Source organism: Streptomyces sp. NPDC055099 (assembly GCF_053607685.1).
Genome location: NZ_JBSGUA010000005.1, coordinates 56,881 through 169,124 on the forward strand (window position 1 = coordinate 56,881; position 112,244 = coordinate 169,124).

The window sequence follows — 112,244 nt, forward strand, 5'->3', positions numbered from 1 at the left end:
CCATCCGTTCCTGTACGAGACCGATGATGCGGTCGTCGAGTGCGTCGATGCGGTCGCGCGCGCCCTCGATCACGTCGGCGGCCTCGGGGGTGCGGGCGCCGGTCTTGTCGGTCGTGGCGATGCTCATCTGGGGCTCCTGATCGGATGGGATGTGGATCTCGGTGGAGTGCCCCGGAGCGACAAGGTCCGGAAATGACAGAACGCCCCGGGCCTTGTCGGCCCGGGGCGCCTGGGAAGTCGCTTGTCAGTGGATCAAGCAGCTCGACCATGGCAGCCGGCGGGCCGGTTGCCATAGGTAAAGAGGAAGCTGAGGTGCTTGGTCACGGGGCCAGTATGCCCCCACGCGCGCGTGCCCGGTCAACATGGGCTCCGGCGCGGCTCGGATGCTGAGACGCACTCCCCGGTACCCCGCCCGGTACCCCGCGGTGGGACCGGGCTCCGTCGGATGCGACGAAGGGGGTGCCCGCGAGCCCGTTAGAATCGACAAAACAGACCCCCTGCTCACGCACGAGCCCCAGCTCACGCTCAAGCTCACGCTCAACGCCGGAAGGCCGCCGCCGTGCCATCAGCGACCCCCGCTGCCGCCGCTCCCGACACCGTTCTGGTCGTCGACTTCGGAGCGCAGTACGCCCAGCTCATTGCCCGCCGCGTCCGCGAGGCCCGGGTGTTCAGCGAGATCGTGCCGAGCACCATGCCGGTCGCCGAGATGCTCGCCAAGAATCCCGCCGCGATCATCCTCTCCGGCGGCCCCTCGTCGGTGTACGCGGACGAGGCGCCGCGTCTGGACCGCGCGATCTTCGAGGCCGGAGTCCCCGTCTTCGGCATGTGCTACGGCTTCCAGCTGATGGCGATCACCCTCGGCGGCACCGTCGACAACTCGGGCGCGCGGGAGTACGGCCGCACGCCCCTGGCCGTCTCCAAGCCCGGCTCGACGCTCTTCGAGGGCACCCCGGCCGAGCAGCCCGTGTGGATGTCGCACGGCGACGCGTGCAGCGCGGCGCCCGAGGGCTTCACCGTCACCGCGTCCACGGACGTCGTGCCGGTCGCGGCCTTCGAGAACGACGAGAAGAAGCTGTACGGCGTGCAGTACCACCCCGAGGTGATGCACTCCACGCACGGCCAGCAGGTCCTGGAGCACTTCCTCTACCGGGGAGCCGGCCTGAAGCCCGACTGGACCACCGGCAACATCGTCGAGGAGCAGCTCACCGCGATCCGCGAGCAGGTCGGCAACAAGCGCGCTATCTGCGGTCTCTCCGGAGGCGTCGACTCCGCCGTGGCCGCCGCCCTCGTACAGAAGGCCATCGGTTCGCAGCTCACCTGCGTGTACGTCGACCACGGTCTGATGCGCAAGGGCGAGACCGAGCAGGTCGAGAAGGACTTCGTCGCGGCCACGGGCGTGCAGCTCAAGGTCGTCGACGCGCAGGAGCGCTTCCTGAGCGCGCTGGCCGGGGTCTCCGACCCCGAGCAGAAGCGGAAGATCATCGGTCGCGAGTTCATCCGCGTCTTCGAGCAGGCCCAGGCGGAGATCGTCGCCGAGGCGCCGAACGACCAGCCCGTCGAGTTCCTGGTCCAGGGCACGCTCTACCCCGACGTCGTCGAGTCCGGCGGCGGCACCGGCACCGCGAACATCAAGTCGCACCACAATGTGGGCGGCCTCCCCGAGGACCTCGAGTTCCAGCTGATCGAGCCGCTGCGCCAGCTCTTCAAGGACGAGGTGCGGATGGTCGGGCAGGAGCTCGGCCTGCCGGACGAGATCGTCCAGCGCCAGCCCTTCCCGGGCCCCGGCCTCGGCATCCGCATCGTCGGCGACGTCACCAAGGAGCGCCTGGACCTGCTCCGCGAGGCCGACGCGATCGCCCGCGAGGAGCTGACCGCCGCCGGTCTCGACCGTGAGATCTGGCAGTGCCCGGTCGTGCTGCTCGCGGACGTGCGCAGCGTCGGCGTGCAGGGCGACGGCCGGACGTACGGCCACCCGATCGTGCTGCGTCCCGTCTCCTCCGAGGACGCCATGACGGCTGACTGGACGCGCATGCCGTACGACGTCCTCGCGAAGATCTCGACGCGCATCACGAACGAGGTCGCCGACGTCAACCGCGTCGTCCTCGACGTGACGAGCAAGCCGCCGGGCACCATCGAGTGGGAGTAGTCCTCCCCGCGGGGTCCTGCCCGCAGAGCTGACACGGCGCCGTCCACCGAGGTGGGCGGCGCCGTTCGCGTACGTCAGGTCCGCCTGGTCGTCCGTGCCGGCCCGCCCGGCTTCCACAGCTGCACGGCCAGGTACTTCTCGTCCTCGATGTACGTACGCACCACCTCCGTCAGCTCCGTACGGAAGAGGTGGAACGCGTCCGGGTCCGGCGGGTTCACCTCGCCCACGTACCGCGCGACGACCTCGGGGTCCCGTACCTCGACCGCCCGCCCGGAGATGCGGATGTCGCCGCCCGCCATCTCCGTGCCCGACCCCGGGTTCGCCTGGATCGAGAAGCGCGGATCGCGGCGCAGATCGCGCGACTTCATCGAGTCGGGCATCATGCCGAGCCACAACTCGCCGTGCAGGAAACGGACTTCGAGCCCGGTGGTGCGCGGCGATCCGTCCTTGCGGAGCGTGGCGAGGACGTGGTGCGTGAACAGGCCGAACCGCTCCTCGGCGGTCCGCGCGAAGGTGGGTTCCGCTGCTCTGAAGGCTGCCCAGTTCGTCGTCATACGGCGAGTGTCCCGCCAATACCCGACACCTTCTGTCCGGCATGACACACCGATGTCCTCCCGGCCGCGCGCCCCGACTGCGCACTCTCTTCACAGGGAGCCCCTGTCTTCCTGCGCTGACCGGCGGTAACTTCCGCTCCGTACAGCCAGGGATGGAGGACACATGCAGGCGCCCACACCGATACCCGTCGAGCGGTTGCAGTTCGCGATGCCGCCGGTGCACGACTCGTTGGCGGACGAACGGCGCCACCGCAAGGAACGGCTCGCCGGAGCCCTGCGGATCTTCGGGCGGCTCGGATACGAGGACGGGGTGTCCGGACACATCACGGCGCGGGACCCGGAGCACGAGGACTGTTTCTGGGTGAACCCCTTCGGTATGCCCTTCAAGCACATCACCGTGGGCGATCTGGTCCTCGCCAACGCGGAGGGGCAGGTCGTCGAGGGGCGCCACCACGTCAATCAGGCCGCCTTCACCGTGCACGCGCAGGCGCACCTGGCGCGGCCCGACGTCGTCGCCGTCGCGCACTGCCACTCGCTGCACGGCCGGGCCCTGTCCACGCTCGGCGAACTCCTCGACCCGATCACCCAGGAGTCCTGCGCCTTCTACGAGAGCCACGCGCTGTACGACGGCTACACGGGCGTCGTCGTGGACTCGGACGAGGGGCGGCGGATCGCCTCCGCGCTCGGCGACCACAAGGCCGTCATCCTGCGCAACCACGGGCTGCTCACCGTCGGCGACTCCGTCGACGCCGCCGCCTGGTGGTTCCTCACGATGGAACGCTCTTGCCAGGTCCAGCTGAGCGCGCGCGCCGCGGGCCGTCCGATCCTCATCGGCCACAAGCAGGCGGTGGCGACCCGCGAGCAGCTCGGCAGCGATCTCGTCGCGTGGATCAACTACCAGTCCCTGTGGCAGGACATCAGCCGCAGCGAACCCGATCTCCTGGCCTGAGCCTCGTCCCGAGCCCGCTCCCGAGCCGACAACTCCCGGCGTCAACGCGCGTACGGTCGAATCACCCTCGCTGACCTGACCCAAGGAAGCTGATCGTCTCCTAGTACGGCACAATCCCCTTTCATCGCAAGGAAGTTCACGTTTCGGTGGTCGAACCAGGGTGGGGAAGGCGGCGTACGCGGTGGCGGTGCAGGAGGCGCGCGACGGCGCACACGGGGGCGGTTGCACATGTGGCGACTGCCCGCACGGCGCGCGTGAGGGGCATCGGCGTGCCGTGGCCGCGTTCCTCGCCAAGCGCGACGAGCTGGCGGCGGGACAGGGGCTGCCCGCGGCGGTCGCCCACTCGGCGGGAGCTTCCCGGCAGTGGGTGTCGGACGAGCTGACCCAGTCCGCGCACGCCGTCGCCGAACGCGGCAGGGCCGAGGGGCAGGCCTGGCTCGGCCACCTCTGGCGCCGCACGGCCGCCGTGCTCTGGGTGGGCGTGGGGGTCCTGCTCCTGGTCCAGGCGCTCACCGCGATCGGCACCGGGTGGACCCTGGCCCGGACCGCCGGGGTGCTCGCGGCCGCGGTCGTCGCCGCTCTGCTGACCGGCGCCGGATACGCCCACCGAGCGCGCGGCGGCATCCTCGCCCCACTGATCGGTGAGGACAATCGCCTCTCCACCTCCCGCGCCGTGGCCGCCTGTTGGGTGCTCCTCCTCGTCTTCGCCGTGCTCGTCCTGGTCGGCGAACTCGCCGGGGCGTCGGGCCACCGGGAGCGGGACGAGCTGATCGCCGGGCTCGACCTCGCGCGCGCCGCCGGCGCCGTGACCGTCCTCGCCGTGGTCTGCGGGGTCGCCGTGCTCGTACGTCGCGTGGTCGGTCTGCGCGTCCTCGGCCAGCGGCTGCAGAAGGTACCCGCCGACCGGCCCCGGGCCGCCGATCTGCTCACCGACGACGCGGGCCGCGGCAGCTTCGCGGACGCGCAGTACGTCCTGGTCAGCGCCGTCGCCATGATCTTCGCCGCCGTACGCCTCGCGCGCCGTCCCGAACAGCTGCCCGACCTGCCGTGGGGTCTCGCCCTCCTCGTCCTGGTGTCGGCGGCGACATACCTCGCGGGCAAGTACGCCGAGGGCGGACGGCCGGTGATCCTCTCCGTGGTGCGCGCCCGGGAGGCGGGCGATCTCGACGCCCCCATCCGCACGGGCGACGACATCGAGATCCGCGGCGCCGGTTTCGTGCCCCCGGGAGGGCAGACCGCCGATCGTCTCGCCCGGATGGTCGTCCGCATCGGGACGGTGCACGTCCATGTGCCGCTCGTCCCCGTGCCGGGCGGGTTCACCAACCCGACCGACGCTTCCCTGACCGTCCCCGTCCCGGTCGACGTGGAGCCCGGGCGCGTCGACGTCCAGGTGATCACGGCCGCGGGCGTGGAGACGAACCGTTGCACGATCGACGTCACGGACTGAGCCCCACGGCCCGGCCTCGGGCCGGGCGTCGCGAATTCGGTGCAAGCCACTGAGCAGCGCCCCCTCTTCGTACGTATCGTCAGATGACGGGTCAATGGGCGAGGCGGGTCACGGGAGAGGCGGCGAGAGCGATGGCACACGGCATGCGCACCGACAGCCACACCAGCTACGTCAGAAGCAGCGGCTGGCGGGAGAGCGCCTCCCGTTACGCCCTGCTGCCTCTCCGGATCTTCCTCGGCGTCACGTTCATCTACGCGGGTCTGGACAAGATCACCGACAGCGCGTTCATGTCCGCCGCCGGTGACGGCTCCATCGGCCAGCAGATGGACAGCGTCCGCGACATCTCCGCCATCCCCGAACTCGTCGACCTCGCCCTCAAGAGCCCCGTCGGCTTCGGCTACGCCATCGCCCTGGGTGAACTGGCCGTCGGCATCGGCACCCTCATCGGCCTGTTCGCCCGGATCGCCGCGCTCGGCGGAGCGCTGATCTCGCTCAGCCTCTGGCTGACCATGAGCTGGTCCACCGAGCCCTACTACTACGGCAACGACCTGATCTACCTGATGGCCTGGCTCCCGCTGATCCTCGCGGGGGCGTCCTACCTCTCGGTCGACTCGATGCTCGCGGAACGGCGCAGGCACGCCTCGGGACTCGCCTGACCGCCGACCGGGAAGGCTAGGAGTCCCTGGAGCCGTCGGCCCGGCGGCCCGCCGCACGGGCCGCGGGCCGGCCGCGTATGCCGTACGACACCGCTGCCGCCGCGCCCCCGAGGAGCAGACCCGCCAGCAGGAGCGGGAAGGCCAGGAACCACGGCGTGTCCCATATTCCGCCCGCGTCGCCCGCGTAGGCGACGGCCGCCATCAGCAGGAACAGGCCGAGGACCAGCTTGCCGGGATGGAACTCATGGCGTAGCACGGGTCACCTCCACCTGTCCGATGCCCACTTCGACGTGCAGCTCGAGCGTGCCGCCGTCCTTGCTTCCCGCGACCGGGTCCAGCGTCACCGACTTCTCCTTGCCCGGAGCGATGTCCACGTCCTGCTTGCCGTCGTCCGGCAACTGGATGTCGCCGACGCCCACTTCGATGTCGAGCTTCACCGTGCTGTCCTTCGGCAGGATCACCTTCAGCTGCCCCGCCCCCACCTCGGCACCGGTGCTCACGGTCTTCCCCTTGCCGGGGCCTGCCCGGGTCAGGTCGAGCGTGCCGACGCCCGCCCCCAGCTCATACTGCGGCTGGACCTGTCCTGCCGCGGTCGGTATCCACTCGGTCTCCGCCCAGGTGGTGCTGATGTTCTTGGGCAGTGCGGCCGAGCCCGCGAGCAGTCCCGCCGTGATCACCGCGAGAATGATCGAGCCCACGCCGGTTCGCCCGAGGAAGGCGCTGAGGGCGATGCCCGCGCCGAACACCCCGAGCGCGAGGGCGAGGCCGGTCTGCAGGCTGGTGCCGAGCGGCTGCTCCTCCCACGTGAGGCCGATGCCGAGGCCTCCGGCCAGCAGCGCTCCCAGGAAGACGAAACCGCCGATCCAGCGTGGGCCTCGCGGCTTGGGCTGTACGGGCGTCTCGGGGACGCGCCGCAGCGGCTGCCCGTGCGGCGGGTCGGGCTGGTATTGGACGGCCACTCCCTCGGGCCCCCAGAAATAGCCCGAGATCCCGTCGTGCGTGCCGTCCTTGACGATCGGGTCCCGCCACCACGAGGGGGCGCCGGCCACCGGCGGTGCCTTCGCCTCGGGCGGCGCGTCCGCCACGGCCTGGGCCGCCACCGGGTCGGGATCGGTCGTGCCGCGCTGCTGCGACCAGTACCCCGCGCCCGCGAGGAGCAGCGCGAGGACCGCCGCGAAGGTGAGCGCACCCCCGTTGTTCAGCAGGGAGAGGAAGACGCCGCAGCCGACGAGCGCGAAGAGCACGGCCGTCAGCGCCTGACCGTCCACCCGGCCGGAGAGGAGCCTGCGCGCCTCGTTCTCCTCCTCGTCGTCGAAAGGGACGAACAGCCACGCGAAACCGTAGAAGACAAGGCCGAGCCCGCTGGTGAGAGAGAGGAGCGCGAGCCCGATACGGAAGATCACCGGATCCATGTCGCAGTGCTGACCGAGCCCCGCGCACACGCCGCCCAGCTTTTTGTGCCGGCGGTCGCGGCGGAAGGCCGGCAAGACCATCGGCCCGTCCGGCTCCTGCGCGGAGGCGGAACGAGGATCGCGCGATGCGGCCTGCGGGCCCGACCCGGCGGGCTGCTCGTCTGTCATGTGTCCATGGTGACGGGCCGGAGGCCGCCGCGGCAGTCGGGACAACCCTGGCCGAACCCTGAGATCGCCCCTGACACACCCCTGCCCTGACCTCCGCGGCCCGCCGTCCGGGTCGGAGATCAGGGACGTCTCGGGGGTCGACCCTGATGTCCGAGCCCGCGTACGCGTGTGAATATCGGAGACATGCCGGAAGCCGCAGCAGTATCCATCGAAGACGAGCGGCCGCTGCGAAAGCTCTATCGCAGCGGTGACGGCCGTTGGCTCGGCGGTGTCGCACGCGGCCTCGCCGGTCATCTCGGTCTTCCCGTCGTCTGGGTGCGGCTGATCTTCGTCGGCCTGTTCATGTCGGACGGGCTCGGCGCCCTGTTGTACGCGGCGTTCTGGTTCTTCGTGCCGCTCGGCGTCGGCGGGGTCGACGCGATGCGCCCGCCCTCGGCGGTCACATCCGAGACGACACCCGACGGACGCCGCAGACTCGTGGCCCGCAAGCCGGACAAGGGCCAGCTCGTCGCGCTGCTCGCGATGGTCATTGTCGCCATGGTCTTCGTCGGGAACGTGGACCTGGACAGCTCGACCAAGGCCTATCTCTGGCCGACCCTGCTCGTCGCCGCCGGTGTCGCCCTGGTCTGGCGGCAGGCCGACAACGCCCGCCGGGCCCGCTGGATGGCCGTCGGCCGCCGCAGGCGCACCCTGACCATCGCCCGCGCGGGGGCCGGAGTGCTGCTGGTCGGCGCCGGTGTCTCCGGCATCGTCGTGCTGCAGGGCTCCACCTCGCACCTCAGCTCCGTGCTGCAGGCCGCGCTCGCCGTGCTTGTCGGCGTCGCGCTGCTCGCCGGCCCCTATCTCGTGCGCATGATGCAGGACCTCTCCGAGGAGCGGCTGATGCGTATCCGCGCCCAGGAGCGTGCGGAGGTCGCCGCCCATGTGCATGACTCGGTCCTGCACACCCTGACCCTGATCCAGCGCAACGCCGAGAACGCCTCGGAGGTGCGCCGGCTGGCCCGCGCCCAGGAGCGCGACCTGCGGCAATGGCTCTACAAACCCGAGGGCACGGGCAAGGACGAGGCGGACGAGCCCGACACCCTCGCCGAAGCGGTCCGGCGCGATGCCGCGGAGGTGGAGGACAAGCACGGCGTCCCCATCGAAGTCGTCATAGTCGGCGACTGCCCGCTGGACGAACGCCTTACGGCGCAGACCCAGGCCGCGCGGGAAGCAATGGTGAACGCCGCAAAGTACGGTGGCGAGGGCGGCGCGGTGCAGGTCTTCGCCGAAGTCGAGGGAGAGACGGTGTTCGTGTCCGTCCGGGACCGTGGCCCCGGCTTCGATCTGGATTCCGTGCCGGACGACCGCATGGGCGTACGAGAATCGATCATCGGCCGTATGCAGCGCAACGGCGGCACGGCGCGGCTGCGCGCGGTGCCGGGGGGCGGCACGGAAGTCGAGCTGGAGATGGAGAGGACGGCGACGACATGAGCGACGCGAGCGAGCCCGTGGAGCCCAGGGGCGGATCAGAGGGTGCGGCCGAGTCGGCTCAGCACGCCGACGCGACGGCCGACGCGGCCGAAGCGACCGGTGGTGCCGCGGGCGGTGCCCCGGAGGGCCGCCGCGCGCGCGTCGTCCTCGTCGACGACCACCGGATGTTCCGCACGGGCGTCCAGGCGGAGATCGGGAGGACCGCGATCACCGGTGTCGAGGTGGTCGGAGAGGCCGCGGACGTCGACCAGGCGGTCACGGTGATCACGACGGCGCGCCCCGAGGTCGTGCTCCTGGACGTGCACCTTCCGGGCGGCGGCGGCGTCGAAGTGCTGCGGCGCTGTGCGCCGTTGATGTCCGACGCCGAGAGCCCCGTGCGGTTCCTCGCGCTGTCCGTGTCGGACGCCGCGGAGGATGTCATCGGAGTCATCCGTGGGGGTGCCCGCGGTTATGTCACCAAGACGATCACCGGCACCGACCTGGTCGACTCCATCTTCCGGGTGCAGGACGGCGACGCGGTGTTCTCGCCGCGCCTGGCCGGGTTCGTCCTCGACGCCTTCGCGTCGACCGACGCGCCCCCGGTGGACGAGGACTTGGACCGCCTGACGCAGCGCGAGCGGGAGGTGCTGCGGCTCATCGCGCGGGGGTACGCGTACAAGGAGATCGCCAAGCAGCTGTTCATCTCCGTCAAGACGGTCGAGTCACATGTGTCGGCGGTGCTGAGGAAGCTCCAGCTGTCCAACCGGCATGAGCTGACGCGGTGGGCGACGGCGCGGCGGCTGGTCTGACCCACGGGCCTGCCCGGCCGACGGCCGGGACCCGGCCCCGGCTCAGCGGTGCGCGCCGCTCGCCACCGGGGTGGGGCCCAACTTCCGTATCGCCCAGCGGTAGTGGCCGACCGCCTTGGTGATGCCGATGAGGCCCGTCAGCCACACGATGAGGCCCGCTCCCATGCCGAGCACGACATCGCTGTACGAGTCCCTGCCGGGCTCGGCGTAGGCGGCGGAGGCGAAGGACGCCCAGAGACTGAGCGCGCACACGGTGAGGGACGAGAGGAGCCAGCAGAGGCTGAGCCCGGGGGAGCGCAGAGCGGCGTCCGATGCCGGATTGCTGTCCAACGCCAGCCAGCTGTCGGTGAGTTCGCGGAGCTTCCGGTCGTTGCGGATGCCGAAGACGACGCCCACGACGGAGGGGGCGAGGGCCCCGAGGCCCAGGACCGCGCAGACCGGACCCATCACGAAGGCCATCGGATCGTGGTCCTCGATCATTTCGAGCGGCACTGCCAGGAGCGACCAGCCGATGAGGCAGCCGAGCGCCAGCAGCCAGAGCAGCAGGAGGCGGTGCACGCCCAGGCTTCGTCGGCGCAGGTCTTCCAGGGCCATGCCGCGGTCGTACAGCAGCGCGTTCCGGTCCGGCCAGGTGCGCAGATGGGCAGGTGGCGGGGGCGGCGGCAGCGTACGGCGGGTCATGGCCCTGACAGTACCTGCGGGCCCGCACGGTCTCGCGGGACGCCCTGAAGCATCTCCCGTGCCCCTCCCGTGCCCCTCCCGCGTCCCTCTCCCGCCCCTCACGCCACTCGCGTCGCCCCCGCGAACGGCATCTGGCTGATCGGTGCGAGGCGGACCGGCGCGCTGGGGTTCGGGGCGTGGATCATCTGGCCGTTGCCCACGTAGAGGCCCACATGGCTGATGCCCTGGTAGAAGAAGACCAGGTCTCCGGGCTGGAGTTGGGAGCGCGAGACGCGCTCGCCCGCGGCGATCTGCGCGTACGTCGTGCGCGGCAGGCCGACGCCAGCCGCCCGGTAGGCGGCCTGGGTGAGCCCCGAGCAGTCGAAGGCGTCGGGGCCGGTGGCTCCCCACACGTAGGGGCTGCCGAGAGCCTTGTAGGCGTACGAGACGGCCGCCGAGGCGCGGGAGTTGGGTGCCTTGCCCGGGGCGCCCCGGAGGCCGTCACGGCCCGCGTCACGCGATGCCCTGTCCTCGCCCGCGAGCTCCGCGCGCTGGTCGCCGGTGAGCTGTGACAGGAGCCGCTTGGCCGCGCCGAGCTTTCCGGTGACCGTCTTCTTGTGCTTCTTCAGCTCCGCCTGGCGGGACGTGAGGTGCGCGAGGGTTTCGTCGGCCTCGGTGCGCAGCTGATCGATCTCCCGGAGCTGGTTCCGCACACCGGTGACGGCCGCCGCCTGACGACTGTCGGCGCGGTCGGCGATCGCGGCGCGCTCCAGATACTGGTCGGGATCGGAGGAGAGCGCGAGCTGGACGGCGGGGTCGATGCCGCCGCTGCGGTACTGCGCGGCGGCGATCGAACCGAGCCCTTCACGCGCCGAATTGAGCTTCTCCGTCTTCCGGGCCGCCTCGTCACGCAGCTCGCCCAGGGACTTCTCGGCGCCCTCGGCCTTCTCCTTGGCTCCGTTGTACTTCTCGGTGGCGATCTCGGCCTCGCGGTAGAGCGCGTCGACTCTGGACTTCACCTCGGCCGGGCTGAGCCGTGGATCCGCATGTCCCGTGCCGTCGAACGCGGTGGCCGTGGCGGCTCCCGCGAGGACGATGGTGGCGGCGGTACGGGCCGTATGGCCACTGAGCGAGCGCTGTTTCGGCTTGCGGTGCGCTGCCACGAAGGGGGGCTCCTTAAGGTTCCGGCGACGGCCCGCACAGGGGGAGCGGGCCGCCGCCGGATTCTCGGCGGTGGTAACCGACTGCCGCCCCGGGTCCGGGCGGCGGTGGGGAGCCGGTCACCTGACGAAGGACGCTAAACCTGACCGTCACGGGTTGGTGACGGATTGTGCGCAACTGACGCGACTGTGGCGTCCGGTGACCTCAAGTGACCGCGTGATCCGCCGAACCGGCAGTCTTCGGAGGCGCACGTGACCGATGCGGCGCTCGGGGGCCACCTGGCTACGGAGGGGTGATACGGCCCCGGCTAGGCTCCGGAACCATGGACGTTCTCACCCATCTCTTCGTCGGCCTGCACATCATCGGCATCGCCTCCCTCCTGGGCGGTTTCCTCACCCAGATGAAGCAGATGGGCCAGGGCACGGCCCGCTTCGTCCCCGCGATGCTGCACGGCGCGCTCACGATGCTCGTCACGGGCGTGGTCCTGGTGGGCCTCAACCAGGCGGACGACAACCCCGTCAACAACGTCAAGATCGGCATCAAGATGGCCGTCCTGATCGTGATCCTCGCGCTGGTCTACGTGAAACGGGACGACGAGCAGGTGGACAAGGGGATGTTCGGCGCCGTCGGCCTGCTGACCGTCGCGAACATCTTCATCGCGGTGCTGTGGACCTGAGTCCGCGGATCCGACCGGCCCACTACGCGCGCGTGGCCCGCAATCCCCCCGGGAATGCGGGCCACGCGCGCGTGATGGGCTCCTGGGCGAGTGCTCAGGCGGGCCGCACCACACTGTGGATCGGCATGTAGTAGATCGACTCCACGCGGACGTTCGTCCCCGGCTTCGGCGCGTGGATCATCTTGCCGTCGCCGATGTAGATCCCGACGTGGCTGATGTCGTCGTAGAAGAACACCAGGTCGCCGGGCTTGGCGTCGGCCGTCTTCACGGTCGTGCCGACCTTCACCTGGTCCCACGTCGTACGCGGCAGGGAGATCCCCGCGGCCTTCCACGCGTCCTGGGTGAGCCCGGAGCAGTCGTAGGAGTCGGGCCCGGTCGCGCCCCACACGTACGGCTTGCCGATCTGCGCCTCGGCGAAGTTGATCACCTTCGCGGCCTTCGTCGCGTAGCCACTGTCCGTGCCGTCGGAGCCGGAGCCGGAGCCCGTGTCGGTGCCGGAACCCGTGTCCGTGCCCGAGTCCGGAGTCTCCTTCTCGCGCTCCTTGGCCGCCGCCTCTTCCGCCGCCTTGCGCTTGGCCTCCGCCTCGGCCTCCTGCTTGCGCGCCAGCTCGGCGGCCTTGCGCTTGGCCTCTTCTTCCTTCTTCTTCTCGATCGCCGCGAGGCGTGCCTTCTCCTCGGCCGTCAGCTCCGAGAGCAGCGTGCGCGCCGCGCCCAGCTTCTTCTGGACGGTCTGCTTGCTCGTCCGCAGGTCGTCCCGCGAGTCGCTCAGCGTCTCCAGGCTCTTGGCGGCCTTCGTGCGCTGCTTCGTCGCCGAGGCCTGCTGCGTCTGGTAGTCGTCGACCGCCTTCTTCTGGCGTGCGGTCAGCCGGTCCGACAGGTGGTTCTGGTCGAAGTACCCCTGCGGGTCGTCGGCGAGCATCATCGTGGCGGTCTCGGAGACGCCCCCGGTGCGGTACTGGGCCGCGGCGAACGTGCCCAGCTGCCGGCGGGCCTCGTTCAGCTTGTCCGTGCGCTTGGCCACATCGTCGAGAAGGGTGTCGACCTTCTTGCGCTGCTTGTCGGTGCGCTCCTTGACGGAGTTGTACTTCTGGGTGGCCACGCCCGCCTGGTGGTAGAGGTCGTCGACCTTCTTCTGCACCTCTTCGAGGCTGGGCTTCTGGGGCGCTGACGGTGCCGCTTGCGCGCTCTGTGACAGGAGAGCCACGGAGGTGAGGGCTGCCGTCGTGATGCCGAGGGCCGGAGCGGTGCGTAGGCCGGTGATGCGGGCCCGCGGCTTGCGGTGCGACGCCAAGGGAGGCGACTCCTTCCGTAGACCGCCTACCGGGTTAGCTGTCGGGTTCGGGCGGGTGATTCCGGAAGGTTGCCCTACGGTCCCGTACCGCGTACGGGACCGATTCACCCCAAGTTCTTGGTGGGTCCCCGGCTCCGAGGAGATCGAACTCGGCGGAGGCCACCCGTTCCCGGCGGGGTTCGCCGGTGGGAGTACGAGCAGCCCGCGGAGCACGGTAGCCAACTCGTGTGCTCCGTGTGAAGGTTGATGTTCGATATGCCCGATACGTTTTCGTTACTTTACGAAGCTCTTGACGCGGACACGCGGCGCCGTCGCGGAACGTGACGGGCCGCGGGCGGGGCGTGTGCGGGGCATGTGCGGGTGGACGTGGCCGGAACCCGGGGCGGGTTGTCAGTGGGGCCGCCTAGACTCGGGAGGCGATGAGCAGCCTCTTTGATGACAGCTTCCTGGCGGACCTCAAGCCCTCGCGGGCTTCCGAGGAGGAGCCCCCGCCGCCGCCCGAGGACAGCGCCCCGGAATCCGTTCCGGACGATCTGTTCGACGGGAAGTTCGACGCGCCCGTACCCCGGGACGCGCACTACCGCGGTGGCGCCCCGCGCCCCGTGATCGACCCGGCGGCCCTGCTCGACGGGCTGAACGAGAACCAGCGCGCGGCCGTCGTGCACGCGGACTCCCCGCTGCTCATCGTCGCGGGCGCGGGCTCCGGCAAGACCCGGGTCCTGACGCACCGCATCGCGTATCTCCTGGCCGAGCGGCACGTGCACCCGGGGCAGATCCTGGCAATCACGTTCACGAACAAGGCCGCGGGCGAGATGAAGGAGCGCGTCGAGCAGCTCGTCGGGCCGCGGGCCAACGCGATGTGGGTGTCGACGTTCCACAGCGCGTGCGTCCGCATCCTGCGCCGCGAGTCGAAGAAGCTCGGCTTCACCTCCTCCTTCTCGATCTACGACGCCGCCGACTCCAAGCGGCTCATGGCGCTGGTCTGCCGTGACCTGGACATCGACCCGAAGAAGTTCCCGCCGAAGTCCTTCAGCGCCAAGATCTCGAACCTGAAGAACGAGCTGATCGACGAGGAGACCTTCGCAGGACAGGCCGCCGACGGCTTCGAGAAGACGCTCGCCCAGGCGTACGCGATGTACCAGTCGCGGCTGCGCGAGGCGAACGCCCTCGACTTCGACGACCTGATCATGACGACGGTCCACATGTTCCGCGCGTTCCCGGACGTCGCCGAGCACTACCGCCGCCGCTTCCGCCACGTGATGGTCGACGAGTACCAGGACACCAACCACGCGCAGTACGCCCTGGTGCGCGAGCTGGTGGGCCCCTCCGGAGGCGAGGGCGACGACCCGGCCGAGCTGTGCGTCGTAGGTGACGCCGACCAGTCGATCTACGCCTTCCGTGGCGCCACGATCCGCAACATCCTCCAGTTCGAGGAGGACTACCCGGACGCGACGACGATCCTCCTGGAGCAGAACTACCGCTCCACACAGACGATCCTGACCGCCGCCAACGCCGTCATCGAGCGCAACGAAAGCCGCCGCCCCAAGAACCTGTGGACCAACGCGGGCGCGGGCGCGGGCATCATCGGCTATGTCGCCGACACCGAGCACGACGAGGCGCAGTTCGTCGCCGACGAGATCGACCGGCTCACCGACGCGGGCGACGCGAAGGCGGGCGACGTCGCGATCTTCTACCGGACGAACGCGCAGTCACGTGTCTTCGAAGAGATCTTCATCCGCGTCGGCCTGCCCTACAAGGTCGTCGGCGGCGTCCGCTTCTACGAGCGCAAGGAGGTCCGGGACGTCCTCGCGTATCTGCGCGTGCTCGCCAACCCGGAGGACTCCGTCCCGCTGCGGCGCATCCTGAACGTGCCCAAGAGGGGCATCGGCGACCGCGCGGAGGCGATGATCGACGCGCTCTCGCAGCGCGAGAAGATCTCCTTCCCGCAGGCACTCAAGCGCGTCGACGAGGCGTACGGAATGGCGGCCCGCTCGGCCAACGCCGTCAAGCGGTTCAACGTGCTGATGGAGGAGCTGCGGACCATCGTCGAGTCCGGCGCGGGGCCCGCCGTCGTCCTGGAGGCCGTGCTCGAACGCACCGGGTACCTCGCCGAGTTGCAGGCCTCGACCGACCCGCAGGACGAGACGCGCATCGAGAACCTCCAGGAACTCGCCGCCGTGGCCCTGGAGTTCGAGCAGGACAGCGGAGCTGCCGCCTCTGAAGGCGAAGGCGAAGGCGAAGGTGAAGGCGAGGCCGAGGGCGAGGAGGCCGCGGGCACCGGTGTGTCCGGCACCCTTTCCGAGTTCCTGGAGAGGGTCGCGCTCGTCGCCGACTCCGACCAGATCCCGGACGAGGAGGACGACGGCTCCGGAGTCATCACGCTGATGACGCTGCACACCGCCAAGGGCCTTGAGTTCCCGGTCGTCTTCCTGACCGGCATGGAGGACGGCGTCTTCCCGCACATGCGCTCCCTCGGCCAGGTCAAGGAACTGGAGGAGGAGCGCCGCCTCGCGTACGTGGGCATCACGCGCGCGCGTGAGCGGCTCTATCTGACCCGGTCCTCGATGCGCAGCGCCTGGGGACAGCCCTCGTACAACCCGCCCTCACGCTTCCTCGAGGAGATCCCGGAGGCGCACCTGGACTGGAAGCGGAAGGGTTCCGTCGGCGCGCCGGCGACTTCCGGCCCCGCGGCCGGGATCGCCTCCTCCTTGTCGTCGTCCCGCTCGCGGACCGGCGGCGCCCAGGGCTTCGCCACGCGCCGCGCATCGGAGAAGCCGGTGGTCGCGCTCGCGGTCGGGGACCGGGTCACGCACGACCAGTTCGGCCTCGGAACCGTGGTCGGGGTGAAGGGGACGGGCGCGAACGCCGAGGCGACGGTGGACTTCGGAGAGCCGAAGCCGAAGCGGCTCCTCCTGCGGTACGCACCGGTGGAGAAGCTCTAGAACCGCGGGGGCGGCCGGAGTTACGTCGGGTCGAGGCCGTGGCTGCGCAGCCACGGCAGCGGGTCGATGGCCGAGCCGCCCGCGGGACGCACCTCGAAGTGCAGGTGCGGGCCCGTGGAGTTGCCGGAGTTCCCGGAGAAGGCGATGGGCTGGCCCGCCTTGACGGGGCCGCTGGAGATCTTGTGCGTGGAGAGGTGGCAGTACCACGTCTCCGTGCCGTCCTTGGCGGTCACGATCGCCATGTTGCCGTAGGCGCTGTTCCACTTCGTGGAGACCGTGCCGTCGGTGGCGGCGAGCACCTCGGTGCCGTACGACACCGGGAAGTCGATTCCGGAGTGCGCGGACATCCAGTTGACGCCCGCCTGGCCGTAGTACGCGCTGAGACCGTGCTGCTTCACCGGCAGCGAGAACTTCGGGCGCAGGCGCTCCTTGCGCGCGGCTTCCTCGGCGGCCTTCTTCTGGGCGGCGACCTTCTCCGCCTTGAGGTCGATGCGCTCCTGGGTGCGGCTCGCGCGGTCGGCGAAGTCACCGGCGTCCGCCGAGAGGTTCGCCAGCTGCGTGTCGAGCTTGTTGTTGGCGGCGGAGGGCTGCACCGACGTGGGGTCCGGGGCCGTTGCCGCCTGCGTCTCCTTGCCGTCGTCGCCGCCGAAGTTGCCCACGGAGGCCGCGGCGATACCCGCGACGCCCATCACGCAGGCGGAGGGCACGGCGACGGTGAAGAGCGCGGAGCGCTTGGCGGGGGAGCGGCGGCGGGCCCGGGAACGGGAGCCGTGCGAACGGTCCATGAGCGGCGGTTCGTCGTCACCCGCGGAAACCCTGCGGGTCGGCTCGACCGGGCCGAGTGAATCGGCGGGAGCCTCGTCGGGCGTGAACTCGTGCTCGGCGGGAACCGGTTGGGCGTAGGCGTCGGGGGAAGGCGGACCGGAGTCGTATGACGCGGTGGCGTAGGACCCGGTGTCGTAAGGCGAATGCTCGTACGGTTCGGGGGCCTCGTACGTGTCGGGCGCTCCGGTCGCTCCGGGCGTGTCCTGGGCCTCGTACGTGCCGTGTGCCTCGTGCGTCGCGGTGGTCTCGTACGCCATGTCCTGGCCGGCGGAGTTCCACGCGGTCGCGTCGTAGGCGCCGGTGTCGAAGGCCTGGGTCTCCCACTGGCCGGTCTGCTGCGGCTGGTCCCAGGTGCCCGCGTCCCACTGGCCCGTGGCCTCGGGACCCGCTTGCTGCGCCGGGATGTCGGCGGAGAGGTGCTGATGGCCGCCGGTCGACCACATGGCGCCGGTGTCGTAACCACCGGTGTCGTAGCCACCGTTCTCGTACCCACCGGTGTCGTACGCGGCTTGGTGCTGCGCGGCGTACGGGTCGTGGTTCAGCGTCTGCTGGGTCCCCGTGGTGGACCACTGGCCGGTGTCGTACGAACCGCCGGGCATGTCGCCGAAGAGCGGGTCGGACGCAAAGCTTCCGGTGTCGTGACCGGCCGTCGCGTAGCTGCCCGTGGTGTCGAAGCTTCCGGTGGAGTAGCTGTCGTAACCGGTGTAGGCGCCGTGCTGGGTGCTCTGCGGGTCATACGCCGCGTAGGGCGCATGGTCGGCGGGTGCCGAGGCCGGGGGTGTCGAGCTCCCCGACGGGTGACGGTCGTTCACCAACTTCTCTTTCGCCTCGGCAGCAGGGGGCAGAGCAGTGCGGCGACTGTACCCGGCGGTATGCGGGCGCGACAATCTTCGGCAGGTTTCGTGCTCTCAGGAAACGGGCATTCGGCCGCCTTTCGGCGGTCGGCGGGCACACCTTTGGCCTTGCGTTCGAGCTCCGTTCGACAATTTTCCCGTGCCGCGGGGTGCGCGGGCTGCTCCTCAGGCCACGGTGAGTCCGTTCTCGGGACCCTTCGCCGGGGTCCCCGGAGCAGGCAGATCGAGGGCCTGGCGGATTCCGGAGGCGACCGCGGGGTGCACGGGCAGGGCGAGATGACCGATACCGGAGACACGTACGTTCTGGGCGATCAGGTCGGGGTGGTTGACGCAGGCCGTCTCGAGCGGGGCCATCAGCTGGTCCAGATCGCTCCAGAAGCTCACGAAACGGGTCCGGCAGCCCGGTGCGGGCTCCCGCAGCTCCTCGATCACGTCCGAGCCGGGGCGCATCTGGCGCACGATCGGGTGCGCGTCGGCGAGCGGCACGACCCGCGTTCCCTCGTGCGGGGTACCGAGAGTGACAAGCGTGCGGACGCGCTCGTCACCGCCCAGACGCTGCGCGTAATAGCGGGCTATCAGGCCGCCGAGGCTGTGCCCGACGATGTCCACCTGGTGGTGGCCCGTGCGCTCGCAGATCTCCTCGATGTGGCGGCCGAGCAGCTCGGCCGCGGTGCGGATGTCGCAGGTGAGGGGGGAGTAGTTGAGGGACTCCACGTGCTGGCCGCCGTGCTGGGCCAGGGAGCGGCGCAGGAGGACGAAGACCGAGCGGTTGTCGATGAAGCCGTGCAGGAGGACGACCGGTGGGCGGCTCTCCGCGGGGAGCCGGGGGGCGTCGGGAGGCGGCAGTTCGGCGGCGATCCTGCGTTCCTGCGCGATGCCCGACGGGTAGAGGAGGAGATGCCCGGCGAGGATCGCCACCTCCAGTGCGGTCGCCTTCAGCAGGGCGATGGAGAGCCCCGCCAGTCTGGCGGGCAGCAGAGAACAGGGCGGGCGAAAGGGCAGGACCCTCGTGATGGTCATGGTCGACCTCCCGGTCGGCACGCCGGGGGACGGCTCTGACCCCCGTGTGCCCGTAGTGGGGAGGCGTGGCAGAGGTCGTACGACGGTGCGTGGTCAGCGCCGACGGCGCACCCTGTACCGGCGCGATCGCCGATCCGCCGCATCACCACGGCGCGCAGCGGACGGCGCGGTGGCACGGCGACCTCGTTGCGGCTCCCCTTGCGCCTTCCCGCGAGCGGTCCCAAAGCCGCTGGATACGGGAGTGGCGCGCAGCGAACGTGTCCCTTCGTGTGATTTCCCCCTCGCTCTCCACCGTGAAACTGCCGGGTGCGAGATGCTGGGGATAACGTTCGTTCACTTCCCCGGCCGGTGCGGCACGGGGTGCCAGTGCTTGGACAGATGGATATCGGTACATGGAGGCAGTGATGGGTGTGGCAGCCGGTCCGATCCGCGTGGTGGTGGCCAAACCGGGTCTCGACGGTCATGATCGCGGAGCGAAGGTGATCGCGAGGGCACTGCGTGACGCGGGTATGGAGGTCATCTACACCGGCCTGCATCAGACGCCCGAGCAGGTGGTGGACACCGCGATCCAGGAGGACGCCGACGCGATCGGCCTGTCCATCCTCTCCGGCGCCCACAACACGCTCTTCGCGCGCGTGATCGAGCTTCTCAAGGAGCGCGAGGCGGAGGACATCAAGGTGTTCGGCGGCGGCATCATCCCCGAGGCGGACATCGCGCCGCTCAAGGAGAAGGGCGTCGCGGAGATCTTCACCCCCGGGGCCACCACGGCTTCGATCGTGGACTGGGTCCGTGCGAACGTCCGTCAGCCGGCCGGCGCCTGACGGCCACCGTGCCAGGGCGGGATCGCCCGGCCTCTTGATGGGGGTGCCTAAGATGACGGCACCCCCGGATCTTCCGGCGCCGCGCCCGGCCTCGCCGGCTCGGTGCCTGGCTTCACCGGCTCCTCGCCCAGCTCCGCCCGCATCGCCGCGCGTAGACGCAACGTACTGACCAGCCGCTGGAAAGCCTCCGACCAGTAACCGCCCGCGCCGGGCGACGCGTCCTCCGGCTCGTCCGGGATCGCCGTCAGTACGTCGAGCCGGACCGCCTCCGCCGGGTCGAGGCAGCGCTCCGCCAGACCCATCACCCCGCTGAAGCTCCAGGGATAACTCCCGGCGTCCCGTGCGATGTTCAGCGCGTCCACCACCGCCCGGCCCAGCGGCTCCGACCAGGGCAGCGCGCACACGCCGAGCAACTGGAACGCCTCCGAGAGGCCGTGCGTCGCGATGAACCCGGCGACCCAGTCGGCCCGCTCCCCGGCAGGCAGCGCGGCGAGGAGCTTCGCGCGCTCGGCGAGCGACGCCGCGCCGGGCCCCGCGGCGTCGGGGGACGAGGGGGCTCCGAGCAGCGCACGGGACCAGATCGCGTCGCGCTGCCGCACGGCTGCGCGGCACCACGCGGCGTGCAGCTCGCTCTGCCAGTCGTCGGCCACGGGAAGCCGCACGATCTCGGCGGGGGAACGGCCGCCGAGCCGTTCCTGCCAGATGCCGAGCGGAGCCGCCTCCACCAACTGACCCAGCCACCATGACCGTTCCCCCCGGCCGGCAGGAGGCTTCGGGACGACGCCGTCGCGCTCCATGCCCGCGTCGCACTCGTGCGGCGCCTCGACGGTGAGCGTCGGCATGTGCTTCGTACCCTGCGCATGGTCTATGGCCACGCAGGACGCCGCCCGGTCCGCCATCCGCGCGGCGAGAGCCGACGAGGGGAGAGCGGAGAGGAGCTCGGCCGCGGTGGCGCGGACGTTACGGCTGCGGTCGGTGAGGGCCTGTTCCAGGAACGGCTCGTCCGCGGCGTGCAGATGGGTGCGCAGGGAGTCGAGGAACATCAGGCGGTCCTCCGCACGCTCCGTGCTCCAGGTGGAGGCGAGCAAATCGCGTGCGGCGGCCGGGTCGTGCGCCCGCACGGCGCCCAGCAGGGCGACGCGCTCGGCGAACAGGCCTTCCTCCCAGAGTTGTTGCACCTGCGCCTTCTCCTCCGGGGCGGGCAGTGCCACACCGCCGCCCGGAGTCGAACGGAGCGCGAACTTCCAGTCCGGGTTGAGCCGGGCGAGCCACAGCGCCCGGGGGCCCGCGAAGGCGAGGGCCTGCGGTCGGAGGTCGGTGCGCCCGCGGGCCGCGTTCAGGAGGGCGGGAAGCAGCTCGGGCGGCGCCGCGAAGCCGCGGTCGTTGGCCAGCGCCAGCCACTGGGGCAGCAGTTCCATCAGGTCGGGCACCGCGCCCCGGCGCCCGCCGCCGCCCGCTCCGGGGTGATCGGTGAGCAGCGTGGCGAGCCTGCGCCGTGCCGCGGGCGGCACCAGGGGCCTCGGGTCATCGGCGGCAGGCTCGGGAGGTGTGGCCGCGGGCGCGGGGGAAAGCCCGGCTCTGCGCCGCACGGTCTGCACCGCGGCCGCGTCAAGCAGGGCGGTGGGGGCGTCCTTGTCCTGGGTGCGTACGGGAGGCGTGCGGCGGTCGGTGCCGAGGAGCGCGGCGGTGACCAGGTCCTCCCAGGGGGTGGCGGTCGCTTCGGTGAGTGCGGTGGTGCCGGTCATGTGGACTCCTCACCCGGGCGGGGCTCTCGGGTTCCTTTTGATCTTCGGGATCGTTACGGGCTTTCAGGTCGCGCGAGTTGCTCAAGTTGCCCAAGCCGCTCAGGTCGCTCAGGTCGCTCAAGTTCTTCGCGTCGTTCGCACGGTTCGCGGCGTTCGTGCTTTCCGCGTTCCTCGGGTTTTCGTCCGGTGGTGCCGCCTCGGATCTGCCGGGCCCCCGTTGATCTGCCGGACAGTTGTCAGCACAGGGCGACTGCCTCTCCCGCTCCGCGCGGCCAGGCAGTCAGAGGGGTGAAGCCCTCGTGACCACACTCGCCGAAGACCGTCACAGGAGCGCCTCCGGAGAGTGCCACCAGCCGCCACAGACCCGCTCGGGATGCGGCGGAAGGGGTGATGGGCAGCGCCATGTCGCCCTCCGCATCCGCCAGTTGCCAGCCGTCGGACGCGGGCCCCGGGAGAGGGGTCGGTATGACGTCGCGCAGCGTCACCGGCCAGGAATCCAGCCAGGGGTCCTCCCGCAGCATTTCCCCGTAGCGGCGCGCGGCCTCTTCCGTTTGCACCCCCGGCGGCCGGACGGCGGTCGGCGCGGGAGCACCGAACTGCTCGCCCAGGTCGGCCCGCAACTGCCCGGCGCCCGGATACGAGGCCAGCTCGGCGTCCAGCGCGAGGCCCACCGGCAGCGCGAGAGCGGGCGCGCGTCCGGCGGCTCCGTACGAAAGGAGCAGGGCCGTCCGCCCGGACTCCGTGCCGTACATCCATATTCGGCGGGTGGTGAGCTTGCTGTCCGCCGTGTCGTACTGCGCGAGCACCAGCCACTGGTCCCGTACCGGCGGGCCCTGCGCCGGGGTGGGCAGGCCGATGCGGGAGCGGACCGTGGCCGCCAGGGACTCCGGCAGTTGCTCGCGGTGTAGCCAGCCCTGGTCCAGGAGGTGCACAAGTGCGCACTCCTCCAGCATCCGCACCGGCCAGCCGGAGCCCGAGGACGGGATGGCACCCAACTCCCGCACGCGCGACGCCAGGCCGGGCGCCTGGGCGTCCACCATGCGGGCGGCCGTCTCCTCCCACAGGCCGTACCCCGTCTGCTCAGCGGTGGCCATGCCGCCCCGCAGCAGATCGGAGAGGCGTTGCTCCAGCTCCGTCACCCCCGCCGTGACCCGCTCGGCCCGGCGCTCCGCCCTGCGCCGTGCGCCCTCGGGATCGGCGACCGGGGCGCCGCCCGGCCCGGAGTCCGGAGCCCGCTTCGTCTCCGCTCTCTTACGGCGTCCCGCCAGCCATTCCTCGGCCCATCCCGGCGGCTGCCCGTCCGGCACCGCACCGACCGCCCCGTCCTCGCCCGACCAGAGCAGCAGCAGCCCGAGCGCGTGTTTGCACGGGAACTTGCGGCTCGGACAACTGCACGTGTACGCCGGGCCCGCGGCGCCGGTGATGTCCGCGATGTCGACGACCGTCTGATACGGCTTGCTGCCACTGCCCTTGCACAGTCCCCACACCGCCCCCTCGCCCGAACTGCCCGCCTCCGACCATGGGCCGGCGACGCCGAGTTTGCTTCCCGCCTTGCGTGACGGGGCGTCAGGCGCCAGTGCCAGCACCTGATCCGCCGTCCAGCGCACCCCCTGCTGAGTCATGTCATCGAAGGTAGATCCCACCACTGACAATCGATCCGGCACTCGGTATCCGTGCAGGTCAGCGGTGTGCGAGGGTCGATTGTCAGTGGCGTGGTGCACGGTGGGAACCACATCCGGACCAGATGTGCCCGGACGAGTTGGAGGGGGATCGCTCCATGACCGTTTCCGTCGACTCGACGACCTCGTCGACCGTGTCCACGGCCGCGCCCGCGGGGGACGCGGAGGCGCTGCGGCCGCACGCCGAGCAGGCGTTCGCCGCCGAACTGGCCGCGCTCGCCGCGCAGGACGACCGGCCCAGGCCTGCCCGCTGGCGGCTCTCGCCGTGGGCGGTCGCGACGTATCTGCTCGGTGGCACGCTGCCCGACGGGACGGTGATCTCGCCGAAGTACGTGGGGCCGCGCCGCATCGTCGAGGTCGCCGTCACCACCCTCGCCACGGACCGCGCCCTGCTCCTGCTCGGCGTGCCCGGCACCGCGAAGACGTGGGTGTCCGAGCATCTGGCGGCCGCCGTCAGCGGGGACTCGACGCTGCTCGTGCAAGGCACGGCCGGCACGCCGGAGGAGGCGATCCGGTACGGCTGGAACTACGCGCAGCTGCTCGCGCACGGCCCCAGCCGTGACGCTCTCGTGCCGAGCCCCGTCATGCGGGCCATGGCCGACGGCATGACGGCGCGGGTCGAGGAGCTGACCCGCATCCCGGCGGACGTCCAGGACACGCTGATCACGATCCTGTCGGAGAAGACGCTCCCCATCCCGGAGTTGGGCCAGGAGGTGCAGGCCGTACGTGGCTTCAACCTCATCGCCACGGCCAACAACCGCGACCGCGGGGTCAACGACCTGTCGAGCGCGCTGCGCCGCCGCTTCAACACGGTGGTCCTTCCGCTGCCCGAGACCGCCGAGGCCGAGGTCGACATCGTCTCGCGGCGCGTCGACCAGATCGGGCGCTCGCTCGACCTGCCGTCCGGGCCCGAGGGGATCGACGAGATACGCCGCGTCGTCACCGTCTTCCGTGAGCTGCGGGACGGGGTGACGGCCGACGGGCGTACGAAGGTGAAGTCGCCGAGCGGCACGCTCTCGACGGCCGAGGCGATCTCCGTGGTGACCAACGGCCTTGCTCTGGCGGCCCACTTCGGGGACGGCGTGCTGCGGCCGGGGGATGTCGCGGCGGGCATTCTCGGCGCGGTCGTCCGTGACCCGGCGGCGGACCGGGTGATCTGGCAGGAGTACCTGGAAGCGGTGGTCCGTGAGCGCGACGGATGGAAGGACTTCTACCGCGCGTGCCGTGAGGTGAGCGCGTGACGAACGGGGGCGTGGGCGTGGGTGTGGACGCGGGTGTGGGTGTGACGGTGGCTGGTTCGCGGGTGACGGGGAGGAGCGGACATGAGCGGCGAGGTGCGGGGGATGACGACACGGGCTGGCGAGGGGCCTTTGCTGCTGGGAGTGAGGCATCACGGGCCGGGTTCGGCGCGTGCGGTGCGGGCCGCGCTTGAGGCGGGTTCGCCGCGTGTGGTGCTGATCGAGGGGCCCCCGGAAGCCGACGCGCTGGTGCCGCTCGCTGCGGACGAGGGGATGCGGCCGCCGGTCGCCCTGCTCGCGCATGTGGTGGACGAGCCGGGCCGCTCGGCGTTCTGGCCGCTGGCGGAGTTCTCGCCGGAGTGGGTCGCGATCAAGTGGGCCGCGGGGGCGGGGGTCCCGGTCCGGTTCATGGATCTTCCGGCGGCGCATTCGCTGGCGCGGGCCGAGGGGGCCGAGGGGGCGCCGGACGCCGCGGAGGGGGAGCCGGGCGAGCCCGGGGCCGCGGGGGACGCGGACGTCGAAGCGGTACGCATTGATCCGCTGGCGGTGCTCGCCGAGACCGCCGGGTACGACGATCCGGAGCGGTGGTGGGAGGACGTCGTCGAGCACCGGGACGGAGGCGGCGACCCGTTCGCTCCGTTCGACGCGCTGGGCGAGGCCATGGAGGCGCTGCGCGAGGAGTACGGGACGGGCGGGCACGACCGCGACCTGGTGCGCGAGGCGTACATGCGTGTGCAAGTGCGCGCGGCTCAGCGGGAGTTCGGGGCGGGCGGGGTCGCGGTCGTGTGCGGGGCCTGGCATGTGCCGGCACTGCGGCAGAAGGTGACGGTCGCGGCCGACCGGGCGCTGCTCAAGGGGCTGCCGAAGGTGAAGGTCGACATGACCTGGGTGCCCTGGACGCACCGCCGCCTCTCCCGGGCCAGCGGATACGGCGCGGGGATCGCGTCGCCGGGTTGGTACGGGCATCTGTTCGGCGCGCCCGACCGGCCCGTCGAGCGCTGGCTGACCAAGGTCGCGCGGCTCCTCAGGGACGAGGACAGGATGGTGTCGTCCGCGCATGTCATCGAGGCGGTGCGGCTCGCGGACACGCTCGCCGTGATGCGAGGGCGCCCGCTGCCGGGGCTCACCGAGACGACGGACGCGATCAGGGCGGTGATGTGCGAGGGGTCGGACGTGCCGCTCTCCCTCGTGCACGACAAGCTCGTCGTCGGGGATGTCCTGGGAGAGGTGCCGGACTCCGCGCCGGCGGTGCCGTTGCAGCGGGATCTCACGCGGCTCCAGCGGAAGCTGCGCCTCAAGCCAGAGGCGCTCGAGCGGGAGTTGGAGCTCGACCTGCGCAAGGACACGGACGCGGCACGCAGCAGGCTGCTGCATCGCCTGCGGCTGCTCGGTATCGGCTGGGGCGAGCCCGTGCGGTCGCGGGGGAGTACGGGCACGTTCCGCGAGACATGGCGGCTGCGGTGGGAGCCGGAGCTCTCCGTGCGGGTGGCGGAGGCGGGGGTCTGGGGGACGACCGTACTGGCGGCGGCCACCGCGAAGGCGGAGTCCGATGCCGTCGGGGCAGGGGCGCTGTCCGATGTCACCGCGCTGGCCGAGCGGTGTCTGCTGGCCGAGTTGCCGGACGCGCTGCCGGTGGTGATGCGGGTCCTTGCGGACCGGGCGGCGCTGGACGCGGACGTCGGGCATCTGGCGCAGGCGTTGCCCGCGCTGGTGCGGTCGCTTCGATACGGGGATGTGCGGGGCACTGACACGGCTGCCCTCGGTGAGGTGGCCGTGGGCCTGGCCGAGCGGGTGTTCGTCGGGCTGCCGCCCGCGTGCGCGGGGCTCGACGGGGACGCGGCGCTCGAGATGCGGGGGCATGTGGACGCCGTTCACCAGGCGGTGGGCTTGCTGGGGGAGCTGGGCGAAGGCCGGGGGGACGAGGGCGAGCCGGGGGCGCGGCCGTCGCTGCCGGGGGCCGGTATGCGGGGGCGGTGGCACTCCGTGCTGCGGGTCCTTGGGGAGCGGGACAGCGTTGCGGGGGTGGTCCGTGGGCGGTGCGTGCGGATTCTGACGGACAGTGGGGAGCTGGCCGAGGACGAGACCGCCCGGTTCATGGGGCTCGCCCTGTCACGGGGAACCGAACCCGCCGAGGCCGCCGCCTGGATCGAGGGCTTCGTGGGGGGCGGCTCGGGCGGCGGCATGTTGCTCGTGCACGACGAGCGGCTGCTCGGGCTGGTCGACGCCTGGCTGACCGGGGTTCCCGACCGCGCCTTCACCGACGTACTCCCCCTGCTGCGGCGCACCTTCTCGGCGTACGAACCGGGAGTACGGCGGACGCTGGGCGAGCTGGTGCGGCGCGGCCCGTCGGCGGGCGCCGGCGCGAGCGTCGTCGGCGGGATACCCGGCTTCGGGGCGGAGCTGGACGGGGAGCGGGCGGACGCGGTGCTGCCGGTGCTGAGTCTGTTGCTGGGGGTCGGGACAGAGGCTGGGTCCGGGGCCGGGAGCGGGTCCGAGGGGAGTCCCGGGCCCGGGGCCAATGACGGTAACGATCTTGTGGGGGTGAGCCGATGACGCACGACGTCGCTCAAGGCACGCCAGGGGGCGCTGAGGCAATGACGGCTGGGGCAGTGACCGCTGAGGGTGCGGCCGGGGAGCGGCTGCGGCGGTGGCGGCTTGTGCTGGGCGGGGGTGAGGGCGAAGGGACCGGGTGTGAACTCGCCGGGCGGGACGCGGCGATGGACGGGGCGCTCGGCGCGTTGTACGGCGGAGAGGGGAAGGACGGAGGGAAGAAGGAGCGGTCGCGGGACCGTTCGGCGGGGCTCGGGGCGTCCGCGCCGTCCGTGTCGCGTTGGCTCGGGGACATCCGGAAGTACTTCCCCACGTCCGTCGTCCAGGTGATGCAGCGCGACGCCATCGAGCGGCTCGGTCTGTCGGCGCTGCTCCTGGAGCCCGAGATGCTGGAGGCCGTGGAAGCCGACGTGCACCTGGTGGGGACCCTTCTCTCCCTCAACAAGGCCATGCCGGAGACCACCAAGGAGACCGCGCGGGCCGTCGTGCGCAAGGTGGTCGAGGACCTCGAGAAGCGGCTCGCCACGCGCACCCGCGCCACCCTCACCGGCGCGCTCGACCGCAGCGCCCGGGTCAGCAGACCGCGCCACCACGACATCGACTGGAACCGCACGATCGCGGCCAACCTCAAGAACTACCTGCCGGAGTACAGGACGATCGTGCCCGAGCGCCTCATCGGGTACGGGCGGGCAGCGCAATCGGTGAAGAAGGAGGTCATCCTCTGCATCGACCAGTCGGGCTCGATGGCCGCGTCCGTCGTCTACGCCTCGGTGTTCGGCGCAGTGCTCGGTTCGATGCGGTCGCTCAACACCCGGCTCGTCGTCTTCGACACGAACGTCGTCGATCTGACCGATCAGCTCGACGACCCGGTGGATGTGCTGTTCGGCACGCAGTTGGGGGGCGGTACCGACATCAACCGGGCGCTCGCGTACTGCCAGTCGCAGATCACCCGTCCCGCCGACACCATCGTCGTCCTCATCAGCGACCTCTACGAAGGAGGCATACGCAACGAGATGCTGAAGCGGGTCGCGGCGATGAAGGCCTCCGGCGTGCAGTTCGTGACGCTGCTCGCGCTCTCCGACGAGGGGGCACCCGCGTACGACCGTGAGCACGCGGCAGCGCTCTCGGCGCTGGACGCACCGGCCTTCGCCTGCACCCCCGACCTCTTCCCGGAGGTGATGGCAGCGGCGATCGAGAAGCGCCCTCTGCCCATACCGGACATGAATACGCATCGGTAACAGGGGACTTGCGCGAGGGCGGGCGGCCCGTGCGAGGATCGGCGGGCTTCACTCCTGGCCCAGCAGAGGAACCTTCCCGTCTTGACTCCCGCAGCAGTCGTTCTGCCCGATGCCGCTGTGCGCGTGACGCGCGCCGTGGCCGGTCGGCGTGCGCTGCAAGTGGTGCTGTTGCTGGCCGGGTTGCTCGCGCTGGGATTTATGTGCGGTGCGCGTGCGCAGGCGGCGGACGGTGTGCCGGTTCCGGAACGTGTGGAGTCGGTGCGGTCGGCGGAGGCGCCGTCCACGGAAGCGGCTCCGTCCACGGAAGCGGCTCCGGCCACGGAAGTGACGCCGTCCGCGGAACCGGTGCGGGAGCGGGTGGCCGAGGCCGCGCGGGACGGGCGCGACGCCGTGCGTCATGCCGCGGTCGAGCCCGTCGCAGAGCCTGTGGTCGAAGCCGCCGAGCCCGTGGTGCGGGCCGCCGCGCGAGGTGTGGTGCGGCCGGTCGTGGACGGGGTCACCGGAGTCGTCGAGGGCGCGCCGCAACGGGTCCTCGACGAAGCTCCCGACTTCCCCGAAGCTCCCGGCTTCCCTGGAGCGCCCGGTTTCCCCGGCGTGCCTGAGCTGCCGCAGTCAGGCCTCGGTGAAGACCGCGGGGCCGAGCCCCACGCGCCCCAGGGCGGGCAGGGCGAGGCGGCTTCCGCGAAGCACGGGACGCGGGGCGAGTCCTCGTACGGAACGGGTGCCCGCACCCTCAGCTCCACCCCCGCCCCCACCTCCACCCTCACCTTCGCCGGTACCGGCGAGGCGTATCTGGCCGGTCAGCAGGTGAGTGACGCCGATGCGGGCGACGCGAACCACACCGGGCAGGAGCCGTTCCCGTCCGCGCCGGGTGATCCCGCGCGAACGCTGGGCGGACAGTCGGCCGGTGACGGCGGTTCGACGCGGCACGGCGATCCGTGTGCCGCCTCGTCCGACAGCCGTGCGCCCGTGCGGCTTCTGCGGGGCGTCGAGGCCGCTCAGGTTTCCGCGCCGCTCCGTGAACGACACCGGGACATTCCCGAATTCCCTGGCTAGGGCAGCCCTTTCCCCGCGAAGACCTGCCGCGCGGGGGTGGCAAAGGTCTGCCCGCCGACCGGACGTACCTGCGTACGCCTCCAGGTCGGATTCACCGCCAGAATTCGAAGGATCTGAAGCACGCATGAACAAGAACATCCGTCGTTCCATCGTCATAGCCGCCGGTGTCACGGGCGCCTGGGCGCTCGGTTCCGCCGTGGCCAGCGCGGACGAGCTGCCGCAGCACTCCGTCGCCCTGCCGGACAACGCGTCCGACGCGGTCGACGCCGTCGACGACGTCAAGGGCGAGGCGAAGTCCACCGTCGCCGAGGCCAAGTCCACCGTCGCCAAGGCGAAGTCCACCGTCACCGAAGCGAAGGCCGCCGCCCCCAAGGCTCCCGAGCAGCTCAAGACCCCCGAGGTCAGCACGCCGGACGTGCGTACGCCGGACGTCCGCACCCCTGACGTCCGCACACCAGAAGACTCCGTCGACTACCTCTTCGGGCCGCTCTCCGCCTTCGCCCCGGAGGTCGAAGCCGCCGCGGCCAAGGCCCCCGCGGCCGCCACGCGGACCGCCACCCCGATCGTCGACGAGACCGCCACGGCCGTGCTGCCGCCCGTCGCCGCCACCGCGGTCGACGGTGTCGTGCCGGTCGCCGGGCAGGCGGTCGGCGATGCCGGTTACCTGGCGCAGGGTGTGGTCGGCGACGTCCAGCCGTTCGCCGGTGGGGTCGTCGGCGAGGTCCCGCCGTTCGCGCAGGGTGTCGTCGGCGACGTGGAGCCCTTCGCGGGCGGCGTCGTCGGCTCGGTCTCGCCGCTCGTGCAGACCGTCACCGACCAGGTGCGGCCGGTCGTGCAGGGCGTCGGCGGCAGCGCGGGCGAGCTCGCGTACGGCGTCACGGGTGACGTCCAGCCGTTCGCGGGCGGGGTCGTCGGCCAGGTCTCGCCCTTCGCGCAGGACCTGACGGGCACGGTCGCCCCTGACGCGCGGACCCTCGCCGGGAACGCCGTCTCCGGCGTCCAGGGCGTGGCCGGATCGGTCACCCCGGACTACCTGCCGACGTACGAGCAGGCGTACAACGCGACGACGTACGCCGTCTGACGCCGTAAGGACAGCCGTCTGACACCGTAGGAACAGCCGTCTGACGCCGTAAGAAGCCGTCTGACACCTCAAGAACAGAAGCTCCACCAGCCGTAACAGCAGCAAACGGGCGGCCCCTGTCACCTCAGGGGCCGCCCGCTCCATCCCCGGGCCCGTGATCTGTGACAGTCATCACCGCCCAAATGTGATCTGTGATTTAGGGACCTACGGCCCACGGCGATAACCTGCGAGACGGACATGCCGCGTACCGGACTCCGTCCTACGCCTCCCTTGTGACAGCGCAGTCACGTTGCCCTCCGCGGCACGCCCACGCAGACAGCTGACCACAAAGCAGCGAGATCGCAGCGAGATCACGGAAAAGGGACGGACGCGCGTGGACCTGTTCGAGTACCAGGCGAGGGACCTCTTCGCCAAGCACGGTGTACCGGTGCTGGCCGGTGAAGTCATCGACACGCCTGAGGCGGCGCGCGAGGCCACCGAGAAGCTGGGCGGCAAGTCGGTCGTCAAGGCCCAGGTGAAGGTCGGTGGCCGCGGCAAGGCCGGCGGCGTGAAGCTGGCCGACAGCCCGGACGAGGCCGTCGCTCGCGCGACGGACATCCTCGGGATGGACATCAAGGGCCACACGGTCCACAAGGTGATGATCGCCGAGCTGTCCCCGGAGATCGAGGCGGAGTACTACGTCTCGTTCCTCCTCGACCGCACCAACCGCACCTTCCTCGCCATGGCGTCGGTGCAGGGCGGCATGGACATCGAGGAGGTCGCGGAGAAGACCCCCGAGGCCCTCGCGAAGGTCCCGGTCAACGCCGTCGAGGGCGTGAACATCGAGAAGGCCCGCGAGATCGTGGCCCAGGCGAAGTTCCCGGCCGAGGTGGCCGAGGGTGTCGCCGAGGCGATGGTGACCCTGTGGGACACCTTCGTCGCCGAGGACGCGCTCCTCGTCGAGGTCAACCCCCTCGTCAAGACCAAGGACGGCCGCATCCTGGCCCTGGACGGCAAGGTCTCGCTCGACGAGAACGCCGACTTCCGCCAGGCCGACCACGAGGCGCTCGAGGACAAGGACGCAGCCAACCCGCTCGAGGCTGCCGCCAAGGCCAAGAACCTCAACTACGTGAAGCTCGACGGCGAGGTCGGCATCATCGGTAACGGTGCCGGTCTGGTCATGTCGACGCTGGACGTCGTCGCGTACGCCGGTGAGGCGCACGGCGGCGTGAAGCCGGCCAACTTCCTCGACATCGGCGGCGGCGCTTCCGCCGAGGTCATGGCGAACGGCCTGGAGATCATCCTGGGCGACTCGGACGTCAAGTCCGTCTTCGTCAACGTCTTCGGTGGCATCACCGCGTGCGACGAGGTCGCCAACGGCATCGTGCAGGCCCTTGAGCTGCTCGCCTCGAAGGGCGAGAAGGTCGAGAAGCCGCTGGTCGTGCGCCTCGACGGCAACAACGCGGAGCTGGGTCGCAAGATCCTGAGCGACGCCAACCACCCGCTCGTGCAGCGCGTGGACACCATGGACGGCGCGGCCGACAAGGCCGCCGAGCTCGCGGCTGCGAAGTAAGGGAAGAGGTTAAGACACCACCATGGCTATCTTCCTCAACAAGGACAGCAAGGTCATCGTCCAGGGCATGACCGGTGCCACGGGCATGAAGCACACCAAGCTCATGCTGGGTGACGGCACCAACATCGTCGGCGGCGTGAACCCGCGCAAGGCGGGCACGAAGGTCGACTTCGACGGCACCGAGGTACCGGTGTTCGGTTCGGTCAAGGAGGCCATGGAGGCCACGGGCGCCAACGTGTCCGTCCTCTTCGTGCCGCCGGCCTTCTCCAAGGCCGCCGTCGTCGAGGCGATCGACGCCGAGATCCCCCTCGCGGTCGTCATCACCGAGGGCATCGCCGTCCACGACTCCGCCGCCTTCTGGGCGTACGCGAAGTCGAAGGGCAACAAGACCCGCATCATCGGCCCGAACTGCCCCGGTCTCATCACCCCGGGTCAGTCGAACGCCGGCATCATCCCGGGCGACATCACGAAGCCGGGCCGCATCGGTCTGGTCTCGAAGTCCGGCACGCTGACGTACCAGATGATGTACGAGCTCCGTGACATCGGCTTCTCCTCGGCCGTGGGCATCGGTGGCGACCCTGTCATCGGCACGACGCACATCGACGCCCTCGAGGCGTTCGAGGCCGACCCCGACACCGACCTGATCGTCATGATCGGCGAGATCGGCGGTGACGCCGAGGAGCGTGCGGCGGACTACATCAAGGCCAACGTGACGAAGCCGGTCGTCGGCTACGTCGCCGGCTTCACCGCGCCCGAGGGCAAGACCATGGGCCACGCCGGTGCCATCGTCTCCGGCTCCTCCGGTACGGCTGCGGCCAAGAAGGAAGCGCTTGAGGCTGCCGGCGTGAAGGTGGGCAAGACGCCTACCGAGACGGCGAAGCTTGCGCGGGCGATTCTCGCTGGCTGAGTCGCCTTGACCGGTTGAACAGCGGGCCCGCACCTTGTTTGAGGTGCGGGCCCGCTGATCGTTTGTTGTGACGTGCGGGCCGGCTGTGGCTGGTCGCGCAGTTCCCCGCGCCCCTAAAAACCTGCGCAGTTCCCCGCGCCCCTGAAAGGACTGCGCAGTTCCCCGCGCCCCTGAAAGGACTGCGCCGTTCCCCGCGCCCCTGAAAGATCGCGCAGTTCCCCGCGCCCCTGAAAGATCGCGCAGTTCCCCGCGCCCCTAGCGGGGCTGTGGTGTCAGTCTTTCCGGGCCGCTGGACATGTCCTCGCGGAGCTTCTTGTGGAGGAGTTGGTCTGCGTACGTCAGGGGGCCGGGGCCCATGTGTGGGGGTACTCCGCTGATGGCCTTGCCCGGGGACTGAGGTGGTTCGTAGTGCGTGGGGGCCGATCTCAGGGTGAGGGCCGTCGCGCCGACGATCAGGGCGGTGAAGGCGATCGCCGCGCGGGTCCAGAAGCGGGCGCGGTGCTCGCTGCCGGTGCGTACCCGGGCCGCGTTCGGCGGCCGTAGTTTCTCCGCGCCGCACAGTTCGCCGAGGCGCTGGTGCAGGGCTTCGGGTGTCGACGCCTGGTCGGGGAGTTTCTCGGCGATCGCCTCGCGCGCGTTCAGCAGCCGGTTGGCCGCCGCAGGCGTGCTCGCCTCCGTCTCGGCCGCGGTCTCGGGCAGGTCGAGGCCCACGCCGTCGTAGAGCAGGAGGGTGCGGCGCTGCGCGGGCGGCAGGCTCATCAGGACCTTGAGGAAGGCGCGGTCGGCCGCCTCGGCGGGCGGGGCGTCAGGGTGCCGGTGCGTGGGGCGGAGGCGGTGCCAGGGGGACATCGCGTACTCGTACGCCGCCGCGCGCACCCAGCCCGCCGGGTCGCGGTCCACGGCGACCTCGGGCCAGCGCTGCCAGGCGAGCTGGAAGGCGCGTTCCACCGACTCCTGGGCGAGGGTACGGCGGCCGGTGAGGAGATAGGTCTGGCGTACGAGGCCGGGGGCGCAGGTCACGCAGAGCGTGTCGAAGGCTTCGGCGGGGGTGGTGGCTCTCGTGGGGGGCCTGGACTGATCCGGCTCGGTCTCGGCTTCGGCCATGGGTGGGGCGGCAGCCTGGGTCCGCACCACCGGGTCGGGCCGGGTGTGACCGTTCATCGCCGCGCCCACCGGGATGCGCGCGGGGGTCTTGCCGTCCTTGGCGTCGATGGCGGGGGGCGCGTCCCGGGCCCAGCTGGGGCGCCGTGCGGAACGCTCGCCTGTGGGCTCGCTCGCGACGGTCTGCTCGTTCGCGAGTTCGGCGAGCAGCTTCGCGTAGATGTCACGCTTGCGGCCGCGCGGCTTCGAGCGGCCGGCCTCCCAGGAGCGGACCGTCTCCCGGGTGACGCCCACCCGCGCGGCGATCTCGGCCTGGCTCAGGGACTTCGCCTCGCGCAGACGTCGGCGTTCCTTGGGGGACGGCAACGGTGTGGCAGGGCTCTGGGTCATGTCGGACTCTCCGCGCCGTGGGCCGTGGGCGTTCGTGCGGCGGGCAGCCGGGCGCGGCCGGTCCGTCGTACGAAAAAGTACATAAACGTATCTTGTGCGACACATCGGGTATTCGCCTGTTACAGGGAGAAAGCGCGTGTCGTTGGGAGCATGGCCGGTGTGACTCACCTCACCGACCGCACCTCGCCGTTGCCGCCCCTCAAGTCGCTCGTCGAACGGTTCAGGGACCGCTCACCCGGACTGGCGACGTGCCTGTTCGGCGGTGCCGTCGCGGCCGGGCTCGGCCTCGGCGTGTGTGCCGTCCTGGTGATGGTCCTCTGGATCAGCTCGCCCTACCCCGACAGCGGGCCCGACGGAGCGCTGCATGTCGCTGCCGCGGTGTGGCTGATCGCCCACGGCACGGAGTTGGTCCGCACGGACACGGTCTCCGGGACCCCGGCGCCGGTCGGCGTCACGCCCCTGCTCCTGATGGTGCTGCCGGGCTGGCTCGCGCACCGCGCCGCGCGGGACGCGGCGGACCCCGAGGAGCGCGGCATGGCGCCGCGGACCGCGTGGTGCGGGGTGGTCGGCGGCTATCTGCTGGTCGGCGCCGCCGCGACGCTGTACGCGGCCGGGGGCGAGCTGCGCCCGTCGTGGCCGAGCGCGGTGCTGCACCTGCCGATGGTCGTGGCCTGTGCGGCGGCGGTGGGGGTGTGGACCGCGGTCGGGCGGCCCCGGGAGCCGCTGCCGGGTGTGGTGCGGGGCGGTCTGCGCGCGCTGCCCGCGGCGGTACGTCCCTTCCTCGTACGCCGGCACGTCCGTGCCGTCACGCGGGCGGCGTCGGCAGGGGCGGTGGTGCTCGTCGGCGGGGGAGCGCTGCTTGTTGCGGTGTCGCTCGCGTTGCACGGCGGCCTGGCGAGGGCGTCGTTCGCGCAGGTCACGGACGTGTGGTCGGGCCGTTTCGCGGTGCTGCTGCTCGCCGTGGCGCTGGTGCCGAACGCGGCGGTGTGGGGCGCGGCGTACGGCCTCGGCCCCGGCTTCGCGCTCGGCACGGGGAGTGTGGCGGGGCCGCTAGCCGTGGGCCCGGCCCCGATGCTGCCGGAGTTCCCGCTGCTCGCGGCGTTGCCCGCGCAGGGGCCCGGTACGCCGTTGACGTGGGCGGTGGGCGCGGTGCCGGTGGCCGGGGGGCTCGTCCTCGCGTGGTTCACGGCGGGGGCGGCGGCGCCTGCCCCCGGCGCGCGGGGCGAGGCGTGGACCCGGCGCCGGACGGCGCTGGTGGCCGTGACGGCGGCGGCGCTGTGCGGTGTGTTCATGGCGGGGCTCGCGGCGCTGGCGGGGGGCCCGATGGGGGTGGCCGTCCTGGCCGAGTTCGGTCCGGTGTGGTGGCAGACGGGGGCGGCGGCGCTGGGGTGGACGGCGGTGGTGGGCGTGCCGTTCGCGTTGGCGGCGCGTGCCTGGCGCCTGCGGACGCGCAGGGCCACGCCTCGCTGGCCGTGGCTCCGGCTGCCGAAGCCTCGGGTCCCTCAGCTGGGGCTGCGGGCTCCTCGTCTACGCCTGCCTCGCCTTCCCCGGATTCCCCGCCGCCGCCGGGCGCCGCAGCCTCCGGAGCCTTCGCCCGCACCGGATCCGTACGGGCCGTTCGAGCCGTACGACTTCCTGCCGCAGACGCAGACGCAGACGCCTCCGGCGGGGCCGGGCCTGGTGGAGGACTGGCACGACGACGCGTCGCGCGAGGCGCGGTGGGCGGCCCTGCGGGACGCCGGCGGGGAGCGGCCGCCGGGGGCTTGAGGGGTGGGCAGCGCCTTGTCCTCGCCTCCGCCACAAGCCGCCGCTTCGCGGCACAAGCTTTCCCGCCCACCCACCCCTTACCGGCAGGAGATCAGTCCCTCTCCCCCAGCAGCGGACGCAGCTGTTTCGGCAGGAGGTCGTTGCACTCCTGTTTCGACTGGCTCGTGAGGGCGTCGTTCACGCACGTGTAGTAGTCGCGGTACACCAGCTGCGCCGCGAACGTCGCCGCCACCATCGCCAGCGCGAGCGACGCCGTCACCAGGCCGCTGACCGCCGCCGTGGTCTGCGGCTTCGTGCCGGCGGGATCGGCCGCCGGCTGTTGCGTGGCCGGTGCCGTCGGGTCCGGCTGCTTCGGCTTCGACCGCAGCGAGCTGATGCCCCAGTGCAGCGCGAGCGCGCCCAGGAGCAGGGCCACGTACCGCCAGCCGAAGAGGGCGAAGAAGAAGGCCCACATGCCGGAGAGCAGGGCGTACCGAGCGCGGCGCTGGGCCGGGTCGGTCGGGTCCCAGCGCATGCCGGAGCCGGGCCCGGAGTTTCCGTCGGGACCCTGGCCCCCGCCCTCCTTGCCGGGGCGCTCGCCGAAGCCGCCGCCCTGGGAGCGGCCGGGCTGCCGGTCGCTCCACTGGCTGCCCCAGGGGGAACGGCCCTTGCCGTCAGGGCTGTCGCCGCCGTTGCCGGGGCGGGGCCGCCACGGCTGGTCCGGGGTCCCCTCCGGCGGCGGCGCGAAGGGATTGTCGTCCTTCGACGACCCGGAATCGCCCGAGCTGCCCGAACCGCCCGCGGAATCGGACCCTCCGGAGTCCTGGGAGTCCTGCGGCGGGGACGACGGGCGGCCGTCGCGCAGCAGCGTCGAGCCGCGCCCCCCTGCGTGCGTCAGTCCGAACGCGAGGGACAGCGGAAGGCGGAGGCTACGGTCCGGCATCAGGTGTGCGTCTTCCCCTTGGTCGATCGAGCGTGTCGAGTTCGTGCGTCAAGTAGGTGCGTCGAGTTCGTGCGTCGAGCGAGTGCGGCGAGTGAGTGTGTCGAGCGGGCTTCTGGACTGCGCGACGTCATGTGACGTCTTGGTGCAGACGCTACCTTCCGGCCGCGCCCCCGTCCCGTGAGGGGCCGCACCGTGTGCCGGTATCGTTGCTGACGGTCGGCCGCTTCGTAGAGTTCCCCGTATCGGAAGATGCGAAGCCTTTGTACGACCCTACAAAGACGCACCTCCCGAGAAAGGGCCCCGCTGTGGCCAAGAGCCCTGTGGCCAAGCGCCTGGTCGTGCTGGTCTCCGGATCAGGCACGAATCTGCAGGCTCTGCTCGACAAGATCGCGACGGACGGGACGGCCGGCTACGGCGCCGAGATCGTCGCCGTCGGCGCCGACCGTGACGGCATCGCGGGGCTCGAACGCGCCGAGCGGGCCGGGATTCCCACCTTCGTCTGCCGGGTGAAGGACTACGCGACCCGCGACGAGTGGGACGCGGCGCTCGCCGAGGCGACCGCCGCGCACGCGCCCGATCTGGTCGTGTCGGCCGGGTTCATGAAGATCGTGGGGAAGGAATTCCTCGCTCTGTTCGGCGGCCGGTTCGTCAACACGCACCCCGCCCTGCTGCCCAGCTTCCCGGGGGCCCACGGCGTACGCGACGCGCTCGCGTACGGCGCGAAGGTCACGGGATGCACCGTCCACTTCGTCGACGACGGCGTCGACACCGGCCCGATCATCGCCCAGGGCGTGGTCCCGGTCGGGGATGAGGACGACGAGAGCGCTCTGCACGAGCGCATCAAGGAAGTCGAGCGAAGGCTGCTCGTCGATGTCGTGGGGCGTCTGGCCCGTAACGGCTACCGCATTGAGGGACGAAAGGTACTTATCCCGTGACCGCCGAAGGTACGCACGGTTCGCAGCGCCCCATCAAGCGCGCGCTCATCAGCGTCTATGACAAGACCGGGCTCGAGGAGCTCGCGCGCGGGCTGCACGAGGCCGGCGTCGAGCTCGTCTCGACCGGTTCGACCGCCGCGAAGATCGCCGCCACCGGGGTGCCCGTCACCAAGGTCGAGGAGCTCACCGGCTTCCCCGAGTGCCTGGACGGCCGGGTCAAGACCCTGCACCCGCGCGTGCACGCCGGAATCCTCGCCGACCTGCGCCTGGAGGACCACCAGCGCCAGCTCGCCGACCTCGGCATCGAGCCGTTCCAGCTCGTCGTCGTGAACCTCTACCCCTTCAAGGCGACCGTCGCGTCCGGCGCCACGCCCGACGAGTGCGTGGAGCAGATCGACATCGGCGGCCCCTCGATGGTCCGCGCCGCCGCCAAGAACCACCCCTCGGTGTCGGTCATCACGAGCCCCGACCGGTACACCGACGTGCTCGCCGCCGTCCGTGACGGCGGCTTCGACCTGACCGCCCGCAAGCGCCTGGCCGCCGAAGCGTTCCGCCACACCGCCGAGTACGACCTCGCGGTCGCCTCGTGGTTCGCCGACGCCCGCGGCGGAGCCGCTGATGAACACAGCGCCGCGGACGGCACGGACTTCCCCGAGTTCCTCGGCAGCGCGTACGCCCGCAAGAACGTCCTGCGGTACGGCGAGAACCCCCACCAGGGCGCCGCCCTCTACGTCGACGGCAACGGCGGCCTCGCCGAGGCCGAGCAGCTGCACGGCAAGGAGATGTCGTACAACAACTACACGGACACGGACGCCGCGCGCCGTGCCGCGTACGACCACGACGACCCCTGCGTCGCGATCATCAAGCACGCCAACCCGTGCGGCATCGCGATCGGCGCGAACGTCGCCGAGGCGCACCGCAAGGCGCACGCCTGCGACCCGCTCTCCGCGTTCGGCGGCGTGATCGCCGTCAACCGCCCGGTCTCCAAGGAGATGGCCGAGCAGGTCGCCGACATCTTCACCGAGGTCATCGTCGCGCCCGAGTACGAGGACGGCGCGCTCGAAGTCCTCACCAAGAAGAAGAACATCCGCGTCCTGCGCGCTCACCAGGCCCCGTCCAACACGGTCGAGGTGAAGCAGATCGACGGCGGTGCGCTGCTCCAGGTCACCGACCGCCTCCAGGCCGACGGCGACAACCCCGCCAACTGGACGCTCGCCACGGGCGACGCCCTGAACGCGGGCGAACTCGCCGAACTGGCCTTCGCCTGGAAGGCGTCGCGCGCGGTGAAGTCCAACGCGATCCTGCTCGCCAAGGACGGCGCCTCGGTCGGCGTCGGCATGGGCCAGGTCAACCGCGTCGACTCCGCGAAGCTCGCCGTCGAGCGTGCGGGCGAGGAGCGTGCGCACGGCGCGTACGCCGCGTCGGACGCGTTCTTCCCGTTCCCCGACGGCCTGGAGATCCTGACCGCCGCGGGCGTCAAGGCCGTGGTGCAGCCGGGCGGTTCGGTCCGTGACGAGTTGGTCGTCGAGGCCGCGAAGAAGGCGGGCGTGACGATGTACTTCACGGGCACGCGGCACTTCTTCCACTGACCTCGCCACTCACCACAACGGGCCGTGCCCCCCTCAAGAGGGGGGCACGGCCCGTTGGTTGAGCACTTGCCTCAGTAACGGGGCCGGTTGAACCACGCGGTGCCGCTCGGCACGACCGGGGCGATCGTGATGATGACGGCGAAGGTGACCCAGATCAGCGGGCCGATGATGGCGGTCGCGAGACCGGAGTCGAGGCCGACGAAGAGGGCGATCAGGCCGACGATGCCGCCGAGCGCGCCGTAGACGACCGTGGTGATCCGGACACCCTGGCCGCCGCGGCTGAACTTCACGCCGAGCATGATCGAGAGCACCGCGAGGCCACCGGCGATCAGCGCGCCGATGATCGCGATACCGGCCACGGCGTCCCCGGCCTCACCCATGCCGGTGAGGCCCAGGTCCTCGCCGCTGTCACCTGCGTCGCTGGCGATCGCACCCACGTAGAGGTAGATGATCGCGAAGAGGATCTGCACGGCCGAGATCAGGAACAGGAAGACGCGCGCGGTGACCAGGAGCCCCGGCATCGACTGCTGCATCATGTTGCCGCCCGGGTAGCCGGGGTATGCCGGCTGCTGCGGGTAGCCGTAGCCCTGCTGCGGCGGGACGCCGGGCGGGGCCTGGGGGTAGCCGTATCCGGGAGCGGCCGGGGGCTGCTGGGGCGGCTGCCCGTAAGGGTTGTTCGGGTCGCCGTAACTCATGGCGGTCTTCCTCCGTCGGATAGTGCGGGGACGACGCGGCACATCACGGAGGAAAGTTCTACAGATGCGGTCCGTCCCCCCGACACTGCCCGCGGCACTGTGCCGCATATCGTTCTTTAGGCCAGGCTTATTTGTCCAGCCGCATTCCCTATGCGTTGTGCAAGTGCAACAGAGCTGGTCAGGTCTCGGGACACAGCTGAGACACAGTCGGCCCGCGCGGGCGACCTGATTGGTACCGGGCGGGTCTCATCCGGGAAGATGGAGTCATGACCGCCCAGATTCTCGATGGCAAGGCCACCGCAGCCGCGATCAAGTCCGAACTGACCGCCCGCGTGGCGGCCCTGAAGGAGAGGGGCTTCACGCCCGGCCTCGGGACTGTCCTGGTCGGTGACGACCCGGGCAGCCAGAAGTACGTCGCCGGCAAGCACCGCGACTGTGCGCAGGTCGGCATCGCCTCCATCCAGCGCGAGCTGCCCGCGACCGCGACGCAGGAGGAGATCGAGGCCGTCGTCCGCGAGCTCAACGAAGACCCGGAGTGCACCGGCTACATCGTGCAGCTCCCGCTCCCCAAGGGCATCGACGAGAACCGCGTCCTGGAGCTGATGGACCCGGACAAGGACGCCGACGGCCTGCACCCGATGAACCTCGGCCGCCTCGTCCTGAACGAACCCGCGCCGCTGCCCTGCACGCCGAACGGCGTGATCACGCTGCTCCGCCAGCACGGCGTCGAGATCAACGGCGCCGAGGTCGTGGTCGTCGGCCGCGGTGTCACGATCGGCCGCTCCATGCCGCTCCTGCTCACCCGCCGCTCGGAGAACGCGACGGTGACGCAGTGCCACACCGGCACGCGCGACCTGTCCTTCCACCTCCAGAAGGCCGACATCATCGTGGCCGCGGCGGGCGTGCCGCACCTCATCAAGCCCGAGGACGTGAAGCCGGGCGCCGCGATCCTGGACGTCGGCGTCTCGCGCGACGAGTCCGGCAAGATCGTCGGCGACGTGCACCCCGGTGTCCGCGAGGTCGCGGGCTGGATCTCGCCGAACCCCGGCGGTGTCGGCCCGATGACGCGCGCCCAGCTCCTCGTCAACGTCGTCGAGGCGGCCGAGCGCGCCGCGTCCGCCGCCGCGAGCTGAACCGGGAAAGGGTGAGCCCATGAGCGCCGAACCTGACCAAGGGGCGTCACCGGCCGATGTCGCCGAGGCCGACGTCACGGAGGCCGAGGCCGTGGAGGACACCGAGGCCAAGGGCGCCGTCAGCGCTCCCGGTCCCGACGGGCCGAAGAAGACCACGCGGCGCTTTCCGCTCCTGACCCGCGACACCGCGCGGCCCGAGGGCGGCGGCCGGGCCGCGGGCGGCGACGCACCCGCTCCCGCCCGGCAGTGGCCGCTGCTCACCGTGCTCTCGATGGTGGGGCTCGGGCTGCTGCTCACGGCCTTCGACGTGTTCCGCGTCGGCACGATACTGATCGGCCTCGCGCTGATCACGGGCGCCGTCATGCGGTGGGCGCTGCCCGGCGTCGGCATGCTGGCGGTGCGGTCACGCTTCACGGACATGGTCACGTACGGGGCGCTCGGCGTCGTCATCGTGCTGCTCGCGCTGATGGCGCAGCCGAATCCGTGGCTGCAGCTTCCGTTCCTGGGCGACGCGCTGCATCGGACGATCGACACCTAGCGGTGAGCGGCACACGGACGTGACGGTGGCCCGTCCTCTCCCCCGGAGGAGGACGGGCCACCGTCGTGTGCGGCGCAGTGCCTACTTGAGGCGCAGCGCCTTCCAGGTCTTCGGGCCGACGATGCCGTCAGGCGTGTTGTCGCCCATGAACTTCTTCTGGAAGTACTTGACGGCGGCGCGGGTGTCCTTGCCGAAGTCGCCGTCGATCGCGAGGCGGCCGGTGTAGGCGGCCGTGTACTTGATGAGGGCCTGGACCTCCTTCACCTGCCGGCCCGAGTCGCCGAAGTCGGTGTACTTGCTCCGCTTGTCGTAGCCGCAGTAGAAGCCGACGCCCGCCGTCCAGGGGCACTTCTCGGCGGCCGCGCCGACGGCCGCGGTCGAGACGGACGCAGGGGCGGGGGCGGCCTGCACCGCGGGTGCCAGGGCCAGGGTGCCGCCGATGAAGGCCGCGGAGACCAAGCCGGTCGTCACGCGCTTGCGGAGGGTCATGCTGCTCATGGTGATGTCGTCCTTTCAGGTCCCGGGCCGGGTCCCCCCGTTGGGTCCCCCGGCGGCCCGCGATCCGTGTGGCGCCGGTGGTCGGCCGGTGCCGTGGTGCTGGAGCAAGAAGTTACGGAGGCGGGGCGGGGGAGTCGTCCCGTGCAGGGTTGAGCTTTGGGCGCACCCCGCGGAGTACCGCCGCGGTTCCTGCAACTTCCGCGGTACCGCCGTAGTTTGACGTTGCGGTGCCCGCACCCGGCTACGCTGCGGCGATGCGGATCCGCCCCCTCGTCGCCGATACGTCGATCGCGGTCGCCCTGACCACGGTCGCCGTACTCCTCGGGCAGGAGTCGGCGCGGCAGGGGTGGCCCGAACTCGACGCGTGGGGCTACCTGTTGGTGGCCCTGGTCAACGTGCCGATCGCCGCCCGGAGCAAGGCTCCGCTCATCGTCCTGCTCGCCGTGCACCTGGCGTGGATCGTGTACGTCACCGCCGGCTACTGGCCCGTGGTGAACACCTTCGGCCCCATGCTCGCCGTCTACACGGTCGCCGCCCTGCGGCCTCCGCGCACCTCCCTGCCGTGCGCCGCCCTGATGAGCGCCGTCTGGATCTACTCCGGCATGGTGAGCGAAGGCGCGGCCATGGCCTCCGTGGTCGGACAGGCCATCGGTTTCCCCGTGGTGATCTGGCGGTTCGGACACGTCGCGCGCCGGTCCGCCGAACTGGCCCGCCAGCTGAAGCGCGAGCAGGACGAGCGCGCGCGGCGCGAGGTCGCCGAGGAACGCGGGCGCATCGCACGGGAGTTGCACGACGTCGTCGCCCACCACATGTCGGTGATATCCGTGCAGGCGGGCCTCGCGAAGTTCGTCTTCGCCTCGGACCCGGCCACCGCCCACGCCGCGCTCTCCACCATCTCCGGCACCAGCGGCGAGGCGCTTGAGGAACTGCGCCGCATGCTGCGGGTGCTGCGCGCGCGGGAGGAGGACGACGGCGCGCCCGACGCCCCGATGCCGGGGCTCGCGCGGCTCGGCGAGATGGTCGAGCGCGTCCGGGCCGGAGGAGTCGACGTGGAACTGCGCGTCGAGGGGACCCCGCGACAGCTCGCCCCCGGGGTCGAACTCTGCGCGTACCGCGTGGTCCAGGAGGCGCTGACCAACGTACTGAAGCACGCGCACGGCGCCGCGACGGTGGTCGAACTCCGCTATCGGCCGCAGCACGTGACGGTTTCGGTCACCAATGACGGGGAGGGGGTGATTCCGGACAGAGTGGGCACAGGAAGCGGCCATGGGTTGATTGGGATGCGGGAGCGGGCCAAGCTCTACGGCGGGACGATCAGCATCGGCCCGCGGAGCGAGGGAGGGTTCGCCGTGCGACTGACCCTGCCGACCTCCGCGCAGGCCGCACCGCAGGGGGACGACGCGACTTAAATGACCAGGGTGCTCGTGGTCGACGACCAGTTCCTCATCCGGGCCGGGCTGGTGGGGCTGCTGCGTGCCGCGCCCGGCATCGAGGTCGTCGGTGAGGCGGGAGACGGGGCGGAAGCCGTCGCGCTCGCCGCGACGACGCGGCCCGACGTGATCCTGATGGACATCCGCATGCCCGGCATGAGCGGCATCGTGGCCACCGAGAAGATCCTCGCCGAGGCGCCCGAACCGGCGCCGCGCGTCCTGGTGCTGACCACGTTCGATCTCGACGAGTACGTGTACGGGGCGCTGCGGGCCGGGGCTTCGGGCTTCCTGCTCAAGGACTCCGGGCCCGAACGCCTGCTCGCCGCGGTGGCCGCCGTCGGAGGCGGCGACGCGCTCTTCGCGCCCAGTGTGACCTGCCGGCTCGTCGAGGCCTTCGCCCGGCAGGCCGGGGCCGCGTCCGACGACTGCGCCGAGCCGCCGCCGGACCTGCGGGCGCTGACCCTGCGCGAGGTCGAGGTCCTGAAGCTGATCGCCACGGGTCTGTCCAACGCGGACATCGCCGACCGCCTCTACATCAGCGAGGCCACCGTCAAGACCCACCTCAACCGCACGATGTCCAAACTCGACCTGGACAGCAGGGCGCAGGCGGTGGTGGTGGCCTACGAGACGGGCCTCGTCACGCCGGGCGGCGGCGGTCGCTGAGGGACGGCCCCGAGAACTCCCCCTGCCGCCGCGAACAGGGGACGGCGCCCGTCCTCACCCCCGTGGGAGGACGGGCGCCGCCGGTCTGTGGGGGGCCGTTCCAACGGGAACCAGCGTCATGCCCCGGCCAATTCCGTTCAAGGGATGCCTTGCCCCTGTGGCACGGAGGTGACCATTCCGCAACGCTGTTCCCAGCCCGCAACAGGGTGCGACGCAGTGCGACGGAGAGCGACAGGGCGCGACGGGGCGCGACGGGGCGCGGAGGGAACCACTTCGGGTCGCCCGCCCGTCATGGGGGAAAACTGGGCGCAAACCGGGCACATGCTGGGGGTGAGGCATGAGTGCTGCCTGGCAGCCGCTTCCGGAGGCACTCCCGCCGGAGGTACGGCACTTCGTGGAACAGCTACGGCTGCTCAAGGACCGCACCGGCCTGAGCCTGGTCGCGCTCGGCGAGGAGACGGCCTACAGCAAGTCCTCCTGGCAGCGCTACCTCAACGCACGGCAGCCGCCGCCCCGGCAGGCGGTCGCGGCGCTGTGCCGGGTGGCGGGCGTGGACAGTGAACGGTACTGCGCGCGCTGGGAGTTGGCGGTGCGCGTGTGGCCGCGGGGCGCGGCGCTCTCCGACGCGAGATCCGCCCCGGGCGTCGTCCTGAGAAAGCCGGGCGAGGACGTGGCCCGGACGGCATCCGCTGGGCCGCGCGCATCACAGCGGCCTTCGCGCGCCCGCTCGGCGTGGACATGGCGCTCCACCGTCGGCGTCACCGCCTTCCTCGTCCTCATGGTGCTGTTCGAGGGGCTGATGCGCTTCCTCATGCGGTAGGGCCGCCGTCGCCGGCGGCCCTGAGCGGGGGTGCGGGTGCGGAACCCGGGTTCAGCCGCGCCAGTTGTACGCGGCCTTCTTCCACTTGCCGTCGATCTTCACGTAGTACGTGCCGGAGAGGCGCTTGAAGCCGACGTCGTGCTGGTAGCCGCTGTAGGTGACGTGACCGCCGCCGCCCGGACCGTTCAGGAAGTCGTCCGCGACGCCGAACGTCTCCTTGCCGACGATGCCGTCGACGTCCTCCACGTCCTCGCGCTGCTGCCAGTACTTGGTGGCCGACTCGGTCTTACGGCCGAAGCTGCCGTCGATGTCCCACTTCTTGAAGGTGTGCCGCTTGCCGTTGGCGTCCTTCCACTTGGCCCCGTCCGCGTACAGGACGCTCTGCCAGAGGCGGGTCGCGTTGCTGTTCGCGTGGCTGTGGCGGGACAGCGTGCCCTCGTCGCCCCAGTCGTTGTGCGCGGAGCCCTTGCCGTCGACGACGTGTGGCCCGCTGGCCTGCGCGAGCGACGCGGTCCCGCCCAGCGCGATCGCCGCCCCCGCCGTCACGGCTACCGCCGCGCCGAGCAGCCGCTTCGGCCTGCCCTTGCTGATGCGCATGTGTTCCCCCTAGGTGATGCGTTGACGTCTCCGATGCTTCCTCCCCGAGGCGATTCGCAAAAGGGTCAACCAGTGCAATCGGGATGGTTTGGGACATCCCAAGCGGCTACCAGGGGTTCCGCATCGTGGACCGGGACAGCGATGGGACACTGGACGCCGGACCGCACGGAGTGCGACGGTGCACGCCAGTGGCCCGAACGCTCCCGTACGCCCCCGGTCCGGGAACTGACATCCTGACTTTTGGCATCCCTCTGGGTAGCCCATGGCGGGAGCGGCGGGGGCTGCCTCATGGGCAGAGCGGGGGGAACCACGCGCGGGGGCACGTTGGCACGTACGGGGGGATGAGGGGGAGTAATGCCTCGTTGGAAGGCACTACCGGATGAGCTGGATCCGCAGGTCAGGGAGTTCGCCAGTCAGCTGCGCAGGCTCGTCGACCGCAGTGGTCTCAGCATTGCCGCGGTGTCGGACCGCACCGGGTACAGCAAGACGTCGTGGGAGCGGTATCTGAACGGGCGGCTGCTCGCCCCGAAGGGTGCGATCGTCGCGCTTGCCGAGGTGACGGGCACCAACCCGGTGCACCTCATCACCATGTGGGAGCTCGCCGAGCGCGCCTGGAGCCGCTCCGAGATGCGGCACGACATGACCATGCAGGCGATCCGGATCTCCCAGGCGCGGGCCGCGCTCGGCGAGCTGGGCCCGAACCCGCCCAACGGCAAGAGCAAGGGCAAGGGGACCGGCGGCGCGGCGCGCGGCGGTGCCGCCGGTGCCGGAGTCGGCACCGGTGTCGACTCCGCCGACCGCCCCGGCCGTCCGGGCGGGAGCGTCACCGGGGTCGCGGGCCCCGCGGGTGTCTCGCCGGTGGTGCCTCCGCAAGCCCCGTCGTACGTGGGCGGGGGCGGCGTCACTGCACCCCCCGGCCCGGCTCAGCCGGGCCGTGGCGGTGACTCGCCCGACCGGCAGCGGCGGCGCAGGAAGCTGACGATGTTCCTGGCGGGCGTCGTCGGGGCGCTGGTCGTCATAGCCGCCGCCGTCTTCCTGACCGACTTCGGCAAGGACGACAAGGGCAACGAAGGCGCCAAGCCGCCGGCCTCGCCGAGCACGAGCGACAAGGACCTGCCCGCGGGTGTCGAGTGCAGCGGCAAGGACTGCACCGGCAAGGACCCCGAGACCATGGGCTGCGGCGGCGAGCTGGCCACCACGACGACACGCGCGACGGTGGGCAAGGCCCTGATCGAGGTCCGCTACAGCAAGACGTGCGGGGCGGCGTGGGCGCGCATCACCCAGGCGGCTCCTGGCGACAAGGTCACGATCAGCGGCGACGGCGCCAAGCAGAACGGCACCGTGAACGCGGACTTCGACGCCTACACGCCGATGGTGGCCGTCAAGGACGGTGCGTCGGCGGAGGCGTGCGCGACCCTCAAGGCCGGCCAGACCGGCTGCACGAAGTAGCGGACACACTGGACAAAGCGCTGCACAAAGCACCGCACGAAGCAGTGGGCACAACGAACCGGCCGCACCTGAAGAGGTGCGGCCGGTGTCGTGCTCGGGAGTGACCACCGGGAGGTGGCGGCCGCCAACACAGGGGGGGGGAGCGTGGCGGCCGCCTGGGGGTGTGACCACTCCCGTGGGGGTACTGGTGCGTGTGCCCTGACCTACGCACAACATGCCTGTCGATTCACGAGAAATTTTTCAGGGGCCGTCGAGCCGCTGTTTCCCGGCGGAGAATCACGCTTGAACAGCAAGGGTGGATCTTTGTGGGGTGGGCCACACCCTCCCGGGGTTCGGGGGTCGGCGGGGCGCGATAGCCTGAGCGGCGGATCTCTCTTGATGCCAAGAGATCGATCATCGAGGGCGTCGGTGGGGATCCAGCACAAGGGGACCCCGCACAAGGGGCAGGGACCCCCACCGCCTGCTGTCTTACGGAGATCGCCATGACCCGCACTCCCGTGAATGTCACCGTCACCGGCGCGGCCGGCCAGATCGGCTACGCGCTGCTCTTCCGCATCGCCTCCGGCCACCTGCTCGGCGCGGACGTGCCGGTCAACCTTCGCCTCCTGGAGATCACTCCGGCCCTGAAGGCCGCCGAGGGCACCGCCATGGAGCTCGACGACTGCGCCTTCCCGCTGCTGAACTCCATCGAGATCAGCGACGACCCGAACGTCGCCTTCGACGGCGCCAACGTCGCCCTGCTCGTCGGCGCCCGCCCCCGCACCAAGGGCATGGAGCGCGGCGACCTGCTCTCCGCCAACGGCGGCATCTTCAAGCCGCAGGGCAAGGCGATCAACGACAACGCCGCGGACGACATCAAGGTCCTCGTCGTGGGCAACCCGGCCAACACCAACGCGCTCATCGCGCAGGCCGCCGCCCCGGACGTACCGGCCGAGCGCTTCACCGCGATGACCCGCCTGGACCACAACCGCGCGCTGTCGCAGCTGTCGAAGAAGACCGGCGCCCCGGTCTCCGACATCAAGCGCCTCACCATCTGGGGCAACCACTCGGCCACCCAGTACCCCGACATCTTCCACGCGGAGATCGCCGGCAAGAACGCCGCGGACGTCGTGAGCGACCAGGCCTGGCTCGCCGACGACTTCATCCCGACCGTCGCCAAGCGCGGCGCCGCGATCATCGAGGCCCGTGGCGCGTCCTCCGCCGCCTCCGCCGCCAACGCCGCCATCGACCACGTCCACACGTGGGTGAACGGCACGGCCGCCGGTGACTGGACCTCCATGGGCATCCCCTCGGACGGTTCGTACGGCGTTCCGGAGGGCCTCATCTCCTCCTTCCCCGTCACCACCAAGGACGGCAAGTACGAGATCGTCCAGGGCCTGGAGATCAACGAGTTCTCGCGCACGCGCATCGACGCGTCCGTCAAGGAGCTCACCGAGGAGCGCGAGGCGGTTCGCGGCCTCGGCCTCATCTAGTACGCCCTGCCACGCCCCCGGCGGCCGCTCGATCGGCTTCCGGGGGCGTGGTGCGTCCGGGGCCAGGCGCATCCGGCCGGAATTCACTTATTCGAGGGGCATAATCACCTTTCTGTGGCCCCTGCGTGCACGCTCCGTTACGCTCCAATTCCGCTTTATCCAGACGGAGTTGGCCATGGCAGGTAACACCGAGGCCACCAGACTGCTGTGTGCCGGCGTCCACCTGGACGCGGTGTTCCGCAGACGGGTCGTCTCCGAACTCGTCGGTCACGCGGAGCGCCCCGTGGCGCCGCCGCTCGGTGCCGACGTTCTTCCGGTGCTCGCGCACGCGCTGCGCGCCCGGCGCGAGGAACTGTTCACCGCGCTGCTTCTCGCGGCCGTGTGGATCGGGTTCCTCGTCACCGACGCGGTGATGATCTGGGATGAGCTCGAAGACTCCCGGGGCGGTGAGTCGGGTGTCTCCGGGGCCGATCTCGCGCTGCTGGCCTTCGACCCGGACGACCTCGTGGACACGGGCCCCGACGGCACGTTCGGCGCCTTCGTGCCGGGCGGCTGGGCGATCGCGTACGCCGTGGTGGTCCTGCTGCTGTGGCTGGCCCGGGTGATCTCGGGCCGCGGCGCGGACGGCGGAACGCTGCGGCAGATGGAACTCCCGCCACCGCTGGCATGGCTGCGGCGCCGGATCGGCTGGCTGGTGACCGCCTTCGCGTGGTGGTGCGCGGCCGCGTACGCGTACTTCGCGATCACCATGATCACGGACACCCCGTATCCCGTGATCTTCCCGCTGCTCGTCGCGGCCGTGGTGTGGCGTCACCAGTTCCTGCGCAAGCGGACCCTGCGCACCCAGCTCGCCCGGCAGACCTTCGCCGAGACCGAACAGCCGCGCATCCCACGCCGGTTCTCCCGCATCGCCGACTGCATCCACCGAGAGCAGAACGCCCCGGTCACGCTCTACGACGCCAACCGCCCCTTCGTGGGCGCGGGAAAACCCCGCAAACCGTGGTCGGTCGTCCTGGAACTGCGGCGCGCCGCCGAGAAGAAGCCGGACGGCGGGGTGCCGCCCCAGCGGGCGTACGAGCCGCTGGCCGCCCGCGAGGTCATCAAGATGATCGAGCCCCGCCTGAAGGACCTGCGCAGGTCCGCCGCGGCCACCAGCGTGGACCGGCTGCGGGACCTGGAGATCGAGGAGTTCGTCTACCTCCCCGCGGGCGCGGGCCGCGACGAGCAGCTCTACACCGGGCAGGGGTACGAGACCGCGGGGCTCTACGACGCCGGGCAGGCGGCCCGGCACATCGAGCGGGCGGCCGGTGAGGGCGGGGAGGCGCGGCGCCACTTCCTGCGCATCCGGGTCGGCGCCTGGAACGAACAGGTCGTCGTCTCGCTCCTGGTGAGGGTGCACACCCAGGGCGGCATGCTGGTCCTCGAAGTGGTGCCGCACGTGCTCGGGCCGATCGTCCCCGCGTTCCGCGAGGTCGACACCATCGTGGCCAGTGAGCCGGAAGGCCCCGTCCATGACGCCCTGCGGGCCTGCGTCGACGGTCCCGCGGTCGGCGTGGCGATCGGCATCGCCGCCCTGCGCACCCTGCCCTCGCTCGTGCCCTCGTTCCGGCTCTGGCTCGCGCAGCCCGAGCCCTCCGAGGGGGAGGCGCCCACGCCGCGGGCCGCGCGCGCCCTGCGGTCCGCGTGCTCCTGGCTCGGCATCGGGCGCCCCGTGCAGGCGCCGCCCGACGCACCGCTGGTCTCGCTGCGACAGCTGGCGAGCACCGACGACCTCTCGCTCTTCCAGGAGATGGACGTCGCCCGCTACACCCGCACCCTCCAGGACCGCATCGGCGAGGGCGTCCGGGACGCGCTGCGGGCCGGCGGCTTCCGCACGGACCGCCTGGAACAGCACATCACGCAGATCAACAACAGCGGGGTCTACATCACGGAGATGTCCGGCGGCGCCCTCGCCACGGGCTCCCACGGCCAGGCCACGCACACGACCGAGGGGAGCACGGCATGAGCGGCGACGGGGACACCGGCGGCGGTGCGCACGTCCAGATCGGGTCGATCACCGGCGGCTCGCAGGCCTTCGGTGCGCATGGCAAGGCCGAGTCCACCAACCAGACGGTGGTGGTGTCCGATCCGGCTCAGCAGCATCTGCTCGCCCAGGTCCGGGCCTTGCGCGGGGAGCTGCGCCAGGCCGCCGGGCGTACGGCCGAGGACGACGTGCTCGACGCCGAACTGGGCGAGGTGGAGGGGGAGATCAGCCGCGTTGGCCGCAGTGACGGCGGCCTGCTCGGCAGGCTCCGTACGCGCCTCGAGCAGTACGGCGCCGCCGCCGCGACGGCCGCCTCCGTGACGGCGGTGCTCCAGGCGATCGCCCAGGTCACGGGCTGAGGGACGAGCGGTGCGGATCTTCGACGCGGACCGCCAGGAGTGGGTCGGCCACGAGCAGGAGCAGCGGATCGCCGCGCTCCACGACCGGGACGCGGTGCGTCAGGGCAAGGCGCTGCGGGGCGTCGTGGCGCTGCTCGCCGCGTGCGGGCTGGGCTTCGGGGGCTGGGCGCTCGGCTGGAAGGACGAGCCGCGGCCCACGGGATACCTCGCGGTGATCGAGCGGCCCTCGCAGAGCGCGGACGCCAAGGGCGAGGGGGATACGGCGGTGCCGTCCCCCGCGGGCGTGCCGCCGGCTCCGTACGAGGAGGTGTTCGACGAGGAGGGCTTCCGGCTCGCGGTGCCGCGGGGCTGGGTCCGTCAACTGGTCGAACCGACCGAGGATTTCAACGTCGTCAACTACCGCAGCCCGAAGGGCGACCGGCGGCTGCAGGTGTACCGGGTGAGCGAGCCGTCGCCGTACGACTCGCTGCGGACCTGGCTGGACCAGACGTCGATGCCCGCCGGCTTCGAGCAGCTCGCGCCGCTGGAGCGCAGGGACGAAGAAGGCCGCCCGGCCGCCCGGCTCGATTACGTGGCCGACGAGTTCAAGGGCGAGCCGGACATCGGCAAGTGGCACGTCATCGACCATCGCTTCGAGTCGGTGGACGGCGAGCTGTACGCCCTCGCGGTGTACGGCTCCGACGCGGACGGCAGGGACGACGAGGAGAAGTTCCTGGCCACCGCCCTGTCGTGGTTCTGTCCGCCGGACGAGATCTGTCCCGCTCCTTGATCACAAACAACCATCGGCCGTTGCCAACCTGCTCACCAATGTAGTACTTCTTATACATGAGCGAGCAAGTGCACAACAGGTTGGCGATGGTGCGCGCGGAGCGGAAGGTGTCGCGCCAGAGCCTGGCCGAGGCGGTGGGGGTCCACTACCAGACCATCGGCTACATCGAGCGCGGGCAGTACAACCCGAGCCTCGACCTGGCGCTGAAGATCGCGGCGTTCTTCGGACTGCCGGTGGAGGCGCTGTTCTCCCTCGAGCCGTTCCGCCCGCTCACGGACGAGGTCTACGGGAGGAGTCAGGGATGACGGGCCAGCAGGCAGGGGAGACGGGGACCCGGCGGATGACCGGCTACGACCGGCGGATGTTCGCGCTCATGAACCGGCGCGAGGCGGCGCCGATGTACGCCACCGCCACGCGAAGGCGGCTTGCGGTCGGCGCCCACATCGCGCTGACGGCGGCGAGCGTCGCGGCCTGGCTGCTCACGGTCGTCGGCGACCAACGCTGGGCGATGTGGACGATGCTCGGGCTGCTGCTGCCGTGGTGCGTCGCCACCGGCGTGATCAACGGCGCCACGCGCGGCCTGCTCGAACTGCGCGAACGCGCCCTCGACGAGCGGCAGCGCGCGGAGCGGGTGCGGGTCGCCGCACGGGCCCGGCAGATCATGCTGTGGCTGCTCCTGGCTGCCGCCGTGGGCGCGGGCATCGCCGCGTACCAGGGATGGGACGTCGAGGGGCTGCTCTTCCCCGTCCTCTTCACCGCGTTCGTCGTGCACTGGCTAATGCCCCTGTGGGTGGCGGGACTCGCCGTGCAGGACGAGCCCGCGGACCTCGACGACATCGACGCGTAGTGGACCATAGCGCCACCTCTGTTCCCAAATGCCCCTTCACGCGGACGTATTGCCCCAGCTGCCTGCACGCGCAGTGACACAGCGCACTTTCGGTTATGTAATGCGCATGGTTTCTCCGCCTCGGGGCATGTGCCCCCGGCTACCGCGAGTGACAGGCGGGGCGTATGACAGGAATGGAAGGCAAACGGGACGTGTCCGCACAACAGACCATCCATGTGGGCGGAGAGTGGCGTAACGCCCTCTCCGGCGCCACGCGCGAGATCCTCGACCCCGCGGATGCCAAGCCGTTCGCGACGATCGCCGAGGGCGGCACCGAGGACACCGACGCGGCCATCGCCGCCGCCCGCGAGGCCTTCGACAACGGACCGTGGCCGGCCACACCCGTCGCCGAACGGGCCGCGCTGCTGCGCCGCGTGGCAGACCTCCTCGTACGCGACCGCGAGAAGATCGGGCTCCTGGAGAGCCGCGACGCGGGCAAGACCGTCGAGGAGGGCCGCGTCGACGTCGACTGCGTCGCCGACGCCTTCCGCTACTTCGCCGATCTGGTGATCGGCGAGGGTGCGGGCCGCGTGGTCGACGCCGGTTCCGACGACATCCACAGCGTCGTCGTGCACGAGCCCGTCGGCGTCTGCACGATGATCACGCCCTGGAACTACCCGCTCCTCCAGGCAAGCTGGAAGATCGCCCCCGCGCTCGCCGCGGGCAACACCTTCGTCATCAAGCCGAGTGAGGTCACTCCGCTGACGACGGTCGCGCTGATCGAGCTGCTCGTCGAGGCGGGCCTCCCGGCCGGCGTCGCCAACATCGTGACCGGCCCCGGCCACACCGTCGGCGCGCGTCTGTCCGACCACCCGGACGTCGACCTGGTCTCCTTCACCGGCGGCCTCGTCTCCGGCACCAAGGTCGCCCAGGCCGCGGCCCTCGGCGTCAAGAAGGTCGCCCTCGAACTCGGCGGCAAGAACCCGAACGTCGTCTTCGCCGACGCCTGCGCCACCGAAGAAGGCTTCGACACCGCCGTCGACCAGGCACTCAACGCCGCCTTCATCCACAGCGGGCAGGTCTGCTCGGCAGGTGGCCGCCTCATCATCGAGGAGTCGGTGCGCGAGCGCTTCGTCGCCGAACTCGCCCGCCGCGCGAGCCGCATCAAGCTCGGCCGCGGCACCGAGGACGGCGTCGAGTGCGGCCCGCTCGTCTCGCAGCAGCAGCGCGAGAAGACCGAGATGTACGTCGCGTCGGCACTGGAGGAGGGCGCCGTCCTGCGCTGCGGCGGCAAGCGCCCCGAGCCCAGCGAAGTGCGCCCCGCGACCGGCTACTTCTACGAGCCGACCGTCCTGGACCAGTGCCACCGCGAGATGCGCGTCGTGCGCGAGGAGGTCTTCGGCCCGGTCCTGACCGTCGAGACCTTCCGCACCGAGGACGAGGCGGTCGCGCTCGCCAACGACACCGAGTACGGTCTCGCGGGTGCCGTCTGGACCAACGACCCCGGCCTCGGCCGCCGCATGGCCCGCCGCCTGCGCCACGGCACCGTCTGGATCAACGACTTCCACCCCTACCTTCCGCAGGCGGAGTGGGGTGGCTTCGGCAAGAGCGGCGTAGGGCGCGAGCTCGGACCCGCCGGACTCGCCGAGTACCGCGAGTCCAAGCACATCTACCAGAACCTCGCCCCGCGGCCGGTCCGCTGGTTCGCGGGCTGAGGCCCGACTCACCAGGCGTGCGCGGGGGCGGCAGTCCCGCCCCCGCGCACGTATCTGTATCCGTACGTCCGAGCGCCCCCCGCTCTATACGCGCAAGCACCTTGCATCACACCTCGCAGGAAGAGGAGCAGCACGCATGGCTGAGACCACTGAGTACGACTACGTCATCGTCGGTGGCGGTACCGCAGGGTCGGTGATCGCGTCCCGGCTCACCGAGGACCCGGGAGTCACCGTCGCCGTCATCGAGGGCGGCCCCAGCGACATCGACCGCGAGGACGTCCTCACGCTGCGCCGCTGGCTCGGCCTGCTCGGCGGCGACCTCGACTACGGCTACACCACCACCGAGCAGCCGCGCGGCAACTCGCACATCCTGCACAGCCGCGCCAAGGTCCTCGGCGGCTGCTCGTCGCACAACACCCTGATCTCCTTCAAGCCGCTGCCGTCCGACTGGGACGAGTGGGAAGAGGCGGGCGCCACCGGCTGGAACGCCAAGGCGATGGACCCCTTCTTCGGCAAGCTGCGCAACAACATCGTGCGCGTCGCCAAGAAGGACCAGAACCAGATCGCCACCGACTGGGTCGAGGCGACCAAGACCGCACTCGGCGTCCCCGAGGTCGTCGGCTTCAACGACAAGCCCTTCGACGAGGGCGTCGGCTTCTTCGACCTCTCGTACCACCCGGAGAACAACAAGCGTTCCTCCGCCTCAGTCGCCTACCTCCACCCCCACATGGAGGCCGGTGACCGCCCGGGCCTCCACCTGTTCCTGGAGACCTGGGCGACCAAGCTGGAGCTGGAGGGCAAGACCGCGCACGGTGTCCACATCCGTACGAAGGACGGCGAGGCGCAGCTGCTCACCGCCCGCCGCGAGGTGCTCGTCTGCGCGGGCGCGATCGACACGCCGCGCCTGCTCATGCACTCAGGCATCGGCCCCGCCAAGGACCTCGAAGCGCTCGGCATCCCCGTCACGCACGACCTCCCCGGCGTCGGCGAGAACCTCCTGGACCACCCCGAGTCGGTCATCGTCTGGGAGACGAACGGGCCGATCCCCGGCAACTCCGCGATGGACTCCGACGCGGGCCTCTTCGTCAAGCGGGACCCGGACCACAAGGGCCCTGACCTGATGTTCCACTTCTACCAGATCCCGTTCACGGACAACCCGGAGCGCCTGGGCTACGAACGCCCGGAGCACGGCGTCTCGATGACGCCTAACATCCCCAAGTCCCGTGCGCGCGGCCGCGTCTACCTGACGTCCGCCGACCCCGAGGTGAAGCCCGCCCTCGACTTCAAGTACTTCGAGTACGACGAGGACGGCGTCGACTACGACGGCCAGACCCTCGTCGACGGCATCAAGCTGGCCCGCAGGATCGCGCAGGCCGAGCCCTTCGCCAAGTGGCTCAAGCGCGAGGTCTTCCCGGGCCCGGACGTCACGGACGACGCCGAGATCAGCGAGCTCGTGCGCAAGGCGGCGCACACCGTGTACCACCCGGCGGGAACCTGCCGAATGGGAGCTTCCGCTGATGAACTTGCTGTGGTCGACCCGGAGCTGCGGATCCGGGGTCTCGAGGGAATCCGAATCGCGGACGCATCCGTCTTCCCGACGATGCCTGCCGTGAACCCGATGATCGGAGTGCTCATGGTCGGGGAAAAGTGCGCGGAACTGCTGACCGGGAGTGATGTCCGATGACCACCACCACTGACAAGACGCCGGCCCCCGAGACGCCCGCCTCCGGCGAGGCCGCGACCGTGTTCGCGGTCCGTGACCTGTGGAAGGTCTTCGGGTCCAAGGCCAAGAGCATCCCGGGCAACGAGGAGTACGCGGGTCTCTCCGCCGCCGAGCTGCGGGAGCGCACCGGCTGCACCGCGGCCGTGCGGGACGTCAGCTTCGACGTCAAGCGCGGCGAGGTCTTCGTCGTCATGGGCCTCTCCGGCTCGGGCAAGTCGACCCTCGTGCGCACCCTGACCCGGCTCATCGAGCCGACCAGCGGTTCCATATCCATGGACGGGCAGGACGTGCTCGGCATGGACAAGAACCAGCTGCGCGAACTGCGCCGCCACAAGGCCGCGATGGTCTTCCAGAACTTCGGCCTGCTGCCGCACCGCACGGTACTGGACAACGTCGCCTACGGCCTGGAGATCCAGGGTGTCGGCAAGGCCGAGCGCCGCGCCAAGGCCCTGGAGGTCGTCGCCAAGGTCGGCCTCGAAGGCATGGAGGAGCGCCGCCCCACCCAGCTCTCCGGCGGCCAGCAGCAGCGCGTCGGTCTGGCCCGCGCCCTCGCCGTCGACCCCGAAGTCCTGCTCTTCGACGAGCCGTTCAGCGCGCTCGACCCGCTGATCAGGCGAGACATGCAGGAAGAGGTCATCCGCCTGCACCGCGAAGAGGGCCGCACGATGGTCTTCATCACCCACGACCTGAGCGAGGCGCTGCGCCTCGGCGACCGCATCATGCTGATGCGGGACGGCGCCATCGTGCAGCTCGGCACCCCCGAGGAGATCGTCGCCAACCCGGCCGACGACTACGTCCGCGACTTCGTCCAGGACGTGTCGCGCGAGCAGGTCATCACCGTGCGCCGCGCGATGCGCCCCGCCGAGGGCGACGAGGCCGAGTCCGGCGCCGCGATCGGTCCGGACACACTGGTCGTCGACGCGATCGAGGCCGTGGCCCGCAGCGGCGCGTACTGCCGTGTCGTGGACAACGGACGCACCCTCGGCATCGTCGACCACGAGCAGCTCCTCGCCGTGGTCGCGGGCCTCGACAGTGATCCCCGGGACAAGGCGGTGGCAGCCGTATGAGCGCGGCCCCGACGACCGTCATCGACAAGACGCAGGGCGTGTCCCCGCCGGGCCCGCCCGCCGAAGGACCCGGCCCGCTGGCCGCGTTCCTGCGCAACCCCAAGGCGATCCTGGTGCTCTGCGCCCTGCTGGTCGCGGTCGTCTCGGCGGCCGTCACCGCCAACGGCGCCTGGCCGTCCGACCTGACCTTCGACGTGCGCTCGCCGCTCGACGACGTCAACACCTGGATGGCGCAGAACCGCGACACCCACCCGATCTTCCTGTACTTCCTGCTGCACATCAGCAACACCTCGGAATCCGCGGTGGACGGCGTGCTCAGCGCTCTGGAGGGCCTCGGCTTCATCGGGGTGACCGTCGCCGCGGTGCTCATCTCCTGGTACGCGGGCGGGGCGAATCTGCGCCGCCGCGCACTGGCCCTCGCGGGCATCGCGTTCGGCACGTTCGCCGTGATCGGCGTGCTCGACGTGTGGGAAGAGGCGATGGAGACCCTCGCCCTGATGGTCGTCTGCGTGGCCGTCGCGGGTCTCGTCGGTGTGCTGCTCGGCCTCGCGGCCGGGCTCTCGGACCGTGCCGAACGCATTCTGCGGCCGGTCTTCGACACCATGCAGGTGCTTCCGGCCTTCTCGTACCTGCTGCCGTTCGTCTTGATGTTCGACGTCGGCACCCCGGCCGTCTTCATGGCGACCGTCATCTACGCCGCCCCGCCGATGGCCAGGCTCACCTCGCTCGGCCTGCGCGGCGCCGACGCGGCTGCCCTCGAGGCCTCCCAGTCGCTTGGCGCCAGCGCCTGGCAGCGGCTGTGGACGGCCCGCCTTCCGCTGGCCCGCAAGCCGATGCTGCTCGGCCTCAACCAGACGATCATGATGTGTCTGTCGATGGTCGTGCTCGCCACGGTCGTCGGCGCCGGCGGTCTCGGCGACCCGATCTTCACCGCGATCTCCACCCTCGACGTGGGCCTCGCCGTACCGGCCGGCATCGCCATCGTGCTGATCGCCGTCTGGCTCGACCGCACGACCGCCGGGTTCGGCGAACGCGTCGACGACGCGTCGCCCGCGCGCAGCGCCTTCGCGACGCGCGTCCTGTGGGCCGTCATGGCCGCCGTGGTGGCGGGCGCCGCCGTGCTCGGCCAGGCGCTCGGCCGTACGGAGTGGCCGGAGAACTGGGTCGTCTCCATCTCCCAGCCGATCAACGAGGCCGTCGGCTGGATCGAGCGCGAGCTCGGCTCCGGCATCCCGGTCATCGGCGGCACGCTCACCTGGGCGAACGCCTTCATCGACTACGGCATCAACCCGCTGTTCGACGCCCTGCTCGCCACCCCGTGGTGGGCGGTGATCCTGGTGGCCGGTGTCCTCGCCTACCTCGCGGGCCGCTGGCGCGCGGCGGTCACCGTCGTGCTCGCGCTCGCCGCGATCGGCGCGATGGGGCTGTGGAACCGCTCGATGGACACCCTCTCGCAGGTGATCGCCGCCCTGGTCGTCACGCTGATCCTGGGCTTCGCCATCGGTGTGCTCGCGGCCCGGGTCTCCTGGGTGGAGCGCGGCATCCGGCCGGTGCTCGACACCATGCAGACCCTGCCGGCGTTCATCTATCTCATCCCGATGATCGCGCTGTTCGGCTCCAACCCCGCGGCCGCCGCGGTGGCCTCGGTCATCTACGCGCTGCCCGCCGTCATCCGCATCACGGCCCAGGGCATCCGCCAGATCGACCCCTCCGCCCTGGAGGCGGCCCGCTCGCTCGGCGCCTCCACCGGCCAGCAGCTCTGGCAGGTCCAGCTCCCGCTGGCCAGGCCCGCGCTTCTCGTCGCCCTCAACCAGGGCGTCGTCCTCGTCCTCTCCATGGTCGTCATCGGCGGCATGATCGGCGGCGGCGCGCTCGGCGTGGACGTGGTCAGGGGCCTCACCAAGGGCGACCTCGGTCTCGGTCTGACAGCCGGTATCGCGATCGTCTGCCTCGGTCTGCTCCTCGACCGCATCTCCCAGCCCGGCGCCGACGTCAAGGCACGCACACTGCGCTGACGTACGCTTCCGGACCTCGCTCTCCTGCTACGTAAGGGAACAATCTCGTGAACTACAGCAAGCGGATACGCACTTCGATCCTCGCCGGTCTCGGCGCCGCGTCCATGGTGGCGCTCAGCGCCTGTGGCGCCGCCGACACGAAGTCCTCCGGCGGTGCCGACGAGGTCACCATCACGGTCCCCTCGTGGGTCGGCGCGCGCGCCAACGCCGAGGTCGCCAAGAAGCTCCTCGAGGACGAGGTCGGCGTCAAGAAGGTCGAACTCCAGCAGCTCGACGAGCCGATCGCCTGGGACGCCCTGAACAACGGCAAGGCCGACGCGATCCTGGAGGACTGGGACGGCCAGCCCAAGAAGCAGAAGCTCTACATCGACCAGAAGAAGACGGTCGTCAAGGGCGGCGACCTGGGCGTCACCGGGCACATCGGCTGGTACGTGCCGAAGTACTACGCGGACAAGCACCCGGAGATCCTGGACTACAAGAACCTCAACAAGTTCGCCAAGGACTTCAAGAGCAACCGCAGCGGCGACAAGGGCGAGTTCATCGGCGCGGCGCCCTCGTACACCACGTACGACGAGTACCTGATCAAGAACCACAAGCTGAACTTCAAGATCAAGGACACCGGCAACGAGGCCGCGCAGATCAAGGAGATCCAGCGCAAGTACGCCGCCAAGGAGCCCTTCATCAGCTACTGGTGGGAGCCCCTGTGGGCGAACGCCGACATGGACATGGTCGAGGTGAAGCTCCCGCCGTTCGAGGAGGGCTGCAACGAGCCCGAGACCAAGACCAAGTGCGGCTACGCCAACACCCCGCTGCAGAAGTACTTCAACGCCGACTTCGCCAAGGACGGCGGCGACGCCGCGGAGTTCCTGAAGAACTTCAAGTGGACGACCGAGGAGCAGAACGAGGTCGCCATGTCGATCGCCAAGGACAAGATGTCCGGCGAGGCCGCGGCCGAGAAGTGGATCAAGGACAACAAGGCGACGTGGGAGAAGTGGCTCCCGAAGAAGTGACGTCGTCGCTGAACGCGCTTCTGTGACGATGACGGTGCCGGGGGTGTCCTTCGCGAAGGACACCCCCGGCACCGTCACGGAAGCCGTCCGTCCACCAGGCTCACGGCGCGTACCCGCCCGGCTCGACGCGGCGGCTGACCATCATCCGGTTCCAGCTGTTGATGACGGTGATCACCCCGATGAGATGGGCGAGTTCGGTCTCGCCGAAGTGCTTGGCGGCCGCCTCGTACACCTCGTCGGGGACGAACCCGTCCGTCAGGACGGTGACCGCCTCGGTCAGCGCGAGAGCGGCCCGCTCGCGCTCGCTGAACAGCTCGCCCGCCTCCGCCCACGCGTTGAGAAGAGCGATCCTTCCCCAAGCTCTCGACTCCGCTCGAGCAGGGGAGGCCCCAATGGCCGTCTCGCCGTTCTTCACGGCGATGTCCACATGCATGTCGAGGCAGAACGCACACGCGTTGATCTGCGAGGCCCGGACCATCACCAGCTCGGCGAGCACCGGGTCGCCGAGCCCCTTCTTGGCGGCCGCGCTCAGCGCGGACAACGCGCCCGCGACGCCCTGGTCGAGGTGGGTGGTCCGAGCGTGGCTGGTCCGAGCGCGGCTGGTCCGAACGCTCACTTGTGGTCCCCGGCCTTGTAGTGGCCCGGGACCTGCCGCGTCGAGACACCGAAACGGTTCCACGCGTTGATCACCGTGATCGCGGCGATCAACTGCGTCAGCTCCTCCTCCTCGAAGAGGGCCGCCGCCTTGTCGTACACCGCGTCCGGCACGAACCCGTCCGTCAGGACGGTGATCGCCTCCGTCAGCTCGATCGCGGCGACCTCCTTCGCCGTGTAGAAGTGCTGCGACTCCTCCCACGCGCTGAGCTGGATGATCCGCTCCACGCTCTCGCCCGCCGCGAGGGCGTCCTTGCTGTGCATGTCGACGCAGAGCGCGCAGTGGTTGATCTGCGAGGCCCTGATCTTGACCAGCTCAAGGATCACCGGGTCGACGCCCTTACGGGCTGCCGCGTCGAGCCGGACCATCGCCTTGAAGACTTCGGGGGCCTTGGCGTGCCAGTCGAGACGGGGGGTGTGCTCGTGAAGGTATTCCTTGGCCTGCGGCTGTGCGGGGGGCTGTGCGGGGGTGTTCTCGTTCGTCGTCATGACATCGACCGTACGGCGGGATTAGCCCACGGGTATGGTCCATTTCCATGGAAGAATCGTGGGCCACTCGATGGGCCACTCTGGGCGTCGACCTCCACCTGGAGACCGGGGGAGAGGCGACGCGCTCCGGTGTACGCAAGGGCCTCACGGACGCCCTGCGCGAGGCGGTGCGCGGCGGCAGGCTCGCTCCCGGCACCCGCCTGCCCTCCTCCCGTTCCCTCGCCGTCGACCTGGGCATCGCCCGCAACACCGTCGCCGACGCGTACGCGGACCTAGTCGCCGAAGGCTGGCTCACCGCACGCCAGGGCTCGGGCACCCGCGTCGCCGAACGCTCCGTGCCGCGCCCCGCGGAACCCGCACCGCGCCGCAGGGCGGCGGGCGGCCCGACGTACGACCTGATGCCGGGCACCCCCGACCTCTCGGCGTTCCCGCGCGCCGCCTGGCTCAAGGCCGCGCGCCGGGCCATGGCCACCGCCCCGAACGACGCGCTCGGCTACGGCGACCCGCGCGGCCGCGTCGAGCTGCGCACCGCCCTCGCCGACTACCTCTCCCGGGCGCGCGGCGTACACGCGGACCCGGACCGCATCGTCATCTGCGCCGGGTTCGCGCAGGGCCTGAGCCTGCTGGGAGGCGTGCTGCGGGCCCGCGGCCTGCGGGAGGTCACGGTCGAGTCGTACGGCTTGGACGTGCACTGGGATCTGCTCGAACGGGCCGGGCTGCGGACCAGGCCGCTGCCCTTCGACGAATTGGGCACGTCCACCGCCGAGTTGGGGGCGGGTCCCCGGCCGGCCAAGGTGGCGCTCCTCACGCCCGCCCACCAGTTCCCGACGGGCATCCCGCTGCACCCCGACCGGCGGGCGGAAGCCGTCGACTGGGCGCGGCGCGAGGGCGGCCTGATCCTGGAGGACGACTACGACGGGGAGTTCCGCTACGACCGGCAGCCGGTGGGCGCGCTCCAGGGGCTCGACCCCGACCGCGTGGTCTACCTCGGCACGGCCAGCAAGTCCCTGGCGCCCGGCCTCCGCCTCGGCTGGATGGTGCTGCCCGAGCCGATCGCCGCCGAGGTCGTCGAGGCGAAGGGGGGCGCGGAATGGGCCTGCGGGGCGCTCGACCAGCTGACGCTCGCGGAGTTCATCACGTCGGGTGCGTACGACCGCCATGTGCGGGGCGCGCGGCTGCGCTACCGCCGCCGACGGGACCAACTGGTCGCGGCGCTGGCCGCTCAGGCGCCGGAGGTACGGGCCACCGGGATCGCGGCGGGGCTGCACGCGGTCCTCGAACTCCCGCCGGGAACGGAACGGACGGTGGTCCAGGCGGCGAGCTGGCAACGCCTCGCGCTGCAGGGCCTGTCCAGCTTCCGCCACCCTGCGGCCCGCCCTCCGGAGCGGGACGCGCTGGTGGTGGGGTACGGAACGCCGGCTGACCATGGGTGGGCGGGGGCGCTGGAGGCGTTGTGCAGGGTGTTGCCGTAGAAATCCAGCCCGGCCGGTGTTTGAGACCATCCCCTTCGGGGGCTCAGGGGGCCCAGGGGGCGGAGCCCTTTGGTTTCGGGAAGGGGTGGGATGGGGGGGAAAGCCCCGCAGGGTCAGCCCTACCGAGCCCCACCCCCAGGCCCGCCCACCCCGGGGGCCGCTTCCCCCGCCAGGCTCTCCGCAGGAGTAGCCGCCTCCCCGAACCGCGCCAGGGCCAACGCCCCCGCCACAGCGACCACGAACCCCAGCACCGCCACCCACTCCATGCCGTCACGCGTCCGATCCCCGAGCCACACCACCCCCACCACCGCGGGCCCGACCGTCTCCCCGATCACCATGCCCGCCGTGGCGGTCGTCACCGAGCCCCGCTGCAACGCGGACGTCAGCAGCAGGAACGCCGCACCGCCGCCCACCAGCAAGGCGTACGCAGCCGGATTGCGGACCAACGCCCCCGGCGAGACGTCGTCGATGAGCCGCACCGCCACCTCCACCACCCCGAACCCGAGCCCGGCCCCGAACCCCAGGGCCGGCGCCCGCCCTCGCCCCGGCAGCCGCCCGGCCACCACGCCGAGCAGCAGCACCCCCACCGCCACGCCCAGCAGCACGAACCGCAGAGTCGTCGACCCGGCGCTCTCCCCCTCGTCCCCCGACGCGAGCCCCAGCATCGCGAGCCCCGCGCACACCACACCCACCGCTGCCCACTCCACGCCGCTCAACCGCACCCGCAGCATCCGCGAGGCCACCACCGCCGTGACGGCGAGGCTCGCGGCGAGCGCCGCACCGACGGCGTAGATCGGGATGGAGCGCAGCGCCACGATCTGCAACAGGAACCCGAGCCCGTCGAGCCCGAGCCCCACGACGTACCGCCACTGCTTCACCGCGCGCAGCAGCAGCGCGGGGTCGACCCCGGAGCCCGTTCCCGGCGCCGTGGCGCGGGCGGCGATGGCCTGGAAGACGGAGGCCGTACCGAAGCAGACCGCTGAACCGAGCGCGCAAATCATCCCAAGAGACACGAAGTGACTGTAGAGGAGGGGGATTCGGCTGAGCCGGTTGGCGCGACGCGGCGACCCTTACCTACGCTGATCGCCGATCACGTACGGCAACGGGGGAGCGGAAGCACAGATGGCACCGGAACAGCAGACGCAGCAGCGGACGCACCAGGAGACGGCGCAGCAGACGCAGCGGCAGGCGCAGCAGGCGGAAGAGCGGAAGGCCCCGCGGCGAAAGCTGCGTTCCAGCACGGTCGTACTCGGCGGGATGGGCGTCCTCGCGGCGGCCCTGACCTCATGCGGTTCGGAGCCGGACAGGCGGTGCGTGGACCGCGACAGCTACGACGTCCTCACCGGCTACAAGATCGTCGCCGACAAGAACTGCAAGAGCGGGGCTAATTCGTCCTCGTCCTCCTCATACGGCAAGGGACGCAACAGCAGCGGCAGTTCGTACGGCACCGGCACCGGCAAATCCGGTCGCATGGACGCCGACTGGTACTACGACGCGGACATCGACGGCCGCCGCGCCGACTACGGCACCTTCAGCCGCAGCGAAGCGGTCGACCGCGACGGCTTCGGCTGCTCGGGCAGCGGCAGCGGCGGCGGCTGACCCGGAAGCGAGTGGGGCCCGCGCCCCGCTGCACAAGGCCCGCCGCCTGTTACTCAAGTCCCGCGACCCGAGACCCGAGGCCATGGAACGCCGCACCATCACCCCCCGCCCCGGCTGGCAGCAGACGGTCGAGGACCAGGGGCTCATCTACCCGCTGACCCGCTACCCCGACGACTCGCTCCGCCCCTACTGGGACGAGTCCGCCTACTACACGTTCACGCTCCCCGAGGTCGAGGCCCTGGAGGAGGTCGTCGAGGAACTGCACGCGATGTGCCTCGCGGCGGCCGAGCACATCGTCACGCACGACCGCCTCGCCGATCTCGGCATCACGGACCCCCGAGTGGCGGACGCGGTCACCGAGGCATGGCGTCGACGCGCCGAACTCCCGTCTCTCTACGGCCGGTTCGACCTGCATTACGACGGCAGGGGCGGCCCGGCCAAGATGCTGGAGTACAACGCCGACACCCCCACCTCGCTGGTCGAGGCCGCGAGCCCGCAGTGGTTCTGGATGGAGGAGTGCTTCCCGGGCGCCGACCAGTGGAACTCCCTCCACGAGCGCCTCGTGGACGCCTGGAAGAAGCAGGCGTCGCTGCTTCCGCCCGGCGGTCCGCTGTACTTCGCGCACTCCGCGGGCGACGAACTCGGCGAGGATCTGATGACGGTCGCGTATCTGCGCGAGACCGCGCAGCAGGCCGGTCTCGACACCGAGGCGATCTCCATGGAGGACATCGGCTGGGACCGGCTCTCGCGGCGCTTCGTCGACAAGAAGCTCGGCTTCATCCGCAGTTGCTTCAAGCTCTATCCGTGGGAGTGGCTGACCACGGACCGCTTCGCCCCGCACGTCCTGGAGACCCTGGACAACGGCGGTGGCACCGGCTCCACCCTGTGGATCGAGCCCGCCTGGAAGATGCTGCTCTCCAACAAGGCGCTGCTCGCGGTGCTCTGGGAGCTCTACCCCGGCCACCCCAACCTCCTGCCCGCCTATCTGGACGGCCCCCGGGAGCTCGCCGCCGAACGCGGTTACGTCGCCAAGCCCCTCCTCGGCCGCGAAGGCGCCGGAGTCACGGTCCACCCGCCGGGCGCCGAACCTCTCGTACGCGAGGACGCCTGCTGCTACCAGGAGTTGGCGCCCCTGCCCGACTTCGACGGCAACCGTGTGGTGCTGGGTGCGTGGGTCGTCGAGAACGAGGCGGCGGGGCTCGGCATCCGGGAGTCGGCGGGCCTGATCACGGACGAGTACGCGAGATTCCTGCCGCACGTGATCCTCTGAGGCCGGTCAGGCCTGCCCGGACACGCCCCAAGTCACCCGAGTACGCTGCCGATTGATCGACGACGGACTCGGAGGCGACCGCGCACATGGCCGACAGCAGGATCAACACCACGCAGCCTCACACGGCCCGTATCTGGAACTACTGGCTCGGCGGCAAGGACAACTACCCCGTCGACCAGGCCGCCGGGGACCAGATCCGCACACTGCACCCCGGCATCGGCGCGTACGCGCTGGCCGACCGGCAGTTCCTCGGGCGCGCCGTGAGCCACCTGGTCACCGAGTGCGGGATCCGGCAGTTCCTCGACATCGGCACCGGGCTGCCGACCGCCGACAACACCCACGAGGTCGCCCAGCGGATCGCCCCCGAGACCCGCGTCGTCTACGTCGACAACGACCCGCTGGTCCTCACCCACGCGCGCGCCCTCCTCACCAGCACCCCCGAGGGCAGGACCGACTACCTCGACGAGGACCTGCGCAACGTCGACGCGATCCTCGAACACGCCGCCAAGACCCTGGACTTCGACCAGCCGGTCGCGCTGATGCTGCTCGGAGTCGTCATCTTCATCGACGACGACTCCGAGGCGTACGGCATCGTGCGCCGCCTGCTCGACGCACTGCCGACCGGCAGCCACCTGGTCCTCTCGCACACGATCACCAGCCCGGAGATGCCCGACGTGGACGAGGCGGTGGCGTTCTGGAACGAGAACGGCACGCCCAAGCTGACGCAGCGCACGCCCGAGCAGGTGGCGCGTTTCTTCGAGGGCCTGGAGCTCCTCGAACCCGGAGTGGTCTCGTGCAACCGCTGGCGCACGGAGACGGCACCCGGGGTCGAGGACGTGGCCATGTTCGGCGGAGTCGGCACCAAGCACTGACGCCGACGCCCTCCGCCCCGCGCCGGACTACGCCAGCACGGCCCGCAGTTGATCAAGCCCCCAGTCCAGGTCCTCCTTGCTGATCACCAATGGCGGCGCGATCCGGATGGTGGACCCGTGGGTGTCCTTGACCAGCACACCCCGGTCCATCAGCTTCTGGGAGATCTCGCGGCCCGTGCCGTGCGACGGCTCGATGTCGACGCCCGCCCACAGCCCGCGCCCCCGCACCTGCGTCACCGCGCCCGTCCCGGCGAGGAGCCCCAGCTCGGCGTGCAGATGCTCGCCGAGCTCGGTGGCCCGCTGCTGGTACTCGCCCGAGCCCAGCATCGCCACGACCTCCAGCGCCACCGCGCAGGCGAGGGGATTGCCGCCGAACGTCGAGCCGTGCTCGCCCGGCTTGAACACCCAAAGGACATCCGCGTCCGCCACGACCGCGGACACCGGCACCACACCCCCGCCGAGCGCCTTGCCCAGGATGTACACGTCCGGCACCACGCCCTCGTGCTCGCACGCGAACGTCCGGCCCGTCCTGCCGAGCCCCGACTGGATCTCGTCCGCCATGAAGAGGACGTTCCGCTCCCGCGTCAACTCCCGTACGCCCGCCAGATACCCGGCCGGCGGCACAAGCACCCCGGCCTCTCCCTGGATCGGCTCCAGGAGCACGGCCACGGTGTTCTCCGTGACCGCGGCCCGCATCGCGGTCAGATCGCCGTACGGCACGATCTCGAAACCCGGGGTGTACGGACCGAAGTCCGCCCGCGCCTCCTGATCCGTCGAGAAGCTGACGATGGTCGTGGTCCGCCCGTGGAAGTTGTCGCGCGCCACGACGATCTTCGCCCGCCCGTCGGGCACGCCCTTGACCTGATACCCCCACTTCCTCGCGGTCTTCACGGCCGTCTCCACCGCCTCCGCGCCGGTGTTCATCGGCAGCACCATCTCCTTGCCGCACAGCTCCGCGAGCCGTGTGCAGAAGTCGGCGAACCGGTCGTGGTGGAACGCCCGCGAGGTGAGCGTCACCCGCTCCAGCTGCGCCTTGGCCGCGTCGATCAGGCGGCGGTTGCCGTGCCCGAAATTCAGCGCCGAGTACCCGGCCAGCATGTCGAGATAGCGGCGCCCCTCGACGTCGGTCATCCAGGCACCCTCCGCCGTGGCGACCACGATGGGCAGCGGGTGATAGTTGTGCGCGCTGTGCGCTTCGGCCGAGGTGATGAACTTTTCGGTAGTCGACACGGGGTCTCCGTTCGTCCTGCGGCGTGGGGCGGGTGTGGCGCCCAATTTCTATCGTCGCTCGGATCGTGGACGAAGAAACCTGCCGACCCGGCGTGCCCGATACGCTGGCCCTGACAGCACGGCGACTGGCGTACGGGGAACGGACCCCGAGGAAGCTGTGCGAGGCAGAACCTTCGAGGTGCCGACCGCCTGGGCACCCCGGGACCACGACCGGAAACTCACCGCTCGCCCCGGAGGACGCCATGACCCACTCTCCTTCCCTCAGCCACCCCGCGCTCGCCGCGCAGGACCCCGAACTGGCCGCACTCGTCGGCGCCGAGGAGCAGCTCCAGGCCGACACCCTGCGCCTGATCCCCAGCGAGAACTACGTCTCCACCGCCGTCCTCGAAGCCTCCGGCACGGTCCTGCAGAACAAGTACAGCGAGGGCTACCCGGGCCGCCGCTACTACGAGGGCCAGCAGAACATCGACCCGGTCGAGCGCCTCGCCGTCTCCCGCGCCAAGTCCGTCTTCGGTGTCGAGCACGCCAACGTCCAGCCCTACTCCGGCTCCCCGGCCAACCTCGCCGTCTACCTCGCCTTCGCCGAGCCCGGTGACACCGTGATGGGCATGGCCCTCCCCATGGGCGGCCACCTCACCCACGGCTGGGGCGTCTCCGCCACGGGCAAGTGGTTCCGCGGCGTCCAGTACGGCGTCCGCCACGACACGGGCCTCATCGACTTCGACGAGGTGCGCGACCTCGCCCTCAAGGAACGCCCGAAGCTGATCTTCTGCGGTGGCACCGCCCTCCCTCGCACCATCGACTTCGCCGCCTTTGCCGAGATCGCCCACGAGGCGGGGGCGGTCCTCGTCGCCGACATCGCGCACATCGCCGGCCTGATCGCGGGCGGCGCCCACCCCTCACCGGTGCCGCACGCCGACGTCATCTCCACGACCACCCACAAGACCCTGCGCGGCCCGCGCGGCGCGATGCTGATGTCCCGCGAGGAGCACGCCAAGGCCATCGACAAGGCGGTCTTCCCAGGCCTCCAGGGCGGCCCGCACAACCAGACCACCGCGGCCATCGCCGTCGCCCTGCACGAGGCATCACAAACCTCCTTCCGCGACTACGCCCACGCGGTCGTCGCCAACGCCCGGGCCCTCGCCGAAGCGCTGCTCGCCCGCGGCTTCGACCTGGTCTCCGGCGGCACCGACAACCACCTGATCCTGATGGACCTCACCCCCAAGGAAGTCCCCGGCAAGGTCGCCGCCAAGGCCCTCGACCGGGCCGGGATCGTCGTCAACCACAACACCGTTCCGTACGACCCGAGGAAGCCGTTCGACCCCTCCGGCGTCCGCATCGGGACCCCTTCCCTCACCTCCCGCGGTCTTGGGACCGAGCACATGCCGACCGTCGCCGACTGGATCGACCGAGGCGTCGCCGCGGCCCGTGCCGGTGATGAGGACGCCCTGACGAAGATCCGCTCCGAGGTCGCCGACCTGATGTCCGCCCACCCGGCCCCGGGCCTGCCGGCCCACTGACCCGCCGGTCCGGACAGCCGCTCTGGACAGCCAACCCCGGCCGGCCGACTCACCGGCCGGGGGCGGCCGCAGCCCTCACAGGTCCCTCAACTCCTGCCGCGGGCCGCCCTCATGAGGCCGCCGCCCGCGCAGCGAGGCAAGAAGGGGGCGGCGCCCGGCGAGAGGCCCCCGCAGCAGCAACGCCCCCGCGGCCCCCGCCGCGGCGCCCGGTATCGCCCACCACCAGTCCGTGCCGCCGTCGCCCGGCGTGACATCGGTCCCGCCACTCGCGGCGGCCTGCCCGGCTCCGGTTTCCGAGGCGGACGTCGGTGGCGGGGTCGAGTCCGACCCCGGCCCTATCGCCCGGTTGCCCCTGTCTGTCGGCGGCCCCAGGACCCCGAGCTTGTCGAACAGCGCCGTCAGGCGAGCCGGGTCCTTCGCCTTGTGCCACACGCCCTTCATGGACCCGACGTCCGTCGTGGTGTGTATCCACACCACATCGGCGCCCTTGCCGCCCCGGCCGCCCCTGCCGTCCTTGGTGTCCTTGCCGTCCCCGTCGTCCTTGGCCCCGGCCGCCACCGGATAGGCCCGGTCCACCCGCCACGGCTGCACGTCGTGGACCATCCACGTCACGTTGATCTGACGGCTCCCGTCGCCCATGGCCAGCCCCGGCGGCTGCTCGCGCTGCCCCTTGCCCATGTCGGCCCCGAGATAGCCAAGACCGGCCTCCAGCTCCTCGTACTCCCTGTCGCTGATGTAGAGCGCCGCGCTCTCCCCGCTCGCCGGCGCGACCACGAGCACGCTCGTCGACCCACCCGCCACCGCCTGCGGCGCCCCCGCCACCACCAGCGCCAGCGAGGCCGCCACCCCCGCCACCGACCCGCACACTGCCCTTGCCGTCCGCATCCGCATCCGCATCCGCATGTCGATCCCCCCAGCCGGTCTCCGGCACGACCCGTCCGCACCGCCTCACTTCTGGTACACCGCCCGAGCCCCGCAGGTTCCCTATTCGCCCGGCCGGACCGAAACCGATGTCCCGATCTCCAGGGCCCGCTCCTTGGACGCCACGCCCTCCAGGCGCAGCGTGAGCTTCGGCCCATGTGTCCACAGGAGCGTCGGGCCCGCCGTGCGTTCGGAGCGCGTCCAGCGGTCGCCGTCGCCCTCCACCATCCAGAACGTGAGCCGATGCGGGCGGGGGAACCACAGCCCCGTCTCACGGCCGACCTCGACCCACTCGGGATACTCCGTCACCGTCTTGCCGAAGCTCGGGTCGAGCCGTGCCCCGAACTCATCGAGCCGTATCGTCCGCCCGCCGTCGCGCCAGCACAGTGTCACCACGGCGCGCGCGCCCGGCTCCCGCGACACCGCCACGGCGTCCGGCGCACCCAGCGCCTCCGGCACCGCGGGCACGAACCCGGCCCGCCGCTCGGCCTCGGACAGGCTGACCCCGGCACCGCATCCCGGCACGCCCGCTTCGGTCGGCGGAGCCGCCGACGGGTCGTACCGCACCTCGACCCCGCCGAAGTCGAACCACTCGAAGACCGTGGCCCGCACCGGCGGCGTGAGCACCGCCGCCGTCAGGAGCCCGCACAGCGCCGCCGTCAGGACCCGCCAGCGCGCCCTCAGCCACGACCGCAGCCGGGAGAGGGGCCCCGGCGGCTCGGCGACCGGCGCCGGCGCCGACTCCGCGATGATCTGCGCGATGACCCGCTCGGCCATCGTCGCGCCGGAGACCCCCGGCGGATCAAGGGACCGGCCGAGCGCCCGCAGCTCCTCGGGAAGCCGACGGGCACCACTGCCACCGGCCCGCTCGGCGCCACCCTCGCCGTGACCGCCGCCTCGGCCGTCCTGATCGTCGTCCCGCTCACTCATGCCCGTCACCTCCTTCCGGCCCCTGCGGCAGAATCCGCTCCAGCTTCCGCAGCGCGCGGTTCAGCCGGGACTTGACCGTGCCCCTCGGCCAGCCCAGCGCCTCGGCCGTCTCCGCCTCGTCCATCTCCAGGAGATAGCGGTACGTGACGACCAGGCGGTGCTCCTCGCTCAGCCGGTCGAGCGCGGCGAGCAAGGCCGCCCGGCGCTCGTCCAGCAGCGCCGCCACCGCCGGGTCCGCCGATTCCGGTATCAGCGGCTCCGTCTCCGCCAGTGCCGCCTCGCGTCCGACGAGCGACCGCTGGCGGACCGCCGAACGCACTGTGTTCCTCGTCTCATTGGCGACGATCGCGAGCAGCCACGGCTTGAACGCCGAACCGTCCCTGAACCGCCCCAAGGAGCAGTACGCCTTGAAAAAGGCCTGCTGCACCACGTCTTCCGCGTCCGCTCCCGCCCCGAGTGCCACGGCCGCCCTGAGCGCGACCCGGGTAAAGGCGCGCACCAGTTCCGCGTACGCCTCCGCCTCCCCGGCGCGTACACGCGCGATCACCGCATCCTCGTCGACGACGCGGCCCCCCTCCAGGACCTCCCCCTGTGCCCTCACACTCTTGATACACCGGCCGGACGAGATCGGTTCCGCATTCGCGAGCACCGGATGCGGGCGGGTGGGACACGGCCGCGGGACAAGATCGCGGCACACCCGTCACATGGCTGTTTCCGAGCAATGAGAGACACCTGAGAGAATGGCTCCATGGCCCTTGATCGTCCTCGCGTGCTCTCCGGAATCCAGCCCACCGCAGGCTCGTTCCACCTCGGCAACTACCTTGGCGCGGTCCGCCAGTGGGTGGCGCTGCAGGAGTCCCACGACGCGTTTTACATGGTGGTGGACCTGCACGCGATCACGATCCCGCAGGACCCGGCCGAGCTCCGTGCCAACACCCGGCTCGCCGCCGCCCAGCTCCTGGCGGCCGGTCTCGACCCGGAGCGCTGCACGCTCTTCGTCCAGAGCCACGTCCCCGAGCACGCGCAGCTCGGCTGGATCATGAACTGCCTCACGGGCTTCGGCGAGGCGTCGCGCATGACGCAGTTCAAGGACAAGGCGGCCAAGCAGGGCGCGGACCGCGCCTCCGTGGGCCTCTTCACGTACCCGGTGCTCCAGGTCGCGGACATCCTGCTCTACCAGGCCAACCAGGTCCCGGTCGGCGAGGACCAGCGCCAGCACATCGAGCTGACCCGCGACCTCGCGGAGCGTTTCAACGGCCGCTTCGGCGAGACGTTCACCGTCCCGGCGGCGTACATCCTCAAGGAGACGGCGAAGATCTTCGACCTTCAGGACCCGTCGATCAAGATGAGCAAGTCGGCGTCCACCCCGAAGGGCCTGATCAACCTCCTCGACGAGCCCAAGGCCACCGCGAAGAAGGTCAAGAGCGCGGTCACCGACACCGACACGGTCGTGCGCTACGACACCGAGAACAAGCCGGGTGTCAGCAACCTCCTCACCATCTACTCGACGCTCACCGGCACCGGAATTCCGGAACTGGAGCAGAAGTACGTCGGCAAGGGCTACGGTGCGCTGAAGACTGACCTCGCCGACGTCATGGTCGACTTCGTGACGCCCTTCCGGGACCGGACCCAGGCCTATCTGGACGACCCGGAGACGCTCGACTCGATCCTGGCCAAGGGCGCGGAGAAGGCGCGTGCCGTCGCCGCCGAGACCCTCGCCCAGGCGTACGACAGGGTGGGCCTCCTGCCCGCCAAGCACTGAGCCACACAGCCCCCTGCACCACGCCAGGTACAACAGCGCCCTCTGCCCGCCACCCGACCGACAGGAGTACGACGTGGGGACCGTAACGATCGGTGTGTCGATCGCGGTCCCGGAGCCTCACGGCAGCCTGCTCCAGGAGCGGCGCGCGGGCTTCGGGGACCCCGCGGCGCACGGCATCCCCACCCACGTCACGCTGCTGCCGCCGACCCTGGTGGAGGCGGCGGCGCTGCCCGCCGTGGAGGCGCACCTGGGGGCCGTGGCGGCCGCCGGGCGGCCCTTCCCGATGCGGCTCTCCGGGACGGGCACGTTCCGGCCGCTGTCGCCTGTCGTCTTCGTCCAGGTGGTGGCGGGCGGGTCGGCCTGTGGCTGGCTCCAGGAGCGGGTGCGCGACGCGTCCGGGCCCATTGCGCGCGAGCTGCAGTTCCCGTACCACCCGCACGTCACGGTGGCGCACGGCATCTCCGAAGAGGCCATGGACCGGGCGTACGCGGAGCTTTCCGACTACGAGGCGGAGTGGCCCTGCACCGGCTTCGCGCTCTACGAGCAGGGCGCGGACGGCGTGTGGCGCAAGCTGCGCGAGTTCGCCTTCGGCGGTGGCGGCCCGGTCGTTCCTCCGCAGGCGGCGGCCCCCGCCGCGCACGGCGCGCTACCCACCCGCTGACCGGCGCCCCCGTAGAGCCTCAGACCGGAAACGGCCTCACACCGGAAGCCGCCGGAACACCGTGCGCGGCACGTGCCGCAGCGCCGACATGACCACCCGCAGCACGCCGGGCACCCACACCGTCTCCGAGCGCCGCCGCAGCCCCGTCTCGATGGCCTCGGCGACCGCCTCCGGAGTGGTCGCCATGGGGGCCTCCTCCAGGCCCGCCGTCATCTTGGAGCGCACGAAGCCGGGGCGGACCACCATCACGTGCACCCCCGTGCCGTGCAGCGCGTCCCCCAGGCCCTGGGCGAAGGCGTCGAGGCCCGCCTTGCTCGACCCGTAGATGAAGTTCGACCGGCGGGCGCGCTCGCCGGCGACCGAGGAGAGCACCACCAGGGAGCCGTGCCCCTGGGCCTGCAGCGACCGCGCGCACACCAGACCGGCCGAGACCGCCCCGGTGTAGTTCGTCTGCGCGACCCGCACCGCCGACAGCGGCTCGTCCTCGTCGCGTGCCTGGTCACCGAGGATGCCGAAGGCCAGCAGGACCATGTCGATGTCGCCCTCGGCGAAGATCTTCCCCAGGGTGGCCTCGTGGGACTCGGAGTCGAGCGCGTCGAAGGCGACGGTGCGGACGTCCGCACCCATGTCACGCAGGCCCGCGGCAGCCTTCTCCAGGCCCGGGGAGGGCCGCCCGGCCAGCCACACCGTCCGGGTGCGTCGCGCGACCAGACGGCGGGCCGTGGCGAGGCCGATCTCGGAGGTGCCGCCGAGTACGAGCAGGGACTGGGGGGTGCCGAAGGCGTCCTTCATGGGACCAACTCCTGGAGTTGCTAGAGGGCGAGGCGGCGCGAGAGGTCCGAGCGGAACACGCCGCGCGGGTCGAGGTCGGCCCGCAGCGCGCGGAAGTCGTCGAGCCGCGGGTACATCGCGGCGAGCATCTCCGGCCGCAGGCGGGAGTCCTTGGCCAGGTAGACGCGTCCGTCGGCGGAAGCGACCTCCTCGTCGAGGTCGTCGAGGAAGGCGCCGAGACCCGGCAGTCCCGCCGGGATGTCCAGGGCGAGGGTCCAGCCGGGCATCGGGAAGGAGAGCCAGCCCGGATCGCCCTCTCCGAAGCGCTTCAGTACGGCGAGGAAGGACGGGCAGCCGCGCTCCGAGATGCGCCGCACGATGCGCCGCAGGGCCTCTTCCTTGCCGTACCCGACGACGAATTGGTACTGGACGAAACCACCGCGGCCGTACACGCGGTTCCAGTGCGGGACGCCGTCCAAGGGGTGGAAGAACGTCGACATCTTCTGGAGCTCGCCCACGCGCGAGCGGGGCGCCTTGCGGTACCAGAGCTCATTGAAGAGCCCCACCGACCTGCGGCCGAGCAGCCCGTCGGGCAGGAAGCGCGGGGCGGGGGGCAGTTGTGCGGGACGGAACGTGAGCGGGGCTCTACGCGCGCGTGGCGGGAGGGCGTCCAGGGGTGCGTGATCGCCGCGCGTGAGCACCGAGCGGCCCATCGACGCCCCGCGCGCGAGGAGGTCGATCCACGCCACGGAGTAGCGGTAGCGGTGGTCGGTGGCGGTGAGGCGGGCCATCAGGTCGTCCAGGTCGGTGGCGCGCTCCGTGTCCACCGTCATCAACGAGGTCTCGACCGGCTGAAGTTGCAGCGTCGCGGCGAGGATCACGCCGGTCAGGCCCATGCCGCCCGCCGTCGCGTCGAACAGGGGGGTGCCGCGCTCGACCGCCTGCACCGCGCCGTCGGCGGTGAGCAGTTCGACGGCCATCACGTGGCGCGAGAACGACCCGGAGCCGTGGTGGTTCTTGCCGTGGATGTCCGTGCCGATCGCGCCGCCCACGGTCACATAGCGGGTCCCCGGAGTGACGGGCACGAACCAGCCGAGCGGAAGCAGGACTTCCATCAAGTGGTGCAAGGAGACCCCGGCGTCGCACAGGACGGTGCCCGCGTCCGCGTCGATGGCGTGGATGCGGTCCATGCCGGTCATGTCGAGTACCGCGCCGCCCGCGTTCTGTGCGGCGTCCCCGTACGCCCGCCCAAGGCCTCTGGCGATGCCTCCGCGCTCCCCGCACGCCTGGAGGGCCGCCACGGCCTCCTCGGGCGAACGAGGGCGGATCAGGCGGGCGGTGGACGGTGCGGTGCGTCCCCAGCCCGACACGGACACGTACGGCGCCAGGTGTGCGTCCTCGGACGTCGTCGCGGTCGCGGGGTCGGCGGGCGGAGCGGAGTCGGCAGGCATAGGCGTGACCGTATCGCCCCGGCGAGAGTAGTTTGCCCTTATTCATAAGGGCTCTCACCGAAATGGGTGATTGATGGAGTGTCGTCCTATATTGCCGTAAATATTGAGAGGTTACCTAGAAGAGTCGTGTGGTCAGGTCCTTGAAGTCCCCGGAGAGGGAGGCCACATGCACGACATGGACCACCGCCTGCTGTCGGCCCTGCGCGACTGCGGCTCCGACGCGCGCGTGGCCGCCGCCGCACGGGCCCTGTCCTGGACCGGCGAGCACGGCGCCCTCTGGCTCGTCGCAGGGCTCGCGGGCGCCGCGGTCGACCGGGGGCGGCGCGACGTGTGGCTGCGCGCCACGGCACTGACCGCCGCCGCACACCTGGCCAGCATGGGCGTCAAACGTGTCGTACGGCGTCCGCGTCCCGGCGGCGACACGGGCGCGGAGCCCCTCGTGAGGACCGCGGGACGGCACTCCTTCCCCAGCTCGCACGCCACTTCGGCCGCCGCGGCCACCGTCGCCTACGGCGCGCTGAGCCCCCTGGGAGCCCGCGTCGTCCCGCCGCTCGCCGCCGCGATGTGTGTTTCGCGGATGGTCGTCGGCGTCCACTACCCGAGCGACGTGGCAGCCGGAGCGGCCCTCGGCGCCCTCACCGCGCGCGTGGGCTCCGCCTGGATGAACGGGAGCCGCACGCATGGCTGACCGCACCGCCCTGCTCGAACGCCCCCAGCCGCCCCGGCCGTCCGGCACCGGCTCCCTCGCCCTGCCGCTGGGCCTCCTGAAGACCGCGCGCCCCCGCCAGTGGGTGAAGAACGTCCTGGTCGTCGCGGCCCCCGCCGCCGCGGGCGAGCTCTTCTCGCGCCACTCGCTGATCCAACTCGCCTTGGTGTTCGCGCTGTTCACGGCCGCCGCGTCCGCCGTCTACCTCATCAACGACGCCCGTGACGCCGAGGCCGACCGCGCACACCCCACCAAGTGCCGCAGACCGGTCGCCGCCGGTCAGGTGCCCGTGACGGTCGCGTACACGGTCGGCGGGCTGCTCGCCGTGCTCGCGCCGGTGGCCGCCGCCGCGCTCTGCACGCCCCTGACCGCGGGCCTGCTCGCCGCCTACGTAGTGATGCAACTGGCCTACTGCGTCAGCCTCAAGCACATCCTGGTCGTCGACCTCGCCGTCGTCACCACGGGCTTCCTGATGCGGGCGATGATCGGGGGACTGGCCCTCGACATCCCGCTCTCGCGCTGGTTCCTGATCACCACGGGCTTCGGCGCCCTCTTCATGGTCGCCGCCAAGCGCTACTCCGAAGCCGTGCAGATGTCAGGAAAAGCAGGCGCCACGCGCGCGTTGCTCACCGAATACACCACCGGCTACCTCCGCTTCGTCTGGCAGCTCGCCGCCGGGGTCGCCGTCCTCGCGTACTGCCTGTGGGCCATGGAGAGCGGCGGTACCGCGAACGGCCTGCTGCCCTGGCGACAGCTGTCGATGGCCGCCTTCGTCCTCGCCGTCCTGCGCTACGCCGTCTTCGCCGACCGTGGCACGGCCGGCGAGCCCGAGGACGTCGTCCTGCGCGACCGTGCGCTGGCCGTCATCGGCCTGGTGTGGATCGCGATGTACGGCCTCGCGGTCGCCGACTGGTGAGCGCCCTCAGGGAGCGGCTACGCGCCATGGGCCCCGAACTGCTCGGCTTCGCCGCCGCCGGGATCTGCGCGTACGCCGTCGACCTCGGCCTCTTCGTCTGGCTGCGCGGACCCGGTGGCCTCGACCCGCTGACCGCCAAGGCGCTGTCCTTCGTGGCCGGCTGCACGGTCGCCTACGCGGGCAACGCGCTCGGCACCTACCGGCGGCGCGAGGCGGCGGGCGTCTCGCGCCTTCGCCAGTACGGGATCTTCTTCGCCGTCAACATCGCCGGCGCCCTGGTGCAGCTGCTCTGCATCGCGGTGTCCCACTACGGCCTCGGCCTCACCTCGCAGCGCGCGGACACCATCTCCGGAGCGGGAGTGGGTATGGCACTGGCCACGGTCCTGCGTTTCTGGGGTACGCGGACCTTGGTCTTCCGCACAACGGGCAGGGAGGCATCATGGACTGGCTGAAAAAGCTCCCCGGCATCGGGCCCCTAATGGAGCGACTGATGCGCACGCACGCGTGGAGCGCGTACGAGCGGCTCGACAGCGTGCACTGGACGCGACTCGCGGCGGCGATGACGTTCATCAGCTTCCTCGCGCTCTTTCCGCTGATCACCGTCGCCGCCGCGGTCGCCGCCGCGACGCTCTCCAAGAGCCAGCAGGGCAAGCTCGAGGACAGCATCTCCAAGCAGGTCCCCGGGATCGCCGACCAGCTGAACCTGGACGCCCTGGTCGCCAACGCGGGCACCGTCGGCCTCGTCGCCGGCGCCCTGCTGCTCTTCACGGGCATCGGCTGGGTCGGCTCGATGAGGGAGTGCCTGCGGGCCGTCTGGGAGCTCGACGACGGCGACGAGAACCCCGTCATGCGCAAGGTCAAGGACGCCGGGGTGCTCGTCGGCCTCGGCGGCGCGGGCCTCGCGTCCCTCGTCGCCTCGACCCTCGCGTCGAGCGCCGTCGGCTGGAGCGCCGACCTCCTCGGGGTCTCCGAGGACGGCTGGGGCGGACTGCTGCTGCAAGTGATCGCGTTCGCCATCGCCGTCCTCGCGGACTTCCTGCTGCTGCTCTACGTCCTCACGCTGCTGCCGGACGTGCAGCCGCCACGCCGCCACCTCATCACCGCCGGGCTGATCGGCGCGGCCGGATTCGAGCTGCTCAAGCTGCTGCTCGGCGGCTACATCAAGGGCGTCGCCGCGAAGAGCATGTACGGCGCCTTCGGAGTGCCCGTCGCGCTGCTCCTGTGGATCAACTTCACCGCGAAACTCCTGCTGTTCTGCGCCGCCTGGACGGCGACGCGGAAGCAGGGGCCTACAGAAGAAGCACGTACGGAAGAAGAACGTACGAAGGAAGAACAGGAGCAGCCCGGCGAGGTCAGCGGCGGCTCTTCGGCAGCGGCAGCCGGCGGCTGATCACGAACCACCCGGCGGCGATCAGCGCGAGGACACCGGCCGCGATCCCGAGGGCGACGCCGGCGCCACCGCCCGACTCCTTGTCGGAGGCGTGCGCCACGTTCTTGGACGAGTCCGAGCCGTCCTTGCCCGCGCCGGGAGCACCCTTGCCGCTGCCCGTGGCGGCACTCTTCGGAGCGACCAGTTCGCCCACCGGCTCGACCTTGCCGGACGCCTTGAAGCCCCAGTCGAGGAGCCGCTCGGTCTCCTTGTAGACCGCGTGCTGCTCACCGGAGTCGGGGTTCATGACGGTCACGAGCAGCACCTTGCCGTCGCGCTCGGCGACCCCGGTGAAGGTGTTGCCCGCGTTCGTGGTGCTGCCGTTCTTGACGCCCGCGATGCCCTTGTATGGGTCGAGACCGTAGTCCCCCGTGAGGAGACGGTTGGTGTTCTGGATCTCGAAGGACTCGCGCTTCTTCTTGCCCTTGTCCTTGCCCTTCTTGACCTTCTTGGTCTCACCGGGGAACTTGGCGGTGGCCGTCGCGCAGTACTCGCGGAAGTCCTTCTTCTGCAGCCCGGAGCGGGCGAACAGCGTCAGGTCGTACGCGGAGGAGACCTGCCCCTTCTCGTCGTAGCCGTCCGGGCTGACCACGTGCGTGTCGAGGGCCTGCAGCTCCTCGGCGTGCGACTGCATGTCCTTCACGGTCGCGGGGACGCCGCCGTTCATCGCCGACAGAACGTGCACCGCGTCGTTGCCCGACCGCAGGAAGACGCCCAGCCACAGGTCGTGGACCGTGTACGTCTCGTTCTCCTTGACGCCGACCATGCTGCTGCCCGCGCCGATGCCCGCCAGGTCGGAGAGCGCGACCTTGTGCTTCTGCGTCTTGGGGAACTTCGGCAGGACCGTGTCCGCGAAGAGCATCTTCAGGGTGCTCGCCGGGGGCAGCCGCCAGTGCGAGTTGTGCGAGGCGAGGACCTCGCCCGTCTCGGCGTCCGACACCATCCAGGAGCGCGCCGACAGGTCCTTGGGGAGGACGGGAGCGCCCGCCTTCAGGCTCACCTGGGTGCCCGGCTCGCCGAGCCTGGCGCCGCCGACCGTCGACATGGAGGCAGGCGGCTTGGGCTTCTTCTCGCCTCCCGGCTTGTCGTCCGCCCACGCGGGAGCCGTGGTCGACATGGCGAGGAATGCGGCGGAAGTGACCAACAAGGCGGTCTTTTTTACGGCAGGCACGGACGAGAACGTACAGGGCGCCGCCGTGGGCGTCTCCGCCGAGGTGGGCTGTGTCGTAGGCGGCTGGGGCGGTCCGGACTCCCCACCCCGGCGGCGGTGCGGAAGGGAGGATCGCGATACTGAACGCATGAAGCTCAGCCGCCCGGTCTCCTGGTTCCTGCTCGCCTTCGGGGTGTGGAGCTGGTTCATCTGGATCACTTTCCATCGTCAAGAACCCTGCACCGTCTGAGGGGCTGAACATCCCAGGTGGGCACGGGTTGGGGGCGCTGCTTGCCCCAGTGTTGATGACGCTCGCTGAGGTCTGCCCGTTCCCTCTGGGCATGAGGAAGCCCCGCCCATGCGCCACGGGGGAGAGACGCACGGACGGGGCTATGCATCCTCACGGTAACGGGGTCGTGGTTTCCGTGAGGGCTACCCGCTTCGCCCGTGCCGAGCCGCTATGGCACAAAGACGAAGCGGGAGTCTGCTTACAGCGGCTCTAGGCGACCGGGTTGCACCGACCATTCATAACCCCCACCTTCGGGGCGGACGAACGCCATGGGCCCGTCCTTGCCGGACTGGTTGGGGTTCGTCCAATCCTTGTAGATCTCCATCAGGATTCCGGTGCGCACTCCGTCACTGACGGGCTTACCGATGTCATCGGGGGTAACCATTACGACCCCCTTGCCGTCAGATGACGCTTGCGCGCGGGAGCATTCGGAGCCTTACCCCCGGCAATGACGTGGACGGGGCGCTCACGGGCTTCGGGTTCGTCCAGGAGACGAACTAGCTCAGGGGCGGGTAAGGCGCTCGTGCGGTCACTCAGCCGCTTTGCCGGGCCGCTCATTCCGGACACTCGTTGTGCGTGTACGGGCCTGGGGCAGGTGGGCCGGATTGCCGTTCCACGTGCGTGCGTCGGCACGGTTCCATGGGCTTGAACGCGCGCCCACACTTCCGGCATTTCTCGCCGGAAGGCGCGTAGGTCACGTACTCGATTGGTCGCGCGTTGGTGTCGGGAAGAGACAAGTAAGCCACCCTCTCTCGTTCGCTGAGGGAACGGGGAAGGGTGGCGACGGGACGGGGGAATGTGGCTCCCTGTCCCGTACAGCGACCTTCCCCGCGCAAAGACGCGGTCCGCTGTGGTCATGTCTAGTTGTCCTTACTCCGGGGCGACTTGATCACCCGTCAGCAAGTGGTTGCCCCAAAGAGGCTACTCCTACGAAACGCCTTCGTCTGCCGTTTCGTCACGGGTCGTTGCTCCGTCGTCACTGAGGACGTAGGTCGTGCGCCCCACGCTCACCACCGATGCGCCATCCCTGATCTGCTGTGCTGCCCGCTCGAAATCTTCCGCACGCTCCTTGTTGTCTCGCGCCACTCGTTCCCACATCGCCGCTTTGCCCTCAAGCTTCGCAAGGATCTCCGGCACGCTCGTGAAGAGTTTCGTCTTGGGCCCGACAATGTCTGTGGTGAAGTCGTCTTCGAAAGCCATGCGTTGAGGGTACGCAGAAGCCCCCGCACCAACCACCTTGTAGGCAGCCGGCGCAGGGGCTCAGGGTGTGGCTAGGAGCAGAACGAAGACTTCACAGCGCTCACGATCTTCGCGCCTTGCTCGTCAGTGAGCTGCCCGGCAGTCCCCCCGCTGAATCGCGCGTTGGCGTTCTTCGCCATGGTCGTCTCGTCCTTCTCGGCGCGCACGTCGCTGCACACGTTGCGGGACCGGCTCACGGCACGCTCTTCGTCGGTCACAAGCTCAGGCTTGATCGTGCGGAGCTTGCTCAGCAGCGTCTCTGTCTGTGGCGCGTCCGGTGAAGGGATAGCAGCGGGAGCAGCGGCCTTCGTCTGATCCTTCGGCTTCGCGTCTGCCTTCGGCTCGTCGTCCCCTCCGCAACCGGTCAGCGTCAGTGCGGCAACGGCTGTGAGCGTGAGTGCCAAGGTGTGGCGCATGGTTCCCCCCATGTGCGTGTTCGGTACAGGAAGCGTGAACATTAGCCCATGGGTACGACAAAGCCCCCGCAACCACCGGGTTAACGGTGGCCACGGGGGCGGATGTTCAGACGCTCAGTGCCGCGTCAAGCTCCTTGTACTTGCGTCGGACGGTTGCAGGGTGGCGGGTAGCGGCCTTGCCCACCTCTTCGGGGCTCAGTCGGTGTCGCCAACCCTTCTCAATGATCTCGTCGGCTTCCTTGTTGCTCATGCGCTCCGGCTCCGTCTCCGGCTCGTCCTGGGGCTCAGGGTCCGGCTCCGGAAGCTCGTTCGCGTACTGCTCGATCAGTTCATGCGCTCCGGTGCCTATGGTCGGCTCAGGCTCCGCAAGGACGGTCTCCGGCGGGTTGTGGACCAGGAAGCGGGCAGCAACCGGGTCCGGGCCAGTCATGGGAAGCACCATGGGGGACGCTGTGGCGTACTGCTCCTTGAACGCTTCCGCGAACGCTTCCGCCTTCTTGGCCTTGCGCTCCGCGTCAGCAAGAGCAGCCATATACACCGGGCCGACTTCAGCGAGCAGCATCACGAGCGCCGGAGCGATCAAGTGAACGGCTACACCGACCGCGTCACGGGCGGAGACGCTGAGCCACACGTTCAGGAAGACGGAGCTGAGACCGGTGAGCCAGCGAAAGGCGACCGGCCACGCTCCAAGCTTCGTCACGCCATGCCGGGCAAGCGTGCTCTCTGCGCTCAACGCCATGATGAACGCCGCGTCAACGATCAAGCCCAGTACGAACCCTGACCACTGCCATTCACTGTGTGCGCTGACGAACGGGGTCGTGGTCATCAGGCTGTAGAACACAAGCCCCGTGATCAAGAACCATCGGCCCCCGGTCAGCACGCGTCTCGTGCGCCTGATCGTCTTCTCAGCGGGGGACAGCTTCGGCTTCTCAGCCTTACCCATCTGCCTTGCTCCTCACGGGTGTTGACGTGTTGTCACCCGATATGGAGCGGAGGGGATTCCCCCTAACAGGGGCTCACGGGTACGCCCAGGGCAGCGGCAAGCTCCGGGTCACAGACGTTGCCCGGATCGGCCGCGTGTTCTTCGTCGTCACCCCAGTTGGACTCATAGGGGTACTCGTCCGTCCCGTCCGGTGTCGCAATCTCCGGCTTCGGTGACTTGTCCGGGAACGGGAGGACTCCGTCAGGGATAGGCAGGTTGACGGACGGGACGAGTACGTGACCCAGGTCGTCAAGAACCTTGCCGTCCCCTTCCGCATCCTTGATCGGGCCGATTGAGCCGGCGGTCTTCGTCGCCTTCGGCTTCGGGGTCTTCGTTGCCTTCGGCTTCGCGGTCTGCTGTGGGGCTGTGGGCGCCTTCGGGTGGGTCGTCTGAGTCTCCGTCACCGTGACGTTTGTGAGCCTCTCGTGAACGTCGTCAGGGGCTTGCACGGGTGCGGTTGTCGACGGAGCGGAACGCGGCTTTGCGGCCTCACCAGGGGCGTTGCCGTTTGTGAAGATCATCGCTCCGAGACCGAAGGCAACGGCAGCGGAAGCGAGCGAAGAAATGGGTAGAGCGAGCCTGTTGTTCATCGTGCCCCCGGAATGATCTTGTTGCGTTTTCAACGTCTTGTTGCTCAATGTTTGCATGATGCACGAGTGACGGAATGCCAAGTTCCGTAACGCCTATGCAACAAGTTGTTGAGCGTTCGCGTCCGCGTGGACGTACTCACACGTGGTCCAGACTCCGGCCGTGCAAGTGATCAACTCGCGCGTCTCGCGAGACCGTTGCCACTCGACCCCTGCCACGAGAAGCCCGCTGTCTTTGCGTCGACCCCACACCCGAAAACCGTCGTACCTGGGGGCAGCCGGCGCAGACAGGATGCGCGCGACAAGCCGCCCTTGAGCGCCTAGGACAGACGCAAGCTCACTGCACGACCTGACTAGCTCCTCCGTCATGGTGGAACCGAGAAGCGTGCAAGGGAGCCATGACCCGACCGCGCAAGAAGGTACCCAGATGGTGAGTGCGAGTGTGAACGGTGCAGTGTGCATGTAGCGGCCCCCCAAGGCTCCGGAACGGATAGTTCCATAGTGCGTTTCCAGACAGTCACAACCCGTCATCCGTGAGGATTGTGTGAGTCTCCTCTCCAAGTCGTACAACCCTCAAGCACCGTCGTCAGTCGGCATTAGAAGCTCAGGCCAACGGCAGCGTTCGAACGGCTGTGCGATCGGATTGACGACCTTACTCCTAGGGTCTGACATATGCCAGAGAGTAACGGTGCGTCGTACTTTGTGAGCTTGTGAATTGACATGCACAGAAAAAGGGGCCAACCCACTCTCAAGAGTAGGTTGGCCCCTGTCAGCACTGCGGACTCAGTTGGCGCGAACCCACCGATAGACGTGAGCTTCCTTCACGTTCCCGCTGCACTTCTCGCCACACGACTTGCACACGAGAATTCGCACCTGAGCCATTTCGTACCCCTTCGTTGTGCCCGCGCTTACGCGTAGATCGTAACACGGTGCCTACTCTCAAGAGTAGTCATTCGCGGTCAGTCGTCGTCCCGGTCTCCGTAGCAAGTGACGTGCGTGGTCGACCCGTTGGGGACCGGGACCACCGAAGTACCGCCGGGGCTCTTCGGCTTCGGAGCGGTCGGCTTGTTCAGGTTCGGCTTCGGAGCGGGGGCAGGTGCGGGACGCGGGGCAGGGGGAGCGGGACGCGGAGCCGGGACGCTGACAGCCACGTTCGAGTAGGTGTCACAGCGGGAGTCGTCATCGTCAGCGGCACAGCCAACCGCCATGAGTCCGCCCACGAGAGCGAGCGAAGCAGCGGCGGCAACCTTCGTGCCGAGACCCATACGGTCCTTCTGCTTGAGGTACGGGTTCGTGTTCATGCGTCGTTCTCCTCAACGTCGGTGTACCGGACCTTGCGCTTGTACGCGTCCCGCACGAGAGTTGCGATCAGGGAAAGTGCGTCAGTCTTCTTGGCCTTGTAGCCCCAACCACCGTTCAGCTCTCCGTGCCGCTCACGGTCAAGCCACTCATCAACCATGTCGTCGAGAACGTCAATGGCGGCAGGCTCAAGCTCAAGGAATGGGTTCGGTTTCTCGTTCGCCATGCTCTTACCGGAGCGGAGGGGATTCCCCAGCGAAAGGCCGGCCAACCTACTCTTGAGAGTGGGCTGACCGGCCGTGTGTCACTCCGAAGGAGTCTCCCCGGAAAGGAAGCGCGCTAGGGCAAGCACGTCTTCCGCGTATGCGTCGTTCACGAGCGTTGCTTCACGGATCAGGCTCATAGCCACCCGGTACGTGTCCACGCGCTCAGCAAGGTCTTCCGCTGCTCGCTGTGCCCGTGACGTGAGCACAGGGGGCTTGAACTCCGGAACGGTCACGGTCAGTACCGGCGAAGCTGTCGGTCGATCAGGTTGTTCGCGGCCACGCGTTGGGCGTACGGAACGGACACGCGGGTGGTCTTGTCCTGTTCGGCTGCCGTCTCGTTCAGCCACGCCGCAAGCTCACGCATCTCACGCGGGGAGAGCTTCGCGCGATCGTTCGGCACGGCGAGCGAGGCAATCCCGGGCTCACTGTCCTTCGTGAACGCAACGACGCGCTCACCGGTCTTCGTCTTGAGTACGGCCTTCGTCTCGCGAGTGACGCTCAACATGAGTGTGATCTCCTTGAGTGCGCGGTCAATGACCTGTGCGGCAGTGTTGCCGGGTTGCTTTCGTGCCCACGAGTACAGGGCTTCTGAGGGGCTTACGCTCATGCGTCCGCCCAAAGGTTGAGCTGAACGGGCTTGAACGGTGTGTGGCCTACGAGTTCAGCGGCATCTCTGCGGAACACGACCTGACCGAACTTGCCCACGCGGTACGAGAACTCAGGGGCTTCGTACTCCCATACGTGGAAGCCGGCGGAGTGCAACCGGTCCCCGAAGTCCTCAAACCACACGTTCAGTGCGTCCAGCGAATCGAACCCACAGACTTCGTCGGGATAGATCGTGTTCAGGTTCGGGTCAACTTGCGGGGAAGGGTGGCGCGCGTCGCTGTGTCGCCAACCCATGCCGGTCAACTTGTCGTGTTGCTCAAGGGGCACGTTCCGGCATGTGTACGGGCCCGAAGGGAAGTCGTTGTGCCGTGCCGTTTCGTGAGCTACCCGCCAAACTCTCACGGTGCTTCTCTCCTGATAGTCGGGTGTGCTTACGTGCCCCGGACGGGATTCGAACCCGTATCCTCCGATTAGGTCGGTGCTCTGCTCAGTTGAGCTACCGGGGCTGTGCGTCAGACAGACGACTTGAAGCGCATGAAGCACGCGAGAGCGTTAGCGCGGCGAAGGCTTGCGAGCATGGGTAGCGCACCAACGCGGGTCTTCCGTACGGTGCTGATCACTTCGCCTTCTGCGTTGTGAGTCACGAACTCAACGCCCGTTCGGTGTGCGGTCGGGTAGGTCTCCACGCGTCCGCCGGTCGGCAGGTTGTAGGTAGCCACGGTGGTTCTCCTTCGGTCTGTTGCTCTCTATGGAGCGGAGGGGATTCCCGCGCGGTAGTCCGCGTCATGGGCGAGATAGGAGACCGCACGAGCAAGACGCTCCGGGTCGTCCTTGAAGTGACCTAGTGCGAGATTGCACGAGTGGCACAGCACGCCCCTGACTCGTCCTGACGCGTGCTCGTGGTCGATTGCGTGGGCGCGCTTGAAGCTCTTCGGTGGGGCTCCGCAGATGTCGCAAGGCCGGCGCATGAGTTCCGTGAGCGTGTCGGCAGTGATGCCGTAGCGGCTTAGCGTTCGTTCAAGGGAGCAACACGCCCGACACCTAGAGCGGGGCTTGCCGCGTATGGGGGAGAAGTCCTCAAGCGGTTTCTTCTCCCCGCATCGTGTGCAGTGCTTCACGCGGTAGCGGCCTTCTTACGGGCGTTGTAGGCGCGCTTCTGTGCCGCTCGCTCCGTCGGGTTGTCCTTGCGGAAACGCTTCGTGGCTCCGCGCTTGCACGACTTGCACTGAGACATGCGCGCCCCGGTGACCTTGTTCCGCACGTAGAACTCGTCAACGGGCTTCTCGATACCGCACGCCTTGCAGCACTGCACTTCACCCTTGGGGGCTTCCGGGCTACCGCCCAAGTACAGCGTCTTGAAGTTCTTCCGGGCTTCGTCCCTCACGCTCTCTACGGCCGTGTAGGCGACTCCGGAGACCTCAGCAAGCCCCCGGTGGTCACCCGCTCCGATGCAAGGGAAGTCGCCAATGCCGAACTCAGCGGAGAGAAGCGCTTCCTGTTCCGGCGCGAGAAGGTCAAGGGTCTCGTGCACCCGACGCTTGTTCTCGCGCTGACGCGCAGACAGTTCGTCGTTCGCCTCAGCACGGGCAAGCGCGTAGTTGTCGGTCAGGGTGTCGGCCACGGTGGCGTTCTCGTTCTCGCCAACCGGAGCGTCAAGGTACTCAGCACCCTGCCACGAGATACGAGCGGCGTACGCGGTCTCAGGGGTCATGCGGTACTTGCCCAGGACTTCGGTCAGGGTGCACAGCCGCTCAGCTTCGTACGGGTCTCCGGCAGCCATGCTCAGCGCCTTCTCAAACTCAGCGGCAATCGAGCGGGTGACACCCTGACGCGTCACGGTCTTGCGCTCGTCGCTGAGCTTCCCGGAGACGGTTCGGTCCATGAAGGTGAAGAACTCCGCCACAGACGACCCGGTGAAGCGGCTCAGTCCTTCCCACACGGCCACACGGCCCACCTGAGCAAGGTCGTCCATCAGGTCAGCGTCGGTGCGTCCGCCGGTCGTCGCGTACCGCCGGGCAAGCTGTGTGACGCGCTCTTCCGTCGCCTCAATCACTGCCGTAACGGCTGCAATGTCGTTGTTCTGAGCGGCGGCAATCTGCTGAGCGGTGAGGTCAATCACTGGGAATCTCCTTCAAGTGGCTTCGCTCCGAAATGGAGCGGAGGGGATTCCCACCGAAGGAGTCAGGACGTTTGCCCAGGTCAGAGCCTGTTTTGGGCAAGGCTCCGCCACGGAATGGCGAAGTTGGGTGTCACGGCCTAAGCCCCGTCAGTGGGCTGAAAAGTGACGGGGCTTGATCAGGGCCGTTCGTCGTTGTTGCGCTTTGAACGTATGACAGTGCCTACTCAGAAGCAATGTCCTGAGTAGGCACCGGGGACTCATATGACCATGACGCGGCAACGGTTGAAAGTGGTGTTTCTAAGGCGCAACCGGGGGCTCATCCTTAGGGATGAGGGTTGTACCCCCCAGGTAACGACGGAGTTACCTTCGGAACGAAGGGTGCGGCCTTCGTCCTACTCACAGCCCACTCTTAAGAGTAGGCACGGAATCGTGATCTGGCCGTGACCAAATCGAACGGGCGGCAGAAGCGGAAGGGTCTTACGCGGCCTTCGCGTACGCCGCTTGCGGGTTCACCGCGTACCACTCGTCCTGAGCGATCAGGAGTTCAGGCAGGTACTTGCCCTTCGCATCCTTCATGTACAAGCTGCCCCAGGACCGGCCCCCAACTTCCGCTTCCGACGAAATCGGAACCCCGAACAAATCGAACGACATGCAGCGCTCGAACTCACGGGCAAAGTCCTGGGCTTCCTTCGCGGGCACCGACGCAAGGACTTCGTCATGGATCGGAAGCTTCATGTAGTCGAGAAGCCCCGCCTCTTCCATGTTGAGCATGGATTGCCCCAGCACGTCACGGGCAGCGGACTGCGACTGATAGTTCACAACGGCGTACATGCGGTCACGGTCAAGCGGCAGCCGGCGACCGGTGACGGACACAGTGACGAGTCCCGTGTTGCGCGCTTCCCGCTGCCACTTCTTGGACGCACGGATGATCTCCGGGTAAGCCCGGTCGTACGCGGCAATGGCAGCACGCACCTGAGCGATAGGCGCACCGGTCTGACGCGCGATCGTCTCAGCGCCACCCCCGTAGACCTTTCCGAAGCCAATTCCCTTACAGAGCTTGCGGTGAGCCTTCGTGAAGTTCGGCCCGAACACGATCCGCGCTGTGAAGTCGTGCAGATCCTCACCCGCGTTGATCGCTTGCTTCATGCGCTTCACGTTGGCGAGAGCAGCAAGAACGCGCATCTCAACGGCAGCGAAGTCGGTACTGATCATCACGTGACCGGGGTCAGCGAGCAGTGCGCGACGGATCATGAAGTCAGACGCGGGCAGCGTTTGAAGCGCGGGCTTCGTGATGCTCATACGACCCGTGCGCGCGGCCAAGGTCTGTATGTTCGGGTGCACGCGCCCGTTCGCGTCAAGGTTGTTCAGGAAGGTGTCCGCGTACGCGCTGACCCACTTACCGGCACGCTTCGCGCGAAGGACAGCGTCAGCCAACGGGTTAGGTGTACGACCCCCCGCGCGCTCCCAATCACGGTCAAGGTCAGCAAGGTACTGAAGAACGGTCTTGTCCGTCTTGTACGCGCCACCGTCTGTGAACTCAGGCTTGCTGTGCCCCGGAAGGATCATGTCTTCGCCCATGGCAAGAAGGGCTTCCGCCACCTGAGCGCCGGAGTTGACCGACTCGACTCCGTACCGGGCAGCAACCGCGCTGTACTTCGCCTCTTCTTCGTGAAGCTTCACGGACAGCGTGGACGCATAGCCTTCGTCCAGCACGATTCCCGCGCGCATCATCACTGAGCACATGCGGGCAATCTGGTGTTCGTAGTCAAGCAGCGACTCACGCACTCCGAGACGCGCAAGCTCAGCGGCCAGGATCGGGTCCAGTCGTGCCGTGTAGATGACGTCAAGGCCGGCGTACAAGTTGAAGGTTGGGTGATCCAACGGAATGTTCCGCCACCCGGTCTCTTTGGTGAAGCCGAGAGCGTTGAAGACTGCGGTGAGGTCTCCGGCAGTGTCCGGCGCGTCGGGGTCAATGTAGTAAGCCGCGTTCGGCTTGAGACCCGTTCCAATGCCGCCCTTGTGAGGCTCACGCGGGTCAACAAGCGTCGCCTTGATCTTCGTGTCAACCGTCTTCGGTGCCAGGATCTCAAGCGCGAACTCTGCGTGTTGGTCCAGTACGAGCCAATCGAACGGCGCGTTGTGGATCAGGAAGCGCTGAGCCATGCGGAGCACGAATAGTGCTGCCTCAACGAAGCGTCCCCCGCGCTCCCAATGGATTACCCACGCTGTCCACGCGTCCCCGAACTGAACGGTGCGGAGCCGATAGCTTGGGTTGAAAATATCAAGGCCGGTGGTCTCTGTGTCCAGCGCGATCGGACCCCGGAGAGCGGCAGTACGCGCCCACTGCATGAACTCACGAAGGTCGCTGTCAGTCTCCGGGATGTTGATTCGGACGTGTTCACCGGCCACGTCATGGAAGTAAGTCCTCAAGGTGTGCCCCCTAACGTCAAAGGGGCCAACCCACTCTTGAGAGTAGGCTGACCCCTGTCGGTTGCGTGTCTTACTGCTCCGCGCGCTGAGTGTCCAACTTCGCTTTCAGGTCACGGAACGCGTGGAATGCTTGATGCGGGACGACCCCGTTGCCGATCCGCTCAAGCTTCTCTCTGTGACTCAATCCCGGGACGCTCGTCACCCAACCGGGCTCAAGCCCCATGAGCCATTCCGCGAACTCCGGGCTGAGCTTGACTCCACCGCGCGGACCGCGAATGACGGGAACGGGTGCGGCTGTCTGCCGGATCGTTTCCCAGCGGTACACGGCGGGTGCGAAGTCGCCCCACCACTCAGCGGGGGAGTGGGGTCCGTTATCTGGCAACTCGTCTTCCGGGGTCACGTTCAGCAAGAACACAACTTCGTCTTCTAGCGTCGGGCCGTGACCCCCCGCCTTGCGCTTGTCCGGGTGCTGAGCTGACCCGTTCGAGCCGAGATTTGCGGTTGGTGTTTTGAAGAGCTTGTCAGCGCGGTCACGCGGGAAGAGTCGGGCAACCGCCGTAACAAGGTCGTCGCCACCTGCCCCCGGTCGGTCGCGCTTCGCGAAGTCGGGTCCTCGGTTCGCGTCAGCTACGGTCGGAGTCGGAAGGAGAGGCAACGCAGAACCACCGGTCGCGCATGTGCGGGGCTCCGATGTCGGAAGCTCGTACACATTGCCACGCAGCGTCATACCCGATCTGGTGAAGCGATGTGAGGACCGATCCGAGCCCCCGATTTCGGATAGCTCCGACGTTCTCCAAGAACACGTATCCCGGTCGAATGATCCGTATTGCGTCAGCGATGTTGAACCAAATCCCGCTTCGCTCACCTTTGATGCCCTCACGCTTTCCTGCGTTGCTGATGTCCTGGCACGGGAAGCCCGCTGTGATCGTGTCGACTTCTCCCGCGAACTCGTGCCACGGGGCGTACCTCACGTCACCAATGTTCGGCGCGTCTGGGAAGCGGTACGCCATGACTTCGCACGCTGCCTTGTGAACTTCGGCAACCGCCGTGACCTTGTCTCCGGTGAGCGCTTCCACAGCTAGGCCAAGCCCGCCGTATCCCGCGCATAGCTCAAGGATTGGCACCGTGTGCCCCTCCGCTCTCAGTAGGTGTTGGTACCTGACTGAGAGCGGAGGGGATTCCCACCGGGCTACGCCTTGAAGATGTGCGCCCAATTGCACGACGGGACTTCGTACAGTGCGCCGGTAGCGTTGGGGTTGCTGTCGTCCCGAACCCACACGGTCAGCGGGTGCGCGTACTCACGTGCGTACACGATTGCGCGCCTCACTCCGTCTTCGGTGTCGTGGCCTTTCCAGCAACCGCTACGGCGCTTCGGGTTGTGCGTCACGTACTTTTCAACGGCTGCCATGGCTAGTTGCCCCCGAAGATGCCGGGACCCGTGGCCTTCTCCGGCTCGTCAGCCATGCGCACGCCGACCAACGCGTTGCCCTTCGCCACCCGCTTACGGGACACGCCGCGCTCTTCCATGGCGGAGAAGAACGCTCGTCGCGTCCAACGTTCCTTGCTGGGAAGGTTCTCCGCTTCGCACCAATCCAAGTAGTGGTTGAACGCGTCCCCTCCGAGCATGACGCTGCCCTCCGACTTCACGAGCACAGCGGGAACCGAAGGGTCTTCGGAGTAGAAGCCGGCGAGCGCATCGGACGTAGCGCGGTAGTCGCGCGTGGCGGAAGTGATGGACTCCGGGTCACGAAGGCCAGACGCGTACCACTCGACAGCACCACGCACAGCCCATGCCACAATCCCGGGAGCCTCAGCAAGAAGCTTCTTGTCAAGGTCGTAATCCCGCTCGTGGGGTGCGAAGTACCGCGTGAACGGCACGAGCTTGACGCGTCGCCAAAGCCCTTCGTCCTGACCCTTGAAGCGGGGCTTGTGGTTCGTGGCAAGCATGATCAGGAAGGTAGGGGAGAACGTAAAGAACTCCTGCCGCAGGAAGCGCGCCGTGACCTTGTCCTTGCCCGTGACGCGCTTCAACACGGCTTCGCTCATGGGCTTGCCGCTCTCACCCTCCGAAGCCATCACGAGCCGACTGCCCCTGAGTGCGGCAATGTCGTTCGGAATGCCGCCGCTGCCCTTGTCCTCAAACGTGGCGAACGGTGTGGTCTTCGTGATGTTGCCGAAGACGCTCGTCAGGGTGTCCGTGAAGACGCTCTTGCCGTTGGCGCCCTTGCCCCAGAAAACACAGAAGCACTGCTCGCTTGTGTTACCCGTGATGCCGTAGCCCGTGATCCGCTGCATGTAACCAACGAGATCAGCGTTCCCCGGAAAAATCTCCGACAAGAACTGTTCCCAGCGCGGGCAGGTGGCTTCCGGGTCGTACTCCACGGGCAGCGACACCGTGAGCATGTCGTTCTTGTCGTGGTCGCGAAGCTCACCCGTGCGAAGGTCGACGACCCCGTTGCGGAAGCTCAGAAGGTGCGGAGCCGCGTCGAACTCCTCAGCGTTCACGTAGACGCTGGGCACGCTGCGAAGCTCCGTCATGAGAGCGTCAATGCGCGTCGTCATCGTGAACCCGCGCGCTTCCTGAGCGTTCCCGGCAAGGACGAGTGCAGCGCCCATGCGGTGAATCTCCTGACGAACCTTGTGCTCTGAACGCTCCCAGGTAACGCCGTTCCACGTGTGGAAGCCGAGACCGGGCGCGTACTTGATCCGTCCGTCAGACCACGCAACGAGAGCGTGAGCGTTCATCGCGTCAGACTCGCCGTACGTGCGCACGAGATCAGCGAGGATTGCGGCAGCGTCGCGCCCCTGATCGTCGGACACAGAGACAGCACCGGTCCGCTTCGCCAACGTCGCCTTGCGCTGGGAAGCCTCAGCAACGGCACGGTCGACCACCGGACGGGCAGACTTCACCGCGTTGTGCATGAGCGCTGGGAAGTCGTCCCCGGTCGTCTCGCGCCACTTCGTCAAGTCAGTCTTCGGCCCCAGGTTCGGAAGGGACAGCGCGTACACCTCAATGCCGTACGGCTTGAGACCGTCTGCAAGAGCCCGGTTGAAACGCTGTCCGGCTTCGTCGTTGTCTCCGGCGGCAATGACCTGGGAACCCTCAAGGCCGGCTGCAAGCTCAGCGAGAAGGTCAGGGCTTCCGGCAAGGGACGCGCCACGGATGCATACCGCGTCGTACCCGACCGCAACCGACGTGAGCCCGTCTCCGGGTCCCTCAGACACGATCGTCACGGAGTACCCGCCGGAGCCCCTGAACACGCCGTACTGACCCCAGCGGAGCCCTTCCGGGTTGCTCAGCGAAAGCCACCGTCCGGGGCAATGCCCGCTCAGGTCCCGACCCTGCAAGCCACGGGTGACCCCAGCGAAGTCGTTGAGCGGCACCGTGAGCCGGGGGAACTGACGGAAGCCACGGGAACGGTAGTTGCGGGCTCGTCCTTCGCTGTCCGTGTAGTCGAGACCGGGAACGCGTACGGCGTCACCATCCACACCAAGCATGAGTTCCGCTGCTGTCTCCGCGTCAAGCCCGAAGCGGTCAGCAACGTACAAGCGCGCTTGTGAGTCAACTTCGCTGTCACCGAAGCGGAATCGCTCGTTGGTTGCGTCCACGTACATTGCGAGCTGAGCGGTCAGTGCGGTACCCACGAGCGCGGGCTTCTCCTTCGGCACAGTGAGACCGTCACCGGTCGCGTTGAAAAGGTCATTCCAGTTGAGGCGCGCGGCAATGCGTACCTTGTCCGTCTTGCATCCCGCGCGGCAGGTCAGGCGAACCTTGAAGTCGTCGCCACGCCAAATCCGAAGAGACGGACGGGAATCACTGTGTGCGGGACACAGCGCGAGATACCCCCCGTCCGCCTCAGCGGATACGTCACCGAACCGTGCAAGAACGTCCTTGAATTCCACGGGCCACCGTCTTTCTCTTGGTTGCCCGGTCTTGAGCGGAGGGGATTCCTACACGTCCGGCCCGAAGGTCTCCGCCCACTCCGCAAGCGTCTTCGCGCCCTTGGAGAGGTTGCAGCCGGCGCACGCGGGAAGCATGTTTGAAGCCTTGTCGGCTCCGCCCTTGCTCAGCGGGTGGACGTGGTCCATGTGCGTTGCCCGCTTGTCGCAGTACGCGCACCGGTAGCCCCAACGGCGCATGATCTCGGTACGGCTGTACGACTCGTGTTCAACGCCGTACTCCTTCGCGCGCTTCTTGTGGGTCAGCTCGTGGCGCTTGTCCGGCGGAAGAGCGGCGTAGTACTTCTTGCGGTGGTCCGCTGCACGCTTCCGGCGACACGTTGAGCACGAGCTAGACGGACGCTTCGCCTTACCGGCAAGGAACTGTTCAGCGGGCTTCGCGCGTCCACAGTGGCGACAAATCTTGTTAGCCACGACGGAGCCACCTAACGTCAGCACCACGGGAAACAGCGCTCATGACCGCGTCCGCGTACCGGGCTCCGTCTGTGCGCTCTGCCCACCCCTTACGGAGAAAGATGCTGTCCCCAGCACCCATGAGCCGAAGGTCCCCTAGTGGCGGAGCCTTTTCCTTGTCAATCAGTACGGAAGCCATGGCTTCCCCCCTTGCCTACTCTTGAGAGTGGGTTGAAACGACGAAGGGCCGGACAGCACCCGTATGAGTACCGTCCGGCCCTTGCCGCGCCTACTTGCCTTCGTCCTGTTCCCCGGTCACGTTGCTCCGCAGAAGTCGCACATGAGTTGCTGCCACGTGCTCAACCCGTAGCGTCTTGCGTGGCTTCTCTGAGCGGCTGTCAGTGCCGGTCGGCTGCACCTTGAGCATGGGGAACTTGCGCCCCTCAACGCGAATGAAGTACACGAGTCGGATAATCGCGTCCGACGCGCGCACTCCGTTCGCTTGACGTGAGGGGTAGTTGACGAGATCACCCGCGTACAGGGGTTCGCCGGCGTAGTCAGCGACCGTGCCGCGCTTACCCATACTCAGGATCACCGGTCTCTTCCTGAACGCCGAAGCGAACCCGACGCTCATGCACGACGTGCGGGACCATTTCCGGGCGCCAATACCAAAGAGGCTGCCTGATCTCGTCGTCTGACGCACGAGCAAGGACGGCAGCCGCTAGCTCCTTCTCGTCCGGGCTCACCGCTCGTCGGCAATCGCGTCGTTGTAGGACTTGATGACGCGGATAACCGGCTTCGTGTACGAAACCGTCTTACCCTTCATCTTGCCCTTCTTGGGAATGAACTCGACGTACTCAAGCTCAAGCTCAGCGAGCACGGGACCACCCTGACCGATGCGGGCAAGAGCGTCTTCGGCTTCGTGCAGTACGGCAAGCAGCGTCCATGCGCCCGTGTGGAACGTGAACTTCCCAAGCTCCGGGTCATCGGCAAGCTTGAACGTGACCGTGATGGACGGGTTGGGTCCGTCGTCGTCCCGCGCGGCTTCCTTGCGCTCAGCGAACAGGGAAGGGCAACCGCACTCACGGCCAATCTTCTCTTCGTCCTTGTGGCTTACGAAGTTGAAACCGTCACAGTGATGCTTGAGCTTGCCGTTGATCCACTGCTTCATATCCCAGTGGATGCCGTCCGCTGCCATGATGACGGGAATCTTCGTGGCGCTCGTGAACACGTCAATGAAGTTCTCCGACGTGCTCTCTTCGTCCTCAACGGGGGTGCCCCCGAAGAGCTGAGCGGCTGCCTCAGCAACGTGCTTCTCGCCAGTGGTGAAACGCCACTCCGTGAGCGCTACGCCAACGGTCTTGCCCTGTTCGTTCACCTCAGACGCGCCGGAGTGCAGCCGGCCAACGGAGTCGTCAGAGTAGGTCTGTCGCTCCTTCGGCTTGTTCTCTTCGTCGCTCGCCCAAATGCTCTGCTTCGCCATGCATTCCCCTAGGAATTGGGGGAACGGCGGGAAGGGTCAGGTCGTGTCCACGCACCCGAAGGTGTCTGCCGACCGTCCAGCTTCCCGCCGTTCCGTTGCTCTCTGCATGGGCGCTAGAGCCAAGGGGATTCCCACACGCAAAAGCCCCCTTGCCCGACCACGAAGGCCAGACAAGGGGGCTCGTCTTACGCGGTCTCCCACTTCCCCGCGTCGGCGTTGTCAAGGGTCACCTTGAACACCTGCCGCGTCTGTGAGTGCCACACGCAGATGCCTTCGGCGTTCGTGAAGCCGGGGGCAGCGACGGAGCCGGAAAGCTTGAGCTTCGCGAGTGCCACCCTGATACGGGTCTCGCTCATCTCCCCCTGATAGAGCACCGGGGCCGGCTCAACGATCGCGTCTCCGAGACGAACGTTCACGTCCTTGTGCCGGTCCGTGTTGAAGAGCGAGAAGCGACGGTCAGTCAGCCCGTACCCGCGCTGAATCCCCCTGCCCCACCACTCACCGAAGTGCACCCCGGTGCCCAGCGCACGAACGAGCCCGGTGGCGTTCTCGTACACCCATGCGGCGAAACCGAAGTTGTCGTTGCTCTTGCCGGGGGTGATGATCCGGGACCGGGACTGAGCGGTGAGGACGTAGCGGGTACCGTCCACCACGAGCGACCACGAGTTAGGGGGGAAGTCGCCCCACCCGGCTCCGTCGCTTATGGCGCTGATGTGGATTGCTGCGTTCGTCCCGTCAAGCTTCTCCGTTACGACGATCGTGCGGAAGAGTCGGGGGGTCTTCGGCCATGCGGTGAACTCGTGTGTGGTCATGCTCTTACCGGAGCGGAAGGGATTCCCACCCGGAACGCACAAAAGCCCCTCAGCGCCCGTGTAAGGCGCTGAGGGGCAAGCGTGGGGGAGGAGCCGGGTCACTGCTTCGCGGCAGCACCTGAGCCGGTAAGGATGCTCGCGATGAACACGAGAAGCATGGACTCACCGAAGCCGATTGCGGGAATGCCGTTCCGCTGGGCGTGCCACACCCCGACAAGGATCATGACGACCCATGTCACAGCGAGAAGAGCAGCGAGAGCAACGGCAACGTACCCGGTGAGAGTGGCGGCAGTCTTCATGTCGAACCTTCCGTTGGGGTCACCATGACTTGAGCGAAGGGGATTCTCAGCCCCCGCACCTGCCGCACAGACCCGACTTCTGAGGGTTGCAAAGACAGTTCGGACCGGTCACGCGCGTGTCTGCTCCTTGCTGCCCAGAAGGGCATTCAGCTTCGTGTGGGCAGCGGCAAGCTTGGGGAGGTCAAGCCCCAGCTCACGCGCCGTGTTCACCGCGTCAGCACACTCGTTGATCAAGTCAGCGACTTCGTCAGACTTCATGTGAAGACTGAACGGGTGCATTCGGTGCGTCTTCGTGGCGAGCATGCCTCAGCCCCTTCGCTGTGTACCGGTGACAAGCCGCTTCTTGCTGGACGCGATCGGCTTGAGGACAACGCGCCGGCTCAGGTCACGGTCCCAATTGAACGTGCCACGGAGACGAAGGAACTCCGCGAAGACTTCGTCATCAATGACAACCGGCTTGAAAGCCCACTGCTCGTCGGTGATGTGCAGAACGGCAGCACCGTCGAACTCCGGCATGGGCGTGCGGTTGCCCTCCGGGTCAAGCATGAAGTCCGCGTTGGCGTATGCGGCCATCTGCAACGCCACGTCCGGGTACGTCGCCTTGCTCGTCTTCCAGTCGCCCATGATCAGGTGACGCTTGCCGGAGCGGTCAGGGGTCGGGTTGCCCTCTTCGTCAAGCCACACGTACATGACCACGTCGAAAGAGCCCGCGTACTGGTGGGTGTCCGACCATGCCACGTCTTCCGCCCTGACAAGCTCCGGGTTCACTGCCTCAAGGAACTCAGCGAAGTGCTTGCGGTACGGAGCCATATCGGGATGGACGGGCGTGATGAACCTGCCGAACGAGTCCCGATCGGTAAGGCCACCCTCACCGCGAATCATGCGCTCGAACAGGTCGTGAGCCATGCTGCCAACGTCCGCGCGAACCTTCGTGTATCGACGTGCAGCGCCACGAAGATAGTCAACGGCTCCGTCACGGTCGCGCGCTGCCATCTGCGCCACGAAGTCAATGGAGTCAACCGCAAGCTCAGCGGTCATGCGAGCGTTCCACGGGCCCAAGAAGTTTTGCTTGGGGAGCATCCCGATAACGGTGGTCACACCGGGGTACACGTTATCCGGGAACGCTGTGTTCAGGTAGAACCTGCCGCCACCGCGATAGATGGTGCGGATCTTGCTCATGTGCTGTGCCCCTTCCGGGCTCAGGGATTCGTTTGCACTAGTCCTTGAGCGGAGGGGCTTCTCAGCGGCAGGTGCAGAAGTGCACGTTTGCATTGCCGCTGTGTTTCTCTAATAGATCTCTATGGTTGTTCCTGAGATACCTACAAATCTGCACTACTACACAGCGAAGCCCCGACCCCTTCCGCTGTGGAAGAGACCGGGGCTCACGCTCCGTGCCGGTATGGTTACAGCTTGGCAGCCTCACCCGCAAGAACCGTCACGAGCGACTCAAGCTGAGACTTGAGGTCCGCCTTCTCGTCGTCGCTGAACTTGCTCGTGTCCGCCGTAGCGTCCGTGATGATCTGCCGCCCCAGCTTGACGAGCGAAGAGCTGACTTCCTGCCGCTCCGCACCCTCAAGCCGGCGCACAGCCTTCGTGACGCTCTCCGTGAGCTTCGTAGCGCGGGTGACCTTGTCCGCTGCACGCTGCTTCGGGGTCTTCTCCGGAGTGGCCTTCTCAATCCACTCAGCGGGAATCTCGTCCGTGATCCCCTTCGCCTTCTCCTCAAGCTCCTTGATCTTCGCGTTCAGCGTCGCCTTGTCCTCCTTGGACACACCCTCTTCGTCTACCGCGTCACGAGCCGCGTCAAGCTCTGAGCGTGCCGCGTCGAGTTGCTTCACGCGGTAGTTGAAGCGCTGAATCTCCGTACGGCCGTAGCGCGGAAGGTCAACGTCTTTCGACTTGTACAGCGCGTAAATTGCGTCCGTCAGGTTCACATCTTCGCCCGTGAACTCTTCCACACCGGGCCAAATGGCCTTAGCGGTCTCAAGGGCGGCTTCCTGATCCGGGGACGACCCGAAGTCACGAAGCCAGTCAACGAGAACGTCACCCATCTTGTTCTGAACGGCCTTCGCAAGCGCGTCGTGAGCGTCCTTGACCTTACGAAGTTCGGGCTCCTCTTCCGGAGTGGCAGCGGTCTCGGGAAGATCCTCACGCGCAAGTTCCAACACCTTGTGCGCTGCGTTCTTCGTCGTCTTGCGGAGGGCGGTCAGGTCGACAAGGCCAGTGTCCGGGTTGACGATCTTCAAGCGCATCTCAAGGTTGGTGCGCGCCACGGTCTCACCGACTTCGGAGAGCTTGAGTCCGTACTTGACACCATCCTTGAACGCCTTGACCGACTGCCTGACGAGCGCCGGAACCCCGTCAATTTCCATGGGGTCCTCAGCCAACCGGGCAACGGCAGCGGACGCGGGTGCAGCGGACTCTTCCGCCGGCTTAGCGGTTTGCGCGGTTGCTGCCTTGTGCGCGTCTGACACAGCCTTTCGGAGCGCCGTACGCTTTCCTTGTGGAAGCTCACGAATCTTGGACTCAGCTTCGGACTTGAGTTCGTTGGCGTGCGTGGTCACGCCTTCGGAGCCGGGAACAAGCTCCTTGATTTGGTCCACGGTGGCGTGCACGTCGCTAATCAACGCGTCTACGTCCGTGTTCGTCGTGGCGGAAGGGCTCGTGTTCTTCGCGGCCATGGTGGGTGTCTCCTTCGGATAGGGGTAGCTCTCGCCGGTCTCGCGATTGCTGATCGTGATGGCTACCGAGGTATCGCGCAGTCGTGCGGTCTCAAGCATCTTGTCTGCCTCGCGCTCCGCGTCCCACGCGTCAAAGCAAGCCCGCGTGGAAACCTTCGCCTGTGAGGCGTACTGAAACGTGAGTCTCCACGGAAGTTTAGCGCCGGCCTTAGGCATTGGTGTCCCCTCCTTGAGCCTGCTTGGCTCACCCTATCGCAGGCCATCCCACTCTTGAGAGTAGGCTGACCATGTTGTCGCAACCTTTACCCGCTGCGTGAAGCCCCCGGCGGACCGGGGGCTCACTCCTGCCTAGTAGCTGATCGTCTCCACCTCTTCGTAGGCTCCGAAGACGTGCACCTCTTCGCCGTTCCGAATCGTCGTCGTCATGGAGTACATGTCAGACGCGATGCACTTAGCGACCATGAGCCCCGGTGCCTTCGTGACGATGATCTCCCCGTACGTAACGTCCTTCGCGCGCTTGATCATTGCTGCCCCCTCCGTCGTTGTTCTAACAAGGAAGAGACTACTCTTAAGAGTAGGCACTGACAAGTCAGGTACACGAAAAAGCCCCCCACCGACCAACCCGAAGGTCAGTCAGTGAGGGGCTGTGGTTCAGCTCCGGGGGAGAAGCAGGCTGTCAACGACCCTGTTCAGATCGTCCAGCGTGCCCGTGTTCCCAATGGTCAGGTCAGGGTTCATGAAGTCAAGCGCGGTCTCACTTCTGTGCTGAGCGTTCTCCCCAGCGTTCGCCCCAGGTCGTGTAACCCGGATCAGCGCGAAGCCACGTTGCCTCAGCGCCATTGCTTCGTTCTCGTACCGAACGTCCGTTACGACTACCGGCATGTTCCACGTGTCGGCAGCGTCCACCTTCTTGAGCGCAAGGCGAAGCCAGAAATCTTCGTCGTGCAGCCGTACCGTCTCGCCCGTGGCTTGCAGGAGACGACGAACTTCCGGGTACGTGTCTTTCGCGTACTCCCAACCAACGTCGTTGATCAGGGACCGAAGCCGGACCACGACCCCAGGACCGGTCTGTACGAGCGGGTTCGTCTGCATGACCATTGCCCTGAGCGGATCAGCGAACGCCACCCGCGTGTACGCCCGACCCTGCACGAGCCGCTGAGCCACGCTGTCCTTGCCGCTCCGTGCCTTGCCGATCAACCCAACGTGCTTGTACCGCATCGTTCCCCTTCCGGCGGAGTGTGTCTCACCAGAAGGGGAGCGGAGGGGATTCCCTTACACGCCCAAGAGCGCGTGAAGTGCAGTCATGACCGCTGCACCGGGGAAGTCAGGCTTGATCGCGGTTACCGCAGCGACGACACCCGCAGCGAACGCGATGATCTTTGCCTTGTGCTTGCCGACCCACGCGAAGACCGCGCTGACTGCCGACATTGCGCCGGCCTTGCTGTGCTCACCCATGATGTCTACCTCCTAGACGTTCGGGACCTTGAGAGCGGCCCACTGCTTAGCTCCGGGCCAACCGTCCGCGTCGGTGCCGGAGTCCCCCAACTTGTGCTGGAACATGCGGAACGAGTCACGGTCAGCGTCAGTCCACTGGGGACCGGGACCGTCCTTGTACGCGGAGCAACCCTCAGCCACGAGCCGCTTGCCCATGGCTGTGACGATCGGACTGCTCGGGTTCTTCTTGAACCAAGCCACCCCAGGGAAGGGCTCGTACTTCGGCTTCGTGGTGCTCGTGCCGGTCACGTCCTTGAGAGTGCCGGTTGCCTTGTGCTTGTACCCGTACTTTGCAGCGTCCGGGTCAGCTGAGACGGAGCCACCGGAGTAAGCCGGGTAGCCATACCCATACAGGTACGCATCCCGACGCGCGCGCTTCTTGTCGTACACGCCGTTGCCCTCAGCGCTACCGGAAGCGTTGGTGTTGCCGCCTACCGTGTACACGTAGTTCGCGTCATAAGACATGACGATCTCAGTGTGCGAACCACCGCCGGAGCCAAAGAAGACCTGAGCGCCAACCGCCGGGTAGACGGAGAAGCGCCCCTTGTTCTTGAACCAGGACACGCCCGTTGCGCACGACGCGGTACGCGGGAACAGGTCAGCTATGCCGGCCTTGAGAGCAACCCAGCTCACGAAAGTCGCACACCAGGGCTGATAGTTCGACCACTCAAGGCCAGGGACAGCGGGGCTGAACTTGTTCTTGTTGTTGTAGTGGCCGTTCGAGTAGCCCTCACGATAGCCAACTTCGGCCTTCGCAACGGACTGCACCTTTGACAGGCTCATACGCTGTGTCCTTCCTGGACAGCAAAAAGCCCCCCGGTTGAGCACCGGGGGGCTAAGTGAGTTGGTGGTTAGGTGGGGTTGATGGAAGCCGGGTCGTTGAGCCCGCCAACGGTTCCGGCGGGAATCACGTTCGACACGCTTCCGGTCACTCGGTTCATTGAGACGTTGCCGTGTGAGCCGTCCTCAATGATGTTGATGCCGTTCACGGCTCCGGCCTTCGCAGCACGGATGAGATTGCCGTTGAGCTGAGGAGCGTCAGCGGTGATCCGCAAACCGTCGCCTGAGTACGCGCTGATGATGTTGTCTGAGATGACGATTCCACCCGCAAGCGTCGCGCCACTCAGTTGTTCAACTTCAATCGCGCCGTACCCGCTGCCGCCAACGTTGTTGAGTACGTTGTCCGACACGATCACACCGTCACACTTCGTCTTGCCGGACGTGACGCGAATGCCTGATCGGTAGGTTGTCGGGGCAGTGCTGTAGATCGAGTTGTTCGCAATCACAGACTCATACCAGTCGTACGCGTGAATGCCGTAAACCAACGTGTCGTCAATCGTGTTGTTGACGACGATGATGCGCCGATACTGGCCACCCGCGAACCCAGCGTGAGACCCGACAAGCGCGCCCCATGGCCCGTTCTTCGGAGACGCGCCCACGTAGCACTTCTCCACCACAATGTTCTGACTGAACGTGTTGTCGTACGGAAGCCCGCCCTCAAGGCCAACGTCCCCAAAAGCCCCATCAATCTGAATGGCTTCGGTCGTCTGTGGACTGTCCGTCTTCGGCACGCTGCCCTCAAACCGGCAGTTGATCACGCGACCACCCGCAACAGCGTTCAACTCGATTGCGTGGTTGTTGGGTTGGTCAATCACGCGCACGTTCTCAAGCGTGATGTTCCTGCCATGGGCGAAGGCAAACATGTTGCCCGCTCCCACCTTCGCCGGAGAGTTGCCGTCCCAAGTTCCCCCGGTGATACGGATGTTGCCGTGACCGCTGTAGCCGGCGTTCGACTCCGTACCGTCAAAGTTCTGCACGAGCCGGTTAACGCCCATGGTCAGTCCGCGCCGGATCACAGCGCCCGAAGAGCACTCAATGTTGGTGTTGTCCTTGACGTACAAGCAAGGCGCAGGCCACGCACCGTACGCGGAGTCCATCAAGTACGTTCCGCCCGGAACCCTCAGCGTGCCCCCACCGATCGCGGAGAGAGCAGCAAGAGCCGCGCGGAATGCCGGAGCGTCGTCAGTCGTACCGTCACCCTTCGCGCCGTACACGCGAACGTTGATCTCCCCATCAACAGGGCCGACCGTGTGACGCTTCCCGTCCGACTGCACAACCTTGAGCTGACCGGCTTCGCTGTAGACGATCGCCGTTGCCGTAGACGGAGCCGGAACACTCGACACGTTCCGCAACGCAACAGGACCGTTGACAGTGAGCTTCGCGCCCGTGGCCAGAGTGTTCGTACCGACACCCAACGCACCCGTAGCACGGTTGCCGTACAGGACAGACGACTTCCACACACCCGCGTCAGTCCAGTTGCTCAGCTCAAAGTTCGAGCCGACATCTGCACCCGACTCAGCCGCGTTGCTGACCTGATACGCCCAACGGGTCACACCTGCCGTCTTGAATGAGAAGGTGCGGTATCCGGGTCCGGCAGTCGTGTTCATCGAAAGACTGCCATCGTCAATCTGCCCACCCCACTTCGGGAGAGCGTCAACGTCTTCCGGAGTCAGCTCAATTTCCGGCCCAAGATGGCCGTTCACGCTGTCCACAGAGCCGTTGCCAGGATCACCCTTCACACCCTGGGGGCCGATCGGTCCTGCGGGTCCTTCCGGGCCTATGGGTCCCTCTGGTCCAACGGGTCCTTCCGGCCCAACCACCGGAACGTAGTTGGGAGTTGTCGGGTCAGACGGAGCCACGTCCGCAAGGTCGACCGGGCCTGACCCCTTCGGCAGGATCAGCGCATAGGTACGAGCCCCTGTGACTCCGGTCAGGTTCTCCTTCACCGTGTACGACCAATCCGAAGGGCTCATGCCTTCGTTGTCCGTAGCGGGAAGCGTCACCTCAAACTTGCCGTACTCGTCCAGACGCGCGACCACCGGGCCGGCGATGAACAGGTCTGAGTCAGGGAACGTGAGGAGCGGGGGACCCGAGAAGGTGACCGAACCCTGTAGCCCCCTACCGTCCGGCCCCCGGTACTGCCCCATAACCTTGACGGTCGCAATGGTCGGGGGAAGCGGGTATGTCTCACTGGGAATGCTCATCTGTCCCCCTGTTCAGAAGTCGGTCAATGTGCGTGCGAAGCTCACGGTTCTCGCGCCGTAGCTCGTTGACGGTCTCCGTGAGTCGGCTCAGCTCCGTCTCAAGACGGTCGGCCCGTGCTGTCTGCGCCTCAGCCTCTTCGCGCCATGCATCCCGCGCACCGGTCTTAACCTGCCGGTAGACGAGCATGAGAAAGAGGGCAGCGCCGCCGGCGATTTCAGAAGCCCCCACAAGGCTTGAAAGGTCCATGTGCGTGCTTCCTTAAAAGTACGGATCGTTGACGTTTCCAGCGCTGCCGTCCGCTGTATCGCCACCCGAGAAGTAGTGCCAACCGTCCGGTGTGGCCTTCGGGGCGCGATCAGCGGCAAGGCCAACGCAGTAGTGCATGTTCGAGACGTTGTAAGAACCGTCGTACGGGTCGAGTTCCCCCGGATCGGATACCGTGAGCCATCCCAGGGAGACACCCGGTCGGTTCTCCGAAATCACAGCCGTTGCGTATGCCTCGTTGTTCGGCATCTTGAGCGCGCCACTGTCCGGGGCGTTCGTGCTCACAGCTTTGGTGAACCCGAGAATCTGCCGCCGGTCGGGAACCTCAGCGGTAGGTCCCTTCACGTACTTGTGTTGCAGCTCAATCGTGTACGTCGCGTCCCCGTCTTCGTAGTCCCAACCGAAGGGGATTCCGTGAACCCACTGAAAGACGCACGTACCGATTCGACGCGTCGTGTCGCCACGGATGATGAACGAGCGGGACGCACTGACGCACTCCGTCTGAGCGTTCCCGAAATGGCGGAAGGCAGCGAAGCGTATTTCAGCCTCAGCCTTGCCCGTGATCATGCGGTCGGTGATGAACTTCGCCTCAATACGGTCGTACACGAGACCCGTGACGTTGGCGATTCCGCACGATGACCACACGTTGCCGCCCACCTTGCCGCGTCCGATCGCTGCCCACTCAGTGGTGGGGTAACGGTCGAACTTGGCAAGGACATCAGGCGCGCGCTCAACGGCGTTCAGCCGGCGCTTGATCTCGCTCAGCTCAGTGACCAGAGAGGGTGGAAGCGCGTTGGCGTTAGTCGGCACTCGTGAACAACTCCTTGTTAGCGAGAGACAGGGAAGTTGACTCCGTACCGTTCACGTCAACATCCGTCTTCCGCTCCGTGATCACGAAGTCAGAGAGGAGAGCGACGTACCCGGAATCGGCTTGGACTGCGCCGAAGTCACCGGGAACGAACTCAGTGGGGCTGAACGCGCCCGGATACAGCGTCAGAGAAGGAATCGCTACGGGCTCACGTCCCGCGTCACGAATGGCAGCCGACTTGTCGAGCAGCGTTTCAGTGGTCTTCACGTCGCTGAACGTTTGCACCACGTGCTTAGTCGGCATACGGGCGGCAAGGTCTTCGTTGTCAGCGATACCGACAAGCTTCGTACCGTTGCCGTTGTCCGCACCGACCGCGTATACGCGCGTGGCCATGGCTGCACTGTCGTAACTGACCTGAGTGACGTTGCAGTTCTCTCTATGTACTAGAGCGAAGGGGATTGCGTTTTGACCCCGGTCAGACTTGAGAATCCGGTTGCCGATCCGACCGTTCGCAGTCCAGTACGGCACGTACCGGAAGTTGAATCCACCCGCGTCTTCGGCAAGCTCCTGTACTGCCTCAGCGACGTTCTTCAACTCGTACTTCGTCCACGTGCGGGACCGTATCCGCCCGGTCGTCGTCAGTCGGCTCACGTCCGTCGCAATGCCGTTGTCCGCGTTGCACAGCTCGAACCAATCGCGGAGAAGGTGCGCCTGATCCGCCTTGCGCGTGTACCCGTCATGCAGCGCCCGACCCCCGTAGTACGAGTGGTACCCGGACGCGTTCAGCGTGAGAACTCCGGTATTCAGGTCAGCGGCGGCAGTCCAGAGAAGCCCACCCCAAACCGGCTCGTTGTCCCGCAGGATCGCGAAGCCGGAAGCACCGGGGTACAGGGTGGTCGGGTCAGCTTCCGGCGCTGTGAGGGGGATTGACACCGACGCGGAGCCCGAACCGTTCAAGGTCTCCGTGTACGAGATAGACGCAACCGGCAGGGTCGTCACAACCCCACCGGTCTGAGCGTCCGTCTGCACTACTTCATAGCGGGCAGCGGTCATCGTGTCCCCCTCAGCCCACTCTTGAGAGTAGGTATCAAGCCGTGTTCCATGGGCTCTTGCTGAACTGTTCGTTGACGTACGCGTTCGCCACCACACCGTCACAGCCGAACTCAACGGAGCCATTCGCCATGAGCGCGAGACGGCCTAGTCCACTCGTTGACGTGGTACCGAATGTCTGGCCCGAAGACCCGTAGGTGTTCTGAGTGGGGCGCGTAATGCTGGACGGGACGAGCGCAGGAAGAACGAGTTGGTCAAGATCCTTGCTCGGGGAGAACGTGAGCTGACCGCTCAACTCCCACTTCGTCGAGTCCTCACGGGCGTACAGCGTGCCGGACACCGTGACGTTGGTTCCGTCCTTGGCTTGCACGTTCTGAGGGGTGCACAGCTTCCACGGACCGGGGTCCGCCGTAAACCATGTACCGTCACCCTTCCGCGTCCACCGCTGGTTGGTGCCAACGTCGTACACGGTCGCGCCCACGCTCACAGTCGACGCGGCCGGAAGCTGACCCGCCCAATCGATCGCAAGAGCGGCACGGCCGGCCAACGCTGCCTGGTCCCGGTACTGCCCCTGGTGCCGCGTGACGGTCAGCGTGAACGTGGTCATGGCCTTCGGTACGTCCACCCAACCCAGCGCCACCGCCTCAGCGGGACGATTCGGAGCCACCGGAGTTGCCGCCGGGGTTCCCTGAACGATCTCGATAGCCAAGCCGTTCGTACCGTCAGCGGCAAGCGTGGTGAGACGGGCAACGATCAGGTCCCGACGCGGGTTCACGCTGGACGCGGTAGGGACAGCCACCGTCGCACCCGGAGACCATGCCCATGTAGCGCCACCCGCAGCAAGCCCCACGAGCACGTTCCCAGCGCCAACGGCCACAGTGCGCGAAGGCTGATCGCTGTTCATCAGGAACTCAGAAGTGGACGCGAACAAGTGGGTCATGCCGAGACGCGGCACGCTCAGGCTGTTGAAGCTTGCAAGGTCGTTACCGCCGTACGTAACGCCTTCTTGGAACCATGCAAAGCCCGCCATGCTAGACCCACCTTTCTACCCAGGAAATGACCGCTCGTGCGGAAGTGAATTCGTCTCGGCTCGTCAGCCTCAGTCGGTGAATCCCGGGACCGTACTCCGGCCAGACAGAGCCCTCTTTGACGAGTCCCGTAATGTCGTCCCCGTGCGTCGTGGTCACGGTCTGTCCGGCGCTGTCAACGACGAAATCCCCGTCATAGTTCACGGAGAAGTGCCAACCCGTCGTGTCGTCCCACAGCGTGGGGGAAGCTCCGCCCGTGATGGTGACCATGGGGCGAGCGTTGACCGATCCGTACTGAGTCAGCCACGTGACCGGATCAGCGGGAGCGGCACCCGACCCGCGCACCTGCCATGGCACAGCAGCGGGGAAGGTGAGCCCGGACGTGTCCTCTTCGCGTTCGTAGCTCCGCACCACAGCCTCACGGGCAACGTCGCCCAGCACATACGGGCTCGTGGCGAACAGCTCAACGACGACGTTGCAAACCATGTTCGCGAAGTTCAGGTCAAGAGGAGCGCTCCGCTTCCGTGGACGCGCCATGATGTACCCGGTCTGATCGTTGGCCACGCCCGGAAAGCGGAAGCGAAGAGGCTTCTCAACTTCACAGGGCATGAACGCTGATTGCAGACCCATGAGCGCCTGAGTGAACTCCTCACGCGTGCTGCCGTAAACCTCAAGGGTCACGGTCACCGTTCGGCCGTTCATGTAGTCGTCACCCGCGTACAAGCCGTGACGCTGCACAAGAGTCAGGTCAGACGACCGAATCTCAGGCAGCGTCAACAGCCCGTCCATAGCGACGATGGAAACGGCGGAGTCAGGTTCCCCCATGACTAGCCCGTTGTACTCACACGTCCAGTCGTTCAGCCCCGCCATGCCATCCCCCTTGCTTGCCTACTCTTGAGAGTGGGCTGACCTACGCCGGCGACGTACGCAGCGCCCATGCGACTTCACGCCCAATCGCGAACGGATCGGCGTTCGTCTGGACGTTGACCGTGACTCCGCTGCCGCCTGAAAGCGAGTGGTTCGGTACAACGCGCGAACCGTTCGGAAGGTAAACCTCTTCCGGCCCGCGCTCACCGACGCGCACGACCCCGGAAGCCGGACCACCCATGGCGCGGATCTTCGGAATGGGATTGTCGGGCAGATCAATGCTCAGCTTGCCCCAACCCAACTTGTTCGGAATCGCGAAGTTGAGAAGGTCGACGACCCCGTTAATCGCCCCTTTCGCGGCACGGCCTACAGCGGAAGCGAGCGACGAAGCCAACCCGCCCAGCTTGGAAAGCCCGTTCTTGATTCCGTCAATGACGTAACCACCGATGGACTTGCCCGCGTTGAGGATGGAACGACCCGCGCTGAGGATGCGACCGGGGAGCGAAGTTACGAAGTTCACCACAGCGTCAAGCGCGCTCTTCGCGAGATTCTTGACGGAGGAGAAGGCCGTTCGCGTGGCACCAACGATCTTGTCCCAATGCTTGATGACCAAGCCCGCACCCGTGAAGTTCAGGAAGAGATCCTTGAGCCAGCCAAAGACCTTCTTGACCCAATCCCAAACGAACTGAAACGCGTCTAGCGTCCACTGCTTGATCGTGTCCCAGTTCTGCCAGATGATCAGAGCAAGCGCGACGATTGCCGCAATGATCAGCGCAATGGGGCCCATGGCAATCAACCACGCTGCCGCCATACGCGCGCCTTGAAGCATGGCCTGAGCGCCCATGAGAACCCACTGACCAACGATCACAGCACCGGAGATAACGGCTCGTGCTGCCGCCGCTATCCACCCCCCGATCGTTGACCACGACGCGGCCACCTGAGTTGCTGCTGACGTGACCGACGCGGTTGCCGTTGTCACCCAACCCGCCACTACTCCGGCCGCTGTGATGCCTTGCTGAATGAGCCACTGCACGAGCGCGGGGAGAATTAGGGTCGTGATCACAGTGGCGATAATCTTGAACGTCGTACTGTGCTGAGTCACGAAAGACGCGGCTGACTGAATGGCAGTACCGACAACCGCAAGCTTCGTTGCGAACGTCTCGACCACCGGGATTACAACCGCTCCCAGGAAGTCAACCACTCCGGTCTGAAGACCACGCGTGAACTGCTTGACCTTGTTCGCCGCGTTGTCGTGCATGGTCTCGCCGGCTGACTTCGCCGCACCATCAACCTTGCCCAGCGACTGAACAGCCTTAGACGGATCAAGCGCGAAAAGCGCGTCTTGCATGTCCTCAGCCTGAGTACCGAAAAGCTTCACAGCGAGAGCGGAGCGTTCGGCAGGGTCCTTGACGTTCCGCAATGCGTCAAGCGTCTGGTCAAGCGCCTTCGCTGCCGCCGGACCACCTTCCGCAATGGCTTTCGTCATGTCCTTACCGGACAGGCCGATCTTCGCGTACGTCTCGTCAACGTCAGCGCCACCCGCACGGACGATAAGCCCGAATTCCTTGAGCGAGTCAGCGACAAGGTCAGCATCACGCGCGCCACCCTTGAGCCCCTGAGAGAGCAGACCCATTGCCGTCTTACCGTCGAGTCCCAAGCCCTTGAACTGGACGCCGTACTCGTTGAAGGTGTCTAGAAGATCCTCGCTCTTGTTCGCACCTTCCTGCGTTCCCTTGACGAGAATGTCAAACGCTTCGGTCGCGTTCTTCGCCAACCCGGTCTTCAACATCTGCCCGACCGCGTTAGACGTAGGGCCAACTTCGTCACCCAAGACCGTTGCAACGTCCATGGCTTGCTTGGAAATGTTCGCCATTTCGTCAGCGGTAGCCCCGGCGGGAACTAGACCTTGCTGCCAAAGGCTCTTGAGCGCTTCGTTCGCGTCAGCCACGGATTCCCCGTAACCGTCCGAATACACGGCTCCGGCAGCCTCACCAAGCTTCTTAGCCTCAGCGGGAGACGCGCCCAACTGAGCGGCAAGCACGTCCGCACCTGCCCCCTGTTCAAGGGCTTCCATAATGCCCATGCCGATACCGGCGGCAATCGCGCCACCCGCAGCGAGAGCAAGCCCCCCGGCAATCTCCCCGAACTTGCTGACTTCCTGACCAGCATCATCAAGAGTCTGAGACAGGTCGTCAGCGTCACCAATGAGTGTGATCCGAATAGGATCAGCCACAGCGCACCCCCTACGTCATCACGGGAGTACGGCGCTCCCCGTTACCGCCGGCCGAACGGCCACGTCCCCCACGCTGAGCGCGCTTGTTCTCTTTCTCCTGAGCCTCAAGGTCATCGCTCATCTGATCAACCAACGCGCGGAAGTCCCTCAGTTCGAGAGACTGCACGTCGCCCCACGTAAGCCCCTTGAAGTGGCCAATGAGGCGAGCGCACATGACTACGCGTTGGGAACGGTAGGGTCCGCCTTCGCCTTGCCCTTGAACTCGATACGAAGGTTCTTCGCGTCATCAAGGGTGAACTCAGGGTTCGTGCGCTTCTTGACGACATAGGCCATGGCAAGGATCAGCTTGCCCTTCTTGGTTCCGGCCTTCGCCATGCTGTCCAGCGGACCGTCAATGATCTCTTCAATCTCACAGATCTCGCCAACGGTAAGGCTGTCCATCTTCAGAGACAGAACGTCGTCAGCAACAGGCTTCGGCTTCTGAGCGGGCATATCAACTCTCCAAGTAGTCGCGAACGATCTGAGAAATCAGGCGCTCGTATGTCGCGCTAACGGCTTGGCTCTTTCTCGCCATTGCGCGGTAGAGGAATCTGTTCGGGCCGATATTGCGCTTCCGGTAACCGAAGTGAATTGCGGGAGCGTAGGGAACACGGGACGCTGAGCCCGCCTTGATGGCCACCGACTTCTGAGAAGCGACGACCTTAATGGACTTGTCCAGCCGACCCGGACGGTACTTCTTAGACGACTTCGCGTCTCTCTTCCCGTCCGGGGACTCACGCACAGCAGCGGGGAGGACAAGTTCACCGGCCTTCTTGTTCGCTCCCCGGATCGTCTTGTTCAGCTCCTTGTCCCGTAGCTGACGCACGTTCCGCTGAAACTGACGGAGACCGTCAACCTGAACTGTGTAGTTGCTACGGGACACGAGCAGACTCCTTAAGGCGTGGCCGGCTCCGGCTCCGTGTACGTGACCTTGATTGCGGCAACACCCGTAGTACCGGGGTCAAGGATTCGGAACGGAAGGTTGTGCAAGGTCAGTTCGTCAACGGACGCTTCCGGGGACTCACCCGTGAACTGAACGGCCGGAGCCTCAATCTTCAGAGACGTGCTCGGAATCAAACCGGTCATGTTGACCGTGAGCCCGCACAGCTCACCCGCAATGAATGCTTCGTACAGACCCAGCGACTCAACCGAGAACTCACCCTCAAGGCTGCCTTCGTAAGTCGGCATGGCGTTGCGAACGGGCTTCTCCTTGAGCGCGTTCCCCCGCAGAAAGCGACGGTCAACGTTCAGGCCACGGTCCCCGGAAAGCTCAAGCTTCGTAGCGTTCAGCGGTACCGCGTTGCTGTCACGGGTCAGCGCAATGCTCGTCCGCGTCCAGTCATACGGGTACGACTCA

The 112,244-nt window shown here is 68.4% G+C and carries 110 protein-coding genes, 1 pseudogene and 2 riboswitches (2 of these 113 only partly in view); of the genes and pseudogenes, 48 read left to right on the forward strand and 63 right to left on the reverse strand.

What is annotated here, in order from left to right; genetic code table 11:
* A protein-coding gene (locus ACWFRU_RS14705) for a chorismate mutase (protein WP_453686884.1) crosses the window boundary here: on the reverse strand, nt 1-127 show its beginning. Its footprint begins 161 nt before the window's first position; 127 of the gene's 288 nt are visible here — the first part of the coding sequence; the start codon lies at nt 125-127; the stop codon falls past the left edge of the window.
* Nucleotides 128-559: 432 nt separating this feature from the next.
* Between ACWFRU_RS14705 and guaA the strand changes: the two genes are divergently transcribed.
* Nucleotides 560-2,146, forward strand: a complete 1,587-nt coding sequence (gene guaA / locus ACWFRU_RS14710) for a glutamine-hydrolyzing GMP synthase (RefSeq protein WP_453686886.1) — start codon at nt 560-562, stop codon at nt 2,144-2,146.
* Between the two features lie 74 nt (nt 2,147-2,220).
* On the opposite strand, the gene ACWFRU_RS14715 is transcribed toward guaA, so the two are convergent.
* A complete protein-coding gene (locus tag ACWFRU_RS14715) occupies nt 2,221-2,700 on the reverse strand; it encodes a pyridoxamine 5'-phosphate oxidase family protein (RefSeq protein WP_453686888.1) in 480 nt (159 codons plus the stop codon).
* Nucleotides 2,701-2,863: 163 nt separating this feature from the next.
* Here ACWFRU_RS14715 and ACWFRU_RS14720 point away from each other — a divergent pair, with 163 nt between their 5' ends.
* The 3 genes from ACWFRU_RS14720 to ACWFRU_RS14730 all read left to right on the forward strand — a co-directional run bounded on the left by ACWFRU_RS14720 (nt 2,864) and on the right by ACWFRU_RS14730 (nt 5,752).
* A complete protein-coding gene (locus ACWFRU_RS14720) occupies nt 2,864-3,649 on the forward strand; it encodes a class II aldolase/adducin family protein (RefSeq protein WP_453686890.1) in 786 nt (261 codons plus the stop codon).
* Between the two features lie 181 nt (nt 3,650-3,830).
* Nucleotides 3,831-5,096, forward strand: a complete 1,266-nt coding sequence (locus ACWFRU_RS14725) for a hypothetical protein (RefSeq protein ID WP_453686891.1) — start codon at nt 3,831-3,833, stop codon at nt 5,094-5,096.
* 131 nt (nt 5,097-5,227) lie between these two features.
* Entirely contained in the window at nt 5,228-5,752 is a 525-nt protein-coding gene (locus tag ACWFRU_RS14730) for a DoxX family protein (RefSeq protein ID WP_453686893.1), read from the forward strand.
* A 16-nt stretch (nt 5,753-5,768) separates the two neighbouring features.
* Here ACWFRU_RS14730 and ACWFRU_RS14735 read toward each other — a convergent pair whose 3' ends face one another.
* A complete protein-coding gene (locus ACWFRU_RS14735) occupies nt 5,769-6,008 on the reverse strand; it encodes a hypothetical protein (protein ID WP_453686895.1) in 240 nt (79 codons plus the stop codon).
* Nucleotides 5,995-7,332, reverse strand: a complete 1,338-nt coding sequence (locus ACWFRU_RS14740) for a PspC domain-containing protein (RefSeq protein ID WP_453686897.1) — start codon at nt 7,330-7,332, stop codon at nt 5,995-5,997. The genes ACWFRU_RS14735 and ACWFRU_RS14740 overlap by 14 nt, the downstream gene beginning before the upstream one ends.
* Before the next feature lie 183 nt (nt 7,333-7,515).
* Here ACWFRU_RS14740 and ACWFRU_RS14745 point away from each other — a divergent pair, with 183 nt between their 5' ends.
* Together ACWFRU_RS14745 and ACWFRU_RS14750 are read left to right on the forward strand one after the other, a co-directional pair.
* On the forward strand, nt 7,516-8,805 hold the full coding sequence (locus tag ACWFRU_RS14745; RefSeq protein ID WP_453686898.1) for a PspC domain-containing protein: 1,290 nt from the start codon (nt 7,516-7,518) through the stop codon (nt 8,803-8,805).
* Nucleotides 8,802-9,593 carry a LuxR C-terminal-related transcriptional regulator gene (locus tag ACWFRU_RS14750; protein WP_453686899.1) on the forward strand — a complete coding sequence of 264 codons (792 nt, stop codon included), beginning with the start codon at nt 8,802-8,804 and terminating at the stop codon, nt 9,591-9,593. Before ACWFRU_RS14745 ends, ACWFRU_RS14750 begins: the two co-directional genes overlap by 4 nt.
* Nucleotides 9,594-9,635: 42 nt before the next feature.
* Here ACWFRU_RS14750 and ACWFRU_RS14755 read toward each other — a convergent pair whose 3' ends face one another.
* Nucleotides 9,636-10,274, reverse strand: coding sequence for a hypothetical protein (locus ACWFRU_RS14755; RefSeq protein ID WP_453686901.1), 639 nt, complete (start codon nt 10,272-10,274; stop codon nt 9,636-9,638).
* 98 nt (nt 10,275-10,372) lie between these two features.
* Nucleotides 10,373-11,416, reverse strand: a complete 1,044-nt coding sequence (locus tag ACWFRU_RS14760) for an NlpC/P60 family protein (protein ID WP_453686903.1) — start codon at nt 11,414-11,416, stop codon at nt 10,373-10,375.
* A 320-nt stretch (nt 11,417-11,736) separates the two neighbouring features.
* On the opposite strand from ACWFRU_RS14760, the gene ACWFRU_RS14765 reads away from it, so the two are divergent.
* Nucleotides 11,737-12,090, forward strand: coding sequence for a hypothetical protein (locus ACWFRU_RS14765; RefSeq protein WP_453686905.1), 354 nt, complete (start codon nt 11,737-11,739; stop codon nt 12,088-12,090).
* A 94-nt stretch (nt 12,091-12,184) separates the two neighbouring features.
* On the opposite strand, the gene ACWFRU_RS14770 is transcribed toward ACWFRU_RS14765, so the two are convergent.
* On the reverse strand, nt 12,185-13,381 hold the full coding sequence (locus ACWFRU_RS14770) for an NlpC/P60 family protein (protein ID WP_453686907.1): 1,197 nt from the start codon (nt 13,379-13,381) through the stop codon (nt 12,185-12,187).
* 8 nt (nt 13,382-13,389) lie between these two features.
* Nucleotides 13,390-13,546, reverse strand: a riboswitch (cyclic di-AMP (ydaO/yuaA leader).
* Nucleotides 13,547-13,800: 254 nt separating this feature from the next.
* Here ACWFRU_RS14770 and pcrA point away from each other — a divergent pair.
* Nucleotides 13,801-16,323 (forward strand): DNA helicase PcrA, encoded by a 2,523-nt coding sequence (gene pcrA, locus ACWFRU_RS14775; protein WP_453686909.1) that lies wholly within the window; start codon nt 13,801-13,803, stop codon nt 16,321-16,323.
* A 20-nt stretch (nt 16,324-16,343) separates the two neighbouring features.
* On the opposite strand, the gene ACWFRU_RS14780 is transcribed toward pcrA, so the two are convergent.
* Both ACWFRU_RS14780 and ACWFRU_RS14785 read right to left on the reverse strand, forming a co-directional pair.
* A complete protein-coding gene (locus ACWFRU_RS14780) occupies nt 16,344-17,960 on the reverse strand; it encodes a peptidoglycan DD-metalloendopeptidase family protein (RefSeq protein ID WP_453686911.1) in 1,617 nt (538 codons plus the stop codon).
* Between the two features lie 207 nt (nt 17,961-18,167).
* The gene (locus ACWFRU_RS14785; protein WP_453686913.1) at nt 18,168-19,022 is read right to left on the reverse strand and encodes a lipase family alpha/beta hydrolase; all 855 of its coding nucleotides are present in this window, start codon (nt 19,020-19,022) and stop codon (nt 18,168-18,170) included.
* Between the two features lie 404 nt (nt 19,023-19,426).
* Between ACWFRU_RS14785 and ACWFRU_RS14790 the strand changes: the two genes are divergently transcribed.
* Nucleotides 19,427-19,843, forward strand: a complete 417-nt coding sequence (locus ACWFRU_RS14790) for a cobalamin B12-binding domain-containing protein (protein WP_453686915.1) — start codon at nt 19,427-19,429, stop codon at nt 19,841-19,843.
* 47 nt (nt 19,844-19,890) lie between these two features.
* Here the strand turns inward: ACWFRU_RS14790 and ACWFRU_RS14795 are convergent, their stop codons facing one another.
* Nucleotides 19,891-21,588, reverse strand: coding sequence for a DUF5691 domain-containing protein (locus ACWFRU_RS14795; protein ID WP_453686917.1), 1,698 nt, complete (start codon nt 21,586-21,588; stop codon nt 19,891-19,893).
* A 236-nt stretch (nt 21,589-21,824) separates the two neighbouring features.
* A complete protein-coding gene (locus ACWFRU_RS14800; RefSeq protein WP_453686919.1) occupies nt 21,825-23,210 on the reverse strand; it encodes an SWIM zinc finger family protein in 1,386 nt (461 codons plus the stop codon).
* 155 nt (nt 23,211-23,365) lie between these two features.
* Here ACWFRU_RS14800 and ACWFRU_RS14805 point away from each other — a divergent pair, with 155 nt between their 5' ends.
* From ACWFRU_RS14805 to sucD, 7 genes are all read left to right on the forward strand, one after another.
* A complete protein-coding gene (locus tag ACWFRU_RS14805; RefSeq protein ID WP_453686921.1) occupies nt 23,366-24,508 on the forward strand; it encodes an ATP-binding protein in 1,143 nt (380 codons plus the stop codon).
* A gap of 102 nt (nt 24,509-24,610) precedes the next feature.
* Nucleotides 24,611-27,058 (forward strand): DUF5682 family protein, encoded by a 2,448-nt coding sequence (locus tag ACWFRU_RS14810; protein ID WP_453686923.1) that lies wholly within the window; start codon nt 24,611-24,613, stop codon nt 27,056-27,058.
* 41 nt (nt 27,059-27,099) lie between these two features.
* Nucleotides 27,100-28,293: a vWA domain-containing protein gene (locus tag ACWFRU_RS14815; protein WP_453686925.1), complete on the forward strand. Its 1,194-nt coding sequence runs from the start codon at nt 27,100-27,102 to the stop codon at nt 28,291-28,293.
* Between the two features lie 81 nt (nt 28,294-28,374).
* On the forward strand, nt 28,375-29,349 hold the full coding sequence (locus ACWFRU_RS14820) for a hypothetical protein (RefSeq protein ID WP_453686927.1): 975 nt from the start codon (nt 28,375-28,377) through the stop codon (nt 29,347-29,349).
* 124 nt (nt 29,350-29,473) lie between these two features.
* Nucleotides 29,474-30,430, forward strand: coding sequence for a hypothetical protein (locus ACWFRU_RS14825; protein ID WP_453686929.1), 957 nt, complete (start codon nt 29,474-29,476; stop codon nt 30,428-30,430).
* Between the two features lie 373 nt (nt 30,431-30,803).
* A complete protein-coding gene (sucC, locus tag ACWFRU_RS14830) occupies nt 30,804-31,982 on the forward strand; it encodes an ADP-forming succinate--CoA ligase subunit beta (RefSeq protein WP_453686931.1) in 1,179 nt (392 codons plus the stop codon).
* Between the two features lie 22 nt (nt 31,983-32,004).
* Nucleotides 32,005-32,889, forward strand: a complete 885-nt coding sequence (sucD, locus tag ACWFRU_RS14835; protein WP_160506736.1) for a succinate--CoA ligase subunit alpha — start codon at nt 32,005-32,007, stop codon at nt 32,887-32,889.
* Nucleotides 32,890-33,144: 255 nt separating this feature from the next.
* Here the strand turns inward: sucD and ACWFRU_RS14840 are convergent, their stop codons facing one another.
* Complete coding sequence (locus ACWFRU_RS14840; protein WP_453686933.1) at nt 33,145-34,380, reverse strand: helix-turn-helix domain-containing protein; 1,236 nt, start codon at nt 34,378-34,380, stop codon at nt 33,145-33,147.
* Nucleotides 34,381-34,530: 150 nt separating this feature from the next.
* Between ACWFRU_RS14840 and ACWFRU_RS14845 the strand changes: the two genes are divergently transcribed.
* A complete protein-coding gene (locus ACWFRU_RS14845) occupies nt 34,531-36,147 on the forward strand; it encodes a cell division protein PerM (protein ID WP_453686935.1) in 1,617 nt (538 codons plus the stop codon).
* 91 nt (nt 36,148-36,238) lie between these two features.
* On the opposite strand, the gene ACWFRU_RS14850 is transcribed toward ACWFRU_RS14845, so the two are convergent.
* On the reverse strand, nt 36,239-37,069 hold the full coding sequence (locus tag ACWFRU_RS14850) for a hypothetical protein (RefSeq protein WP_453686936.1): 831 nt from the start codon (nt 37,067-37,069) through the stop codon (nt 36,239-36,241).
* 305 nt (nt 37,070-37,374) lie between these two features.
* On the opposite strand from ACWFRU_RS14850, the gene purN reads away from it, so the two are divergent.
* Nucleotides 37,375-38,004: a phosphoribosylglycinamide formyltransferase gene (gene purN, locus ACWFRU_RS14855; protein WP_453686938.1), complete on the forward strand. Its 630-nt coding sequence runs from the start codon at nt 37,375-37,377 to the stop codon at nt 38,002-38,004.
* Entirely contained in the window at nt 38,001-39,593 is a 1,593-nt protein-coding gene (gene purH, locus ACWFRU_RS14860; protein WP_453686940.1) for a bifunctional phosphoribosylaminoimidazolecarboxamide formyltransferase/IMP cyclohydrolase, read from the forward strand. Before purN ends, purH begins: the two co-directional genes overlap by 4 nt.
* 71 nt (nt 39,594-39,664) lie before the next feature.
* Here purH and ACWFRU_RS14865 read toward each other — a convergent pair whose 3' ends face one another.
* On the reverse strand, nt 39,665-40,288 hold the full coding sequence (locus ACWFRU_RS14865; protein WP_453686941.1) for a hypothetical protein: 624 nt from the start codon (nt 40,286-40,288) through the stop codon (nt 39,665-39,667).
* Between the two features lie 266 nt (nt 40,289-40,554).
* Between ACWFRU_RS14865 and ACWFRU_RS14870 the strand changes: the two genes are divergently transcribed.
* A complete protein-coding gene (locus tag ACWFRU_RS14870; protein ID WP_453686943.1) occupies nt 40,555-41,421 on the forward strand; it encodes a bifunctional methylenetetrahydrofolate dehydrogenase/methenyltetrahydrofolate cyclohydrolase in 867 nt (288 codons plus the stop codon).
* A gap of 19 nt (nt 41,422-41,440) precedes the next feature.
* Nucleotides 41,441-41,959: a DUF3017 domain-containing protein gene (locus ACWFRU_RS14875; protein WP_453686945.1), complete on the forward strand. Its 519-nt coding sequence runs from the start codon at nt 41,441-41,443 to the stop codon at nt 41,957-41,959.
* Between the two features lie 81 nt (nt 41,960-42,040).
* Here the strand turns inward: ACWFRU_RS14875 and ACWFRU_RS14880 are convergent, their stop codons facing one another.
* The gene (locus tag ACWFRU_RS14880) at nt 42,041-42,457 is read right to left on the reverse strand and encodes a peptidoglycan-binding domain-containing protein (RefSeq protein WP_453686947.1); all 417 of its coding nucleotides are present in this window, start codon (nt 42,455-42,457) and stop codon (nt 42,041-42,043) included.
* A 254-nt stretch (nt 42,458-42,711) separates the two neighbouring features.
* Here ACWFRU_RS14880 and ACWFRU_RS14885 point away from each other — a divergent pair, with 254 nt between their 5' ends.
* From ACWFRU_RS14885 to ACWFRU_RS14895, 3 genes are all read left to right on the forward strand, one after another.
* Complete coding sequence (locus ACWFRU_RS14885; protein WP_453686948.1) at nt 42,712-43,866, forward strand: sensor histidine kinase; 1,155 nt, start codon at nt 42,712-42,714, stop codon at nt 43,864-43,866.
* Nucleotides 43,867-44,550 carry a response regulator gene (locus ACWFRU_RS14890; RefSeq protein ID WP_453686950.1) on the forward strand — a complete coding sequence of 228 codons (684 nt, stop codon included), beginning with the start codon at nt 43,867-43,869 and terminating at the stop codon, nt 44,548-44,550. It abuts the gene before it with no gap.
* Between the two features lie 337 nt (nt 44,551-44,887).
* The gene (locus ACWFRU_RS14895) at nt 44,888-45,370 is read left to right on the forward strand and encodes a helix-turn-helix domain-containing protein (RefSeq protein ID WP_453686952.1); all 483 of its coding nucleotides are present in this window, start codon (nt 44,888-44,890) and stop codon (nt 45,368-45,370) included.
* Between the two features lie 51 nt (nt 45,371-45,421).
* Here the strand turns inward: ACWFRU_RS14895 and ACWFRU_RS14900 are convergent, their stop codons facing one another.
* Complete coding sequence (locus tag ACWFRU_RS14900) at nt 45,422-45,967, reverse strand: peptidoglycan-binding domain-containing protein (protein ID WP_453686954.1); 546 nt, start codon at nt 45,965-45,967, stop codon at nt 45,422-45,424.
* Nucleotides 45,968-46,321: 354 nt separating this feature from the next.
* Between ACWFRU_RS14900 and ACWFRU_RS14905 the strand changes: the two genes are divergently transcribed.
* The 12 genes from ACWFRU_RS14905 (at nt 46,322) to ACWFRU_RS14960 (ending at nt 60,395) form a co-directional block, all read left to right on the forward strand.
* On the forward strand, nt 46,322-47,416 hold the full coding sequence (locus ACWFRU_RS14905; RefSeq protein WP_453686956.1) for an XRE family transcriptional regulator: 1,095 nt from the start codon (nt 46,322-46,324) through the stop codon (nt 47,414-47,416).
* 482 nt (nt 47,417-47,898) lie between these two features.
* Nucleotides 47,899-48,888 carry a malate dehydrogenase gene (locus ACWFRU_RS14910; RefSeq protein ID WP_363208804.1) on the forward strand — a complete coding sequence of 330 codons (990 nt, stop codon included), beginning with the start codon at nt 47,899-47,901 and terminating at the stop codon, nt 48,886-48,888.
* A 175-nt stretch (nt 48,889-49,063) separates the two neighbouring features.
* Nucleotides 49,064-50,893 (forward strand): hypothetical protein, encoded by a 1,830-nt coding sequence (locus ACWFRU_RS14915; protein WP_453686958.1) that lies wholly within the window; start codon nt 49,064-49,066, stop codon nt 50,891-50,893.
* The gene (locus ACWFRU_RS14920; RefSeq protein WP_453686960.1) at nt 50,890-51,270 is read left to right on the forward strand and encodes a hypothetical protein; all 381 of its coding nucleotides are present in this window, start codon (nt 50,890-50,892) and stop codon (nt 51,268-51,270) included. Before ACWFRU_RS14915 ends, ACWFRU_RS14920 begins: the two co-directional genes overlap by 4 nt.
* 10 nt (nt 51,271-51,280) lie before the next feature.
* Nucleotides 51,281-52,039 (forward strand): hypothetical protein, encoded by a 759-nt coding sequence (locus ACWFRU_RS14925; RefSeq protein ID WP_453686962.1) that lies wholly within the window; start codon nt 51,281-51,283, stop codon nt 52,037-52,039.
* A gap of 56 nt (nt 52,040-52,095) precedes the next feature.
* Complete coding sequence (locus ACWFRU_RS14930; RefSeq protein ID WP_249588240.1) at nt 52,096-52,344, forward strand: helix-turn-helix transcriptional regulator; 249 nt, start codon at nt 52,096-52,098, stop codon at nt 52,342-52,344.
* On the forward strand, nt 52,341-52,886 hold the full coding sequence (locus ACWFRU_RS14935) for a hypothetical protein (protein ID WP_453686964.1): 546 nt from the start codon (nt 52,341-52,343) through the stop codon (nt 52,884-52,886). The genes ACWFRU_RS14930 and ACWFRU_RS14935 overlap by 4 nt, the downstream gene beginning before the upstream one ends.
* A 173-nt stretch (nt 52,887-53,059) precedes the next feature.
* Nucleotides 53,060-54,580 (forward strand): aldehyde dehydrogenase family protein, encoded by a 1,521-nt coding sequence (locus tag ACWFRU_RS14940; protein WP_453687584.1) that lies wholly within the window; start codon nt 53,060-53,062, stop codon nt 54,578-54,580.
* A 136-nt stretch (nt 54,581-54,716) separates the two neighbouring features.
* Entirely contained in the window at nt 54,717-56,264 is a 1,548-nt protein-coding gene (locus tag ACWFRU_RS14945) for a GMC family oxidoreductase (protein WP_453686966.1), read from the forward strand.
* Nucleotides 56,261-57,370, forward strand: coding sequence for a quaternary amine ABC transporter ATP-binding protein (locus tag ACWFRU_RS14950; RefSeq protein WP_453686967.1), 1,110 nt, complete (start codon nt 56,261-56,263; stop codon nt 57,368-57,370). Before ACWFRU_RS14945 ends, ACWFRU_RS14950 begins: the two co-directional genes overlap by 4 nt.
* Nucleotides 57,367-59,385, forward strand: a complete 2,019-nt coding sequence (locus ACWFRU_RS14955; RefSeq protein ID WP_453686968.1) for an ABC transporter permease — start codon at nt 57,367-57,369, stop codon at nt 59,383-59,385. The genes ACWFRU_RS14950 and ACWFRU_RS14955 overlap by 4 nt, the downstream gene beginning before the upstream one ends.
* A gap of 47 nt (nt 59,386-59,432) precedes the next feature.
* Nucleotides 59,433-60,395: a glycine betaine ABC transporter substrate-binding protein gene (locus tag ACWFRU_RS14960; protein ID WP_453686970.1), complete on the forward strand. Its 963-nt coding sequence runs from the start codon at nt 59,433-59,435 to the stop codon at nt 60,393-60,395.
* Between the two features lie 100 nt (nt 60,396-60,495).
* On the opposite strand, the gene ACWFRU_RS14965 is transcribed toward ACWFRU_RS14960, so the two are convergent.
* Both ACWFRU_RS14965 and ACWFRU_RS14970 read right to left on the reverse strand, forming a co-directional pair.
* A complete protein-coding gene (locus ACWFRU_RS14965) occupies nt 60,496-61,011 on the reverse strand; it encodes a carboxymuconolactone decarboxylase family protein (RefSeq protein WP_453686971.1) in 516 nt (171 codons plus the stop codon).
* A complete protein-coding gene (locus ACWFRU_RS14970) occupies nt 61,008-61,538 on the reverse strand; it encodes a carboxymuconolactone decarboxylase family protein (RefSeq protein WP_453686973.1) in 531 nt (176 codons plus the stop codon). Before ACWFRU_RS14970 ends, ACWFRU_RS14965 begins: the two co-directional genes overlap by 4 nt.
* A 47-nt stretch (nt 61,539-61,585) precedes the next feature.
* Between ACWFRU_RS14970 and pdxR the strand changes: the two genes are divergently transcribed.
* On the forward strand, nt 61,586-63,010 hold the full coding sequence (pdxR, locus tag ACWFRU_RS14975) for a MocR-like pyridoxine biosynthesis transcription factor PdxR (RefSeq protein ID WP_453686975.1): 1,425 nt from the start codon (nt 61,586-61,588) through the stop codon (nt 63,008-63,010).
* 119 nt (nt 63,011-63,129) lie between these two features.
* Here pdxR and ACWFRU_RS14980 read toward each other — a convergent pair whose 3' ends face one another.
* Entirely contained in the window at nt 63,130-64,011 is an 882-nt protein-coding gene (locus tag ACWFRU_RS14980) for a hypothetical protein (protein WP_453687586.1), read from the reverse strand.
* A 256-nt stretch (nt 64,012-64,267) separates the two neighbouring features.
* Here ACWFRU_RS14980 and ACWFRU_RS14985 point away from each other — a divergent pair, with 256 nt between their 5' ends.
* From ACWFRU_RS14985 to ACWFRU_RS14995, 3 genes are all read left to right on the forward strand, one after another.
* Complete coding sequence (locus ACWFRU_RS14985; RefSeq protein ID WP_453687588.1) at nt 64,268-64,609, forward strand: hypothetical protein; 342 nt, start codon at nt 64,268-64,270, stop codon at nt 64,607-64,609.
* Between the two features lie 82 nt (nt 64,610-64,691).
* Nucleotides 64,692-65,879 (forward strand): glutathionylspermidine synthase family protein, encoded by a 1,188-nt coding sequence (locus ACWFRU_RS14990; protein ID WP_453686977.1) that lies wholly within the window; start codon nt 64,692-64,694, stop codon nt 65,877-65,879.
* A gap of 86 nt (nt 65,880-65,965) precedes the next feature.
* Entirely contained in the window at nt 65,966-66,751 is a 786-nt protein-coding gene (locus ACWFRU_RS14995) for an SAM-dependent methyltransferase (RefSeq protein WP_453686979.1), read from the forward strand.
* Between the two features lie 27 nt (nt 66,752-66,778).
* On the opposite strand, the gene rocD is transcribed toward ACWFRU_RS14995, so the two are convergent.
* Entirely contained in the window at nt 66,779-67,981 is a 1,203-nt protein-coding gene (gene rocD / locus ACWFRU_RS15000; protein WP_453686981.1) for an ornithine--oxo-acid transaminase, read from the reverse strand.
* Nucleotides 67,982-68,092: 111 nt separating this feature from the next.
* A riboswitch (ZMP/ZTP riboswitch) is annotated at nt 68,093-68,183 on the forward strand.
* A 40-nt stretch (nt 68,184-68,223) separates the two neighbouring features.
* Here rocD and ACWFRU_RS15005 point away from each other — a divergent pair.
* The gene (locus ACWFRU_RS15005) at nt 68,224-69,501 is read left to right on the forward strand and encodes a serine hydroxymethyltransferase (protein WP_453686983.1); all 1,278 of its coding nucleotides are present in this window, start codon (nt 68,224-68,226) and stop codon (nt 69,499-69,501) included.
* Between the two features lie 75 nt (nt 69,502-69,576).
* Here the strand turns inward: ACWFRU_RS15005 and ACWFRU_RS15010 are convergent, their stop codons facing one another.
* The 3 genes from ACWFRU_RS15010 to ACWFRU_RS15020 form a co-directional block, all read right to left on the reverse strand.
* A complete protein-coding gene (locus tag ACWFRU_RS15010; protein WP_453686984.1) occupies nt 69,577-70,404 on the reverse strand; it encodes a hypothetical protein in 828 nt (275 codons plus the stop codon).
* A gap of 81 nt (nt 70,405-70,485) precedes the next feature.
* Entirely contained in the window at nt 70,486-71,352 is an 867-nt protein-coding gene (locus ACWFRU_RS15015) for a hypothetical protein (protein ID WP_453686986.1), read from the reverse strand.
* A complete protein-coding gene (locus tag ACWFRU_RS15020; protein WP_453686988.1) occupies nt 71,345-71,953 on the reverse strand; it encodes an RNA polymerase sigma factor in 609 nt (202 codons plus the stop codon). Before ACWFRU_RS15020 ends, ACWFRU_RS15015 begins: the two co-directional genes overlap by 8 nt.
* A 147-nt stretch (nt 71,954-72,100) precedes the next feature.
* On the opposite strand from ACWFRU_RS15020, the gene trpS reads away from it, so the two are divergent.
* Entirely contained in the window at nt 72,101-73,114 is a 1,014-nt protein-coding gene (gene trpS, locus ACWFRU_RS15025) for a tryptophan--tRNA ligase (RefSeq protein WP_453686990.1), read from the forward strand.
* Between the two features lie 73 nt (nt 73,115-73,187).
* Nucleotides 73,188-73,775 carry a 2'-5' RNA ligase family protein gene (locus ACWFRU_RS15030; protein ID WP_453686991.1) on the forward strand — a complete coding sequence of 196 codons (588 nt, stop codon included), beginning with the start codon at nt 73,188-73,190 and terminating at the stop codon, nt 73,773-73,775.
* Between the two features lie 36 nt (nt 73,776-73,811).
* On the opposite strand, the gene ACWFRU_RS15035 is transcribed toward ACWFRU_RS15030, so the two are convergent.
* Both ACWFRU_RS15035 and ACWFRU_RS15040 read right to left on the reverse strand, forming a co-directional pair.
* Nucleotides 73,812-74,567, reverse strand: a complete 756-nt coding sequence (locus ACWFRU_RS15035) for a decaprenylphospho-beta-D-erythro-pentofuranosid-2-ulose 2-reductase (protein WP_453686993.1) — start codon at nt 74,565-74,567, stop codon at nt 73,812-73,814.
* A gap of 20 nt (nt 74,568-74,587) precedes the next feature.
* On the reverse strand, nt 74,588-75,997 hold the full coding sequence (locus tag ACWFRU_RS15040) for an FAD-binding protein (protein ID WP_453686995.1): 1,410 nt from the start codon (nt 75,995-75,997) through the stop codon (nt 74,588-74,590).
* Between the two features lie 166 nt (nt 75,998-76,163).
* On the opposite strand from ACWFRU_RS15040, the gene ACWFRU_RS15045 reads away from it, so the two are divergent.
* From ACWFRU_RS15045 to ACWFRU_RS15060, 4 genes are read left to right on the forward strand one after another with little or no spacing between them, the layout of a single operon-like run.
* Nucleotides 76,164-76,685, forward strand: coding sequence for a phosphatase PAP2 family protein (locus ACWFRU_RS15045; protein WP_453686997.1), 522 nt, complete (start codon nt 76,164-76,166; stop codon nt 76,683-76,685).
* Nucleotides 76,678-77,619 (forward strand): decaprenyl-phosphate phosphoribosyltransferase, encoded by a 942-nt coding sequence (locus ACWFRU_RS15050; RefSeq protein ID WP_453686999.1) that lies wholly within the window; start codon nt 76,678-76,680, stop codon nt 77,617-77,619. The genes ACWFRU_RS15045 and ACWFRU_RS15050 overlap by 8 nt, the downstream gene beginning before the upstream one ends.
* Nucleotides 77,620-77,645: 26 nt before the next feature.
* Nucleotides 77,646-78,071: a GtrA family protein gene (locus ACWFRU_RS15055; protein WP_453687590.1), complete on the forward strand. Its 426-nt coding sequence runs from the start codon at nt 77,646-77,648 to the stop codon at nt 78,069-78,071.
* Nucleotides 78,059-79,009: a YihY/virulence factor BrkB family protein gene (locus ACWFRU_RS15060; RefSeq protein WP_453687001.1), complete on the forward strand. Its 951-nt coding sequence runs from the start codon at nt 78,059-78,061 to the stop codon at nt 79,007-79,009. The genes ACWFRU_RS15055 and ACWFRU_RS15060 overlap by 13 nt, the downstream gene beginning before the upstream one ends.
* On the opposite strand, the gene ACWFRU_RS15065 is transcribed toward ACWFRU_RS15060, so the two are convergent.
* A complete protein-coding gene (locus tag ACWFRU_RS15065; RefSeq protein ID WP_453687002.1) occupies nt 78,972-80,219 on the reverse strand; it encodes a D-alanyl-D-alanine carboxypeptidase family protein in 1,248 nt (415 codons plus the stop codon). The two genes, ACWFRU_RS15060 and ACWFRU_RS15065, sit on opposite strands and share 38 nt — an antisense overlap.
* Before the next feature lie 127 nt (nt 80,220-80,346).
* Here ACWFRU_RS15065 and ACWFRU_RS15070 point away from each other — a divergent pair.
* Nucleotides 80,347-80,421 (forward strand): annotated as a pseudogene (locus ACWFRU_RS15070) (SCO4848 family membrane protein); the annotation flags it as partial.
* A 265-nt stretch (nt 80,422-80,686) separates the two neighbouring features.
* On the opposite strand, the gene ACWFRU_RS15075 reads toward ACWFRU_RS15070, so the two are convergent.
* From ACWFRU_RS15075 to ACWFRU_RS15255, 37 genes are all read right to left on the reverse strand, one after another.
* On the reverse strand, nt 80,687-80,872 hold the full coding sequence (locus tag ACWFRU_RS15075; RefSeq protein ID WP_453687004.1) for a hypothetical protein: 186 nt from the start codon (nt 80,870-80,872) through the stop codon (nt 80,687-80,689).
* Nucleotides 80,873-81,414: 542 nt separating this feature from the next.
* Entirely contained in the window at nt 81,415-81,687 is a 273-nt protein-coding gene (locus ACWFRU_RS15080) for a hypothetical protein (RefSeq protein ID WP_453687006.1), read from the reverse strand.
* Between the two features lie 71 nt (nt 81,688-81,758).
* Nucleotides 81,759-82,184: a hypothetical protein gene (locus ACWFRU_RS15085; protein ID WP_453687008.1), complete on the reverse strand. Its 426-nt coding sequence runs from the start codon at nt 82,182-82,184 to the stop codon at nt 81,759-81,761.
* Nucleotides 82,185-82,248: 64 nt separating this feature from the next.
* A complete protein-coding gene (locus tag ACWFRU_RS15090; protein ID WP_453687010.1) occupies nt 82,249-83,085 on the reverse strand; it encodes a hypothetical protein in 837 nt (278 codons plus the stop codon).
* 62 nt (nt 83,086-83,147) lie between these two features.
* A complete protein-coding gene (locus ACWFRU_RS15095) occupies nt 83,148-83,762 on the reverse strand; it encodes a hypothetical protein (RefSeq protein ID WP_453687012.1) in 615 nt (204 codons plus the stop codon).
* A gap of 908 nt (nt 83,763-84,670) precedes the next feature.
* Nucleotides 84,671-85,012: a hypothetical protein gene (locus tag ACWFRU_RS15100; protein WP_453687013.1), complete on the reverse strand. Its 342-nt coding sequence runs from the start codon at nt 85,010-85,012 to the stop codon at nt 84,671-84,673.
* Nucleotides 85,009-85,236 carry a hypothetical protein gene (locus ACWFRU_RS15105; protein WP_453687015.1) on the reverse strand — a complete coding sequence of 76 codons (228 nt, stop codon included), beginning with the start codon at nt 85,234-85,236 and terminating at the stop codon, nt 85,009-85,011. Before ACWFRU_RS15105 ends, ACWFRU_RS15100 begins: the two co-directional genes overlap by 4 nt.
* Before the next feature lie 275 nt (nt 85,237-85,511).
* Nucleotides 85,512-85,781 carry a hypothetical protein gene (locus tag ACWFRU_RS15110; protein ID WP_453687017.1) on the reverse strand — a complete coding sequence of 90 codons (270 nt, stop codon included), beginning with the start codon at nt 85,779-85,781 and terminating at the stop codon, nt 85,512-85,514.
* Nucleotides 85,782-85,879: 98 nt separating this feature from the next.
* Complete coding sequence (locus tag ACWFRU_RS15115) at nt 85,880-86,209, reverse strand: hypothetical protein (RefSeq protein ID WP_453687019.1); 330 nt, start codon at nt 86,207-86,209, stop codon at nt 85,880-85,882.
* Between the two features lie 185 nt (nt 86,210-86,394).
* Nucleotides 86,395-86,601 (reverse strand): hypothetical protein, encoded by a 207-nt coding sequence (locus tag ACWFRU_RS15120; protein WP_453687021.1) that lies wholly within the window; start codon nt 86,599-86,601, stop codon nt 86,395-86,397.
* A 27-nt stretch (nt 86,602-86,628) separates the two neighbouring features.
* Nucleotides 86,629-87,000, reverse strand: a complete 372-nt coding sequence (locus ACWFRU_RS15125) for an endonuclease VII domain-containing protein (RefSeq protein WP_453687023.1) — start codon at nt 86,998-87,000, stop codon at nt 86,629-86,631.
* Nucleotides 86,997-88,001: a hypothetical protein gene (locus tag ACWFRU_RS15130; RefSeq protein ID WP_453687024.1), complete on the reverse strand. Its 1,005-nt coding sequence runs from the start codon at nt 87,999-88,001 to the stop codon at nt 86,997-86,999. The genes ACWFRU_RS15125 and ACWFRU_RS15130 overlap by 4 nt, the downstream gene beginning before the upstream one ends.
* Before the next feature lie 477 nt (nt 88,002-88,478).
* Nucleotides 88,479-90,431, reverse strand: coding sequence for a DNA polymerase (locus ACWFRU_RS15135; protein ID WP_453687026.1), 1,953 nt, complete (start codon nt 90,429-90,431; stop codon nt 88,479-88,481).
* Between the two features lie 623 nt (nt 90,432-91,054).
* Complete coding sequence (locus ACWFRU_RS15140; RefSeq protein ID WP_453687028.1) at nt 91,055-91,708, reverse strand: DNA cytosine methyltransferase; 654 nt, start codon at nt 91,706-91,708, stop codon at nt 91,055-91,057.
* Nucleotides 91,709-91,841: 133 nt separating this feature from the next.
* Nucleotides 91,842-94,334 carry a phage/plasmid primase, P4 family gene (locus ACWFRU_RS15145; protein WP_453687030.1) on the reverse strand — a complete coding sequence of 831 codons (2,493 nt, stop codon included), beginning with the start codon at nt 94,332-94,334 and terminating at the stop codon, nt 91,842-91,844.
* A gap of 48 nt (nt 94,335-94,382) precedes the next feature.
* Nucleotides 94,383-94,805, reverse strand: a complete 423-nt coding sequence (locus tag ACWFRU_RS15150) for an HNH endonuclease (RefSeq protein WP_453687031.1) — start codon at nt 94,803-94,805, stop codon at nt 94,383-94,385.
* Nucleotides 94,806-95,073: 268 nt separating this feature from the next.
* Entirely contained in the window at nt 95,074-95,379 is a 306-nt protein-coding gene (locus ACWFRU_RS15155) for a hypothetical protein (RefSeq protein WP_453687033.1), read from the reverse strand.
* A gap of 147 nt (nt 95,380-95,526) precedes the next feature.
* A complete protein-coding gene (locus ACWFRU_RS15160) occupies nt 95,527-96,267 on the reverse strand; it encodes a recombination directionality factor (RefSeq protein ID WP_453687035.1) in 741 nt (246 codons plus the stop codon).
* Nucleotides 96,268-96,452: 185 nt separating this feature from the next.
* Complete coding sequence (locus ACWFRU_RS15165; RefSeq protein WP_453687037.1) at nt 96,453-97,079, reverse strand: RNA ligase family protein; 627 nt, start codon at nt 97,077-97,079, stop codon at nt 96,453-96,455.
* A 98-nt stretch (nt 97,080-97,177) separates the two neighbouring features.
* Entirely contained in the window at nt 97,178-97,378 is a 201-nt protein-coding gene (locus tag ACWFRU_RS15170) for a hypothetical protein (RefSeq protein ID WP_453687039.1), read from the reverse strand.
* A gap of 108 nt (nt 97,379-97,486) precedes the next feature.
* Nucleotides 97,487-97,681: a hypothetical protein gene (locus tag ACWFRU_RS15175; RefSeq protein WP_453687041.1), complete on the reverse strand. Its 195-nt coding sequence runs from the start codon at nt 97,679-97,681 to the stop codon at nt 97,487-97,489.
* 3 nt (nt 97,682-97,684) lie between these two features.
* Nucleotides 97,685-98,557 carry a hypothetical protein gene (locus ACWFRU_RS15180; RefSeq protein WP_453687043.1) on the reverse strand — a complete coding sequence of 291 codons (873 nt, stop codon included), beginning with the start codon at nt 98,555-98,557 and terminating at the stop codon, nt 97,685-97,687.
* Between the two features lie 224 nt (nt 98,558-98,781).
* The gene (locus tag ACWFRU_RS15185) at nt 98,782-100,275 is read right to left on the reverse strand and encodes a hypothetical protein (protein WP_453687045.1); all 1,494 of its coding nucleotides are present in this window, start codon (nt 100,273-100,275) and stop codon (nt 98,782-98,784) included.
* Between the two features lie 132 nt (nt 100,276-100,407).
* Nucleotides 100,408-100,584, reverse strand: a complete 177-nt coding sequence (locus tag ACWFRU_RS15190; RefSeq protein ID WP_453687047.1) for a hypothetical protein — start codon at nt 100,582-100,584, stop codon at nt 100,408-100,410.
* Nucleotides 100,585-100,710: 126 nt separating this feature from the next.
* On the reverse strand, nt 100,711-101,277 hold the full coding sequence (locus ACWFRU_RS15195) for a deoxynucleotide monophosphate kinase family protein (RefSeq protein ID WP_453687049.1): 567 nt from the start codon (nt 101,275-101,277) through the stop codon (nt 100,711-100,713).
* Between the two features lie 54 nt (nt 101,278-101,331).
* Nucleotides 101,332-101,514 carry a hypothetical protein gene (locus ACWFRU_RS15200; protein ID WP_453687050.1) on the reverse strand — a complete coding sequence of 61 codons (183 nt, stop codon included), beginning with the start codon at nt 101,512-101,514 and terminating at the stop codon, nt 101,332-101,334.
* A 12-nt stretch (nt 101,515-101,526) separates the two neighbouring features.
* Nucleotides 101,527-102,336, reverse strand: a complete 810-nt coding sequence (locus tag ACWFRU_RS15205; RefSeq protein ID WP_453687052.1) for a peptidoglycan-binding protein — start codon at nt 102,334-102,336, stop codon at nt 101,527-101,529.
* A 68-nt stretch (nt 102,337-102,404) separates the two neighbouring features.
* The gene (locus tag ACWFRU_RS15210) at nt 102,405-104,597 is read right to left on the reverse strand and encodes a glycosyl hydrolase family 28-related protein (RefSeq protein ID WP_453687054.1); all 2,193 of its coding nucleotides are present in this window, start codon (nt 104,595-104,597) and stop codon (nt 102,405-102,407) included.
* Nucleotides 104,581-104,844, reverse strand: a complete 264-nt coding sequence (locus tag ACWFRU_RS15215; RefSeq protein ID WP_453687056.1) for a hypothetical protein — start codon at nt 104,842-104,844, stop codon at nt 104,581-104,583. The genes ACWFRU_RS15210 and ACWFRU_RS15215 overlap by 17 nt, the downstream gene beginning before the upstream one ends.
* Before the next feature lie 12 nt (nt 104,845-104,856).
* Complete coding sequence (locus ACWFRU_RS15220) at nt 104,857-105,672, reverse strand: hypothetical protein (protein ID WP_453687058.1); 816 nt, start codon at nt 105,670-105,672, stop codon at nt 104,857-104,859.
* Complete coding sequence (locus ACWFRU_RS15225; RefSeq protein WP_453687060.1) at nt 105,662-106,723, reverse strand: hypothetical protein; 1,062 nt, start codon at nt 106,721-106,723, stop codon at nt 105,662-105,664. Before ACWFRU_RS15225 ends, ACWFRU_RS15220 begins: the two co-directional genes overlap by 11 nt.
* Before the next feature lie 34 nt (nt 106,724-106,757).
* On the reverse strand, nt 106,758-107,750 hold the full coding sequence (locus ACWFRU_RS15230; RefSeq protein WP_453687062.1) for a hypothetical protein: 993 nt from the start codon (nt 107,748-107,750) through the stop codon (nt 106,758-106,760).
* A 1-nt stretch (nt 107,751) separates the two neighbouring features.
* Entirely contained in the window at nt 107,752-108,618 is an 867-nt protein-coding gene (locus tag ACWFRU_RS15235) for a hypothetical protein (RefSeq protein ID WP_453687064.1), read from the reverse strand.
* Nucleotides 108,619-108,658: 40 nt separating this feature from the next.
* Nucleotides 108,659-110,848, reverse strand: coding sequence for a phage tail tape measure protein (locus ACWFRU_RS15240; RefSeq protein ID WP_453687066.1), 2,190 nt, complete (start codon nt 110,846-110,848; stop codon nt 108,659-108,661).
* A 216-nt stretch (nt 110,849-111,064) separates the two neighbouring features.
* Nucleotides 111,065-111,340 carry a hypothetical protein gene (locus ACWFRU_RS15245; protein WP_453687067.1) on the reverse strand — a complete coding sequence of 92 codons (276 nt, stop codon included), beginning with the start codon at nt 111,338-111,340 and terminating at the stop codon, nt 111,065-111,067.
* A gap of 1 nt (nt 111,341) precedes the next feature.
* Nucleotides 111,342-111,770: a hypothetical protein gene (locus ACWFRU_RS15250; RefSeq protein WP_453687069.1), complete on the reverse strand. Its 429-nt coding sequence runs from the start codon at nt 111,768-111,770 to the stop codon at nt 111,342-111,344.
* 11 nt (nt 111,771-111,781) lie between these two features.
* Nucleotides 111,782-112,244, reverse strand: the 3' portion of a protein-coding gene (locus tag ACWFRU_RS15255) for a phage tail tube protein (protein ID WP_453687071.1). It continues 524 nt past the right edge of the window; only the last 463 of its 987 coding nucleotides appear in the window; its start codon lies off the right edge, out of view — the gene reads right to left on this strand; the stop codon is at nt 111,782-111,784.

What these genes read in the sequence shown, in the direction of transcription:
- ACWFRU_RS15100 (WP_453687013.1), bottom strand. Translation starts at nt 85,012, where the DNA reads ATGAACACGAACCCGTACCTCAAGCAGAAGGACCGTATGGGTCTCGGC.
- ACWFRU_RS15180 (WP_453687043.1), bottom strand. Translation starts at nt 98,557, where the DNA reads ATGAGCAAGATCCGCACCATCTATCGCGGTGGCGGCAGGTTCTACCTG.
- pcrA (WP_453686909.1), top strand. Translation starts at nt 13,801, where the DNA reads ATGAGCAGCCTCTTTGATGACAGCTTCCTGGCGGACCTCAAGCCCTCG.
- ACWFRU_RS14955 (WP_453686968.1), top strand. Translation starts at nt 57,367, where the DNA reads ATGAGCGCGGCCCCGACGACCGTCATCGACAAGACGCAGGGCGTGTCC.
- ACWFRU_RS14915 (WP_453686958.1), top strand. Translation starts at nt 49,064, where the DNA reads ATGGCAGGTAACACCGAGGCCACCAGACTGCTGTGTGCCGGCGTCCAC.
- ACWFRU_RS14765 (WP_453686905.1), top strand. Translation starts at nt 11,737, where the DNA reads ATGGACGTTCTCACCCATCTCTTCGTCGGCCTGCACATCATCGGCATC.
- ACWFRU_RS14790 (WP_453686915.1), top strand. Translation starts at nt 19,427, where the DNA reads ATGGGTGTGGCAGCCGGTCCGATCCGCGTGGTGGTGGCCAAACCGGGT.
- ACWFRU_RS14980 (WP_453687586.1), bottom strand. Translation starts at nt 64,011, where the DNA reads ATGATTTGCGCGCTCGGTTCAGCGGTCTGCTTCGGTACGGCCTCCGTC.
- ACWFRU_RS15215 (WP_453687056.1), bottom strand. Translation starts at nt 104,844, where the DNA reads ATGGACCTTTCAAGCCTTGTGGGGGCTTCTGAAATCGCCGGCGGCGCT.
- ACWFRU_RS14950 (WP_453686967.1), top strand. Translation starts at nt 56,261, where the DNA reads ATGACCACCACCACTGACAAGACGCCGGCCCCCGAGACGCCCGCCTCC.
- ACWFRU_RS15110 (WP_453687017.1), bottom strand. Translation starts at nt 85,781, where the DNA reads ATGTTGAGCGTCACTCGCGAGACGAAGGCCGTACTCAAGACGAAGACC.
- ACWFRU_RS14895 (WP_453686952.1), top strand. Translation starts at nt 44,888, where the DNA reads ATGAGTGCTGCCTGGCAGCCGCTTCCGGAGGCACTCCCGCCGGAGGTA.
- ACWFRU_RS14865 (WP_453686941.1), bottom strand. Translation starts at nt 40,288, where the DNA reads ATGAGTTACGGCGACCCGAACAACCCTTACGGGCAGCCGCCCCAGCAG.
- ACWFRU_RS14990 (WP_453686977.1), top strand. Translation starts at nt 64,692, where the DNA reads ATGGAACGCCGCACCATCACCCCCCGCCCCGGCTGGCAGCAGACGGTC.
- ACWFRU_RS15185 (WP_453687045.1), bottom strand. Translation starts at nt 100,275, where the DNA reads ATGCCTAAGGCCGGCGCTAAACTTCCGTGGAGACTCACGTTTCAGTAC.
- ACWFRU_RS14750 (WP_453686899.1), top strand. Translation starts at nt 8,802, where the DNA reads ATGAGCGACGCGAGCGAGCCCGTGGAGCCCAGGGGCGGATCAGAGGGT.
- ACWFRU_RS14970 (WP_453686973.1), bottom strand. Translation starts at nt 61,538, where the DNA reads ATGACGACGAACGAGAACACCCCCGCACAGCCCCCCGCACAGCCGCAG.
- ACWFRU_RS15035 (WP_453686993.1), bottom strand. Translation starts at nt 74,567, where the DNA reads ATGAAGGACGCCTTCGGCACCCCCCAGTCCCTGCTCGTACTCGGCGGC.
- ACWFRU_RS14920 (WP_453686960.1), top strand. Translation starts at nt 50,890, where the DNA reads ATGAGCGGCGACGGGGACACCGGCGGCGGTGCGCACGTCCAGATCGGG.
- ACWFRU_RS14945 (WP_453686966.1), top strand. Translation starts at nt 54,717, where the DNA reads ATGGCTGAGACCACTGAGTACGACTACGTCATCGTCGGTGGCGGTACC.
- ACWFRU_RS15015 (WP_453686986.1), bottom strand. Translation starts at nt 71,352, where the DNA reads ATGAGTGAGCGGGACGACGATCAGGACGGCCGAGGCGGCGGTCACGGC.
- ACWFRU_RS14740 (WP_453686897.1), bottom strand. Translation starts at nt 7,332, where the DNA reads ATGACAGACGAGCAGCCCGCCGGGTCGGGCCCGCAGGCCGCATCGCGC.
- ACWFRU_RS14805 (WP_453686921.1), top strand. Translation starts at nt 23,366, where the DNA reads ATGACCGTTTCCGTCGACTCGACGACCTCGTCGACCGTGTCCACGGCC.
- ACWFRU_RS15085 (WP_453687008.1), bottom strand. Translation starts at nt 82,184, where the DNA reads ATGTTCACGCTTCCTGTACCGAACACGCACATGGGGGGAACCATGCGC.
- pdxR (WP_453686975.1), top strand. Translation starts at nt 61,586, where the DNA reads ATGGAAGAATCGTGGGCCACTCGATGGGCCACTCTGGGCGTCGACCTC.
- ACWFRU_RS15200 (WP_453687050.1), bottom strand. Translation starts at nt 101,514, where the DNA reads ATGGGTGAGCACAGCAAGGCCGGCGCAATGTCGGCAGTCAGCGCGGTC.
- ACWFRU_RS14880 (WP_453686947.1), bottom strand. Translation starts at nt 42,457, where the DNA reads ATGAGCAGCATGACCCTCCGCAAGCGCGTGACGACCGGCTTGGTCTCC.
- ACWFRU_RS15060 (WP_453687001.1), top strand. Translation starts at nt 78,059, where the DNA reads ATGGACTGGCTGAAAAAGCTCCCCGGCATCGGGCCCCTAATGGAGCGA.
- ACWFRU_RS14875 (WP_453686945.1), top strand. Translation starts at nt 41,441, where the DNA reads ATGAGCGCCGAACCTGACCAAGGGGCGTCACCGGCCGATGTCGCCGAG.
- ACWFRU_RS15210 (WP_453687054.1), bottom strand. Translation starts at nt 104,597, where the DNA reads ATGAGCATTCCCAGTGAGACATACCCGCTTCCCCCGACCATTGCGACC.
- ACWFRU_RS14800 (WP_453686919.1), bottom strand. Translation starts at nt 23,210, where the DNA reads ATGACTCAGCAGGGGGTGCGCTGGACGGCGGATCAGGTGCTGGCACTG.
- ACWFRU_RS15010 (WP_453686984.1), bottom strand. Translation starts at nt 70,404, where the DNA reads ATGCGGATGCGGATGCGGATGCGGACGGCAAGGGCAGTGTGCGGGTCG.
- ACWFRU_RS14745 (WP_453686898.1), top strand. Translation starts at nt 7,516, where the DNA reads ATGCCGGAAGCCGCAGCAGTATCCATCGAAGACGAGCGGCCGCTGCGA.
- ACWFRU_RS15165 (WP_453687037.1), bottom strand. Translation starts at nt 97,079, where the DNA reads ATGACCACACACGAGTTCACCGCATGGCCGAAGACCCCCCGACTCTTC.
- ACWFRU_RS15045 (WP_453686997.1), top strand. Translation starts at nt 76,164, where the DNA reads ATGCACGACATGGACCACCGCCTGCTGTCGGCCCTGCGCGACTGCGGC.
- ACWFRU_RS14940 (WP_453687584.1), top strand. Translation starts at nt 53,060, where the DNA reads ATGGAAGGCAAACGGGACGTGTCCGCACAACAGACCATCCATGTGGGC.
- ACWFRU_RS15050 (WP_453686999.1), top strand. Translation starts at nt 76,678, where the DNA reads ATGGCTGACCGCACCGCCCTGCTCGAACGCCCCCAGCCGCCCCGGCCG.
- ACWFRU_RS14715 (WP_453686888.1), bottom strand. Translation starts at nt 2,700, where the DNA reads ATGACGACGAACTGGGCAGCCTTCAGAGCAGCGGAACCCACCTTCGCG.
- ACWFRU_RS14930 (WP_249588240.1), top strand. Translation starts at nt 52,096, where the DNA reads ATGAGCGAGCAAGTGCACAACAGGTTGGCGATGGTGCGCGCGGAGCGG.
- ACWFRU_RS15075 (WP_453687004.1), bottom strand. Translation starts at nt 80,872, where the DNA reads ATGGTTACCCCCGATGACATCGGTAAGCCCGTCAGTGACGGAGTGCGC.
- ACWFRU_RS15190 (WP_453687047.1), bottom strand. Translation starts at nt 100,584, where the DNA reads ATGATCAAGCGCGCGAAGGACGTTACGTACGGGGAGATCATCGTCACG.
- ACWFRU_RS15105 (WP_453687015.1), bottom strand. Translation starts at nt 85,236, where the DNA reads ATGGCGAACGAGAAACCGAACCCATTCCTTGAGCTTGAGCCTGCCGCC.
- ACWFRU_RS14815 (WP_453686925.1), top strand. Translation starts at nt 27,100, where the DNA reads ATGACGGCTGGGGCAGTGACCGCTGAGGGTGCGGCCGGGGAGCGGCTG.
- ACWFRU_RS15160 (WP_453687035.1), bottom strand. Translation starts at nt 96,267, where the DNA reads ATGGCGAAGCAGAGCATTTGGGCGAGCGACGAAGAGAACAAGCCGAAG.
- ACWFRU_RS15235 (WP_453687064.1), bottom strand. Translation starts at nt 108,618, where the DNA reads ATGGCGGGGCTGAACGACTGGACGTGTGAGTACAACGGGCTAGTCATG.
- ACWFRU_RS15195 (WP_453687049.1), bottom strand. Translation starts at nt 101,277, where the DNA reads ATGCGGTACAAGCACGTTGGGTTGATCGGCAAGGCACGGAGCGGCAAG.
- ACWFRU_RS15040 (WP_453686995.1), bottom strand. Translation starts at nt 75,997, where the DNA reads ATGCCTGCCGACTCCGCTCCGCCCGCCGACCCCGCGACCGCGACGACG.
- ACWFRU_RS14730 (WP_453686893.1), top strand. Translation starts at nt 5,228, where the DNA reads ATGGCACACGGCATGCGCACCGACAGCCACACCAGCTACGTCAGAAGC.
- ACWFRU_RS14850 (WP_453686936.1), bottom strand. Translation starts at nt 37,069, where the DNA reads ATGCCGGACCGTAGCCTCCGCCTTCCGCTGTCCCTCGCGTTCGGACTG.
- ACWFRU_RS14890 (WP_453686950.1), top strand. Translation starts at nt 43,867, where the DNA reads ATGACCAGGGTGCTCGTGGTCGACGACCAGTTCCTCATCCGGGCCGGG.
- ACWFRU_RS14910 (WP_363208804.1), top strand. Translation starts at nt 47,899, where the DNA reads ATGACCCGCACTCCCGTGAATGTCACCGTCACCGGCGCGGCCGGCCAG.
- ACWFRU_RS14845 (WP_453686935.1), top strand. Translation starts at nt 34,531, where the DNA reads ATGGCCGGTGTGACTCACCTCACCGACCGCACCTCGCCGTTGCCGCCC.
- ACWFRU_RS14870 (WP_453686943.1), top strand. Translation starts at nt 40,555, where the DNA reads ATGACCGCCCAGATTCTCGATGGCAAGGCCACCGCAGCCGCGATCAAG.
- ACWFRU_RS14840 (WP_453686933.1), bottom strand. Translation starts at nt 34,380, where the DNA reads ATGACCCAGAGCCCTGCCACACCGTTGCCGTCCCCCAAGGAACGCCGA.
- trpS (WP_453686990.1), top strand. Translation starts at nt 72,101, where the DNA reads ATGGCCCTTGATCGTCCTCGCGTGCTCTCCGGAATCCAGCCCACCGCA.
- ACWFRU_RS14995 (WP_453686979.1), top strand. Translation starts at nt 65,966, where the DNA reads ATGGCCGACAGCAGGATCAACACCACGCAGCCTCACACGGCCCGTATC.
- ACWFRU_RS15005 (WP_453686983.1), top strand. Translation starts at nt 68,224, where the DNA reads ATGACCCACTCTCCTTCCCTCAGCCACCCCGCGCTCGCCGCGCAGGAC.
- ACWFRU_RS14900 (WP_453686954.1), bottom strand. Translation starts at nt 45,967, where the DNA reads ATGCGCATCAGCAAGGGCAGGCCGAAGCGGCTGCTCGGCGCGGCGGTA.
- ACWFRU_RS15205 (WP_453687052.1), bottom strand. Translation starts at nt 102,336, where the DNA reads ATGAGCCTGTCAAAGGTGCAGTCCGTTGCGAAGGCCGAAGTTGGCTAT.
- ACWFRU_RS15245 (WP_453687067.1), bottom strand. Translation starts at nt 111,340, where the DNA reads ATGCCCGCTCAGAAGCCGAAGCCTGTTGCTGACGACGTTCTGTCTCTG.
- ACWFRU_RS14885 (WP_453686948.1), top strand. Translation starts at nt 42,712, where the DNA reads ATGCGGATCCGCCCCCTCGTCGCCGATACGTCGATCGCGGTCGCCCTG.
- ACWFRU_RS14755 (WP_453686901.1), bottom strand. Translation starts at nt 10,274, where the DNA reads ATGACCCGCCGTACGCTGCCGCCGCCCCCGCCACCTGCCCATCTGCGC.
- ACWFRU_RS14825 (WP_453686929.1), top strand. Translation starts at nt 29,474, where the DNA reads ATGAACAAGAACATCCGTCGTTCCATCGTCATAGCCGCCGGTGTCACG.
- ACWFRU_RS14905 (WP_453686956.1), top strand. Translation starts at nt 46,322, where the DNA reads ATGCCTCGTTGGAAGGCACTACCGGATGAGCTGGATCCGCAGGTCAGG.
- ACWFRU_RS14810 (WP_453686923.1), top strand. Translation starts at nt 24,611, where the DNA reads ATGACGACACGGGCTGGCGAGGGGCCTTTGCTGCTGGGAGTGAGGCAT.
- ACWFRU_RS14935 (WP_453686964.1), top strand. Translation starts at nt 52,341, where the DNA reads ATGACGGGCCAGCAGGCAGGGGAGACGGGGACCCGGCGGATGACCGGC.
- ACWFRU_RS14720 (WP_453686890.1), top strand. Translation starts at nt 2,864, where the DNA reads ATGCAGGCGCCCACACCGATACCCGTCGAGCGGTTGCAGTTCGCGATG.
- ACWFRU_RS14795 (WP_453686917.1), bottom strand. Translation starts at nt 21,588, where the DNA reads ATGACCGGCACCACCGCACTCACCGAAGCGACCGCCACCCCCTGGGAG.
- ACWFRU_RS15055 (WP_453687590.1), top strand. Translation starts at nt 77,646, where the DNA reads ATGGGCCCCGAACTGCTCGGCTTCGCCGCCGCCGGGATCTGCGCGTAC.
- ACWFRU_RS15175 (WP_453687041.1), bottom strand. Translation starts at nt 97,681, where the DNA reads ATGCTCGCCACGAAGACGCACCGAATGCACCCGTTCAGTCTTCACATG.
- ACWFRU_RS14985 (WP_453687588.1), top strand. Translation starts at nt 64,268, where the DNA reads ATGGGCGTCCTCGCGGCGGCCCTGACCTCATGCGGTTCGGAGCCGGAC.
- ACWFRU_RS15230 (WP_453687062.1), bottom strand. Translation starts at nt 107,750, where the DNA reads ATGGCGGGCTTTGCATGGTTCCAAGAAGGCGTTACGTACGGCGGTAAC.
- ACWFRU_RS15090 (WP_453687010.1), bottom strand. Translation starts at nt 83,085, where the DNA reads ATGGGTAAGGCTGAGAAGCCGAAGCTGTCCCCCGCTGAGAAGACGATC.
- ACWFRU_RS14785 (WP_453686913.1), bottom strand. Translation starts at nt 19,022, where the DNA reads ATGACCATCACGAGGGTCCTGCCCTTTCGCCCGCCCTGTTCTCTGCTG.
- sucD (WP_160506736.1), top strand. Translation starts at nt 32,005, where the DNA reads ATGGCTATCTTCCTCAACAAGGACAGCAAGGTCATCGTCCAGGGCATG.
- ACWFRU_RS15080 (WP_453687006.1), bottom strand. Translation starts at nt 81,687, where the DNA reads ATGGCTTTCGAAGACGACTTCACCACAGACATTGTCGGGCCCAAGACG.
- ACWFRU_RS15225 (WP_453687060.1), bottom strand. Translation starts at nt 106,723, where the DNA reads ATGACCGCTGCCCGCTATGAAGTAGTGCAGACGGACGCTCAGACCGGT.
- ACWFRU_RS15170 (WP_453687039.1), bottom strand. Translation starts at nt 97,378, where the DNA reads ATGAAGACTGCCGCCACTCTCACCGGGTACGTTGCCGTTGCTCTCGCT.